101 protein-coding genes, 2 pseudogenes and 2 riboswitches (2 of these 105 cut by a window edge) are annotated in these 113,828 nt (G+C 60.2%); of the genes and pseudogenes, 55 read left to right on the forward strand and 48 right to left on the reverse strand.

Going from position 1 to position 113,828, the window contains the following annotated elements; translation table 11 throughout:
• The 4 genes from HUS57_RS07675 to HUS57_RS07690 all read left to right on the forward strand — a co-directional run.
• A protein-coding gene (locus tag HUS57_RS07675) for a 5'-nucleotidase C-terminal domain-containing protein (protein WP_173932426.1) crosses the window boundary here: on the forward strand, window positions 1–369 show its 3' end. Its footprint begins 1,584 nt before the window's first position; the window shows 369 of its 1,953 coding nt (coding positions 1,585–1,953); its start codon lies beyond the left edge, outside the window; the stop codon is at window positions 367–369.
• Between the two features lie 144 nt (window positions 370–513).
• Window positions 514–1,539 (forward strand): ferrochelatase, encoded by a 1,026-nt coding sequence (gene hemH, locus HUS57_RS07680; protein ID WP_246727826.1) that lies wholly within the window; start codon window positions 514–516, stop codon window positions 1,537–1,539.
• A 91-nt stretch (window positions 1,540–1,630) separates the two neighbouring features.
• Entirely contained in the window at window positions 1,631–2,584 is a 954-nt protein-coding gene (locus tag HUS57_RS07685; RefSeq protein ID WP_173932431.1) for an SPFH domain-containing protein, read from the forward strand.
• A 13-nt stretch (window positions 2,585–2,597) separates the two neighbouring features.
• Complete coding sequence (locus HUS57_RS07690) at window positions 2,598–3,059, forward strand: NfeD family protein (protein ID WP_173932432.1); 462 nt, start codon at window positions 2,598–2,600, stop codon at window positions 3,057–3,059.
• A 10-nt stretch (window positions 3,060–3,069) separates the two neighbouring features.
• Here HUS57_RS07690 and HUS57_RS07695 read toward each other — a convergent pair whose 3' ends face one another.
• Window positions 3,070–4,065: a KpsF/GutQ family sugar-phosphate isomerase gene (locus HUS57_RS07695; RefSeq protein WP_173933208.1), complete on the reverse strand. Its 996-nt coding sequence runs from the start codon at window positions 4,063–4,065 to the stop codon at window positions 3,070–3,072.
• A 149-nt stretch (window positions 4,066–4,214) separates the two neighbouring features.
• Here HUS57_RS07695 and HUS57_RS07700 point away from each other — a divergent pair, with 149 nt between their 5' ends.
• Window positions 4,215–5,846, forward strand: a complete 1,632-nt coding sequence (locus HUS57_RS07700) for an outer membrane beta-barrel protein (RefSeq protein ID WP_173933210.1) — start codon at window positions 4,215–4,217, stop codon at window positions 5,844–5,846.
• A 20-nt stretch (window positions 5,847–5,866) separates the two neighbouring features.
• On the opposite strand, the gene galU is transcribed toward HUS57_RS07700, so the two are convergent.
• Complete coding sequence (gene galU / locus HUS57_RS07705; RefSeq protein WP_173932434.1) at window positions 5,867–6,742, reverse strand: UTP--glucose-1-phosphate uridylyltransferase GalU; 876 nt, start codon at window positions 6,740–6,742, stop codon at window positions 5,867–5,869.
• 186 nt (window positions 6,743–6,928) lie between these two features.
• Between galU and HUS57_RS07710 the strand changes: the two genes are divergently transcribed.
• The 3 genes from HUS57_RS07710 to HUS57_RS07720 all read left to right on the forward strand — a co-directional run bounded on the left by HUS57_RS07710 (window position 6,929) and on the right by HUS57_RS07720 (window position 10,399).
• Window positions 6,929–8,149: a lytic murein transglycosylase gene (locus HUS57_RS07710; protein WP_173932436.1), complete on the forward strand. Its 1,221-nt coding sequence runs from the start codon at window positions 6,929–6,931 to the stop codon at window positions 8,147–8,149.
• Window positions 8,150–8,393: 244 nt separating this feature from the next.
• Window positions 8,394–9,395, forward strand: coding sequence for a DUF459 domain-containing protein (locus HUS57_RS07715; protein ID WP_246727796.1), 1,002 nt, complete (start codon window positions 8,394–8,396; stop codon window positions 9,393–9,395).
• A 323-nt stretch (window positions 9,396–9,718) separates the two neighbouring features.
• A complete protein-coding gene (locus HUS57_RS07720) occupies window positions 9,719–10,399 on the forward strand; it encodes a flavin reductase family protein (RefSeq protein ID WP_210256062.1) in 681 nt (226 codons plus the stop codon).
• Window positions 10,400–10,428: 29 nt separating this feature from the next.
• Here HUS57_RS07720 and HUS57_RS07725 read toward each other — a convergent pair whose 3' ends face one another.
• The 4 genes from HUS57_RS07725 to HUS57_RS07740 all read right to left on the reverse strand — a co-directional run bounded on the left by HUS57_RS07725 (window position 10,429) and on the right by HUS57_RS07740 (window position 14,226).
• On the reverse strand, window positions 10,429–11,334 hold the full coding sequence (locus HUS57_RS07725; RefSeq protein ID WP_173932438.1) for a DUF6282 family protein: 906 nt from the start codon (window positions 11,332–11,334) through the stop codon (window positions 10,429–10,431).
• Window positions 11,335–11,361: 27 nt separating this feature from the next.
• A complete protein-coding gene (locus HUS57_RS07730; protein WP_173932440.1) occupies window positions 11,362–12,639 on the reverse strand; it encodes a TRAP transporter large permease in 1,278 nt (425 codons plus the stop codon).
• Window positions 12,636–13,151, reverse strand: coding sequence for a TRAP transporter small permease (locus HUS57_RS07735; RefSeq protein ID WP_173932442.1), 516 nt, complete (start codon window positions 13,149–13,151; stop codon window positions 12,636–12,638). Before HUS57_RS07735 ends, HUS57_RS07730 begins: the two co-directional genes overlap by 4 nt.
• A 61-nt stretch (window positions 13,152–13,212) precedes the next feature.
• A complete protein-coding gene (locus HUS57_RS07740; protein ID WP_173932444.1) occupies window positions 13,213–14,226 on the reverse strand; it encodes a TRAP transporter substrate-binding protein in 1,014 nt (337 codons plus the stop codon).
• Between the two features lie 198 nt (window positions 14,227–14,424).
• On the opposite strand from HUS57_RS07740, the gene HUS57_RS07745 reads away from it, so the two are divergent.
• The 3 genes from HUS57_RS07745 to HUS57_RS07755 are packed head-to-tail and all read left to right on the forward strand — an operon-like array spanning window position 14,425 to window position 17,295.
• Complete coding sequence (locus HUS57_RS07745) at window positions 14,425–15,195, forward strand: IclR family transcriptional regulator (RefSeq protein WP_173932446.1); 771 nt, start codon at window positions 14,425–14,427, stop codon at window positions 15,193–15,195.
• A gap of 43 nt (window positions 15,196–15,238) precedes the next feature.
• Window positions 15,239–16,309, forward strand: a complete 1,071-nt coding sequence (locus tag HUS57_RS07750; RefSeq protein WP_173932448.1) for a dihydroorotate dehydrogenase — start codon at window positions 15,239–15,241, stop codon at window positions 16,307–16,309.
• 2 nt (window positions 16,310–16,311) lie between these two features.
• Window positions 16,312–17,295 carry an NAD(P)-dependent oxidoreductase gene (locus tag HUS57_RS07755; RefSeq protein WP_173932450.1) on the forward strand — a complete coding sequence of 328 codons (984 nt, stop codon included), beginning with the start codon at window positions 16,312–16,314 and terminating at the stop codon, window positions 17,293–17,295.
• 815 nt (window positions 17,296–18,110) lie between these two features.
• Here HUS57_RS07755 and HUS57_RS07760 read toward each other — a convergent pair.
• Window positions 18,111–18,896: an aldolase/citrate lyase family protein gene (locus tag HUS57_RS07760; RefSeq protein ID WP_246727797.1), complete on the reverse strand. Its 786-nt coding sequence runs from the start codon at window positions 18,894–18,896 to the stop codon at window positions 18,111–18,113.
• A gap of 707 nt (window positions 18,897–19,603) precedes the next feature.
• Here HUS57_RS07760 and HUS57_RS07765 point away from each other — a divergent pair.
• The gene (locus tag HUS57_RS07765) at window positions 19,604–20,515 is read left to right on the forward strand and encodes a hypothetical protein (protein ID WP_173932451.1); all 912 of its coding nucleotides are present in this window, start codon (window positions 19,604–19,606) and stop codon (window positions 20,513–20,515) included.
• A 109-nt stretch (window positions 20,516–20,624) separates the two neighbouring features.
• Here the strand turns inward: HUS57_RS07765 and HUS57_RS07770 are convergent, their stop codons facing one another.
• The 4 genes from HUS57_RS07770 to HUS57_RS07785 form a co-directional block, all read right to left on the reverse strand.
• Window positions 20,625–20,783 (reverse strand): hypothetical protein, encoded by a 159-nt coding sequence (locus HUS57_RS07770; RefSeq protein WP_173932453.1) that lies wholly within the window; start codon window positions 20,781–20,783, stop codon window positions 20,625–20,627.
• Between the two features lie 103 nt (window positions 20,784–20,886).
• The gene (locus tag HUS57_RS07775) at window positions 20,887–21,882 is read right to left on the reverse strand and encodes an LLM class flavin-dependent oxidoreductase (protein ID WP_173932455.1); all 996 of its coding nucleotides are present in this window, start codon (window positions 21,880–21,882) and stop codon (window positions 20,887–20,889) included.
• A gap of 841 nt (window positions 21,883–22,723) precedes the next feature.
• On the reverse strand, window positions 22,724–23,341 hold the full coding sequence (locus HUS57_RS07780; RefSeq protein ID WP_173932457.1) for a L,D-transpeptidase: 618 nt from the start codon (window positions 23,339–23,341) through the stop codon (window positions 22,724–22,726).
• Window positions 23,342–23,498: 157 nt separating this feature from the next.
• Complete coding sequence (locus HUS57_RS07785) at window positions 23,499–24,515, reverse strand: LacI family DNA-binding transcriptional regulator (RefSeq protein WP_173932459.1); 1,017 nt, start codon at window positions 24,513–24,515, stop codon at window positions 23,499–23,501.
• Between the two features lie 302 nt (window positions 24,516–24,817).
• Between HUS57_RS07785 and HUS57_RS07790 the strand changes: the two genes are divergently transcribed.
• Both HUS57_RS07790 and HUS57_RS07795 read left to right on the forward strand, forming a co-directional pair.
• A complete protein-coding gene (locus tag HUS57_RS07790; RefSeq protein WP_173932460.1) occupies window positions 24,818–25,876 on the forward strand; it encodes a sugar phosphate isomerase/epimerase in 1,059 nt (352 codons plus the stop codon).
• A gap of 9 nt (window positions 25,877–25,885) precedes the next feature.
• Window positions 25,886–27,076, forward strand: coding sequence for a Gfo/Idh/MocA family oxidoreductase (locus tag HUS57_RS07795; RefSeq protein WP_173932462.1), 1,191 nt, complete (start codon window positions 25,886–25,888; stop codon window positions 27,074–27,076).
• A 618-nt stretch (window positions 27,077–27,694) separates the two neighbouring features.
• Here HUS57_RS07795 and HUS57_RS07800 read toward each other — a convergent pair.
• The 5 genes from HUS57_RS07800 to HUS57_RS07820 all read right to left on the reverse strand — a co-directional run bounded on the left by HUS57_RS07800 (window position 27,695) and on the right by HUS57_RS07820 (window position 34,352).
• Window positions 27,695–28,120 (reverse strand): universal stress protein, encoded by a 426-nt coding sequence (locus HUS57_RS07800; protein WP_173932464.1) that lies wholly within the window; start codon window positions 28,118–28,120, stop codon window positions 27,695–27,697.
• An 11-nt stretch (window positions 28,121–28,131) separates the two neighbouring features.
• Complete coding sequence (locus tag HUS57_RS07805; protein WP_173932467.1) at window positions 28,132–30,792, reverse strand: TRAP transporter permease; 2,661 nt, start codon at window positions 30,790–30,792, stop codon at window positions 28,132–28,134.
• A gap of 94 nt (window positions 30,793–30,886) precedes the next feature.
• A complete protein-coding gene (locus HUS57_RS07810; protein ID WP_173932469.1) occupies window positions 30,887–31,870 on the reverse strand; it encodes a TAXI family TRAP transporter solute-binding subunit in 984 nt (327 codons plus the stop codon).
• Between the two features lie 260 nt (window positions 31,871–32,130).
• Window positions 32,131–33,453 (reverse strand): aspartate aminotransferase family protein, encoded by a 1,323-nt coding sequence (locus HUS57_RS07815; RefSeq protein WP_173932471.1) that lies wholly within the window; start codon window positions 33,451–33,453, stop codon window positions 32,131–32,133.
• Window positions 33,450–34,352: a MurR/RpiR family transcriptional regulator gene (locus tag HUS57_RS07820; RefSeq protein WP_173932473.1), complete on the reverse strand. Its 903-nt coding sequence runs from the start codon at window positions 34,350–34,352 to the stop codon at window positions 33,450–33,452. Before HUS57_RS07820 ends, HUS57_RS07815 begins: the two co-directional genes overlap by 4 nt.
• Before the next feature lie 73 nt (window positions 34,353–34,425).
• Here HUS57_RS07820 and HUS57_RS07825 point away from each other — a divergent pair, with 73 nt between their 5' ends.
• On the forward strand, window positions 34,426–35,268 hold the full coding sequence (locus HUS57_RS07825) for a 3-keto-5-aminohexanoate cleavage protein (protein WP_173932474.1): 843 nt from the start codon (window positions 34,426–34,428) through the stop codon (window positions 35,266–35,268).
• Window positions 35,269–35,343: 75 nt separating this feature from the next.
• The gene (locus HUS57_RS07830) at window positions 35,344–35,679 is read left to right on the forward strand and encodes a TIGR01244 family sulfur transferase (protein ID WP_173932477.1); all 336 of its coding nucleotides are present in this window, start codon (window positions 35,344–35,346) and stop codon (window positions 35,677–35,679) included.
• A 15-nt stretch (window positions 35,680–35,694) separates the two neighbouring features.
• Here the strand turns inward: HUS57_RS07830 and tdh are convergent, their stop codons facing one another.
• The 3 genes from tdh to HUS57_RS07845 all read right to left on the reverse strand — a co-directional run bounded on the left by tdh (window position 35,695) and on the right by HUS57_RS07845 (window position 39,460).
• Complete coding sequence (gene tdh, locus HUS57_RS07835) at window positions 35,695–36,729, reverse strand: L-threonine 3-dehydrogenase (protein ID WP_173932479.1); 1,035 nt, start codon at window positions 36,727–36,729, stop codon at window positions 35,695–35,697.
• Window positions 36,730–36,830: 101 nt separating this feature from the next.
• Window positions 36,831–38,018 carry a glycine C-acetyltransferase gene (locus HUS57_RS07840; protein WP_173932481.1) on the reverse strand — a complete coding sequence of 396 codons (1,188 nt, stop codon included), beginning with the start codon at window positions 38,016–38,018 and terminating at the stop codon, window positions 36,831–36,833.
• Between the two features lie 245 nt (window positions 38,019–38,263).
• The gene (locus HUS57_RS07845; RefSeq protein WP_173932483.1) at window positions 38,264–39,460 is read right to left on the reverse strand and encodes an acyl-CoA dehydrogenase; all 1,197 of its coding nucleotides are present in this window, start codon (window positions 39,458–39,460) and stop codon (window positions 38,264–38,266) included.
• A 115-nt stretch (window positions 39,461–39,575) separates the two neighbouring features.
• Here HUS57_RS07845 and mutL point away from each other — a divergent pair, with 115 nt between their 5' ends.
• Together mutL and HUS57_RS07855 are read left to right on the forward strand one after the other, a co-directional pair.
• Complete coding sequence (gene mutL, locus HUS57_RS07850; protein WP_173933217.1) at window positions 39,576–41,420, forward strand: DNA mismatch repair endonuclease MutL; 1,845 nt, start codon at window positions 39,576–39,578, stop codon at window positions 41,418–41,420.
• A gap of 60 nt (window positions 41,421–41,480) precedes the next feature.
• On the forward strand, window positions 41,481–41,708 hold the full coding sequence (locus HUS57_RS07855) for a DUF2093 domain-containing protein (RefSeq protein ID WP_173932485.1): 228 nt from the start codon (window positions 41,481–41,483) through the stop codon (window positions 41,706–41,708).
• Here the strand turns inward: HUS57_RS07855 and lpxK are convergent, their stop codons facing one another.
• The 9 genes from lpxK to HUS57_RS07900 form a co-directional block, all read right to left on the reverse strand.
• Window positions 41,709–42,752 (reverse strand): tetraacyldisaccharide 4'-kinase, encoded by a 1,044-nt coding sequence (lpxK, locus tag HUS57_RS07860; protein WP_173932487.1) that lies wholly within the window; start codon window positions 42,750–42,752, stop codon window positions 41,709–41,711.
• Window positions 42,753–42,755: 3 nt separating this feature from the next.
• A complete protein-coding gene (waaA, locus tag HUS57_RS07865; protein ID WP_173932489.1) occupies window positions 42,756–44,078 on the reverse strand; it encodes a lipid IV(A) 3-deoxy-D-manno-octulosonic acid transferase in 1,323 nt (440 codons plus the stop codon).
• Window positions 44,075–44,821, reverse strand: coding sequence for a lysophospholipid acyltransferase family protein (locus HUS57_RS07870; RefSeq protein ID WP_173932491.1), 747 nt, complete (start codon window positions 44,819–44,821; stop codon window positions 44,075–44,077). Before HUS57_RS07870 ends, waaA begins: the two co-directional genes overlap by 4 nt.
• Window positions 44,822–44,894: 73 nt before the next feature.
• The gene (locus HUS57_RS07875; RefSeq protein ID WP_173932493.1) at window positions 44,895–45,146 is read right to left on the reverse strand and encodes a DUF4170 domain-containing protein; all 252 of its coding nucleotides are present in this window, start codon (window positions 45,144–45,146) and stop codon (window positions 44,895–44,897) included.
• A gap of 124 nt (window positions 45,147–45,270) precedes the next feature.
• Window positions 45,271–46,068, reverse strand: a complete 798-nt coding sequence (locus tag HUS57_RS07880) for a 3'(2'),5'-bisphosphate nucleotidase CysQ (RefSeq protein ID WP_173932495.1) — start codon at window positions 46,066–46,068, stop codon at window positions 45,271–45,273.
• Window positions 46,055–47,398: a TldD/PmbA family protein gene (locus HUS57_RS07885; protein WP_173932497.1), complete on the reverse strand. Its 1,344-nt coding sequence runs from the start codon at window positions 47,396–47,398 to the stop codon at window positions 46,055–46,057. The genes HUS57_RS07880 and HUS57_RS07885 overlap by 14 nt, the downstream gene beginning before the upstream one ends.
• A gap of 90 nt (window positions 47,399–47,488) precedes the next feature.
• Entirely contained in the window at window positions 47,489–48,412 is a 924-nt protein-coding gene (locus tag HUS57_RS07890) for a patatin-like phospholipase family protein (protein ID WP_173932499.1), read from the reverse strand.
• 146 nt (window positions 48,413–48,558) lie between these two features.
• The gene (gene rsmD / locus HUS57_RS07895) at window positions 48,559–49,119 is read right to left on the reverse strand and encodes a 16S rRNA (guanine(966)-N(2))-methyltransferase RsmD (protein ID WP_173932501.1); all 561 of its coding nucleotides are present in this window, start codon (window positions 49,117–49,119) and stop codon (window positions 48,559–48,561) included.
• Between the two features lie 4 nt (window positions 49,120–49,123).
• The gene (locus HUS57_RS07900; protein ID WP_246727798.1) at window positions 49,124–50,614 is read right to left on the reverse strand and encodes a pseudouridine synthase; all 1,491 of its coding nucleotides are present in this window, start codon (window positions 50,612–50,614) and stop codon (window positions 49,124–49,126) included.
• A gap of 59 nt (window positions 50,615–50,673) precedes the next feature.
• Here HUS57_RS07900 and HUS57_RS07905 point away from each other — a divergent pair, with 59 nt between their 5' ends.
• A complete protein-coding gene (locus tag HUS57_RS07905; protein ID WP_173933220.1) occupies window positions 50,674–51,126 on the forward strand; it encodes a nucleoside deaminase in 453 nt (150 codons plus the stop codon).
• Window positions 51,127–51,133: 7 nt separating this feature from the next.
• Here the strand turns inward: HUS57_RS07905 and HUS57_RS07910 are convergent, their stop codons facing one another.
• The 4 genes from HUS57_RS07910 to HUS57_RS07925 all read right to left on the reverse strand — a co-directional run bounded on the left by HUS57_RS07910 (window position 51,134) and on the right by HUS57_RS07925 (window position 57,035).
• Entirely contained in the window at window positions 51,134–51,811 is a 678-nt protein-coding gene (locus tag HUS57_RS07910) for a hypothetical protein (protein WP_246727799.1), read from the reverse strand.
• Between the two features lie 128 nt (window positions 51,812–51,939).
• Window positions 51,940–54,942, reverse strand: coding sequence for an isoleucine--tRNA ligase (ileS, locus tag HUS57_RS07915; RefSeq protein ID WP_173932505.1), 3,003 nt, complete (start codon window positions 54,940–54,942; stop codon window positions 51,940–51,942).
• Between the two features lie 244 nt (window positions 54,943–55,186).
• The gene (locus HUS57_RS07920) at window positions 55,187–56,167 is read right to left on the reverse strand and encodes a bifunctional riboflavin kinase/FAD synthetase (RefSeq protein ID WP_173932507.1); all 981 of its coding nucleotides are present in this window, start codon (window positions 56,165–56,167) and stop codon (window positions 55,187–55,189) included.
• Between the two features lie 7 nt (window positions 56,168–56,174).
• The gene (locus HUS57_RS07925; protein WP_173932509.1) at window positions 56,175–57,035 is read right to left on the reverse strand and encodes a TIGR01459 family HAD-type hydrolase; all 861 of its coding nucleotides are present in this window, start codon (window positions 57,033–57,035) and stop codon (window positions 56,175–56,177) included.
• Window positions 57,036–57,253: 218 nt separating this feature from the next.
• Between HUS57_RS07925 and HUS57_RS07930 the strand changes: the two genes are divergently transcribed.
• From HUS57_RS07930 to hisG, 4 genes and pseudogenes are all read left to right on the forward strand, one after another.
• Window positions 57,254–59,035 (forward strand): TadE/TadG family type IV pilus assembly protein, encoded by a 1,782-nt coding sequence (locus HUS57_RS07930; RefSeq protein ID WP_173932511.1) that lies wholly within the window; start codon window positions 57,254–57,256, stop codon window positions 59,033–59,035.
• A 106-nt stretch (window positions 59,036–59,141) separates the two neighbouring features.
• Window positions 59,142–60,635 carry a histidine--tRNA ligase gene (hisS, locus tag HUS57_RS07935; RefSeq protein ID WP_173932513.1) on the forward strand — a complete coding sequence of 498 codons (1,494 nt, stop codon included), beginning with the start codon at window positions 59,142–59,144 and terminating at the stop codon, window positions 60,633–60,635.
• 10 nt (window positions 60,636–60,645) lie between these two features.
• Window positions 60,646–61,811 (forward strand): annotated as a pseudogene (locus tag HUS57_RS07940) (ATP phosphoribosyltransferase regulatory subunit).
• A complete protein-coding gene (hisG, locus tag HUS57_RS07945; protein ID WP_173932515.1) occupies window positions 61,808–62,509 on the forward strand; it encodes an ATP phosphoribosyltransferase in 702 nt (233 codons plus the stop codon). The pseudogene HUS57_RS07940 and the gene hisG overlap by 4 nt, the downstream one beginning before the upstream one ends.
• Before the next feature lie 106 nt (window positions 62,510–62,615).
• On the opposite strand, the gene rmuC is transcribed toward hisG, so the two are convergent.
• On the reverse strand, window positions 62,616–63,860 hold the full coding sequence (gene rmuC, locus HUS57_RS07950) for a DNA recombination protein RmuC (RefSeq protein WP_173932517.1): 1,245 nt from the start codon (window positions 63,858–63,860) through the stop codon (window positions 62,616–62,618).
• A 113-nt stretch (window positions 63,861–63,973) separates the two neighbouring features.
• On the opposite strand from rmuC, the gene def reads away from it, so the two are divergent.
• The 4 genes from def to truA are packed head-to-tail and all read left to right on the forward strand — an operon-like array spanning window position 63,974 to window position 66,713.
• On the forward strand, window positions 63,974–64,504 hold the full coding sequence (gene def / locus HUS57_RS07955) for a peptide deformylase (RefSeq protein WP_173933224.1): 531 nt from the start codon (window positions 63,974–63,976) through the stop codon (window positions 64,502–64,504).
• Between the two features lie 27 nt (window positions 64,505–64,531).
• Entirely contained in the window at window positions 64,532–65,467 is a 936-nt protein-coding gene (gene fmt, locus HUS57_RS07960) for a methionyl-tRNA formyltransferase (RefSeq protein WP_173932519.1), read from the forward strand.
• Complete coding sequence (locus tag HUS57_RS07965; protein WP_173932521.1) at window positions 65,464–65,967, forward strand: N-acetyltransferase; 504 nt, start codon at window positions 65,464–65,466, stop codon at window positions 65,965–65,967. The genes fmt and HUS57_RS07965 overlap by 4 nt, the downstream gene beginning before the upstream one ends.
• A 2-nt stretch (window positions 65,968–65,969) precedes the next feature.
• Window positions 65,970–66,713 (forward strand): tRNA pseudouridine(38-40) synthase TruA, encoded by a 744-nt coding sequence (gene truA / locus HUS57_RS07970; RefSeq protein WP_173932523.1) that lies wholly within the window; start codon window positions 65,970–65,972, stop codon window positions 66,711–66,713.
• On the opposite strand, the gene HUS57_RS07975 is transcribed toward truA, so the two are convergent.
• From HUS57_RS07975 to dapD, 4 genes are read right to left on the reverse strand one after another with little or no spacing between them, the layout of a single operon-like run.
• On the reverse strand, window positions 66,707–67,309 hold the full coding sequence (locus tag HUS57_RS07975; protein WP_246727800.1) for a transporter: 603 nt from the start codon (window positions 67,307–67,309) through the stop codon (window positions 66,707–66,709). The genes truA and HUS57_RS07975 overlap by 7 nt on opposite strands.
• Complete coding sequence (gene dapE, locus HUS57_RS07980; RefSeq protein ID WP_173932525.1) at window positions 67,297–68,484, reverse strand: succinyl-diaminopimelate desuccinylase; 1,188 nt, start codon at window positions 68,482–68,484, stop codon at window positions 67,297–67,299. Before dapE ends, HUS57_RS07975 begins: the two co-directional genes overlap by 13 nt.
• A 50-nt stretch (window positions 68,485–68,534) precedes the next feature.
• Window positions 68,535–68,903 carry a DUF805 domain-containing protein gene (locus HUS57_RS07985; protein WP_173932527.1) on the reverse strand — a complete coding sequence of 123 codons (369 nt, stop codon included), beginning with the start codon at window positions 68,901–68,903 and terminating at the stop codon, window positions 68,535–68,537.
• A gap of 30 nt (window positions 68,904–68,933) precedes the next feature.
• Window positions 68,934–69,788 carry a 2,3,4,5-tetrahydropyridine-2,6-dicarboxylate N-succinyltransferase gene (gene dapD / locus HUS57_RS07990; RefSeq protein WP_173932529.1) on the reverse strand — a complete coding sequence of 285 codons (855 nt, stop codon included), beginning with the start codon at window positions 69,786–69,788 and terminating at the stop codon, window positions 68,934–68,936.
• A gap of 150 nt (window positions 69,789–69,938) precedes the next feature.
• Between dapD and HUS57_RS07995 the strand changes: the two genes are divergently transcribed.
• Both HUS57_RS07995 and HUS57_RS08000 read left to right on the forward strand, forming a co-directional pair.
• Window positions 69,939–70,778, forward strand: a complete 840-nt coding sequence (locus tag HUS57_RS07995; protein ID WP_173932531.1) for an LOG family protein — start codon at window positions 69,939–69,941, stop codon at window positions 70,776–70,778.
• 544 nt (window positions 70,779–71,322) lie between these two features.
• Window positions 71,323–72,285: a DUF1775 domain-containing protein gene (locus HUS57_RS08000; RefSeq protein ID WP_173932533.1), complete on the forward strand. Its 963-nt coding sequence runs from the start codon at window positions 71,323–71,325 to the stop codon at window positions 72,283–72,285.
• A gap of 90 nt (window positions 72,286–72,375) precedes the next feature.
• Here the strand turns inward: HUS57_RS08000 and HUS57_RS08005 are convergent, their stop codons facing one another.
• Window positions 72,376–73,077 carry a pyrimidine 5'-nucleotidase gene (locus HUS57_RS08005; protein ID WP_173932535.1) on the reverse strand — a complete coding sequence of 234 codons (702 nt, stop codon included), beginning with the start codon at window positions 73,075–73,077 and terminating at the stop codon, window positions 72,376–72,378.
• A gap of 137 nt (window positions 73,078–73,214) precedes the next feature.
• Here HUS57_RS08005 and HUS57_RS08010 point away from each other — a divergent pair, with 137 nt between their 5' ends.
• Entirely contained in the window at window positions 73,215–74,117 is a 903-nt protein-coding gene (locus tag HUS57_RS08010) for a DMT family transporter (RefSeq protein ID WP_173932537.1), read from the forward strand.
• A 4-nt stretch (window positions 74,118–74,121) separates the two neighbouring features.
• On the opposite strand, the gene argB is transcribed toward HUS57_RS08010, so the two are convergent.
• Window positions 74,122–75,015, reverse strand: a complete 894-nt coding sequence (gene argB / locus HUS57_RS08015) for an acetylglutamate kinase (protein ID WP_173932539.1) — start codon at window positions 75,013–75,015, stop codon at window positions 74,122–74,124.
• Between the two features lie 157 nt (window positions 75,016–75,172).
• Between argB and msrB the strand changes: the two genes are divergently transcribed.
• The 3 genes from msrB (at window position 75,173) to metE (ending at window position 80,037) form a co-directional block, all read left to right on the forward strand.
• Window positions 75,173–75,676 carry a peptide-methionine (R)-S-oxide reductase MsrB gene (gene msrB / locus HUS57_RS08020; RefSeq protein WP_173932541.1) on the forward strand — a complete coding sequence of 168 codons (504 nt, stop codon included), beginning with the start codon at window positions 75,173–75,175 and terminating at the stop codon, window positions 75,674–75,676.
• A gap of 191 nt (window positions 75,677–75,867) precedes the next feature.
• Window positions 75,868–77,319 carry an NAD-dependent succinate-semialdehyde dehydrogenase gene (locus HUS57_RS08025; RefSeq protein ID WP_173932543.1) on the forward strand — a complete coding sequence of 484 codons (1,452 nt, stop codon included), beginning with the start codon at window positions 75,868–75,870 and terminating at the stop codon, window positions 77,317–77,319.
• Between the two features lie 74 nt (window positions 77,320–77,393).
• Window positions 77,394–77,603, forward strand: a riboswitch (cobalamin riboswitch).
• A gap of 91 nt (window positions 77,604–77,694) precedes the next feature.
• Window positions 77,695–80,037, forward strand: a complete 2,343-nt coding sequence (metE, locus tag HUS57_RS08030; protein WP_173932545.1) for a 5-methyltetrahydropteroyltriglutamate--homocysteine S-methyltransferase — start codon at window positions 77,695–77,697, stop codon at window positions 80,035–80,037.
• Between the two features lie 75 nt (window positions 80,038–80,112).
• Here the strand turns inward: metE and HUS57_RS08035 are convergent, their stop codons facing one another.
• Window positions 80,113–81,330, reverse strand: a complete 1,218-nt coding sequence (locus HUS57_RS08035) for an MFS transporter (RefSeq protein WP_173932547.1) — start codon at window positions 81,328–81,330, stop codon at window positions 80,113–80,115.
• 141 nt (window positions 81,331–81,471) lie between these two features.
• On the opposite strand from HUS57_RS08035, the gene HUS57_RS08040 reads away from it, so the two are divergent.
• The 9 genes from HUS57_RS08040 (at window position 81,472) to HUS57_RS08080 (ending at window position 91,758) form a co-directional block, all read left to right on the forward strand.
• Window positions 81,472–82,245: a helix-turn-helix transcriptional regulator gene (locus HUS57_RS08040; protein WP_246727827.1), complete on the forward strand. Its 774-nt coding sequence runs from the start codon at window positions 81,472–81,474 to the stop codon at window positions 82,243–82,245.
• A gap of 163 nt (window positions 82,246–82,408) precedes the next feature.
• Window positions 82,409–82,816 (forward strand): OsmC family protein, encoded by a 408-nt coding sequence (locus tag HUS57_RS08045; RefSeq protein ID WP_173932551.1) that lies wholly within the window; start codon window positions 82,409–82,411, stop codon window positions 82,814–82,816.
• 21 nt (window positions 82,817–82,837) lie between these two features.
• The gene (dctP, locus tag HUS57_RS08050; protein WP_173932553.1) at window positions 82,838–83,974 is read left to right on the forward strand and encodes a TRAP transporter substrate-binding protein DctP; all 1,137 of its coding nucleotides are present in this window, start codon (window positions 82,838–82,840) and stop codon (window positions 83,972–83,974) included.
• Between the two features lie 9 nt (window positions 83,975–83,983).
• Window positions 83,984–84,451, forward strand: a complete 468-nt coding sequence (locus tag HUS57_RS08055) for a TRAP transporter small permease (protein ID WP_173932555.1) — start codon at window positions 83,984–83,986, stop codon at window positions 84,449–84,451.
• Window positions 84,451–85,749, forward strand: coding sequence for a TRAP transporter large permease (locus HUS57_RS08060; RefSeq protein WP_173932557.1), 1,299 nt, complete (start codon window positions 84,451–84,453; stop codon window positions 85,747–85,749). The genes HUS57_RS08055 and HUS57_RS08060 overlap by 1 nt, the downstream gene beginning before the upstream one ends.
• Before the next feature lie 81 nt (window positions 85,750–85,830).
• Window positions 85,831–86,634, forward strand: coding sequence for a lipo-like protein (locus HUS57_RS08065; protein WP_173932559.1), 804 nt, complete (start codon window positions 85,831–85,833; stop codon window positions 86,632–86,634).
• 130 nt (window positions 86,635–86,764) lie between these two features.
• The gene (gene lepA / locus HUS57_RS08070) at window positions 86,765–88,573 is read left to right on the forward strand and encodes a translation elongation factor 4 (protein ID WP_173933227.1); all 1,809 of its coding nucleotides are present in this window, start codon (window positions 86,765–86,767) and stop codon (window positions 88,571–88,573) included.
• Window positions 88,574–88,729: 156 nt separating this feature from the next.
• Window positions 88,730–90,868 carry a transglycosylase domain-containing protein gene (locus HUS57_RS08075; protein WP_173932562.1) on the forward strand — a complete coding sequence of 713 codons (2,139 nt, stop codon included), beginning with the start codon at window positions 88,730–88,732 and terminating at the stop codon, window positions 90,866–90,868.
• A gap of 140 nt (window positions 90,869–91,008) precedes the next feature.
• Entirely contained in the window at window positions 91,009–91,758 is a 750-nt protein-coding gene (locus tag HUS57_RS08080) for an SDR family oxidoreductase (protein WP_173932563.1), read from the forward strand.
• 111 nt (window positions 91,759–91,869) lie between these two features.
• Here the strand turns inward: HUS57_RS08080 and HUS57_RS08085 are convergent, their stop codons facing one another.
• On the reverse strand, window positions 91,870–92,319 hold the full coding sequence (locus HUS57_RS08085; RefSeq protein WP_173932565.1) for a host attachment family protein: 450 nt from the start codon (window positions 92,317–92,319) through the stop codon (window positions 91,870–91,872).
• Between the two features lie 209 nt (window positions 92,320–92,528).
• On the opposite strand from HUS57_RS08085, the gene cysG reads away from it, so the two are divergent.
• Genes cysG through HUS57_RS08110 form a run of 5 tightly spaced genes read left to right on the forward strand, consistent with a single transcriptional unit; the run spans window position 92,529 to window position 97,210 of the window.
• Window positions 92,529–93,968, forward strand: coding sequence for a siroheme synthase CysG (gene cysG / locus HUS57_RS08090; RefSeq protein WP_173932567.1), 1,440 nt, complete (start codon window positions 92,529–92,531; stop codon window positions 93,966–93,968).
• Window positions 93,965–94,273, forward strand: a complete 309-nt coding sequence (locus tag HUS57_RS08095; RefSeq protein ID WP_173932569.1) for a DUF2849 domain-containing protein — start codon at window positions 93,965–93,967, stop codon at window positions 94,271–94,273. The genes cysG and HUS57_RS08095 overlap by 4 nt, the downstream gene beginning before the upstream one ends.
• Before the next feature lie 9 nt (window positions 94,274–94,282).
• Window positions 94,283–95,953, forward strand: coding sequence for a nitrite/sulfite reductase (locus HUS57_RS08100; RefSeq protein ID WP_173932570.1), 1,671 nt, complete (start codon window positions 94,283–94,285; stop codon window positions 95,951–95,953).
• Window positions 95,928–96,665, forward strand: a complete 738-nt coding sequence (locus tag HUS57_RS08105; RefSeq protein WP_173932572.1) for a phosphoadenylyl-sulfate reductase — start codon at window positions 95,928–95,930, stop codon at window positions 96,663–96,665. Before HUS57_RS08100 ends, HUS57_RS08105 begins: the two co-directional genes overlap by 26 nt.
• A gap of 11 nt (window positions 96,666–96,676) precedes the next feature.
• On the forward strand, window positions 96,677–97,210 hold the full coding sequence (locus tag HUS57_RS08110) for a DUF934 domain-containing protein (RefSeq protein WP_173932574.1): 534 nt from the start codon (window positions 96,677–96,679) through the stop codon (window positions 97,208–97,210).
• A 437-nt stretch (window positions 97,211–97,647) separates the two neighbouring features.
• Here HUS57_RS08110 and HUS57_RS08115 read toward each other — a convergent pair whose 3' ends face one another.
• Both HUS57_RS08115 and gyrB read right to left on the reverse strand, forming a co-directional pair.
• Entirely contained in the window at window positions 97,648–98,127 is a 480-nt protein-coding gene (locus HUS57_RS08115; protein ID WP_173932576.1) for a pyridoxamine 5'-phosphate oxidase family protein, read from the reverse strand.
• An 80-nt stretch (window positions 98,128–98,207) separates the two neighbouring features.
• A complete protein-coding gene (gyrB, locus tag HUS57_RS08120; protein WP_173932578.1) occupies window positions 98,208–100,655 on the reverse strand; it encodes a DNA topoisomerase (ATP-hydrolyzing) subunit B in 2,448 nt (815 codons plus the stop codon).
• 215 nt (window positions 100,656–100,870) lie between these two features.
• Between gyrB and HUS57_RS08125 the strand changes: the two genes are divergently transcribed.
• The 8 genes and pseudogenes from HUS57_RS08125 to HUS57_RS08160 all read left to right on the forward strand — a co-directional run bounded on the left by HUS57_RS08125 (window position 100,871) and on the right by HUS57_RS08160 (window position 108,878).
• Window positions 100,871–101,842, forward strand: coding sequence for a complex I NDUFA9 subunit family protein (locus HUS57_RS08125; protein ID WP_173933230.1), 972 nt, complete (start codon window positions 100,871–100,873; stop codon window positions 101,840–101,842).
• A gap of 354 nt (window positions 101,843–102,196) precedes the next feature.
• A riboswitch (TPP riboswitch) is annotated at window positions 102,197–102,314 on the forward strand.
• A 100-nt stretch (window positions 102,315–102,414) separates the two neighbouring features.
• Window positions 102,415–104,235, forward strand: a complete 1,821-nt coding sequence (gene thiC / locus HUS57_RS08130; RefSeq protein ID WP_173932580.1) for a phosphomethylpyrimidine synthase ThiC — start codon at window positions 102,415–102,417, stop codon at window positions 104,233–104,235.
• A 256-nt stretch (window positions 104,236–104,491) separates the two neighbouring features.
• Window positions 104,492–105,499 carry a glycine oxidase ThiO gene (gene thiO / locus HUS57_RS08135; protein ID WP_173932582.1) on the forward strand — a complete coding sequence of 336 codons (1,008 nt, stop codon included), beginning with the start codon at window positions 104,492–104,494 and terminating at the stop codon, window positions 105,497–105,499.
• Window positions 105,468–105,665: a sulfur carrier protein ThiS gene (gene thiS / locus HUS57_RS08140; RefSeq protein ID WP_173932584.1), complete on the forward strand. Its 198-nt coding sequence runs from the start codon at window positions 105,468–105,470 to the stop codon at window positions 105,663–105,665. Before thiO ends, thiS begins: the two co-directional genes overlap by 32 nt.
• A 1-nt stretch (window position 105,666) precedes the next feature.
• Window positions 105,667–106,447: pseudogene (locus tag HUS57_RS08145) on the forward strand (thiazole synthase).
• Entirely contained in the window at window positions 106,444–107,049 is a 606-nt protein-coding gene (locus tag HUS57_RS08150) for a thiamine phosphate synthase (RefSeq protein WP_173932586.1), read from the forward strand. The pseudogene HUS57_RS08145 and the gene HUS57_RS08150 overlap by 4 nt, the downstream one beginning before the upstream one ends.
• Window positions 107,040–107,828 (forward strand): hydroxymethylpyrimidine/phosphomethylpyrimidine kinase, encoded by a 789-nt coding sequence (locus tag HUS57_RS08155; protein ID WP_246727801.1) that lies wholly within the window; start codon window positions 107,040–107,042, stop codon window positions 107,826–107,828. The genes HUS57_RS08150 and HUS57_RS08155 overlap by 10 nt, the downstream gene beginning before the upstream one ends.
• Before the next feature lie 201 nt (window positions 107,829–108,029).
• Window positions 108,030–108,878, forward strand: coding sequence for an alpha/beta hydrolase (locus tag HUS57_RS08160; protein WP_173932590.1), 849 nt, complete (start codon window positions 108,030–108,032; stop codon window positions 108,876–108,878).
• Window positions 108,879–108,932: 54 nt separating this feature from the next.
• Here HUS57_RS08160 and HUS57_RS08165 read toward each other — a convergent pair whose 3' ends face one another.
• The 5 genes from HUS57_RS08165 to HUS57_RS08185 form a co-directional block, all read right to left on the reverse strand.
• Window positions 108,933–109,970, reverse strand: coding sequence for an ABC transporter substrate-binding protein (locus HUS57_RS08165; protein ID WP_173932592.1), 1,038 nt, complete (start codon window positions 109,968–109,970; stop codon window positions 108,933–108,935).
• A gap of 14 nt (window positions 109,971–109,984) precedes the next feature.
• Window positions 109,985–110,824: an ABC transporter permease gene (locus tag HUS57_RS08170; RefSeq protein ID WP_210256063.1), complete on the reverse strand. Its 840-nt coding sequence runs from the start codon at window positions 110,822–110,824 to the stop codon at window positions 109,985–109,987.
• Window positions 110,825–110,826: 2 nt separating this feature from the next.
• The gene (locus tag HUS57_RS08175) at window positions 110,827–111,660 is read right to left on the reverse strand and encodes an ABC transporter ATP-binding protein (protein ID WP_173932595.1); all 834 of its coding nucleotides are present in this window, start codon (window positions 111,658–111,660) and stop codon (window positions 110,827–110,829) included.
• 221 nt (window positions 111,661–111,881) lie between these two features.
• A complete protein-coding gene (locus HUS57_RS08180; protein WP_173932598.1) occupies window positions 111,882–113,363 on the reverse strand; it encodes an AMP-binding protein in 1,482 nt (493 codons plus the stop codon).
• A protein-coding gene (locus HUS57_RS08185) for an amidohydrolase family protein (RefSeq protein WP_173932600.1) crosses the window boundary here: on the reverse strand, window positions 113,363–113,828 show its 3' portion. It continues 407 nt past the right edge of the window; the window shows 466 of its 873 coding nt (coding positions 408–873); the start codon falls outside the window, past its right edge; it ends in the stop codon at window positions 113,363–113,365. The genes HUS57_RS08180 and HUS57_RS08185 overlap by 1 nt, the downstream gene beginning before the upstream one ends.

The raw sequence follows: 113,828 nt of genomic DNA on the forward strand, positions 1-113,828 counted from the left end.
CGGATCACCGAGGTAACGGCCACTACGCGGGCCGAGGATGGCGTTGAACCCAAAGCCGCTGAAGGGCAGGCGGAGCCGACCGACGGCACGTCCGAGGCAGCAGATGCGGATGCTGGACCTGCCGCAGAACCCGAGGTATCGGAATCTGAGACGGAGCCTGCGCAAACCGGCAGTGAAGCTGCCACGCAAGTGGCTGAAACTGCCGCAGGAAACACGCACACGATCACACACGGCGACACCTACTGGAAACTTGCCGAGCGCTATCTGGGAGATGGCAGACAGTGGCGGCGCTTAGCCGAGGCAAATCCCCAATTCACTCCTGGCCGCCTCCCCGTCGGCGCGGAACTTTTAATCCCTGACAACCTGTAGATACATCTGAAGAGCGGCCGCCGCGCTCCTTCAGCCGCCTGCGGCCAGAAGTGACATTGTCTTTGCTGGAAAGATCGCTAGGTCCAAAGTTATCATCCGGAGACTTTCATGACCGCGTCCATCGATACCGTAGGAAAGACAGAGCTGCGCATCGTCGCGCCCGCCGCACGCAAGGCTGCCGCTGCGGAAAAGGTCGGTGTCCTCCTTGTCAATCTGGGCACACCCGATGGTACCGACTACTGGCCGATGCGCCGCTATCTCGGTGAGTTTCTTTCAGATCGCAGGGTGATCGAGTGGCCGCGCGCGATCTGGTACCCCATTCTCTACGGGATCGTGCTTTCTCGCAGGCCGCAAAGATCCGGAGCAGCTTATGACACGATCTGGAACAGGGAGCAGAATGAGTCGCCTCTGCGCACTTTTACGCGTGCACAAGGCGAAAAGCTCGCATCGGCTCTGGCAAAGCACGAGAACGTGATCGTCGACTGGGCGATGCGCTATGGCCGCCCCTCGATCGAGACCGTGACGAAGAGCCTGATGGAACGCGGCTGTGACCGCATCGTCATGTTCCCTCTTTACCCGCAATACTCCGCGTCCACGACGGCCACGGTGAACGACAAGTTCTTCCAGGCGCTGATGAAGATGCGCTTCCAGCCAGCTGTCAGAACGGTCCCGGCCTATTACGACGAGCCGATCTATATCGACGCCCTGGCGCGTTCCATCGAGCAGCACTTGGCGACGCTCAGTTTCGAGCCGGAAGTCGTCATCGCCTCCTATCACGGCATTCCGTTGGGCTATTCTAAGAAGGGAGACCCCTATCACCAGCATTGTCTGACGACATCACAGCTTCTGCGTGAACGGCTTGGCTGGGACGAGAAGAAGCTGATCAGCACCTTCCAGTCCCGGTTCGGCCCCGAGGAATGGCTGCAACCCTACACGGACAAGACCGTGGAGCGGCTAGGTCGTGAGGGGGTAAAATCCATCGCCGTGTTCAATCCTGGCTTCGTGGCCGATTGTCTTGAAACGCTCGAAGAGATCGCCGTCGAAGCAGCGGACATCTTTCAGGCCGCGGGCGGCGAAAACTTCACGCACATTCCGTGCCTGAACGACACCGCCGACGGCATGGCAGTTATCGAGGCACTGGTGCGGCGCGAGCTTTCCGGCTGGCTCTGACCTGCGGGTATATTTCCCGCTCTCCCTTTGTGTTTCCTAAACAATGCCACGTTTTAATGCGGCAACCGTCATGCCGCTTTAGGAGCACAAAGTGAATTTCTCCGGTTTCGATATTCTGATTCCAGTCCTGGTCGTTCTCGTTCTGCTACTGCTGTTCGCAGGCATCAAGACCGTGCCACAAGGCTACAACTTCACCGTCGAAAGGTTCGGGCGCTACACACGCACATTGACGCCCGGCCTCAACATCATCATTCCCTTCATCGACCGCATCGGTGCAAGGATGAACATGATGGAACAGGTGCTGGACGTGCCGACGCAGGAGGTCATCACGCGCGACAATGCGACGGTGGCGGTCGATGGGGTAGCCTTCTTCCAGATACTGAGCGCGCCGCAGGCTGCCTATCAGGTGTCGGGGCTGCAGAACGCGATCCTGAACCTGACCATGACCAATATCCGCTCCGTAATGGGATCCATGGATCTGGACGAACTACTTTCCAACCGCGACGCCATCAACGAGCGGTTGCTCCGCATTGTCGATGAGGCGGCAGGCGCTTGGGGCATCAAGATCACCCGCGTAGAGATCAAGGATATCAATCCTCCGGCCAATCTGGTGGAGTCCATGGCCCGACAGATGATGGCAGAACGCAACAAGCGCGCGCAGATCTTGGAAGCAGAGGGGCTGAAACAGGCGCAAATCCTCGAAGCGGAAGGTCGGCGCGAGGCAGCATTCCGCGATGCTGAGGCGCGCGAGCGCGCGGCGGAAGCCGAAGCGCGTGCTACGCAGGTCGTCTCCGATGCCATCGCCCAGGGCGACGTGCAGGCGGTGAACTATTTCATTGCCCAGAAATATACAGAAGCGCTGGCCAGCATCGGCTCTGCGAACAACAACAAGATCGTGCTCATGCCGTTTGAGGCCTCGTCGCTCATCGGCACCCTAGGCGGCATTGGCGCGATTGCGCGCGACGTCTTCGGCGATGGCGAGACGCGGGCACCTTCCCGCCCCTCCCCGGCCCGCCCTCCTGCGGTCAGGCCGGAAGGAAGCTGATAGGCGCTCTGCGATGCTGATTGATATTCTTGGCGAACTTGGCCCATGGAACTGGATGCTCCTGGGCTTCGTCCTGCTGGCCCTGGAAATCCTCATTCCGGGCGTGTTCCTTCTGTGGATCGGAATTGCTGCGATCCTGACCGGCGCATTGTCGCTGCAGCTATGGGCTCTCGCCCTCTGGAGCTGGCAAGTCCAGGTGCTCGTCTTTCTCGGACTTTCGCTTGCTTCCGCCTATGTCGGCATGCGGGTAATGGATGCGCGAAGGGAACATGAAACGGACGAGCCGCTTCTCAACCGCCGGGCCGAACAGCTTGCCGGGCGTACCGCGACACTCGACGAGCCGATTACCCATGGCCACGGCCGGATAAAGATCGGCGATACGTTCTGGCGTGTCACGGGACCCGACCTGCCTGCGGGAAGCCGGGTGCGCGTAGTGGCGGCTAAAGGCAGCAGATTGCAGGTGGAGCCAGCCTGACCGGTTCCGGCTAGGCGGCGCCGATCCGCAGCAGGTCATGAAGGTGGATGATGCCCACCGGCTTTTCGCCCTCCACCACCATAAGGTTGGTGATGGCCGATGAATTGATGATCTGCAGCGCCGCCACCGCTAATGTGTCCGGCCCAATGGTCTTGGGCGCTCTGGTCATGACTTCGTCAACGGTCATCGCAAGAATGTCGCTGTCCATGTGGCGCCGCAAGTCGCCATCGGTAACGATGCCGATCAAACACTCTTCCTCATCGATGACGCCCACACAGCCGAAGCCTTTGCGGGAGATCTCTAAAATGGCGCCCCGCATCCCGGAACCGGCCGGAACAAGCGGTATGCGATCGCCACTGTGCATGATGTCTCGCACATGGGTGAGCTTGGCACCCAGTTGCCCGCCCGGGTGGAACGTGCGGAAATGATCGGCGGTGAAGCCGCGCGCCTCCAGCAGGGCGACGGAAAGAGCGTCGCCAATCACAAGCTGAAGAAGGGTAGAAGTAGTCGGTGCAAGACCGTGCGGGCAAGCTTCCGGCACCTCCGGCAGGGCAAGCACCACATTCGCTTCACGGGCGAGCGTGGACGTTTTTCCCGAGGTGATGGCAATCAGCGGAATAGAAAAGCGGCGCGCATAGGCGACAATACCCTTAAGTTCCGCGGTCTCGCCTGACCATGAAAGCGCGAGAATGGCATCGTCGCGCGTGATCATCCCCAAGTCGCCGTGGTTGGCTTCCGCCGGGTGCACGAAGAAGGAGGGCGTACCCGTAGAGGAAAGGGTGGCGGCCGTCTTGGAGCCGATATGGCCGCTTTTGCCAACTCCCGTAACAATAACCCGGCCGGAAATACTGGCGATCAGCTCCACAGCCTTGGCAAACGGCCCTGAAAGCCCGTCATCCAGCGATTTGGAAAGCGTGGCAAGCGCTGCCTGCTCGGCCTTGAGCGTGCGCACGGCCGAAGCAATGGTCTCCTGCGGATCGGGTTTACTGTTCGATCGGCTCAACATGGAGGATGCGCTTAACGCTTTCATTGCGATGTGTCCACATTGTTTCACGATCCTGCTGCGCCACCGATTCTCAACCTTGTATTAACCACCAGCATTTACCGATCGGTTACCAAGTGCGGCAGGCGGAGCCGCGAAGGGTTCGGGTGGCGATGTCGCGTGTCTGCTTCAATGAGGAACACAAGCTGCGATTAGCCTCGTTTCTAACCGGGGCAGCGGTACTCATCGCGGTAGCTCCTGCGGCAAGCCAGGAAGCGGGGTTGCGCGGTGCGGTTTCCGAGGCGGAAGTGACGAGCAGGCTTGTCGCGCAGGGCGCCGCTGGCATCTCCAGCCCCCCTTACCAACCCATCACCCCCGCCCCGCCTGACAGCAGCCTTTTTCCTAATGCCGCTTCAGACCCCTTCGCTTCCTTCAATGCACCACCGGCCGCACGACCACCCTCCACGGCAACGGAGAGGGCCCGCCGTCGCGAACAGGACGGGGCTGATCAAGAAAGGTTACAGCCCGTAGCCGAGCAGCAAATCGACGATCTGCCCACCGGCAACACCCGCGCTGTCATTGTGGATGCGCTTGCACCGTCCGGTACCGAGGTCCCGGCCAGGCTGAACCAGCCTGCCACGCCCATCGAGGGGCTTCCGCGACGATGGGAGGAAGCTCCATATGCCCCCAGTGGCCTACGGATCGGTACCTTCGTCCTTATTCCCCAGCTTGAGCAGGGGCTTACCTGGACCTCCAATGCGAGCGACACTCCCGGTGGCGATGAGGCGCTGATGTCGGAAACCTCCTTGCGGCTCGGGGCGGCATCCGACTGGTCGCGCCACAGCGCCAGCGCAAACGCCTTCGGAACAATCCGCAGGTCGCTCTCCGGCGACGAGATTTCGGAAGCGGAAGGGGGCGCGGATGTGCGCTTGGACGTCGACATATCCGAGTCAATGCGGGGTACCGGCGCACTCGCCTATTCGGCGCGGCGCGAGGGGGCATCCTCGCCCGTCATCATCTCCGGCGTGGAGAAGCAACCTCTTCGTCACACCATCGAGGCCGCGCTGGGACTTGAACGGTCGCTTGGGCCCGTTCGAATAGGGATGATTGGTGAAGTCCTGCGCAATCAGTTTGGCGATGCCAAGCTGGCAGGGGGCGGGAGGCTTTCACAGTCGGAACGCAACTCGATTTTGGCTGTCGCCAGGCTTCGCAGCGGCTATGAAATATCGCCGGCGCTTATTCCCTTCGTGGAAGTTCAGGCGGGACGCCGCATTTATGACGATGAGCGCGATAGCGCCGGGTATGCACGCTCGGCGCTGCGGCTCGGCGCACGCGCAGGCATTGCGTTCGACCTTTCCGAAAAGCTGAACGGCGAAATTTCGGCGGGCTGGATCAGCGAAGATCTCGATGATGACAGGCTGCAGACAATTTCTGGCTTGGCGTTGGGCGCCATCCTTGCATGGTCACCGCAACGCGGAACCATCGTCAGCCTGAACGCGAACACTGTGGTGGAGGGCACCACAGCACCCGGAGAAAGCGGCTCACTTCTCCATTACGGCACGTTGGAGATGGAGCGTCAGTTGCGCTCTAACCTGACGGGCAATCTCGCGCTCGGATTGTCGTACCGCGATTATGCAGCTGGTGGACATGACCTGATCATGAGCGGCGAGGCCGGGCTGACCTGGTGGCTCAACCGCTATGCCGGCCTCACCAGCCGCGCTCGCCACGAGCGCCAGACCAGCAGCCTGCGCGGCCGGGAGTACGAGACGACCAGCGTCTTCATGGGCGTGCGGCTACAGCGATAGCTTCGCAACGCGCCAGCTTTCTACTCCTGATTGAGGAAGCTCCTCATGAAGCGGAGGACGTGAGGCTTCAGTTGCGGGCTGTCGAGGGCAAGGGCAAGATTGGCCTTGATGAAGCCTTCTGGTGAGCCGCAGTCGAAGGTGTTGCCCGTGAAGATGTGCGCATAGAAGGGCTGGGTCGCGTGCAGCCGCAGCATCGCGTCTGTGATCTGTATTTCTCCGCCCGCGCCGGTTTCCTGGTTTTCCAGCAGCGCAAAAATCTCGGGCTGCAGAATGTAACGGCCATTGATGTAGAAGTTGGAAGGTGCGTCCTCCGGCTCCGGTTTTTCCACCATGGCGGTGATCTCAAACCCGGTATAGGCATCCTTGCCGCGGCCAACGATGCCGTATTTGTGCGTCTCCGTCGGATCACACTCCTCCACGGCCAGGATGTTGCCGCCGGTCTGCTCATAAAGCTCGACCATTTGTTTCATGCAGCCGGTTTCCGATTGCATGATCATGTCGGGCAATAGAAGTGCGAAAGGCTCGTCGCCGACCAGTTCACGCGCGCACCAGACGGCATGACCTAGGCCCAGCGGCACCTGCTGGCGGGTATAGCTGACTTGCCCCGGCTCCGGCTGCATCGCTTCCAGACGCTCCAGAATCTCGGTCCTGCCGCGCCGCGACAGGGTTTCGTAAAGCTCCACCTGGACGTCGAAATGATCCTCAATTGCACTCTTGTTGCGGCCGGTCACAAAAATGAGATGCTCGATGCCAGCCTCCCGGGCCTCATTCACCACATACTGGATCACGGGCTTGTCGACCACCGTCAGCATCTCCTTTGGAAGAGCCTTGGTGGCGGGTAGGAAGCGAGTGCCCAGCCCTGCAACCGGGAACACCGCTTTGCGGATTTTCTTCATGCGTAGGATCCTCGCGCTTGACGTCTGGGAAGCACCGCGGACAATGCTTGGTTGTGACTAGTGGTTCCTGTCTTAAGAAATCGCATGCTGCACCTACCTTCAGCCAGGGCCGGATTTATATGGTAAACTTTTTCCTTACCGCAATCGGCCATTATTCCGTCGAGTTCTTCGGATGGAGGTTGCCACATGAGAAAAAGAGCCGCCCTTAATTCTGTCGCCGTCAAGTTGCTGGCGGCGGTTCTATTTGTACTTCTTGGCGCCCAATCATCCTTGGCGGATGCCGGATTTCAACGTTGGATTGCGGAGTTCCGAAACGTTGCGATCCAGAATGGTATCTCCGGCGCCACTTACGACCGTGCCTTCCGCGGCATCACTGCGCCGGACCCAGAAGTGCTGGAGAAGGCGCGCTATCAGCCCGAATTCCGCAACGAAGCGTGGGAGTATTTCGACAACCGGGTGAACGAGCACACAATCACAAGAGGCAGGCAGCTTGCACAGGAGTGGAAGCCTTGGCTTGATCGGATCGAGCGTCAATTCGGCGTAAGCCGGTACATCCTCCTTGCCATCTGGTCAATCGAATCCAATTACGGCGAAGCGCTCAAGAACGCCTCCGTCATGCGCAGCTTGCCACGCTCGCTCGCAACGCTTGCCTATGGCGACCAACGTCGCGCAAAATTTGCGCGCACGCAGCTACTGGCGGCGCTCAAGATCCTGGAGCGGGGCGACATCGATGTTAGCCATCTGTCCAGCTCCTGGGCTGGTGCAATGGGCCACACACAATTCATCCCTACTAGCTACCAAGCCTATGCGGTGGACATGGACGGGGACGGCCGCAGGGACATCTGGAACTCGGTACCCGACGCGCTGGCAACCGCAGCCAATCTTCTTCGCAAGAATGGCTGGCGGACCGGCGAAACCTGGGGTTACGAGGTCGTTTTACCGGGGGGACGCAAGTTCCCTGCCGGCAGCATGCCGCTTAGCAGATGGGCATCGATCGGCGTGGTGCGCGCCAATGGGCAGACCTTTCCCCGCCCTTCTGACGATGCGGAGCTGAAAGTTCCGGATGGGCGCGCCGGACCCGCCTTCCTGATGACCAAGAATTTCTTCGTCATCAAGCGCTACAACAACTCCGACAAATATGCCCTTGCCGTAGGACTGCTAGCGGACCAGATAGCCGGTTTTGGAGCGCCCACGCGTGACTGGAACCGGCCGTTCGAGCGGCTCTCGTTTCAGGAAACGCAGGAGCTCCAGCAAAGGCTTGGCGCGCTCGGCTATTATCAAGGCGAGATCGACGGCAAGATCGGTTCCGGCTCACGCGGAGCCATCAAGGCATTTCAGGCACGGATAGGCCTTGCTCAGGATGGGCATCCCAGCAAGGAGGTCCTAAGGAAACTAAGAGGTCACTGACGCGATGAAGAACGCAGCGCTTAAAAGACCGGCTTCCTGCCTGCTGCGTTCTCCCCTCATGCTGCTTTGCACAACCATTGCGCTTGCTTTTCTGGTGCCATTGGCAGGGACGGCGGAGGCACAGGAGCTGGTGCGCCGCCAAACTCTTTTTGAGCGCCTATTTGGAGGCGGGCCTCCCGCACATCAGGTAACGCCGCCTACGCAGCCTCAAAGAGCTGCCCCTTCCCCGCGGCAGCAGCGTCCGGTGCCGTCAGGACAGCGCCGCGCACCGTCGCGCAGCAGCGCCCCCTCAGCTACTGAACCGCAGGCGCCTGCCGTTATCGAGAAGCTCGATAATGCGCTCACTGTCCTCGTTGTCGGAGACTTCCTTGCAAGCGGTCTGGCAGAAGGATTGGAAGCAGCCTACGCCGAATCGCCCGGCGTACGCGTGGTCGACCGTGCCAATGGATCATCCGGCTTCGTCCGCGACGATTATTATGACTGGAACGGACAGATAGGCGAGATTCTGGAGGAAGTGAACCCTGCGGTCGTCGTCGTGATGATCGGCTCGAACGACCGCCAGCAGCTTGTCGTCAATGGCCAACCCGAACGTCCGCAGACCGAGGGCTGGAGCAGGGAATACAAGAACCGGGTTGCTCGCTTTACAGCAACCGTGAGACGAACAGGCATCTCGATAATATGGTCGGGCCTTCCGCCCTTCAAATCGTCATCGATGACGTCGGACATGCTGGCTTTCAATGACATATATAAGAAAGCGGTGGAGGAGGCTGGCGGCACATTCGTCGATATCTGGGACGGTTTTGCCGACGAGAACGGCGCCTTCACCTTCACGGGGCCAGACGTGAACGGCCAACCGGTCAGGCTGCGCGGAAGCGACGGCATCAACTTAACCCGTCCTGCCAAGCGGAAGCTTGCCTTTTATGTCGAACAACCGCTCAACAAGCTGCTTGGCAACGCGACCTCGCCGCGAATCGAGCCGCAGGAGCTTGAGAACCTGCCGCCACCGGGAATTGTTCTGGGCGAGCCCATCGATCTCATGCGCACTCACCCAATCTCTCTGGCCGCCCCTCAGGCAGGCGGTAACATGCTCTTAGACGGAGGACCGATCGCTGCGACTATTGAACGCTCCATTCCTGCCCCGCGCGCCGGAAGGGCCGACAACTTCTCCTTGCGAAAGAAAGCGGACGCGCCGAAATCAGCAATCAGTGAGGAAACAAGGACAGCAGAACCGGCGGAGGATCCATGATCCATAATGGGGAAAGCACGTTTCAGCAAACGGCTGGCTTCGCCATTTGAGACCGTAGGTCCGGGGTAAACGCTTCTTGCTGGAAGTGAGGCGGAAGCTCTCCTTTTTATCTCGCCCAGTTGAACTTCGCCGCTGGATCGGTCATTCAGCATGTCACGAATGACCACAGGGGGATGGACATGCCGGCTCAGGTCATTCACCGTCCAGCTTGGCCAGCCTCAGCGTTTAAGTCCATTAGAATACTGACTGATCTTCCGATGGCTGCTCTTGCTTCAGGCTCTCCGCTGGCCAATCCTTCCCTTGCCGCTCCCGTGTTTGGATGAATGACCATGATCTTTGATTTCGACGTCCTCCCACCTGAAGCAAAGAACAAGCTGCTACACTCGACCATCGTTCCGCGGCCGATTGCCTGGGTTACCAGCCTTGACGCCGATGGCGTGCGTAACATGGCGCCCTTCTCCTTCTTCAACGTGTTTTCGGCAGATCCTGCGATCCTCGGCTTCGGCGTCGGCGGGTCCGTCTTCGGTGGCCGGAAGGATACGGCCGCCAATATTCGCGCGCGCAAGGATTTCGTGGTCCATCTTGTCTCGCATTCCAATCGGGCGGCAATGAACCTGACGGCGGCCGAACTACCATCGGACATTGACGAGATTGAGCTTGCTGGCCTCACCGCCGTGCCATCCGAGCGGGTGTCCGCGCCTCGAATCGCCGAATGCGACGTCGCGATGGAATGCGTGCTTCACTCCGAGGTGCCCCTGAGCCAGGAGCGGAGCCTCTTTCTCGGCCGCGTGGTGGTGATGCACCTTGCCGATAAAATGATCGAGGATGTGGAGCGGTATTACGTCGACACGCCTGCGCTCGATCTCATCGCAAGGATGCACGGCCGAGGCTGGTACGCGCGAACCACTGACCTTTATAGGATGGACCGGCCAATCCCTGAGGAAGTAATGAGGTCGATCCGGACTGAGGCGGCCCCCGACGCTCCTCCTACCGAGGACGAATAAAGGATGCTTTTTCTGCTTTTCTCGCTGTTCTAAAGGCCGACCAGCGCCGCAGCGTTCTTGGCGGTCATCTTACGGATCGCGTCGTCGTCATACCCGAGCCGGATCAGCACCTCCATGATGGCGCGGAAACCTTCCACCGGGGTCGGGTTGTTGTTCTGTCCCAGATCAGAGCCGAAAAAGGTATTGTCTACTCCGCCCGCGTCGATGGCTGCCTTCAGATGGGAGTCGTCGAACATGTGAAAAGTCGAGGGAATGAACATGCAGATCGAGTGTTCGATGGCCACGCCCATGGAAACGAGCTGTGCAATGTCCTGGAACGTTCCCTCGTTCACATAGGTGGGATGGTTGAGGAACAACCGCGTCACCCCGCGCGCCTTTGCCTCTTCATAGAAAGGGAACAGCTCGGAGATGTGGTGATGCCCGCCCGAGACGACAGCATCGTTTTCGGCGATCAAGTCGAGGATCATCTTCACCTCGTCCCGCACTCTGCCCGTCTCGTCGATAAGCGTTGCCGGGACCGCCTGAACCGTCTTCTTGCTATTTACCGGGAACTTGTCCTTGAAATCTGCTTCCTTCGCCTCGTGGTCGAGGTGGTTCTTCGCATGAGCCGTTGCCATCCAGACGACGCGGGCTCCCTGCTTCAAGGCATAATCCACCGCTGAAGGATTGAATCCGCCAACCGGATTGTTCAGCACGATTGCGCCCAGGCACTGCGTCTTGAGTTGCAGTTGCTTGTTGATCAGCGTCGCGATTGGCATCGTCGGATAGTAGTGATCCTTCAGCAGAACCGCTCGCATCCCGGCTACGTCCGCCTCGCGCATCACCTCGAAATGATCGACCTTGCGCGGATGCAGCGAGGGACCGCTGTGAACATGCAGATCAACCGCTCCCTGCATCAGCGCGTCGATCCGCGCGTTGTGGGCTTGTGTCGTCATGTGTGGTTCCTTCTGAATCCGGGCAAGTCATTTCACCAAGAGTTCCGGCAGCCACAACGTGACGGCGGGAACGAAAGTGATGATCATGAGCACGACCAACGCGATTCCGATCATCGGGAGGGCATGCCATGCCACCTTGTCGACGCGGGTTCTGGCAATATTGGAGACGATGAACAGGCACAGCCCGACCGGTGGCGTGATGAAGCCGATCAGGATGTTGAAGACAACCATCACGCCCAGTTGCACCTGATCAATGCCGACGGCCTGCCCAATTCCGACCAATGCCGGAACGGTGAGGATCAGTGTTGGTGTGGCCTCCAGCACCGTGCCGAGGAGCAGCAGGATGATGTTGACCATGATCAGCACGAAGATCGGGTTCTCTGAAATGGAATAGAGCCCAGCAACAACCGTTTGCGGCAGCTTCTCCATCGCGAATATGAAAGAGGCTATATTCGCCATCGCCACGAGCAAGAAGATGGCAGCCGTCAGCAGAGCGGTATTTAGAAGTGCATCACGTATGCGCGCCAGGGTTAGCGTGCGATAGAGCAGTCCGGCGACGATCAGAGCATAGAGCGCTGCCACGGCCGCTGCCTCCGTAGGGGTAAATACCCCGCCGCGTATGCCGCCTACGATAATGATCGGCAGTAGCATGACCGGGATTACCTCCCAGCACGCTGAAATGAACTCGCGCAGAGTCGGCGGCTCCGAACGGGGATAGTTCCGCTTCTTGGCGATCCACACGGCATAGATCGATAGTCCGATGGCAAGCAGGAAGGCCGGGATGATGCCGGCAATGAACAGCCTTGCGATCGAGGTTTGGGACAGCGCACCGAAGATCACCAAGGCGATCGAGGGCGGGATGAGCGGCGCCATCAGGGAGGACATACTCATCAGCGCCGCCGCATAGTTCACGTCATAGCCTTCGCGCTTCATCTCGGGGATCAGCACCGACCCCAACGCCGCAGCGTCCGCAGCGGCCGAACCGCTGACCCCGCCGAAAAGCATGCTGCCCCAGACGGCAGTCAATGAAACACCGCCCGTGAAGCGCCCGACGCACATCTTGGCGAAGCGAAGGAGCCGATGGGTCAGGCCGCCAGCCTCCATCAGATTGCCTGCGAGGATGAACAGTGGAATCGCCAGCAGCACGAAGGAATCGCCGCCAGCAAACATGCGCTGCGGCACCGTCAGCAAGAACATGTGCTGCCCAGTCCAAATAAAGTAAGCGAACATACTGATGCCGATAACGAAGACCACCGGTGTTCCGGCGGCAAGCAGCACGACAAAACTGACCAGAAGGGCACTCATTCGAGGCTCTCCCTTGCGTGATAAGCCACTTCCTCAACTTTCGGGCGCGGTTCCGGCAGGAACTGCTGCACGATCACATGCACCGCCATCAGCACGCAGCCGACGGGGATTGAAAGATGCACCCAGAACATGGATATCCGAAGCGCAATGGCGCGGTCGTTCGCCGTGCGCTGAGCAAAGTCGAACCCGTACCAGGCAATGACCAGCAGGAAGATGACGACGATGATCCGGACGACGGACTTCACGACCTGCTGCGGAATATGCGGCAGGTGGTCCACCAACACCGTGAAGCCCAGCATCTCGCCGCGGGAATACGCAAGCCCGGACACGCCAAAGACGCTCCAGATGGTCAGGTAACGCATCAATTCCTCTGACCAGTACAGCGATGCACCGATCACGTAGCGAAAAAGGACTTGCAGCACTGCGACGACGGCGACCGTACCGATCGCCAGGATGCCTAGTGTCTCGATCAGCCGGACATAGGCCCTGGCAAAGGTTCTCAAGGCGCTCATGAAGCAATCCAGAAATGCCCGAACGGCACCCCTGGAGGGCGCCTGATCGGGATTTGCCAGGCTAGTTGGACTCGCGTAGCGCATCCACGGCATCAAGGAATGGCTGGATTGCCGGATGATTGGTCACGTACTGCTCATAGACGGGCGCTACCGCCTCACGCAGTTCGGCCTTCAGTTCAGGTGACATGGTCGCGAAGCTGAGACCGTCCTCCTGCTCAAGCTTGACCATCAAATCCTCATCGAATTGCTGCAGGGCTTCGATCTGGGGCTTCACGGTCTCCAACGCGGCCTGCTGCAGAATTTCCTGCTGCTCCGGCGTCAGGCTGTCATACTTGGCCTTGTTCATCATGAGGAGGCCCGGCCACATGTAATGCCCAGTCAGAAGCACCTCCTTGGCCACTTCGTTATATTTTTCTGCCTCGATCGAGCTGATGTTGGTTTCAACGGCGTCAATTGTCTGAGTTTCCAGTGCCGTATAGACTTCACCGTAAGCCATTGGTGTCGGGTTCACACCAACTGCATTCCAGATGTCGAGATGGAGACGCACCGGCGCTACCCGTGTCTTCAAGCCGCTGAAGTCTTCCATCACCTCGATCTTCTTGTCTACGGTCAGGAAATGTCGCATCCCGCCTTCATAGATGGTCAACGCGATTGCACCGCTGGACTCAAGATCGGCATAAAGCGCCTGCGCCTCCGGCGTCGTCGCTGCATCGGCGAATTGCGCGTAGCTGTCGATCAGGAAAGGAAGCTGCAGCGCCTCGATGGCCGGGATCTGATCTGCCATCGCCGAGGACGAATTGATCGTCATATCGACCGTGCCGAAACGCACACCTTCTGTAAGCTCCTTCACATCGCCAAGCTGACGATCGGGGAAGATGTCGATCAGGATACTGCCCTCGGACAATTCATCGACCTTGGCGGCAAAAAGGTCGGCGGCTGTGTTGAACGGATGCGGCTTCGACGATGACAGGGCAAGCCGCAGAGTCACCTCCTGGGCTTGCGCGATGCCGACGGCGCCGATGCTGACACCGATTCCGATGCCGGCGATAGCGATCATTCGTGATAACGCGATCATAAAATCCTCCCGCTGATCATTGTTCTCAAGGCTGGAACAATGTTCCGTGGACAGTATGAGCCTGGCGATGTTCCTGTCAATCAAAACCGAAACAACGCCCGCTCTTTTCCAGATGATCGGTTTTTGAGATAGCTTTTGAAGGCGGATTTGACAGCAGTATGAGAACTTCGTACCAACATCGCGAACAACGGGACATACATGAACAGCCATCGCAAGGACATCGTACGCGCTGCCGAAACCACTCTAGCGGTGCTGGAAGTGGTCGCCTTTTCCGAAGAGGAACTGGGCGTCACCCAGATCGCGCAAAGGCTGTCTTTGTCAAAAGGCGCGGTATTCCGCCATCTGCAAGGGTTGGTGGACCGAGGGTTCGTAGCCCAGGATCCTATCACTTCGCGCTACCGGCTGGGAGTGAAGGCATCGCTCATTGGCCGTATTGCGCCACCGGCAAACGACTTGGCGTCGGCGGCGGAAGGGCCGATGCGGGACACTCGCGACCGCACCGCAATTACCACCGTGCTATCGGCTCCGACCGTATCGGGAGCGTTGGTGCTGGCCACTATAATCGGCTACCGCACCATAGAGATTGGGGTCCGTAAGGGGAGCGAACTGCCCTTTCACGCTTCGGCGCAAGGCAAGGTGATGCTGGCTTTTGGGCCACCGACGCTGATGGAGCGGACGCTGCGCCTGGGGCTTCCGGCGTTGACACCTCACACGATCACCGATCCTGACCAGCTAGTGACTGAAGTGGCTGCTATTAGTAAGCGCGGCTTTGCCACCGCGCCGGAGGAGGCGCTCCTGGGCATCAACACCATCGCTGCACCCGTGTTCGATCGCAGCGGGCAGCTAGTCGGCGCAGCCGCGTTGTGCGGCTCGATCCAATATGTGCCTGCCGATCATGATGAGGAATTGGCCGGGTTGGCGCAAGAAATGGCTGCGCGGATATCGCGCACACTCGGTTATGAGGGCTGAGCGCAGCCTGCCGTGACCAGGAAACGGCAACGGGGAGGAACGAATGACGATAGACCTGTCGGTTTCGGTTGGAGGGATCCGGCTTAAGAACCCGGTGATCGCGGGTGCTGCAGAGCACCTGATCCACGCAGAAGGCATCCGCGCCGCCCTGTCGACCGGAGTGGGCGCGGTGGTGGTCAAGTCAAACAACGAGGTGGAGGCCAGCAAGGACCAGTTGGAACGGTCTGAATATACGCTGCTGGACGAGCATTGGCGGCAAGTGCCCTGGAATGATGCTGCGCCGCGCTCCGTCACACTCGCCTGCCGATCGGGCATGTCTCCGCTTCCCTTCGACCAGTGGCTGGAACAGGCAGTGCGGCTCGATCGCGAGGCCAAGAAGCAGGACGCCTATGTGATCGCCAGCCTCATCCTCGGCGCACTCGAACCCGCCGTCGCCATGGCGCGGCAGATCGAACAGGCAGGCATCCGCGTGATGGAGTTTAATGTCGGCGTGCCCTATGGCTCACAGACGGCCAAGGGAAATGTCGCTACCGAACTGTCCACCGAAGGCATCCGCGAACAGGTTTCTGCCATCCGCAGCGCGGTCAGCATCCCGGTCTGGGTCAAGACCTCCGGGCAGAGCGAGCGGGTGCCCGCCCTGGCCGGCGCAGCCTTTGAAAGCGGTGCCGATGCAGTGATCATGGCGGGACGGCTGCTAGGCTTCCTTCCCGATCCGGAAACGCAGAAACCGCTGTTCGGCACCAGCCTTGGGGTTGGCGGTTTCTGGCATCTGCCGATCACCTGTCACTGGCTGGCAATGACGCGCAAGGCGCTCGGCCCCGACAGGCCGCTGATCGGCATCAACGGCGCGCAGACCGGCAGTGACGTGCTGCGCATGATGCTCGCCGGCGCCAGCGCCGTCGAAATTGCCTCCTCGATCATGTATGCGGGCTTCCCCGCCCTCGCGCGCGCGGTCGAAGAAGTAAGCGGCTACTTCATTGATCGCGGGGAAAATGCGGCGGCGATCATTGGCCGCGCCGCGGATGAGCACAGGACATTCATGCAGATGCCGCGGGGTGATGGCAACTGGCGAAACTACGTGCCGGCGGACGCGCTGCCCGCCTCGGAGGGCTAGCGATGGCGAAAGTTTCCCTCGTCTATTGGCCCCGCCTCCCTCTGGCGCGAAAGGCGATCACCGAGAAACTGGCTGCCGAACCCGGCGTACGCCTGACAATTTCTGAAAACCTTAACGAGGTGATCGCCGCGCTGCCGGGCGCGGCCGGGTTGATCCTTTCCGATGCGGACAAAATTCAAGCACGGCGGGTGCTGGAGGCAATCGCTGCCACCCGCGACAGCTTCCGCTGGATACAGTTCATTACCGCCGGGCGCGATGGGTTCGAGGCAGCCGGTCTGCCTGAGGGGGTGGAGGTGACCGGCCCCGGCCTTGGCGTCTCACCAGTCGTGGCCGAGCATGCGATGGCCCTCCTATTGGCCCTGATGCGTCAGATTCCCGCTGCAGCCGCATCCACCGCAGCAGCGGAATGGAACCGCAACCTCATGTCGCAGATGCAGAGCCTGGAGGGCCGCACCATCGCCATCTATGGCACGGGCCGCATCGGCCGCGAAATTGCCCGCCGGGCCAGACCTTTCGGTACCGAGCTCGTCGGGATATCGCGCTCCGGCAGCGCCGTCCAGGATTTCGACCGCGTCGTTGCCGCGCACGATGCTTCTGGGGCGCTGAGCGGCTTCGATGTGGTCATTGCCGCGCTTCCGCTGACCGACGAGACCGCCCGGATGTTCGACGAGGCGTTCTTTTCCGCGCTAAAGCCCGGCGCGATCTTCGTCAACATCGCTCGCGGCCGCCTGGTCGATCAGCATGCATTAATTCAAGCGCTTGAAAGCGGACATCTCTCAGCCGCCGCGCTCGATGTTGCCGACCCGGAACCGCTGCCCGGGGACGATCCGCTGTGGAAGGCACCCAACCTCCTGGTGACTGCGCATCTATCAGGTGCCGGCAGCCAGCCGAGCCAAGCGCGCATTGCCAATGAGGTGCTCGGCAATTTCCGCCGCCTGTCCGCCGCTGGCCGTTTCGCAGGATCCAGCAAGGTCGCCGGACCATGACCTGCAACTTTGCAAGGCAAAGAAAGAGCATTGATGCAGGAAGGAGCGATAGCTGATTGGCCAAGGACAACGGATGCTATCAGGAACAGCACTGAGACTCCCACGCATAACAATCCCGTTATTCTCTACCACCGGTACAGCGGCCGGAGTGTTGGAGCGGACCGCCATTCGGATGCTCTGTCAGGCCCCGGGCGAGGCTGGTGCAGGTAACCCATACCGCTTTTGCCGTGAACTTCTCCGCACGGCGGTTTTTGCGGGGGCACTCCCCCATTGCCGGGAACGGGTCGGGCACGTGTCACGCCGGAAAGGCGTGACCGGCTTTTCAGTCGGGCGTCAAGATCGCCTATGCTGGTATGGGCGGCGTCTTCTTCCAGCTCGATGAGCCCTATGTGGGTTAACCTGGTGCCGACATTGCGCCTGCTGCCACTGCCTGAAGTGTTTAAGAATTCTCCGTGGCGGCCCTGCTGGTCAAGGTCCGACCGAGTAAGGTTGTCGCCGCTATAGCATCGTTGCTGAGCCAACACCTCAATAAGGCTCGATCTCGGTCGGGATAGAATCCTTCAATAACGTATACGGCCTATCGGCATAATGATGGCCGTTGTTAAGCAAACCCTTTGAAGCTCCGGCTGCCTTCCGGCAAGCCTCGATATACCAGGATCCGTTGCGTTGCCGCTCCTGCGAATTGGGTGCGGGTCAGAGCACCGAACAAGCAGCTCGGCCACTTCCGCCGCAGTGCCAGCTCCACTTGCGGCATCGGGACGATGAGAGGACCTTCGGCCTCCTCTCATCCATGTCCTTTACCTTCTGCTGCCGCTTCAATTGCTGCTGCCTGCCGCCGCGATCTCGGCATAGGCTCTTGCCGCAGCTTGCCGCATGAAGCCCTGGTCGGATGCTACGATGAAAGCCGTCGCGCCCATCTTTCGGAAGCGCTTCACCTCCTCGGCCGTCCCGGCCATGAGGGCGGTCGGCTTGCCCGCCCTTTGGGCCGCCGCCATAATACGTTCACACACTTCGATGATCTCCGCAGAATCCATCGCAGGGGCGCCATATGCTGCTGTCAGATCCGCGCGGCCAATGAAGATGGCGTCAAGGCCCTCAACCGAAAGGATCGCGTCGATTTCGTCGAGCGCTTCCGGGTCCTCGATCATCGCGATGCATACAATGCTGGAATCCTGGGCTTCGACATGCTCCCAGATGCCCGACGCGCCAAAACCGCCTGCCCGGGTGGTGTTGGAGAACCCACGCCTGCCGCCACGATATCGGCATGCCGCGACAATCTCCCTCGCCTTCGCCTCGGATGAAACGTGCGGCACGAGGATACCTGCCGCTCCATCATCGAGTACGGCAAGTATTTTCGCAGCGTTTGGTTCTGCCACGCGCACGATGCCGGCTGTTCCAGCAGCGCGCGCCGCAAGAAGTGCTGCGTCGATTGTTACGCGGTCCCAGGGCGCATGCTCCTCATCGATCACCACGAAATCAAAGCCCACTGCGCCGATGATCTCGACAGGATGCGTTGCAGGGGTCTTGATAAAAGTACCGACTAGATGTTCGCCCGCTAACAAACGCTGGCGGAACCCGCTCTCCTTCGTTGCACCCATCATTCTGTAGCTCCTCATTGGTCAAAGCAGATCGCGATACGGCAGCACCAGCGCGCGGAGGCCAGCGCGGCGGTGGGTGGTTGCCTTGATCACTCCGGTCAAGGGACCCCGAACCGCATGCGATGAAAAACGGGATCCTAACCCGAGGCGTTGCCCATGCCGATTGCAACGTTCAGCGCGTCCATCGCGTCGAATTGCACGCTGGGCAGAAAATCTTTGGGCTTCGCGTGCGGCACCGCCCAAGGCAGCAACGCCGCCAGATTTCAGGCTCTGACATTCCTCCACTAGTTGCCTGCTGGAGAAAAAAGACAGGCTGAATACAACCGCTGTCAGCCCTCGCAACCTTCTCCTGAACTCCATAGCAGCAATTTGGCCTGGCCGAGTTCCATTGACGGCGCGTTGGAGCCGCATGTTGGCCGCCTCCGTCCTCGCCATGTTCGGCACTGCAAGAACGCCCGCTGCTAGGCTGGAACACGCAAGAAACTTGTGGCAGTTTAGCATACTCTCCCGGTGTTTCGGGGTGCGGAACGATGTTTTTTAATAGGGCACTTCGCAGATTATGATGTCAACCCCGTTCAATAGCTTACGCGGTAAGAGATTGAGGCGCACGAATGCCATGCGGAGGCTTAGCTTGAAAAGGCTTACACAAACCCAATCTTTCTAATATTGATCTCTTTGTTCTGATCAGCGGAACATCATGGGAGAGAGAGATGTATGTTCCTAGTGACCCCCGCTCGCGCCTGGCAGCGGAGGGCCCCTCCAGCAAGCCACTTCCAGATTACTTCCCGCCTGCCGAATACGGGCTGTTCTACGAAACTGAACCCCAGGTAAGCGACGCGACTTCAAAGACCTGGTTGACGCGCGGCCAGAACATGCTGGTTGCCTATACCGAAGCAGAGCCAGGCACCGTCCTTGAGCGCGATAACCAGGTGGACGAGTATGTGCTTCTGCTGCCCGACAAGGAATATGACGCGCTCGTGGAAGCAAACGGGGAACGCCTGGAAGTAGACGGCTTTTCCCTGGTCATCATACCGCCCGGATCAAGCAGGATTTCCTTGCCCTCCGGCGGCCATGTTACCCGGATTTTCTCAACTCGTTCGCAAGAGCTCAATGAATTGTGCTCCAATGCCAAGTCCTTTTCGGGCGCGCATCCCATCATTCCGCCCTTTGAGCCGTGGCCGCAGCCGATCGGCGGCTTCAAGATCCGCGCATATAGCTTGGATGTGCCGGCACAGCCGGGCCGCTTTGGCCGCATCTTCCGCTGCACGACGCTGATGGTCAATTTTCTTGATCCACAGATAGGGCCACGTGACATCACGAAGCTGTCACCCCACCATCATGACGATTTCGAGCAGGGTTCCCTGGCACTTGCCGGCGCATACACCCATCACCTTCGTTGGCCCTGGACGACTAACCTCAATGCCTGGCGGGAGGATGAGCACCGGCTTTGCAAGTCGCCCTCGTTCTGCGTGATCCCGCCGCCGGCGATCCACACCTCCCGCGGCATGGATGAGGGCCTCAACCAGCTCGTCGATATCTTTTCGCCGCCCCGTGAGGATTTTTCCCGTCAGAAAGGCTGGGTATTAAATGCCGACGAATACCCTATGCCGGACCAGAGTTGACAACGTTCTGCTTGAGGAACCTGGTCCTTTGGACCATGAAGGAACATCGCAAAAAAGAAAGATCGGGCGGGGTCGAGGCGTGAGTTCGCCCTGAACATTCTAGAATACATCAGGGCGGGCTGATGGCGCTCAGGCCGGCGTCAGCGAAAGCTTCGGAGTTGCCTCTGCCGCGCGCCAGTTCGCGCGCGAGCGGCTCGACATCCTTGGCTATGCAGTGGCTGTCAGCCAGCCGGAGAAGGATGGCGGCCGCATCCTTCTCATCATGCAAAGCCGGGGATCGAACAACGAAATCTACGCCAAGCCCGGTTCACTCTTGAAATATCACAGCAGGGCACAGGGAACAGAGGCCGCGTAACCCTGTACCGCCTGGCTCAGCGTTGTTTCCTCGCATTCATCACGGAAGCGATGATCTCGAATGAGCGCAACCGCTTTTCCGGGTCGAAGATATCCGAGACGACCATCAGCTCATCAGCTTGCGTGCGGGCTAGTATATCGTCGGTCCCCCGGCGCACCGTCTCCGGGCTACCCACGATGCTGCAGGCAAGCATCTGGCTGACCTGGGCCTTTTCCTGCGGGGTCCAGTAGGTCTCGATATCGTCGATCGGAGGCTGCGTAAGGTTTCGCGCCCCGCGAAAGATATCGGTGAAGGACATCTGCTGCGACGTCGCCAGAACCCGAGCCTCGGCATCGGTGTCGGCAGCAATGATGTTGACACCGATCAGCGCATACGGCTTTTCCAATTGTTCTGACGGCTTGAAGCGGGTGCGATAGACTGTAAGCGCTTGATCGAGCGCCTGCGGCGCGAAATGCGAGGCAAAGCCGTAAGGAAGACCCAGTTCCGCCGCAAGATGCGCCCCAAAGAGGCTTGAGCCCAAAATCCAGATCGGCACGTTGGTGCCGGAGCCCGGCACCGCTTCGATTCGCTGGCCGGGGCCGACCGGCGCAAGAAACGCCTGCAGTTCCAGGACATCCTGCGGGAAATTATCGGCATTGGCCGGATCGCGGCGCAAGGCGCGAAGCGTTAACTGGTCTGTACCTGGTGCACGGCCGAGGCCGAGATCGATGCGGCCGGGAAAGAGCGTCTCCAGCGTCCCAAATTGCTCAGCGATGACATAAGGAGCGTGGTTGGGGAGCATGATACCGCCTGCACCCACGCGGATCGTCTTCGTGCCGGCAGCGATATGGGCGATCACCAGCGATGTCGCCGCCGTGGTCACGGTGGGCATGTTATGATGTTCAGCCACCCACACCCGTTTGTAGCCCCACTTCTCGGCATGCTGGGCCAGAGTACGCGCTTCGTCGAGAGCCGTTCGGCGATCAGAGCCCTGCCGCACGCGGCCGAGTTCGAGTATTGAAATTTCTGCCAATTGTCTTCCTTCTTGCGTCGTTTCGATCGGCTACTTACAGCGATATGGGGATGCAGGGCGATCAGGTCACCCCCTGGTTAACAATTCGCTGTTCCTTCCGGGCGGACGGCAGCTCCATTACTGCACATGCCATTAATGGGCATGAGGGCGCAAATTCCATAGCCATGCCAAAATTGACAATCATTGCTTATCCTGTCCAACGGGAACGATGAAATTGAGTAAATGGCCACTGACTTTCCTCATGCTCACGGTTGCCACAGCTTTGCCCGGTTGTCAGCTATTCGGAATGGCCGGTGCTGTCCGCATCACCGGCGAAACCTTTGACGAGGCCGAGTGCCTGGCGAGGGACTTCAGAGGTGATGAACCCTGCCCGGCCGAGTATCGCAGAGATAGTTCTGGGTGATCGCTCCGCATCCGCCATTTCACCAGGTACAAAAGCGAACGTTCCACATCGCCAGCAAAGGACCGTATAAGTTTCCTATTCTATGTGGAACTTATTGCTGCCCGCTGCATTTCCCCGAGCGCGGCCTTTCCGCCGCGCGAAGCAGGCCGGTGCACCCCAAGCGCCCCCCGCCAAAGTGCCGGCCTGCTTCGGTGTGCCCGATGTAAACGGACATTTGCTTGCGACGAGACAAAAAAGTAGGATAGCGATCTAAAACCGGGGGGAACGGTGTCGTTCTTTATAGGCTTTGCCCTTGGCTTACTGTTGGGCGGCGTTATCGGCGTAATCGGTGCTCATTGGTACGTGGCCGTTCGCTGGTCCCATCTTGACAGACAATAACCGCGCTTGCCTGGTGCAAGCGGGAATCGCGGCAACGATGCAAGGCAGCCTTCCTGCCGCTTAGGCCTGTAGCACGACCACCCTTGTTCCCACCGGTACGCGCTCATAAAGATCGATCACATCCTGATTGATCATTCGAATACATCCACTCGATACCGCGCGGCCAATGGTATGAGGTTGATTCGTGCCATGGATGCGGAACATCGTGTCACGCCCGTTGCGGTAAAGATAAAGCGCACGGGCTCCAAGGGGATTGTTTGGCCCACCCGGAACACCACTGGCGTATTTCCTGTTCCGGCGATCCCGCCTGATCATATTGGCAGTCGGTGTCCAACTCGGCCATTCCGCCTTGCGCCCGACAATCGCATTTCCCCGCAACACAAGCCCCTCACGCCCTACCCCAATCCCATAGCGGATCGCACGGCCGCCTTCGAGAACATAATAGAGCCGGCGCTCAGGCGTATTCACGACAATAGTTCCGGCCTTATAGTCTCCATCAAAGGGCACCTCGCGCCTGCGAAGCTGTGGATCAAGGTTTGAAAGCTGGATCGCCCCTATGGGGAATTTTTCATCCGCTCGTGCAGAGTAGTGGCTAAAATCGAAGCTTGTCTGGGTAGGGGCACAGCCGGCTGCGAAAAGAGGAAGGCCGATCAAGAAAGCTCTGCGTGAAACTGGCACCTGCGCCCCCGTTCGTTCGACAATTCGAAAAATGCAATAGCTCATTATGGTTAACGAACTGTTCCATCAAGCCCTTGCGAATTGCAAATGATGTGATCGGAATAAACAGAAGGCGAGCGGAAAATTGGCCCGGCTTCTTACGCCTGCGCCGGGATATTTATAGAGGCGGCGCCGCACTCTGGCGCATCACAAGGCGTACCGCAAACTTCTCCTCAGACACAGCAACGGAGCCCTCGCCATTGATGCGATCGATGAGCATAGCCGCCGCTTTCGCCCCGATCTTGCGCCGGGGTTGGTGGATGGTGGTCAGCGCCGGGATGAAATGCCGGCCGATTTCGATATCGTCGAACCCAACGACAGACACGTCGCGCGGCACGGAAAACCCCACCTTGGAAAGTTCGGAGATGAAGCCACAGGCCATCTGATCGCTGGCGCAGAATACCCCGGTGGGGCGCTTCTCAAGAGCAAGCCACCGGCGCGCTGCCTCCGCCCCCGACTGGAGGCTGAAATCCCCTGTCAGGAACCATTCCGGTACGAACGGAAGCCCGAGCTCTTCAAGGGCAGCGCGCGTTCCGTGAAGGCGCGTCTTTGTGAGCACGTTTGCCATCGGTCCCATGACATGGCCAATATGGCGGTGACCCAGTTCATGCAGATGGCGGACAGCTATCGCTGCACCGGCAGAATTGTCGATTACCACTCTGGAAAAATCACTTCCCTCGATCCACTCGCAGGCGAAAACCACCGGCGGCAGTACGGCTGCGCGCCGTTCCAGAAGATCCTGCGGTAAAGTCCCGTCAAGGATGATCAGCCCATCGGCCCGCGTATTGTGAAGGTAGGTGAATATCTGGTTCTCATCGGCGTGCGGCTGCCTGGTATCGACAATGAGCACGGAGAAGCCGGCGGGCGCAGCCACTTGTTCGATACCGGCAAGAATGAGCGAAAAGAACGGGTTGCCGAGATTGGGAACCAGCACAACGATGGCGCCCGTACGCTGGCGCCTCAGGTTCCGTGCCATGATGTTGATGTGGTAGCCGGTCTTGGCAATCGCCTCGAAGACGGCCTCTCGCGTTGCATCCGACACCATGGAAGGGTTGCTGATCGCGCGGCTCACCGTGGCGGAGGAAACGCCCGCAACACGAGCAACATCCTGAATATTAGGGGTTTTCTTGTCCAAGTCTCGTATTTCTTCTCAGATGCAAAAGGGTTGACAGCTCTGTCGCTCTCAACCAACCTGCTATGTAATCGATTACACCGAAGCACTTATCGGTATCTACCTGATGGCGCTTTTTCGCGAAAGGCTGCCCGAAAACGGGAGACAAAATTGAGGTTGATCGAAACCTTTCTGAGGAGCCCGCATCTTTCGACGTCATCCGTTGCTCAGGTGTCGGTCAGGCGTCGCCCAGAGTCATAGTCAACGAGGAGGCTGGGCAGACCATCTTGCTGCCCACTAAGGCCCACGATGAGGATTATCGGAAAATGCCTAAGACAATGAAGGGGCCCGCCATCTTTCTTGCCCAGTTCGTGGGTGACGAGGCGCCGTTCAACTCACTGGCGAGCATTGCCCGCTGGGCTTCCGGCCATGGCTATAAGGGGGTGCAGATCCCGGCTTGGGACGAGAGGCTCTTCGATCTGAAAAAAGCTTCCGAGTCCAAGTATTATTGCGACGAAGTGTCGGGCATCTGTCGCGAAGCTGGTGTGGAGATCACCGAGCTCTCTACGCATTTGATCGGTCAGCTCGTTGCTGTTCATCCCGCCTACGACATCCCTTTCGACGGCTTCGCGCCCGCAAGCGTCCACAACAATCCCAAGGCCCGACAGGAATGGTCCGTCGAGCATATGCTTTACGCCGCAAAAGCATCGCGGAATCTCGGGCTTGATGTCAGCGTGTCCTTCTCAGGCGCCCTCGCCTTCCCCTACCTTTATCCGTGGCCGCAACGGCCTGAAGGATTGATCAACGAGGCATTCACCGAGCTTGCCCGCCGCTGGAAGCCCATTTTCGACGCCTATGAGGATCAGGGCGTCGACATCGCCTTCGAACTCCATCCCGGCGAGGACCTTTTTGACGGTGTCACCTTCGAGATGTTTCTCGACAAGGTCGGCGACCACAGACGCTGCATGATCAATTACGATCCTTCGCACTTCCTACTGCAGCAGCTCGACTATCTCGCCTTCATCGACATCTATCACGAACGCATCTCGGCCTTTCATGTCAAGGATGCCGAATTCAACCCGGATGGCCGGCAGGGCGTCTATTCCGGATATCAACCGTGGATCAAGCGGGCGGGCCGCTTCCGCTCCCCGGGAGACGGTCAGGTGGATTTCTCCGGCATTTTCTCCAAGCTCGCGCAGTATGGTTACGATTCCTGGGCGGTGCTTGAGTGGGAATGCGCATTGAAGCACCCAGAGCAGGGTGCAGCGGAAGGCGCGGCCTTCATCGACCAACACATCATCCGCATTACGGAAAAGGTATTCGACGACTTTGCTGCCGGCACGAGCGATCGTTCCAGGCTGCGCAAGATGCTCGGCATCGGCTAGGAGGGGAGGATGGTTTCCGCATCTGAAAGCAAAACCGTCGCAAGCCCCATTCGCCTGGGCATGGTAGGCGGCGGAAAGGGAGCCTTCATCGGAGCCGTACATCGGATGGCAGCGCGGATCGACGGGCAGTATGTCCTTGTGGCAGGGGCGCTCTCCTCCAACCCTGACCGCGCCCTGGCGTCGGCTGCCGAACTCGGGCTGGACCCTGAGCGGTCCTATGGCAGCTTCGAGGAGATGGCAAGACAGGAGGCCGCGCGTGAGGACGGTGTCGAGGCCGTCAGCATCGTCACGCCCAACCACATGCACTACCCGGCCGCCAGAGCCTTTCTGGAAGCAGGCATCCATGTCATCTGCGACAAGCCACTTACTTCCAGTCTTGAGGATGCAAAGGCGCTTGTTGAGAAGGTCAGGCAAAGCGGCAAGCTCTTCGTTCTGACCCACAATTATTCGGGCTACCCGATGATCCGGCAGGCGAGGCAGATGGTGCGTGAGGGCGCGCTCGGCGACATCATCCTGGTGCAGGCCGAGTATCCGCAGGACTGGCTGGCGGAGCCTTTGGAGAAGAATGGCAACAAGCAGGCATCCTGGCGCACTGACCCAGCCCGCTCCGGCGCTGGCGGGGCGACGGGCGATATCGGCACCCATGCCTATCAGCTCATCACATTCGTGACCGGCCTTAAAGCCGAGAGCGTGGCTGCCGACCTGGACCGCTTCGTGCCCGGCAGGCAGCTTGATGACAACGCCCATGTGATGCTGCGCTTCCATGAACTGAATGGCCAACGAGCCAAGGGAACCATTTGGGTCAGCCAGGTGGCTCCGGGCAACGAGAACGGATTGAAGCTCAGGGTTTACGGCACAAAGGGCGGGCTTGAATGGATCCAGGCCGACCCGAACTATCTCTGGTACACGCCCTTGGGCGAGCCGAAACGGCTGATCACGCGTGGCGGTGCCGGCGCAAACGAGGCGGCGGCGGCCGTCACCCGCATCCCCGGCGGCCATCCGGAAGGTTATCTGGAAGCGTTCGCCACGATCTACACGGAAGCGGCTACCGTTATTCGCCTGATGCGTGAGGGCGGAAGCATGCCGCAGGACCACGTGTTGCCGACAGTGGAAGACGGACTTGAAGGCATGCGCTTCATCCATGCCTGCGTGATTTCCTCAAGCAAGGATGCCGCTTGGACGCGCCTCGACGCGCTTTAAACGAGGCGCAGAAAGCCTCGATGTCTGGGGCACTGAAAAATCAGCAGCTTCGCTGGACGCGATGCTCTTGAAACGACGCTTGCGAGCAATGTGGGGGTCACGACTGCCGTGAGCTGGGCGCAGTCTTGTGCGACTGGCAGTGCCGGTAGCGGATTGATTGCGCTCCGTAGCGCTCGGCTTTGACCGCTCCGAGACCTAGCCGCGCCACCGCCTGGCGCTGTCATCGGGCGCATGGCAAACCGCATCGGCTACGCATGTTTCAAACTGGTCGGCTGGTAATATCTCCTGCCGCTAACTAGCGCGGGATGAAGAGGGGCTGAATTGGGGCCTCTGCGGTGAGTTCTGATTTCAACATCCAACAGTGAAACGGGCTATACGAACCGGCTTGCAGCCTCGGCCACTTAAGCTTGACGGAAAAACCCTGCGCATCGACTTCGCAGCTGAAGCAGGCGGCCCGTCACGCGTCAACCTGGCGGAACGCCACTACATCGATCTGCTCCACTGCCAGCGGGATCTTTCACGCCGGAGAGGGTCAGGTTCTCGTCTCCGGCGAACATCCGCAAAAAACGGGAAAGGGCGGCACAAGCCGCCCTTCTGAATGCTTGCTGCTCGCCCGTCTTACCTTACGATAAGAACCGGTATGGTTGCGTGACGCACCACCCGCGCCGCGTTGGGACCGATGAGATAGTCCTCCGGCCCCGGACGCTTCGCCGACAGAATGATGATGTCGGCCTCCACGACTTTCGCGTAACGCAAGATCTGGCGATAGATGGAGCCATGAGCGACGATGTGGCGGCAGGATATATCGTCCGGGACATATTTCGACGTGAATGCGTGCAACGACTCGCGGGCGTGCTGTATCGCCTGTTGCTCATGATCCTTGGGGAAGAAGCTGCCGACGATCGACATGCCGTAGTCGGGCACCACGGTCATGATGTGGAGGTTGCTCCCGAAGGCGCGCGCATATTCAACCGCAGTTTCGATAGCCCGAATCTCGGCCTCTTCACTGCTCAAATCCACGGAAATGAGAATGTTCTTGTACATCTCTCTATCCTTCAGGTTGGGACGGGAGTGCCAGCTAACGTGCCCCCACGCCGACGCTGGAGAATGACGACCAGCGCCAGGATGATGACGGCGGGAATATAGAAGATTTCTCGCGGCATCCGCTCAGCCTCGATTTCCGCCCCCAGCAATTGCACGGGCTCATCAGCGTAGAAATCCATCTCGGAAAGCGTACGGCCAGCAAGGCTGTTCAGGTCGAGCGGCTCCTCAAGAATGATTGTTCCGTTCTCGCTTCGCGCCGGAATACTGGTGGCGTTCTCAAAACGGGTAGGGCCATCCTCCCCCTTCGGACCCAGATTGAAAGCCATGGTTCGCTCCAGTTGCTCGTCGGGATCGTCGAAGCTCGGTCCGCGGATGATGATCCGTAGCTCAGCATCGTCTGGCTGCTGCTCGACCACCTCGAAAACGTGCCGAGGTTCGACTTGAACATACGGCGATTGAACGAAATCGAGAAAGAACCCTGGCCTCAAGAGCATGAAGGTGACGAGAAGCAGAGCTGCAGATTCCCATTTCCGTGACTTGGTCATGAAGAATCCCTGGGTCGCAGCAGCGAACAGGAGCATGGCCAGTGTCGACTTCATGGCAACGAAAATCGCGCCCCACAATGTCACATCCATCAGGAGAAGTTCCTGATTGAAAACGAACACGAAGGGCAGCAGCGCCGTGCGCATCTCGTAGAAAAACGCCTGGACCCCCGTCCGCATTGGGTCCGCCCGCGAAATTGCAGAGGCAGCGAAGGATGCCAGACCCACAGGCGGCGTCACGTCGGCCATCAATCCAAAATAGAACACGAAAAGATGGGCCGCGATCAGCGGAATCAGATAGCCATTCGCCGCGCCCACCTCGACGATCACGGGAGCCATGAGCGAGGAGACGACGATATAGTTCGCCGTCGTCGGCAGTCCCATGCCCAATATCAGGCTGATGATCGCCGTGAAGATTAGGATCAGCCAGATATTGCCGCCAGACAGGAATTCGACAAACTGCGCCATCACCTGACCGACGCCGGTAAGCGTCACCGTTCCCACGACGATGCCCGCGGCGGCCGTCGCACAGGCGATGCCGATCATGTTGCGTGCCCCCAGGATCATGCCCTGAATGAGGTCGTTCCAGCCCTCCAGCGCCTCCGCCCATACTTTCGGCTGCCTCATCTTGCGGAACAAGGCCTTGAGCGGCTTCTGCGTGATCATGATGATGATCAGCAGGAGCACGGCGTAGAAGGCGGACAAGCTGGGTGAGCGGCGTTCGACCAGCAGCATCCAGACCAGCACGAAGAGCGGCAGCAGGAAATGCAGTCCGGTTCTGATGACTTCCTTTGCACTTGGAATTTCGACCACCGGAGAGTTCGGATCGTCAAGCTCCAGGTCGGGGGCCCGGGCAGCGATCCAGACCGCAGCCACGTAGGCGGCAAGCAGTAGAGCGATCAGGACAGTGCCCGAAACATCCGGCATCACCATCCTGATGAGTTTGACCAGCCAGTAGATGCCGATCAGCGCCAGAGCGAACGAGACAAAAACGATCAGTGATCGCAGAAGCGAAAGATAAAGCGGTCCGGTCTTGCGCCGCGCCAGAACCGGCATGTCCCTCTTCACCGCTTCCAGATGCACAATATAGAGCAGCGAAATATAGGTAATGACAGCCGGCAGCACCGCGTGCTGGATCACCTGCGAATAGGGAATGCCGACATATTCCACCATCAGGAAGGCGGCGGCACCCATAACCGGCGGCATGATCTGCCCGTTGACGGAGCTTGCCACCTCGACAGCGCCTGCTTTTTCGGCAGGATATCCCACACGCCGCATAAGCGGAATGGTGAATGTGCCCGTCGTCACCACGTTCGCGATGGAAGAACCCGAAATCATTCCGGTCATCAGCGACGACAGAACCGATGCCTTGGCAGGTCCGCCGCGCAGATGCCCCAGGAAGGCAAAGGACAGCTTTATGAAGAAGTTCCCCGCGCCTGCCCTATCCAGCATCGAACCGAAAAGCACGAACAGGAACACGAAGGAGGCTGAAACGCCGACGGCAACGCCGAATACGCCTCCGGTGGAAAGCCACATCTGATCCATGGCCCGCGCAAAGGAGGCACCTCCCCAGCGCAAAATATCCGGCACAATGGCGGAGGAGCCGAAAAACACGTAGCCCATGAAGATGATGGCGACGAACATGAGCGGTGGCCCGAGGGCGCGGCGGGTGGCCTCCAGAAGCAGCAGCATGCCGATACCGGCTACCACAAGATCCTGCGTGATCGGCAGGCCAGGCCGGCGGGCAAGGTCTCGGTAGAATATGAAGATATAGAGAGCGCAGAAGGCTGCGGTAATCGCAAGCACCCAATCAAGGATTGGGACGCGATCGCGCGGGCTTTTGGCAAATGCAGGATAAGCAAGGAAGGCCAGAAGCAGGCCGAACGCAAGATGGATGGATCGTATCTGCGTGTCGTTGAGAACCAGCGGCAAGCGCGTAAGTGTTGAAAATGTAAATGGCAGCGGTGAGGCAATGTAGAGCTGAAAAAGCGACCAGCACAGCGCCACACCTGCAATAACATAGCTGGTCAAACCGGCAGGGTTGCGCGCGCCGGTATCGGAAGAAGCGACGAGATCCTGTAGCTCATCTGGCGAAAGCGCCGCCTCGGCGCCATTGCGTTTTTCAACCATCTTGTCTGTCCCGTCAAAACACACTTAAAAGAATAGTCACTTTCTTTTACTTGGCACAAAAAAGGGCGCTCCAAAGGAGCGCCCTAGCTAGTTCTTATTCGAGCCACCCTTTCTCGCGATAGTACTGCTCTGCACCGGGGTGCATGGGTGCCGAGTTACCCTGGCTGATCATTTCTTCAGGCTCCAGATTGGCAAGGGCCGGATGCAGCGACTTGAAGGAATCGAAATTGTCGAACACCGCCTTGACGAGCGTGTAAACAACATCATCCGGCACATTGGCGGAGGTCACCAGCGTGGCACCAACACCGAATGTGTTCACATCCTCATCCGTGCCGCGGTACATCCCGCCGGGGATAACAGCCGTGAAGTAATAGGGGTTCTCTTCCACCAGCTTATCCACGATCTCGCCCTCGACCGGCACGATAACGCTGTCGCAGGTCGTCGTTGCTTCCTCGATCGCGCCGGCAGGATGGCCAACCGTGTAGGCAAAGGCGTCGATGTTGTTGTCGCAGAGGGCGGAAGCCTGTTCGGCCGGTGCGAGCTCCGAGGCCAGAGCGAAATCGGCATTTGTCCAGCCATATTCCGCGATCAGAATGTCCATCAGCGCACGTTGGCCAGAGCCCGGATTGCCGATATTAACGCGCTTGCCACGCAATTCCTCGAACGAGTTGATTCCCGCCTCGGCACGCGCAACCACGGTCAGCGGTTCGGCGTGGAGGGAGAAGACCGAGCGAAGGTCCGCGTGCGGGCCGCCCTCCTGGGCAAAGCTGCCCTCGCCATTATACGCGTTGTACTGGACGTCCGACTGCACGACGCCGAACTCCAGGTCTCCGCCCTTGATCGCGTTGACGTTGAAGACCGAGCCGCCGGTTGATTCGACGGAGCAGCGGATGCCGTGTTCGCGGCGGGTCTGGTTCATCAGCCGGCACATGGCGCCACCAACAGGATAGTAGACGCCCGTAACGCCGCCGGTGCCGACCGAGACAAAGCGTTGCTCCTGTGCGGTGGCAGCGCCTGCCATCAGTGTCCCCAGCATTGCAGCGGCAACACCTAGACCGATTGTGCGATTGGATTTCATTAAAGTCTCCCTCGAATACTCGTTTAGCAAACAGTCTGCACGCTCAGGTTTCGCCCGAAATCATGGGCCAGGTGCGCCGGTGTTTGTGCCGAACACCGGCGACCCCGCGCAGCCTGGCGGAGCGGTTTTCTATGCCCGCGCCGCCAAGTCAAGCGATAGACTGCGCATAACGGAAGAAGATGCAACACATTGTTCCTCCTCTTACCCTCCCCTCCCGGGAGAGTTTCCGTTTCATCGGCGCTCCCCACGCGCCGATAATTTCAACTTATACTGGCATCAACCGCATCGCCGAGCCGCGCGACAATAACGTCTGCCGTCCCGTGATCCAGAATGAAAGGCGGCGCCAGAAGTATGTGATCGCCTCTTGTGCCATCGATCGTTCCTCCCGCCGGATAGACCATCAGTCCGCGCGCCATCGCCTCCATCCTGATGCGCGCATGGAGCTTCAGTTCAGGGTCGAAAGGCTTTTTGGTTGACCGGTCGGCCACAAGCTCCAGACCCAAGAACAGGCCGCGGCCGCGAATGTCTCCCACATGGGCGTGATTGCCAAAGCGTGCCTCAAGCCGTGAGCGAAAATATGCCCCCACCGACTGGACATTGGCAAGCAGATCATCGCGTGCGATCACCTGCTGCACGGCAAGCGCCGCGGCGCAGGCCAGCGGATGGCCCATATAGGTGTGCCCATGCTGGAAAAGGCCGGTGCCACCAGCAAAAGCGTCGTAGATGCGGCGCGACAGCAGCACTGCCCCGATCGGCTGATAGCCGCCACCCAGCCCCTTGGCGATGGAAATGAGATCGGGCGCCACCTCATCTTGATCGCAAGCAAAGAGCGTCCCGGTGCGGCCCATCCCGCACATGACCTCGTCCAGTATCAGAAGCACACCGTAGCGATCGCAGATCTCACGGATGCGCTTGAAATAACCCGCGACCGCGGGAACAGCGCCCGCGGTCGCCCCCACGACTGGCTCGGCGATAAACGCCATCACCGTGTCGCCCCCCAACTCCAGAATCTTGTCCTCAAGCTGCTGCGCAGCGCGCAGGCCGTAATCCTCCTCGCTCTCCCCCGGCTGCTGGTAGCGATAGGCATAGCAGGGGTCGATGTGATGCGTCTCGATCAGCAGCGGCTTGAACTGCGCCCGCCTCCACTCGTTGCCTCCGGCTGCGAGCGCGCCCAGCGTGTTGCCGTGATAGCTCTGGCGGCGCGCGATGAGGTGGCGGCGCTGAGACTCGCCCTTCTCGACGAAATACTGCCGCGCCATCTTCAGAGCGGCCTCATTGGCTTCCGAGCCGCCGGAGACGAAATAGGCATGGCTTATGCCCTCCGGTGCCTCCTTCACCAAAGTCTCGGCAAGCGCTTCGGCCGGCTCGCTCGTGAAAAAGCTGGTGTGGGCATAGGATAGCTTGTCCACCTGCCGTTTGATCGCCGCGATGATATCGGGATGGTTATGGCCGAGGCAGGAAACCGCCGCCCCTCCGGACGCATCGATATAGGCTTTACCGGTACTGTCGAAGAGCTCGACGCCGCTACCGCCTACGGCAAGGGGTAGTTCCTTATGGATTTGGCGATGCAGAAGGTAGGTCATGCTGTGCTTTCCTGCCGGCGCGTGGCGGTGTTTTCAAGAAGATGGACCTTGAGCTCGGAAAGGTGGCGCTCGGCACGGATAATAGCCTTCAAGGCTTCCTCTCCTCCCTCCCCCGCCACAAGTGCGGCAAGGACTTCGACCGCCGCAAACGCAGGCGCCATAGCGTGGAAGAAGGAGGGGCTTTCAGTTCCTATGACGATCAGATGCCGGGCAAATGTCGCTACCGGCGAGATCGGTGAATCAGTGAGCGCGACCACCGTAATTCCGCTTGAATGGGCATGTTCCGCCGCCTCGACACTGGCACGCGTATAGGGCGCGACGGTTGCGACGAAGAAGACATCCTCATCCGTTGCAAAGCGCAGCGCATCGAGCCCCGTCATGCCGCCGAACTCGACAGAGCGGGCCTTCTCGCCAAGGAAGGAAAGCAGATAGGCAAGATGCTCGGCGACTGGCCAACTGGAGCGCAGGCCGAAACAATAGGTTCGGCGCGCCTTCGCAATGGCGGAAGCTGCCGACAGCATGGTCTCTGCCGTGCCAGGCTCGCTGAGCGCCGCGACCTGGCGTGCCGTCGCCGCAGCGATCTCGGCGGCCAAGGCTTGACCGCCCGCTTCCCTTTGGCGGGCAACCTGGAGCCCTGCCTTGCCGGAGAATCCAAGCGCCTGCTCCTTCAGCGCTTCGCCGTGAAGGCGGCGCAATTCCTCATAGCCTTGAAGGCCGAATCGTTTTGCAAGGCGCGTCATCGTCCACGGCTGAACGCCGGCGCGGCGCGCCTGCTCTCGCATGGAAAGGAGCGCCACGTCCCCGGGATTTGCAAGCACGTAGTGCGCCGCCACGCAAAGCTGGCCAGGCAAAGTATCCACCGAACGCGCAATCTTGTCTGCGAGGGTCGCACAATCCATGAATGCAATCGTAGACGCGGTTTTCGCGTTATGCAACGACTGTTGCACAACGCACAACGAATGGAGACTCTAGATGACAAAGGATGCGCAGATTAGCCCTGCGGCCATAGCCGCCGCTCCCAATGGCGGGCGGCGCACCAAAGCGGATCATCCTGCCCTTCCGCAAACGGCGGTGGAAATCGCCGAAACAGCAGTTTCGTGCCTGGAAGCAGGCGCCGCAATGTTGCACTGCCATGTGCGCGACCGCGACGGTCAGCACATCCTTGACGCAGACGCCTATCGCGAGGCGCTCAACGCGGTTCAGCAAAGGGCAGGTAAACGCATTCTGGTGCAGATTACCACGGAGGCCGTCGGCCGCTACCGTCCCGAAGAGCAGATGGCCGTAGTGCGCGACGTCCGGCCCGAGGCTGCTTCCCTTGCTCTCGCAGAGCTTGTACCCGATGCCGCACATGAGGCCGGATTCGCTGATTTCCTGGCCTTCATGGCGAAAGAGAGGATCGCCCCGCAGATCATCCTTTACCATCCGGACGAAGCTTTGCGGCTTTCACAGATGATGAAGCGTGGACTTATTCCCTTCAAGGACATTCCCGTGCTCTACGTGCTTGGCCGCTATACGGAAGGACAACGCTCCGCGCCGGCAGACCTTCTGCCGTTCGTCGCATCAAACATGCCCCGCTTCCGACATTTCATGGTTTGTGCCTTCGGTGCGCGGGAAACATCCTGCGTGACGGCAGGATGCCTTCTTGGCGGTCATGCCCGCGTGGGTTTCGAGAACAATCTTTTCCTGCCCGACGGCGGCCTTGCTCCAGACAATGCCGCGCTCGTGTCCGGCTTGGCCGATACGCTCAAGGGGCTAGGCACTCCGCTGGCGGATGCGGACCGCCTGCGCGCGGATTGGAGCTTTCTTTTCGATTGAATCTTTCTTCCTTCCGGACAGCAAAATGAGTTAGAAATTGCCGGAGAGGCGCTCTCACCATTGAAAGGAAGCGTAATGGACATTCGCAGGGTCAACGAGGATTTCGCGGTCGCGGGCCAAATCGGACCCGCTGACATAGCAGAGATTGCAGCCGCCGGCTTCAAGAGCATCATCTGCAACCGGCCGGACAGCGAGGATGGCGCCGTGCCGCACGACAGCGTGGAGACGGAAGCGAGGGCAGCCGGACTGGAGTTCCGCTTTCTGCCCGTCGTCTCAGGCAACATTACCGACGGGGACGTGCGCGAGATGGCCGAGATGCTGGAAGACCTTCCGCGCCCCGTGCTTGCCTATTGCCGCAGCGGCGGCCGCTGCCTCAATCTTTACGGATTGGTCCAGAAGATGAAGGGGTGAAGAGCCCCCCGCTCCTCACCAGTCCATCACCACCTTACCGGCCTCTCCACTGCGCATTGCCTTAAAGCCTAGATGAAAATCGTCCGCGGCGATGCGGTGGGTGATGAGTCCTGAAATGTCGAGCGGGCCCTGCACCAGCGCGATCATCTTGTACCAGGTCTCGAACATCTCGCGGCCGTAAATGCCCTTGAGATGCAGCATCTTGAAGATGACCTTGTTCCATTCGATCTCAAAGCCGGTCGGCGCAATTCCCAAGATCGCGATCTTGCCGCCATTGTTCATGGCGTCGATCATGTCACGGAAGGCAGAAGCAGAGCCGGACATCTCCAACCCTATGTCGAAGCCTTCCGTCATGCCGAGGCGGCCCATAACCTCCGCCAGTGTCTCTTCCCGCGCGTTCACCGCATGCCGGATTCCGAGCTTTTTCGCCAGGGAGAGCCGGACTGGATTTACGTCCGTGATGACCACTTTGCGCGCGCCTACGCACTGGGCGACGAGGGCGCCCATGATGCCGATGGGCCCAGCGCCCGTCACCAGCACGTCCTCCCCTACGAGGTCAAAGGAAAGCGCGGTGTGTACCGCGTTGCCGAGCGGATCGAAGATGGCGGCGATCTCATCCGGCACATCGTCGGGGATCGCCACAACATTGTGCTGAGGCAGGGAAATATATTCGGCGAATGCCCCCGGACGCTGGACGCCTACCCCTAGCGTGTTGCGGCACAGATGTCCGCGGCCAGCACGGCAGTTGCGGCAGTGGCCGCAAACGATATGTCCCTCGCCCGAAACGCGCTGGCCGATGCGGTACTCGCTGACGGCAGATCCCACGTCCGCTACTTCGCCGACGAATTCATGACCAGTCACCAGCGGTACCGGCACCGTTTTCCGCGCCCACGCGTCCCAATTCCAGATATGCACATCAGTGCCGCAAATGGCTGTCTTCCTGACCCTGATGAGTACGTCGTTCGGGCCGATCTCCGGCAGGGGCACCCGCTCCATCCATAGCCCCTCTTCCGGCCGCGCCTTCACCAGTGCCTTCATCATGTTGGACATGGCCGTGCCTCCTGTTTCACAGGCACATATGGGGTCCTGCGCTCTTCAGCGCATCCTTTATGTGCGGCAACCGGCTTTCAGGCCGACGCTGCAAAAAGGCCCTATGCGACGACGCCGAGTTCACGGCCGACCTGCCTGAACGCCTCCACCGCCCGGTCGATATCCTCGGCCCGGTGGGCCGCCGACATCTGCGTGCGGATGCGCGCCTCACCGCGCGGCACGACAGGAAAGGAGAAGCCGATCACATAGATACCATGGTCGAGAAGACGGTCCGCCATCTGCGTCGCAAGAGCCGCATCCCCGATCAGCACAGGGATGATGGGATGTCCCTCACCCAGGAGCCGGAACCCGCACTTCGTCATCCCGTCACGGAACCGCGCCGCATTGTCATAAAGCCTACGGCGCAACTCTCCGCCATTTTCCACGAGTTCGAACGCCTTGAGCGATGCTCCGGCGATCATTGGCGCGAGCGTATTGGAAAAGAGATAGGGACGCGAACGTTGGCGGAGCCACTCCACCACCTCGTGCCTCCCGCCCGTATATCCGCCCGAGGCGCCGCCCAGCGCCTTGCCGAGCGTGCCGGTGAGAATGTCCACCCTTCCTTCCACACCGCAGGCTTCCGGCGTGCCGCGCCCGCGCTCGCCCACAAAACCGGCGGCGTGGCTGTCATCCACCATCACCATGGCGTCGTATTTCTCGGCGAGATCGCAGATGCGCGGCAGATTGGCGATGACGCCGTCCATCGAAAAAACGCCGTCGGTGGCGATCAGGCGAAAGCGTGCGCCGGCGGCTTCCTTGAGCCGCTCCTCAAGTTCCTGCATGTCATTATTGGCATAACGCAGCCGCTTCGCCTTGCAGAGACGGATGCCGTCGATGATCGAGGCATGGTTCAGCACGTCGGAGATTACCGCGTCCTCAGGGCCGAGCAGCGTTTCGAAAAGCCCCGTATTGGCGTCGAAGCAGGAGGAATAGAGGATCGCGTCCTCCATCCCGAAAAACTCTGAGATCCGCTTCTCCAGCGCCTTGTGCTCTTCCTGCGTGCCGCAGATGAAGCGCACGGAAGCCATGCCATAGCCGTATTGGTCGAGCGCGGCCTTCGCTGCCTCCCGCAACTCCTCGTTATCGGCCAGGCCAAGATAATTGTTGGCGCAGAAATTGAGCACCTTCCTGCCGCCGCTTTCGATCCTGGCCGATTGCATTGAGGTGATCACGCGCTCGGTCTTGTAGAGACCGGCTGCCTTGAGCCCTTCAAGCTCGGCGGACAGATGTTCGATGAAGGATGCGGTCATTGTCACCACCTCGCTGGGTCATGCCGAGCGCAGCAACCCGTTGCTGGCGATTTCTGCGGCCAGCAAGGCTAAGCTGAAAGAAATCGCCTTCTCCCAGAAGGGAGAGATAGAGCTGCCCTCGTCTGGCCGCCATTCCGGGGTTGGAATATCGGCAGAGGCGGGGTTGCAACCGCTAATCCCCCGGCCGGGGGAGAAAGCAACTTTCCGGGTCAGAGAGAAGCCCGCCTCAGGGCCGCTCATCGCTTTCAGTAGAACGCTTGCAATCCGGTTTGTGCGCGGCCGAGGATGAGGGCGTGCACGTCGTGTGTGCCTTCATAGGTGTTGACGGTCTCCAGGTTCTGCGCGTGGCGCATCACGTGATACTCGACCTGGATGCCGTTGCCGCCATGCATGTCGCGCGCGGCGCGGGCGATATCGAGCGCCTTGCCACAATTGTTGCGCTTCACCAGCGAGATCATCTCCGGCGCCATCCGCCCCTCGTCGAACAGCCGTCCGACCCGCAGCGAGGCTTGCAGGCCGAGCGCGATCTCCGTCTGCATGTCCGCCAGCTTCTTCTGGAAAAGCTGGGTCTGCGCCAGCGGCCTGCCGAACTGGATGCGCTCCAGCCCGTAATTGCGCGCCCGGTGCCAGCAATCCTCCGCCGCTCCCATGACGCCCCAGGAAATGCCGTAGCGGGCCCGGTTGAGGCAGCCAAAGGGACCCTTCAGGCCGGAAACATTGGGCAAAAGCGCGTCTTCGGAAACCTCCACCCCGTCCATCACGATTTCGCCGGTGATGGAGGCGCGCAGCGAAAGCTTGCCGCCGATCGTCGGCGCCGAAAGCCCCTTCATGCCCTTTTCCAGGATGAAGCCGCGGATCTGGTTGTCATGGGCGGCCGACTTCGCCCACACCACGAACACATCGGCGATCGGCGCGTTGGAGATCCACATCTTGGTGCCAACCAGCCGGTAGCCGCCATCGATCTTCTCCGCCCGCGTCTTCATGGAGCCGGGATCGGAACCAGCATCCGGCTCCGTCAGACCGAAGCAGCCGATGAGCTCGCCCGAGGCAAGCCCCGGCAGGTATTTCCGGCGCTGCTCCTCAGAGCCATAGGCATGAATCGGATACATGACCAGCGAGGACTGCACGCTCATCATCGAGCGGTAGCCCGAATCCACACGCTCGATCTCGCGCGCGACCAGCCCGTAGGAAACATAGCCGGCCCCCGCACCGCCATATTCGGCCGGGATCGTCACACCCAAGAGCCCCGCCGCACCCATCTGGCGGAAAATCTCCGGATCCGTCTCCTCCTCCATATAGGCCCGCTCAATGCGCGGGCTCAGCCTCTCCGCCGCAAAGCCAGCCGCAGCGTCCCGGATCATCCGCTCCTCTTCCAAAAGCTGATCCTCAAGAAGAAAAGGATCAGACCAGGCAAAGCTTGCCTTCTTGTCTTGGTTATTCATCAATGGCCCCTTCTGTCTGCACGGCTGGATTCAATCACTGGTGCCGGAAGAAGCATATGTGGGCGGCAGGCGCAATGCCCTTCGCGCTGCAGGCGAATCCCTCTATTATCCTGTCATGTCCATCCAGCAGCTTTCCGAGACAATCATTAACCAGATAGCGGCCGGAGAGGTGATCGAGCGGCCGGCCAGCGTGGTCAAGGAACTGGTGGAGAATGCCCTCGATGCCGGCGCCAGCCGCGTCGAAGTTGCGACCGCAGGCGGCGGCCTAACCCTCATCCGCGTTACCGATAACGGCGGCGGCATTCCAATGGACCAGCTGGCCCTTGCGGTCTCACGCCACTGCACGTCCAAGCTTTCCGGCGGCATCGACGCCATCAGGACACTCGGCTTCCGCGGCGAGGCGCTCCCCTCCATAGGATCGGTGGCACGGCTGTGCCTGCGCTCGCGCACGCAGGAGGCCGACGCGGCAGCGGAGATCGCTGTCGATGGCGGGCGGGTCGGCCGGGTCAAGCCTATCGCGGCCAACCCCGGCACTACGGTGGAAGTGCGCGATCTCTTCTTCGCTACGCCGGCGCGGCTCAAGTTCATGAAGAGCACGCGCACGGAGGCCGCGGCAATAGCGGATGTCATCAGGCGCGTCGCGCTTGCCTTCCCGGAAGTACGCTTCACGCTCTCCGGCACCGATCGCAGTACTTTTGACCTGCCTGCCGTAACAGCGGACGGGGATGGCCTGCTAAGAAGGCTTGGCCAGGTGCTGAGCAAGGACTTCCCCGAGAACGCTCTGCCCATCGATGCGGACCGTGAGGGCATAAGTCTGACTGGCTATGTCTCCATCCCCTCGTTCTCGCGCGGCAACGCTCTGCATCAGTTTGCCTATATCAACGGTCGTCCGGTCCGCGACAAGCTGATCGGCAGCGCCATTCGCAGCGCCTATATGGACGTACTGCCGCGCGACCGCCACGCGGTGACAGCCCTCTTCCTCTCCCTCGATCCCGCGCTGGTGGACGTCAATGTGCACCCGGCCAAGGCAGATGTGCGCTTCCGCGATCCCGGCCTGGTGCGCGGCCTCATTGTCGGCGCCATCCGCCAGGCGCTGGACAGCACGGGCATGCGCGCGGCCACGACGAGCGGGACCGCCATGCTTGCATCGTTCCGCACGCCGCAGAACGGCTTCGACAATGCCTCTTCTTACGGGAATTATGGGACTGGTCGGTACGATGGTGGATGGAGCGCATCCTCGTCTCCAAGCAGGCCGCTGGAAGAGGCAGTCGCGCCTGCCGGTTTTGCGGAGGGCCGGCAGGCCGCTTTCGACATGGGCGGCGCAGCCACAAGCGCCGACGCGCGTGCTTCCGTGTCCGAATATGCGCAGGACGTTGTCCGGCACCCCCTGGGTGCCGCCCGTGCTCAACTGCACGAAAACTACATCGTTGCACAGACGGAAGATTCGCTCGTCATCGTCGATCAGCACGCGGCCCACGAACGCCTGGTATATGAGGCGCTGAAAAAGGCAATTCACGCCCGCCCGCTTCCTTCCCAAATGCTGCTCATGCCGGAGATCGTCAATCTGCCGGAGGAAGACGCCGACCGGCTTGCCTCCCATGCGGAGTTTTTCGTCGGCCTCGGCCTCCGGCTGGAACGCTTCGGCCCAGGGGCGGTGGCCGTTCGAGAAACGCCCGCCATCCTGGGCGAGACCGATGCGGTTGCACTCGTGTGCGATCTTGCCGACGAGATTGCGGAGCATGACACCGCCGACTCTCTTAGGGAGCGCATCGACCGAATCGCTGCTACAATGGCCTGTCACGGATCGGTGCGGTCGGGCCGCAGGCTGAAGCCCGAGGAAATGAACGCGCTTCTCAGGCAGATGGAGGCCACGCCAGGCTCCGGCACGTGCAATCACGGGCGACCGACCTATATTGAGTTGAAGCTTGCTGATATCGAAAGGCTGTTCGGGCGGCGATAAGCACGACAGCTTGACCGATCGAGGAATTATGGCGCATCTGCCCTGATCAAGAGGCATTACATGAATCGTTTTGAAGGCCCGGGAGGCCGGGAAGCACGCATTCGCTATCTAGATGGCGATTTCCAGGTTCTGGCGCCGGGGGCTTTTGTTCGCTGCGCGGTAACGGGCGAAGCCATCCCGCTGGAGGAACTGCGATATTGGAGCGTCGCGCGGCAGGAACCCTATCTTGACGCGGAAGTCTCTCTCAAGCGCGAACTGGAGATGAATCCGGATCTCAGGCAGCGTTGATCATCTTCCCCCGCCGCTCAGCATCCGTTCGCGCCAGCGGGCAAGCGTCTCCTCGATGATTGTGCCGGTCGTATCCGCATTCTCGAATACAGCCTCCACTGGCAGGACCTCCACCTTTTGTGCGAAGGTCCGGAGCGCTTCCAGACCGCGGTCGAGCCGCACAAGGTCCTTCTCCGTGGTCACAAGACGCAGATCGTCGGCCTCCGCCCTTGCTTCCAGCTCCGCCACATCCTGCAAAGTGAAGGGATAGTGATCGGGGAAAGAGCGCGTCGCAGCAAGTTTGGCTCCCGTATCACGCAGCGTGTCGTAGAACTTCCGTGGGTTGCCTATTCCTGCGAAGGCCAGCACCCGCGCTCCCCTGAAGGTTCTTGCTTTGCGGGGCTTAAGACGCGCCGAATAAACCGGCCTTCCCGCGCGCGCAGCATGGCGGATCACGCTGTCCGCCGCATGCCCCTCTCCCAATGTCAACACTGCATCCGTATGGCGCATCTGGTCAACAAGCGGTGCGCGCAGCGGCCCGCCAGGAAGGACATGGCCATTGCCAAGGCCGCGGCGCGCATCCACCACGATCAGTGCATAATCCATATGGATATGCGCGCTCTGGAAGCCGTCATCCATGATGATGAAGTCGAAGCCGGCATCGATGAGGTAGCGAGCACCCGCCTCCCTGCGGCTTGCAACGACCGTCGGCGCATGGCGTGCCAGAAGCAGCGGTTCGTCCCCCACCAGCGCAGATGAATCGTGCTTAGGATCGACCCTATGAGGTGCGGAGACCCGGCCACCATGGCCGCGCGTCAAGAAGGCAATCTTGAGCTTCCGGCGCCTTGCCTCCTTCGCCAGCGCGATAGCCACCGGCGTCTTGCCTTCCCCGCCGACTGTAAAATTGCCCACGCAGAGGATTGCGGCAGCTACTTTCTCGCGCCGGGCGGCCGCCATGCGGGTCGTTGCGGCCAAGCCATACAGACTGGAGAATGGCCAAAGGCTCCAGGCCCGCCAGTCGGCCCTTTGCCACCAGAACTCCGGCGCCTCCCCGACGGGTGCCATGGCTCACCCCGTCCCGCTTTCAGCGCGCTGCAGTCGGCTTTTCACAATAAGCGGATGAATGAAGGGCTCCAACGCCTGGAGGGTACGCGACAACGGCCCCGACATTTCCTCCACCGTGGCACGCCCAGCCGCTATCATTTTCGCGCGCACGTCGTTGTTCTTGAGAAGGAAATTCACCGCCCCCGCAAGCATCTGCTTGTCCCGGATGAGCTGCGCTCCTCCCCGTTCAGTCAGTAGCCGATAGGCTTCGCGAAAATTCTGCACGTTAGGGCCAGAGAGCACCACATTGCCAAGCTTGGCCGGCTCCAGCGGGTTCTGGCCGCCCTGCCCGGCCATGGAACGTCCCATGAAAGCGATCTCCGTCAACCGGAGATAAAGCCCCATCTCGCCGATCGTATCACCCAGGAGAATGTCGGTCTTGGTGGTAATCGGCTCATTGGCGCTGCGACGTGCAACATTCAGTTCCCGCGCGGTCAGCTCTTCCTTCAATGCGGCTCCCCGGTCAGGGTGGCGCGGAACGATAATGGTCAGAAGATCGGGATAGCGTCTGCGCAGGAGGTCATGCACATCCGCTGCTATGGTTTCTTCGCCTTCATGCGTGGATACGGCGGCCCAACAGGGACGCGCACCGATCATCCGTTCCATATTGGCCAGAACATCGGGATTGGCCGGAGGAATATGCGTATCAGCCTTCAGATTGCCCGACACGGTTACGGGGCGGGCACCCAGTTTGCGGAAGCGCTCTCCATTCAGTTCCGACTGCGCCACCACATGCGCCAGATTCTCGAACAGCGCCTCTGCGAGCGCGGGACGGCGGGACCATGCGGCATAGGAGCGATCGGACAAGCGCCCATTCACCAGCACCTGCGGAACGCGGCGCGCACCGAGTTCAAGGATCGTCATGGGCCAGATCTCCGATTCTGCCATGACGGCAAGATCGGGCCTCCAATGATTCAGGAAGCGGCTGATTGCCGGCTTCAGATCGAGCGGGACGTATTGGTGAATGACCCGCCGGCCGAGCCGCTCCTCCGCCACCTTGGCCGAGGTCACAGTGCCTGTGGTCAGCACAACATTGATGCCGCTTTCCACGAAATGCTCAATGAGGCCCGTGACGGCAATGGTCTCGCCAACGCTCGCCGCGTGCACCCAGATCAGCGGGCCGGCAGGGCGGGCACGATCAGTGTAGCCGTAGCGCTCGTGCCTGCGGCCGCGATCCTCCTTGCCCTTGCTCACGCGCCAGACGATATAGCCGCCGATCAGCGGGTAGGCTGCAGCCCCCGCCCAGCGATAGGTCGCTAGCAATGCGCGCGCCCAACCTATGCTCATGCCTTGCGGTCACCGGCTTGGAGGCCGTCGACGAGCTTGTAGGCCTTCAGGGTTGCCTTGTTGAGCGCGGCAGTAACCTCCTGACGTTTCCGTTCCATCTCATCTCGATCAGCACCCGGAGAAACGTGGATCGGCTCGCCCACGACAAGGGCGCTGCGGCCGAACGGGAGGTTGATTGTCGTCTTGTCCCAGGTATTCTCAAGCACCTTGCGCCGGCTGGTGGCGATTGCGACCGGCACCAGAGGCCGCCCGGAAATCCTGGCAAGCGTTACGACCCCAAGCCCCGCCTCGCGCGGCTTTCCATGCGGGATGTCCGCGATCATCGCCACGTTGCAGCCCTGGTCAATTGTACGTTTGAGCCTTATGAGTGCCGAAGCCCCGCCCTTCTTCGGACTATGCACACCCGCACGCCCGCCAGAGCCACGCACAATGCCGAAGCCAAGCTTCTCAGCCACCAGCGCGTTAAGCTCTGCATCCGCACTCCTTGAAAATAGCGCAACCATCCGGTCCTGCGGGCGCTTGAGGGCAGGCGCAAGCAGATGCTGCCCATGCCAAAACACCGCGATCGCAGGCGTATAAGCTGCAACTACGCTTCCTACATCACTTGAGCCTTCCACGCGCGGATTCGTCTTTTCAACCAGGCGGATTACCGCCACTAGAATTGAAGCGATCACGTTCTTCAGCACGCGCGATCGGGCCAGGGGGCGGCGAATACGCTGCCAGAGAGCCTTTATCGGACGCATGCGCCGGTGGCGCCTGCCTGCTGCCTTCGAGCGTGCAGGATTTCCACGCGCCACAGCCTTGCCTGTCCTTGGATCAGCCACGGCCGTGATCGTCCGCGCCAGGATCGAGCAGACGGTGCAAATGGACGATGAAGTACCGCATATGAGCGTTGTCGACCGTTTCCTGCGCCTTCGCACGCCAAGCGGCTTCGGCAGATTTGTAGTCGCCATAGATGCCGACAATGTCCAACCCTTCGAGCGCGCGGAATTTCGTGCTGCTCAAATCCTCAAGCTCTCCACCGAAGACAAGATGGAGAAGCTGTTTCTTGTCTTTCTTCTGGGACATCGCTTCCATATTCCCGGTTTGGGATGTTTTATGGCGCTTCCGTCGAGTCGAAGCAGCCGGCCTGATCTAAATGAAATACCGTCACTTGGAAACCATCACGGCTGCCCGGGCGGACAAAAGATGGTTACGTGCTGATTTCCGCCACCACATCCATCATGGCGTGGAGCAGCCGTCCGCTGCCCGCCACCAGCGGTCCCAGCCGCGGATCGGGCCCTGCATAATAAGGCCGTTGGCCTGAACCGTCGAGAATGCGCCCTCCCGCCTCCCAAAGAATGGCATCGGCTGCAGCAAGATCCCAATCATGGGAATCGGGCTTGACGAAAGTGGCATCAAGCTTCCCGCTTGCCACCATGGCAATCCTATAGGCAAGCGATGGCACGTAAGGATGCGGCGTCACTCGGGCGTAAAGATCCGGTGGCAGAGCCTTCATCATGTTCTTCGGTCCGGCAAGCGCGATCTCGCTCGAAGCTTCCTTGACCGCGATCGGCTTGCCATTGCAGTGTACGCCACCGCCAAGCGACGCACAAAACAATTCGCCCTTGGCGGGACAATCAAGAACGCCGGCAATCGCCCGACCGTTTTCGACGACTGCGATGCTTACGCACCAGACGGAGCGTCCATCTATGAAGGCTCGTGTCCCGTCAATCGGATCAACCACGAAGGTTCGCCTGGCTGAGAGGCGCTCGTTGTTGTCCGTCGTCTCCTCGGAAAGCCAGCCATAGTCCGGACGGGCTCGAATGAGGACGTCGCGAAGATATTCGTCGACCTCCAGATCCGCCTCGCTGACCGGCGACCTTCCCTCCTTCCACCAGATATCCGGATCGGAGCGGAAATGCCGCATCGCAATCGCACCTGCTTCTTGCGCCGCCCTGCTGATCAGCGAGAGCTCCTCCTCGAATTCTGGAAGATCACTCTCCGGCAATGGTCATCCCCTCGATCAGCAGGGTAGGCGAGGCCGTTCCGAAATTGCGGTCGAGATCGTTCGCTGCCGTCATTTGCAGGAACATCTCCTTAAGATTTGACGCAATGGTGATTTCCGACACGGGGAAGGCGATGACACCGTTTTCGATCCAGAAGCCGGAAGCGCCCCGGCTGTATTCTCCGGTAACCAGGTTGACACCCTGCCCGAAGAGCTCCGTGCAGTAGAAGCCGGTCTTGATCGATCCGATCAGCTCTTCGGGGGAACTCTCGCCCGGCTCTATCGCAAAATTGGTAGAGGACGGGTTGACGGAAGATGAGGCTCGCACGCCGCGCCCATTGGTCTTCAAGCCAAGTTCGCGTGCAACCGAGCTGGAAAGCAGCCACGTCTTGAGCACGCCCCGCTCCACGGGCACGAGTCGCTCCCCCGCGACCCCCTCTCCGTCAAAGGGGCGTGATGCCTGTCCGCGTCTGCGTAGCGGATCGTCGGTTACCGTGATGCCGTCAGCAGCAATCTTCTTGTCCATCATGTCGCGCAGGAAACTTGTCTTGCGCGCAACCGAAGCCCCATTGATGGCAGCAGCAATATGGCCGGCTATGCCGCGCGCCACTCGCGGGTCGTAGACAACTGGGTAAACCCCTGTCTTCACGCGGCGCGGGCCAAGGCGCTTCACCGCCCGCTCGCCAGCCGTCCTGCCTACCCTTTCAGGCGAATCCAGATCGGCGAAATGAAGCCGCGACGAGAAATCCCAGTCGCGTTCCATCTTCGTGCCCTCGCCCGCGATCACGCTGACCGAACGCGAGAAGCGCGTTGCCGAATACTGGCCAACAAAGCCGTGGGAAGTTGCGAGCACCAGCCCGCCGGAGCCAGCGGAAGCACCTGCACCCGACGAGTTAGTAACGCCGGGAACCTCTAGGGCTGCGGCCTCGGCTGCAAGCGCATCCTGCGTGAGCTGCTCGGCAGACACCTCAGTCGTGTCCACCAGATCGAGATCAGCAAACTCCCGCGCAAGCCTGTCGGGATCCGCCAGCCCTTCATATGGATCGTCAGGCGAAACCCTAGCCATGGCGACAGCACGCTCTGCCAGGGCAGCAGGATCGGACGAGGCGCTGGCCGACACACTTGCTACGCGTGCGCCAACGAAGACGCGCAGGGCCATGTCGTCGCTCTCGGCCGCTTCGGTGCCTTCGACCTTGCCGAGCCGTACGGATACGCTGGAGGAGCGTGATCGCAGCACCACAGCGTCGGCCGCATCGGCGCCAGCGCGCTTTGCCGCTTCCACGAGGGCAGCCACGCGGTCTAGAAGGTCGTTATTTTCTGGAAGTCTGGTCATACGGGGCCTATCGCTTGTCCGCCTGCGGCTGGCTGGCACCTTGAAGGAAAGGTGTGAGGGAAAATGAACCGGCAAGCATTGTCATGGCCATCATGTATGGCCGCGCGCCTCTCTGCGCAATGATGCAACCTTATCCCGGTCTTGCTCCAGGATCGCTTCCACCGCGCGCTTGAGTTCATCCTTTATCGAAGCCGTACCGGACATGATGGCGTCCATCTTCAGAAAATCGAGGACGCGGAAGCCCGAGATCGCCGGGCGAAGAAGGATGTCTGGCCGCTTCTTCTCCAGTTTCATAGAGATGATAGACTGCATCATGAGCTGTGTCGTGCCGAACATCATCTCGATTGTGCTTGGAGCCTTCGGCGAACGTATTGTGGGTACGCCGACGACGTCGACTGCAATGAGAATGTCGGCCTTGCCTTCCAGAATGTCGAACGGAACTGGATTGTAGATGCCGCCATCGACCAGCGTCATTCCCTCCCGCACCACCGGCCGGAAAATTGCGGGCAACGCCGCCGAAGCTGCCAGGGCGGAGCGCAGATCGCCGCTGTTGAACACTTCAAGCCGGTGGCGATAATAATCGGTCGCGGTTACGTAAAGCGGAATGTCGAGCCGCTCGAACGTCTCAGGTATCTCCGTTGGCAGGAACACCTTCAGGATCCGCTCTGCATTGAATTGTCCAAGCCGCAGCCCCCCTTCCATCATTTCGGAGAATTTCGCTGGACGTGCACGCCAAACCCGGCTTGCAACCTCTGCCCGGCTTGCCAGCACGCTGCTGGCATAGGTGCGAATTTCTGCTCCACGCATGCCAGCGGCCATACCCGCACCCATGATCGCACCAATGGAGGAACCCGATATGGCAACCGGCCGGATACCCAGTTCGTCCAGCGCTTCAATCACGTGGATATGAGCAAGACCGCGCGCACCACCGCCGCCGAATGCGACTGCAAAACTTGGACTGCTTACTTCCTTTGTAGGGATGTCGAGGCTTTCCGCTGCTTCACCTTCAGCCATCTGTTTTTCCTATTCAGCTTTCCGCCCCTTTCTCCTTCCAGAATACACAATTACCCCACATTGCGCATCGCGTCGTAGCTACCGAAGGTTGAATACAACGCTCATTTCCCTTTGCCGGTACCACGTTCCTTTATGGTGCTCCAGCGTCAAGGCTCAAGCCGCCGGCAGAAAGCAATGGTGCTTGACGCGTAATTCCGCCGCTCCTCCAGGACGATGCCCGGAGGTGGGTTGAAAGGTGAATCTGCCGACTCCTCGATCATTAAGAGCGCGTCTTCGGTCAGCCATCCGCCGGAGAGTGCGGAGACAATTGCCCTCTCACTGAGGCCCCGGCCGTAAGGCGGATCGGCGAAAACAAGTCCGAAGGGCGCCATGTTCCCGATCGGCCCAAGGCGAGTGGCATCGCGGCGGAAGATGCGCGTGCATCCGGCCAGCCCAAGATTCATGATATTCTCGCGGATCAGGGCGCGGGCCGAAACTGCCTCTTCCACGAAAAGGCAATAGGATGCCCCGCGCGAGATTGCCTCTAGTCCAAGCGCGCCAGTGCCGGCAAACAGATCAAGCACTCGTGCCCCTTTGACCGAGTCCGGATAAGCGTGTTCCAGCACGTTGAACAACGCTTCGCGGGCACGGTCGGCAGTAGGCCTTACACCGTCCGAACGCGGCGAAGCAAGCCGGCGCCCGCGATAGACGCCGCCAACGACCCGCATCGCGCTACCTCCTCTTGGGGTTATTGCGCGGCTTCTGTCCCCCTGCCTCACGCCTCTTGCCAAAGGACACTTCCTTGCGCTTGCCCCTGCTTTCCTCGTTCCGCTGCCGTTCTGCCATCTCCTCGGCCCGCTTCTTGCCCATAGGCCGCGCGCCGGGCGCCATCCAGACATTTGAAGCCCGGGAGCGTCGTTCCAGCGGGGTGCGCTTTTCCTGCTTCTGCTTTGCATCAGGCTTTCCTTTTGCATCCCGCTCGCTCAAGGGCGGACGCGGCGGCTTACCCCATTTTCGCTCCGGCTGCGCCTCCCTTTCCAGCGAGCGGGCAGGCGAAACACGCTTTGCGCCACCTTCCCCCAAAGTTGGATGCGACGGCCTGCCCTTGCGGTGTTTCGCTCGCCCCTCTGCTTCGTCCGCCAGTTGGACGGATGGGCGTGTTTGAAGCCGCTCTCGCAACTCCTCTCGCCTCTCTTCCCGCGCCCTTCTGTGCAGAACCGGCTTCCTTCCGGCCCTTTGTCCTTCTTTGCTTTGCTCATCAGCCTTGGCTTTGCTTGGCTCGTTAGCCTTTGTCGCAATCTTGCCGCCACGCACGGACTTGCTGGTGAAAGATTGGGCGATGGGCGCGTCGAAATTGGCTCCGGCCTCCTCGATCAGGCGCGGGCCAAGCTGATCACGCAGCATCCGCCCCTTAATTTCCTGCACTGCGCCTTCCGGCAAGTCGCCGAGCTGAAATGGCCCGTAGGAGACACGGATCAGCCGCGTCACATCGAGGCCGAGAGCGCCAAGCACGTTCTTCACCTCGCGGTTCTTGCCTTCGCGCAAGCCAAGGGTCAGCCACGCGTTCGAACCCTGCTGACGATCGAGTGTGGCGGTGATCGCGCCATAAAAAATGCCATCCACTGCGATGCCGTGCTCCAGTTCGGCCAGAGCGGAAGGGTCCATTTTCCCGTGTACGCGCGCGCGGTAGCGGCGCAGCCAGCCGGTCGATGGCAGTTCCAGCACCCGCTTCAGGCCGCCATCATTGGTCAGGAGCAGCAGGCCTTCGGTGTTGATGTCGAGCCGCCCTATCGTAACGAGCCGCGGCAGACCGGTGGGCAGAAGATCGAATATCGTCTGGCGGCCTTCAGGGTCGCGCGTGGTGGTGACGAAACCCGCTGGCTTGTGGAAAAGAAACAGCCGTGTCCGCTCCGCCGCCGGCAGCGGCTCTCCATCAACCTCGATGCGGTCCGAGGGGCGAACATTAAAAGCAGGCGAAGCAAGAACCTTTCCATTCACCCTGACGCGCCCCGCAGCGACCATGGCCTCGGCATCACGGCGCGAGGCAACGCCTACGCGCGCAAGCCGCTTTGCGATACGCTCGCCAGCGCCCGCCTCGCCGGCGCCGATGGCCTGCCGCGACGCACCGTCTCCTTGCGCCTGGGCCGCACTGTCTCTTTGTTCTTGCTGTCCTTGATCGTCATTCTGGCCTTTGCCTTTCCGGGCCGTTAGGTAACAATTCAACCATACTCTTGCGAGTGAAAAGATTGAGCCAGCCACCACCTCACGCCTATCGCAGCTTCATGGCAGTTGCCCTTGCAGAAGCGCGGGCAGCCGCTGCACGCGGCGAAGTTCCCGTCGGAGCTGTCATCGCGCGGGGCGACCATATCATCGCACGGGCCGGAAACCGCACGCGCGAGCTGAACGATCCCACCGCTCATGCCGAAATACTTGCCATAAGGCAAGCGTGCCGCATTGAAGCGTCACAGAGGCTGCCGGGCACCGATCTTTACGTCACGCTGGAGCCTTGCGCCATGTGCGCAGCCGCCATTTCCTTCACACGCGTTCGCAGGCTCTACTTCGCGGCCAGCGACGAAAAGGGAGGCGGCGTAAATTACGGGCCGCGCTTCTTCACACAGGCCACCTGCCATCACGCGCCGGAAGTCTATAGCGGCCTTGCGGAATCCGAGTCCGCCGCGCTGCTCAAGGCATTCTTCGGCGAGCGGCGTAACGGATCGGAAAACGAGGCGTCCTGAGCCCCGTTCAGCGCCAGGGGATCAGCCTGCTCAAACCGGTCCTCTGGTTCGACGCGCGCTTCTTGGCGGCTTCGTCCTCACCAAGTTCATCCGTAGGCGCGGTCGGAGCAGGCTGGCGCAGTTCAACCGGCGGATCGCTCAGATAGCGCCGCGTAGTCGGACTGCCCTGAGTCAACTCCTGTCGCCGGCGGAGGATCTCAGCACGCTGCTGCGCGCTGTTTGTCGGCTCCATTGCCCGTTGCCGCGACGGCTCCATCACGAAGTCCGGCATTGAGCGCCGTTGCCCCGTCATATCGCGGATGATGTTGGGGCTATAGCTGGGGTTGTCCTGGTTTGCGGTCGCCTCCGCGCGTATGCGCGCGAGTCGCTGTTCGGGTGATTCCGGCCAAGCGGAATTTCCGCTGGCTGCAACGGGTTCCTGCGGCGGCGGCAGGACCGCCGTGGAGGGCGGCTTTACCAGATTCGGACGCGGGCTGTAGTCAATCCTTGGCTTATCCCTCGGCCCAAGCGAGAGGACGCCCGTCACGTCCTCCAGCAACTGCGCTTCGGCCGGCGTGCCCGTCCCGTAGGTGGGGCCGGCGCAGCCGGAGACAATCATTGTCGAAACGGCAATGACGCCCGCCGCGATAGTTCTGATGCCAGGCCAGCCACCCTGCATGTGTGCGCCCCGCTCCCGCTGCTTCAAGATAGTCTCTCCTCGGCGCCTGCCATTTGCCCCGAATCGCCCCTTTCTCGCCCGGAAATCCGTCGAGATAATGGCGCCGTTAGCTGCCGCTTTTACCGGACCGCCTGCATCGACGCAACGGCAGCCAGCTAGAAGCGGCCAAGTGCCTTCAACTCACGAAGGACAGCAGCATCCCGCGCCGATACGTCGGGAAATTCCGCATCGGCTCCCACATCGGCGGTGTAGCGCCAGGAACGGGCACATTTCCGCAGGCCAAGATCCTCCGCCTTGCGAAACACCACCGCGACTTCCGGGCCCACCGATTCGTCGACGAAGCATCTTGCCGGTTCGCCGATATCCGGATGATCAATAGCAAGGGTGCTCCCCCCTTCGCGCATTTCCGCGCCCGAGGTGATGAATATCTCGTCCGCATCAAGCCCTTCGAAGATGCCAGCAAGCCCGCTTCCCAGATAGACCACCGGCGCGGCTTCAAGCGAGGACCCGATGGTCTTCTGCCTGCGTTCCACCTCCAGCGCGCCGGTTACGACGCGGCGCACCTGCCGTATCTTGCGCCACTTCTCGGCAAGCTGATCGTTGCGCCACTCCTCCGGCACCTGCGGAAACTGTGCCAGATGGACGGATGCCGCGTCGGGATAGCGCTCGAGCCATGCCTCATCCATGGTGAAGGGCAGCATCGGCGCCATCCATGTTACCAGGCATTCGAAGAGATGGCGCACCACCTTTATCGCACTCTTGCGACGCTCGCTCGAAGGAGCGTCGCAGTAAAGCGCGTCCTTGCGCACATCGAAATAGAATGCGGACAGCTCCACGACCATGAAATCGAGCAGCGAGCGCATCACCCGCTTGAAATCGAAATTGTCGTAGCCCTTGCGCACCAGCTGGTTGAGCTCGTAAAGCCGGTGCAGCATCAGCCTTTCAAGCTCGGGCATCTTCTCCAGCGGCACCTCCTCTCCCTCGTCGTGAGCGAGCGTGCCGAGCATCCAGCGGATGGTGTTCCTGAGCTTGCGGTAGGCGTCGACGTTGGTCTGCAGCACGTTGCCGCCGAGGCGCTGGTCCTCCCAATAGTCTGTGGTGACTACCCAGAGCCGGAGGATATCGGCGCCGGATTTCGCCATCACGTCCTGCGGCACCACCACATTGCCCAACGACTTGGACATCTTGCGGCCTTCCTCATCCATGGTGAAGCCATGGGTGATGACCGCGTCATAAGGCGCCCGGCCGCGCGTGCCGCAGGATTCCAGCAGCGAGGAATGGAACCAGCCACGATGCTGGTCCGAACCTTCCAGATAGACGTCGGCCGGCCATTTCAGGTCCGGGCGGTCTTCCAGCGTGAAGGCGTGGGTGGAGCCGGAATCGAACCAGACGTCCAGAATATCCGTAACCTGCCGCCAAGGTTCGTCAGCGCGCGGGCCCAGGAAGCGCTCGCGTGCGCCTTCGGCAAACCAGGCATCTGCGCCCTCGGCCTCGAACGCCTCCAGGATCCGAGCGTTGACAGCGTCGTCCTTGAGGATTTTGCCATCCTCATCGGCAAAAATGCAGATGGGCACGCCCCAGGCGCGCTGGCGAGAGAGCACCCAGTCGGGCCGCTCCTCGATCATGGCCCTGAGCCGTGTCTGTCCAGCGGGAGGCACGAAGCGGGTCTCGTCAATCGCCTTGAGCGCGCGGGACCGGAGCGTGGTGCCGTCCCCCAGTTCCTTGTCCATATGGACGAACCATTGCGGCGTGTTGCGGAAGATTACCGGCTTCTTCGAACGCCAAGAATGCGGATACTGGTGCTTCAGTCGCCCACGGGCGAAGAGCATATCCTTCTCGATCAGCGCGTCGATGACCGCCTTGTTGGCATTTCCCTTCTTGCCCTTATCGTCGATCACACGGGCAGCGCCGCCCTCGCGGCCAGGGCCGAAGCCGGGCGCATCCTTGGTGAAGAAGCCGGCATCGTCCACAGTGAAGGGAATCGCCGGATCGATGCCGCGCGCCTTAAGCTCGCGCGCGTGGTCGGTCCACGTATCGAAGTCCTCGCGTCCGTGGCCGGGCGCCGTATGAACGAAGCCCGTACCGGCGTCGTCGGTGACGTGCTCGCCGGGAAGGAGCGGGACGGGAAATTCATAGCCGCCGCCGAAGCCCTTCAGCGGATGGGAGCAGACAAGTGCGGCAAGTTCTTCCGGCCTGACGTCGCGCAGACGGTTGTACTCCAGCTTGGCCTTGACGAATGACTCTTCCGCCAAAGCGTCCGCAAAGATCAGCTTCTCGCCCGGCCGCGGGCCGAAAACGTTCTCCGCCGCCGTGACTTCATAAAGGCCGTAGGAAATGCGCGGCGAATACGAGATCGCGCGGTTGCCCGGAAGAGTCCACGGCGTTGTCGTCCAGATGACGACAAAGGCGTCCATGAGTTCTTGTAGGTGCGCATCACCTGCATCGCGACCGATACCACCGACAGCCGCAACAGGAAACTTCACCCAGACGGTGTCGCTTTCGTAGTCATGGTACTCGACCTCGGCTTCGGCCAGCGCCGTCCTCTCCACCACAGACCACATAACCGGCTTTGAGCCGCGATAAAGCTGACCGGACATGGCGAATTTCAGAAGCTCGCCGGCTATGCGAGCTTCGGCATGGTAATCCATGGTGAGATAGGGATTTTCGAAATCACCAACGACGCCCAGCCGCTGAAACTCCTCCGACTGAACCTCGATCCAGTGCTCGGCATAGGCGCGGCATTCCCTACGAAACTCGATCATCGCCGCAGCCTCGCTCAGATCCGGCTTCGGCTTGCCTTTGGCGCGGTAGTTCTCCTCCTCGATCTTCCATTCAATGGGCAAGCCATGGCAATCCCAACCCGGCACATAGTTGGAGTCATAGCCGCGCATCTGGAAGGAACGGGTGATCACGTCCTTCAGAATCTTGTTGAGCGCATGGCCGATATGGATGTTGCCATTGGCATAAGGCGGCCCGTCGTGCAGCACGAAGAGCGGGCGGCCCTTCGCGTTTTCCCTCAGCTTCCTGTAAAGCCCCATATCCTGCCAGCGGGCCACTATTTCCGGTTCCTTCTGCGGCAGGCCGGCCCGCATGGGGAATTCTGTCTTAGGCAGAAAGAGGGTCTCGGAATAATCCAGCTTTTCGGAAGTTTCGCTCATCGTATCGCCGTGGAAAGCGCGCGGCCGCGGTGGCCTGCGCGGACAACCTGTATCAAGAGACGGAACGCGCCCAGCAGGGCGCGGAAAATCCCGGACCTTCCGCGGCCTCACGCCGCTCGGAAGGCCGGGCCGATAATTCGTATCGCAGTCCGTGTGAAACCGGCGCTCTTCATCATGACCGCGCTTTTAGCGGAGAGCGGAGGAAGAATAAAGGGGCGATTGTCGCCGAAGGGGGCGGCGCTTGCTAGAAGGCAATCGCCAGGTCCAGTTCTGATAATGGGCGGATGCCCGACAGCAGCGCACGTGCTTCCGCCTGGTCACGCTGCATTTGTGCGGCCATAGCATCAAGCCCTTCGAACTTCTCCTCCTCTCGCAGGAAGCCAAAGAAGGAGACAGAACAAGTTTCCCCATAAAGATCGGCGTTGAGATCGAAGATGAACGTTTCCAGAAGCGGCTGGCCCGCCTCATCCACCGTCGGCCGGCGGCCAAAACTTGCGACTCCATCATGAAGTCTGCCGTCAGCGCGGCGGAAACGCACGGCATAGATGCCGTGGCGCAACGTGACCTCATTCGGGAGCGCCATGTTCGCTGTCGGAAAGCCAAGCGTTCGGCCGAGCTGTTTGCCTCGCACTACCTCTGCTTCCACTGTGAAGCGGTAACCCAATAGCGCTGCCGCTTGCGAAACATTCCCTTGCGCAAGCCCGGCGCGGACGCGGGTCGACGAGACAATGCCGCCACTCTCGTCGCAGAAAGCCTCAACGACGCTCACACCAAATCCTCTTGCGCTGCCGGCTTGGGCAAGAGCGTCGGGCGTGCCGCCGCGATTCTTTCCGTAGTGAAAATTCTGCCCCGTCACCACATGCCGCGCACCGAGCCCCTCCATCAGCACAGCGGCAACGAAATCGTCCGGTGCGATTTGCGAAAAGTGGCGTGTGAAAGGCTGTTCGACGACGGCATCGAATCCAAGCGCAGCGATGAGGCGTGCCTTGAGGGATGCAGGGGTGAGCCGGAAGACTGGGGCCTGCGGCTGGAAAATGCTGCGCGGATGAGGCTCGAATGTCAGCACGACGGCAGGCAAGTCTTCCTTCCTTGCCAGCTTGCGCGCATTGGAAAGCACCGTCTGATGCCCACGATGAACCCCGTCAAAATTGCCGATGGCCACCACGCCGCCGCGCAGGGCAGCGGGAAAGTCGTCGAGTCCGATACAGCGCCGGAAGCCTTCCACTGCCGCTCTACCGCAATTGTTCGATCAATGCCGCGGCTGAATGGCCGTGCTTCGCCAGAAAGTCGGAAAGCCGCTCAGGGTCGAGCCTGCCATTTGCGCGGTACTCGCTCGCGTGAACGCCTTCCGTGACATAAAGAACGTCGATGCCCAAGGCGGCGGCACCCTTCACGTCCGTCAAGATGCCATCGCCGATTGCCAGCACCTTTTCCTGCGCGACGGGGCGACCCAGCACCTCCTCCGCGGAGGCGAGCGCCGCATCGTAGATGGGCCGGTGCGGTTTGCCGGCGATCAGCGTGCGCCCTCCAAGCAGCGAATATTCGCGCGCAAGCGCGCCGGCGCAGAAGATCAGCTTGTCCCCACGCTCGACTACGATGTCCGGATTTGCACAGATGAAAGGAAGATTACGCGCGCGCAGCCGTCGCAGCAGATCCGCATAATCCTCCGGTGTCTCGGTTTCGTCATCCTCAAGACCGGTGCAGACCACGCCATCCGCCTCGAACTCCTCCACAAGTTCCACATCGAGCCCATCGAAGAAGCTGAGGTCACGCTCGGGGCCGATATGGAAAAGCCGACGCGGCCCTTCCCGCACCAGTTCCTGCGTCACGTCCCCCGAGGTAACTACCCGGTGGTAACTGTCCTGTGGCACGCCAAGGCGTTGCAGCTGCTCCTCCACCGCATCGCGCAAACGGGGCGCGTTGGTGATGAGCACGACGGCCTTGCCCTTTTCGCGCATACGCTGAAGCGCCTTCACGGCAGCCGGAAAGGCTGAGATGCCGTTATGCACCACCCCCCAGACGTCGCACAGGATCACTTCATAAGGCTCGGCAAACACATCGAGACTGTCAATCATGGCTGGTAGCTTTGGCATGATGCTCCTGAAACCTCTCTCTGGCCCCGGCTGCCATCAAGGAACAGGCGAGGGATTAGCCGATGGGAGGGCGGCTGTCACCCGCTTTCGGGCCAGCTTACCGTTAACCGTGGATCAACCAGCCGGGAAGATTTCAGCCTTCAGCCTCAGAAAATAGCAAAGTGTTCATCCCCCGAACTGGTAGAACCGCCTTCTGGTTGCATGTCACGGGGGCGCACATGTTCCGCAAATTTCGCGACGACCGGCGCGGAAACTACGCGATGCTGACGGCGCTGGTCATGATACCCCTGATGGGAGGCTTGGCCATTGCGGTGGACTACGCAGAAATGAGCAGCCAGCGTCAGGCGACGCTGAATGCGCTGGATGCGGCAGGCATCGCCACCGCTCGGCGTATTGCCGAGGGCGCGAGCGATGCCGAAGTGCTGGCCTACGCGCAGGATTTCTTCGACGCCAATCTCACGCCCGTGGTGCGTGAGAATGCGCGGCTCAACGTAGTTCTGCCCGGCAACCATGCCGGCGGCGGCACGCTGAAGCTTAGCGCCGATCTCGATTATACGCCTACCTTCTACCCGGTTCTCAAGGCGCTTCTGGGTGAGAAGACGGCTAGTACGAAGATAAAGCTCGATGTGCAAAATGAGATCCGCCTGAAAAACACGCTGGAAGTTGCGCTGGTGCTCGACAATTCCGGTTCCATGGACCAGAGGGGCTCCGGCTCCGGTAGAAAACGCCTCGATCTTCTGAAGGACGCCGCAAAGGAACTCGTCAGCACCCTGGCCGCACAGGCCGGCATGATGAAGCAGGTGGCAAAGCCGGTTCAGTTCGGGCTTGTGCCCTTCGCAGCCTCGGTGAATGTGGGCCCCGGCCATGCAGATGCCGACTGGATGGATAAGGAGGGGCTGTCACCGGTCCACCACGAAAACTTCGACTGGAGCACCATGCCCGAGGGCAGGAAGGTGGAGAAGGCAGGCGGGGTTTACAGGAAAACCGGCACAGATTGGGGCCAGGAGCGAGGCCGTGTGATGTCCCGTTTCGAGCTATTCGCAGACGTCAGGAAAAAGAACGCTTCCGTCTCGTGGGGCGGTTGCGTTGAAATGCGGCCCTACCCCTACAATCTCAACAACGCGCCGGCCAACCCGAGCATTCCGGAGACGCTGTTCGTGCCCATGTTCGCGCCCGACGAACCAGAACGGGTTACGACTGACAGAAGGGGACGCACGACCACGACATCGTCCTACAATAGCTGGCTTCCAGACGAGACCGAAAACTCGAACATGGCCTACCGCCAGACCTATATGCAAAAATATTACACAGCCGGGACGGTCTCCATCCCCAATGGCAAAGGCCCCAATCAAAGCTGCACGACAACGCCTATTACGCCACTGACGGATGTCACCATTCCGGCCGGGCTTTTAGTAATAACGAATGCGATCAACGGGATGCGTGCGGATGGAGCAACGAACGTCCCGGAAGGGCTCGCCTGGGGATGGCGGGTGGTCTCCGGCAGTGCGCCCTTTACGCAGGGCAGGCCGGACAATGAAAGGGGCAACGACAAGGTCGTCATCGTGCTGACGGACGGCGCCAACACCTACTACACGCCGCAATCGCTGGGCGGAACGGATCTTGCCAACAACCGCTCGACCTATTCCAACTATGGCTATGCCAAAACGGGACGCATCTTTGCCGGAACGAGCGTCAACCGGAACGACTACTCAAACACCAATTACACCAGGGCAATGAACCAGCAATTCGCCACCCTGTGCAATAACGCCAAGAACAACGACATCATTCTCATTACCGTGGCGCTCGATCTCAGCCTGGCGAAAACGGACGAGCGGGAGCAGATCGATGCTCTAAAGGCCTGCGCCTCCGAATCCCGCTTCCGCAAGGATCCTGAAACCGGGCAGCCTGCAAAGCTGTTCTGGAACGCGACGGGCGCGGATCTGGCCGATAAGTTCAAGGAGATCGCTGACGAGCTTTCCAACCTGCGCATCGTCGGCTAGTGCAGAAGACAAGGGCACCGCGCCCTTGCCGCTTCCACCCTTTATGCGATAGGACAGCGCCACGCCCGACGGGCAGTATTTTTCTCACAGCAGGTAGGAATTCAGCATGGCTGGCAAGGCGGAAAAGGTGAAGGCAAGGCTCCCGCGCGGACTTGTCGACCGCCATCCGGCTGACATAAGGGCGGTCGAGGAGATGGTGGGGAAGATCCGCGCCGTCTACGAACGCTACGGTTTCGAGCCGGTAGAGACGCCGCTCATCGAATATACGGATGTCCTGGGCAAGTTCCTGCCCGATCAGGACCGCCCCAACGAGGGCGTTTTTTCCTTCCAGGATGACGACGAGCAATGGCTATCGCTGCGCTACGACCTGACCGCTCCCCTCGCCCGTTTCGTGGCAGAGAATTTCGAGCGGCTGCCCAAGCCCTATCGCAGCTATCGCGCTGGCTGGGTGTTCCGCAACGAGAAGCCGGGGCCGGGACGTTTCCGCCAGTTCATGCAGGTCGACGCCGATACGGTAGGCGCGCCCTCCGTCGCTGCCGATGCCGAGATGTGCATGATGATGGCCGATGTGATGGAAGCGCTTGGCATTGCGCGCGGCGACTACGTCATCCGCGTCAACAACCGCAAGGTGCTCGATGGCGTTTTGGAGGCGATCGGACTCGGCGGGGATGAAAATGCCGGGCGCAGACTAACTGTGCTGCGCGCCATCGACAAGCTTGACCGCCTAGGCGCTGACGGCGTGCGAGAGCTTCTCGGCAAGGGCCGGTTGGATGAAAGCGGCGACTTCACCAAAGGTGCTGAGTTGGACGACTCGCAGGTCGAAGCGGTTCTGCTCGCAACGGCAAGACCCGGAACCGGCGAGCCGGAGGAAAACAAGGCAATACCGGACAGCCAGTCATTTCGTGATGGTCTCGCTGAACTGTCGGACATCGAAAGTCTGGTTCGCTCCGCGGGTTACGGTGAGGATCGCGTTGTCGTGGACAGGTCCGTCGTCCGCGGCCTGGAATACTACACGGGCCCCGTCTTCGAAGCCGAATTGCTAGCCGAAATTCCAAATGAAGAAGGGCAGATCGTGCGCTTCGGCTCTGTTGGTGGCGGTGGCCGCTACGATGGCCTGGTGGCGCGGTTCCGGGGAGAGCCGGTGCCCGCCACAGGCTTCTCAATTGGCGTCTCCCGCCTCATGACGGCGCTCAAGAACCTTGGCAAGCTGGAAACCGCCGACACGATAGCCCCGGTTGTCGTCCTTGTCATGGACAAGGATATCGAAAGCCTTGGGCGCTACCAGCGCATGGTCTCTGAGCTCCGGAATGCGGGCATCCGTGCCGAAATGTATCTGGGTGGGGCCGGCATCAAGGCGCAGGTGAAATATGCCGACCGGCGCGGCAGCCCCTGCGTCGTCATTCAAGGCGGCGACGAGCGCGAAAAGGGTGAGGTGCAGATCAAGGATCTTGTGGAAGGCAAGCGCCTTTCCGAGCAGATCGAGGATAATGTCACGTGGCGACAGGCCCGGCCCGCCCAGTTTTCCGTTCCCGAAGGCGAAATGGTCGCCGCGGTAAGGCGGGTGCTTGAGGCGCAGGCGAAAGAACGCGCGGGCGCATGACGTTGCCTTCATGACCAAACGCTACCCCTCCTTCGCTCCCGAAATTCGAAACCTCTTCGCCGAGCGCGAGGCGGGACTCATAGATATTCCCATTCTCCAGCCGGCCGAGCCCTTCCTCGATATGGCCGGGGAGGATTTGCGCCGCCGCATCTTCCTGACAGAAAGCGAGACCAGTCAGGCGCTATGCCTACGGCCGGAATTCACCATTCCGGTCTGTCTCGACCACATTGCAACGCGCGCAAGCACGCCGCGCCGTTATGCCTATTTGGGTGAGGTGTTCCGCCAGCGCCGCGAGGGAGGGCCAGAGTTCTTCCAGGCAGGCATCGAGGACCTGGGTGCTGAAAACGAGGCGGATGCGGATGCCCGCTCGCTGGCCGATGCCCACGCCATACTGGCGCGGATTCTGCCCGGGCGCTCGCTGTCGGTGACCGTGGGCGATCAGGCCGTTTTCGAGGCCGTGCTCTCCGCCCTCGGCCTGCCGCGGGGCTGGCGCAAGCGGCTGTGCTCTCCGCCCTCGGCCTGCCGCGGGGCTGGCGCAAGCGGCTGGCGCGCGCCTTTGGCTCTCCCGCCGTTCTGGAGACCGCCATCGAAGAGTTCGCCAATCCACAGACGGTTGCGAACCTGCCGCGAGAGGTTGCAAGCCTCGTGGCGCAAGGGGACGAAGAGGAGCTGACGCGGCACATCGAGGAGGCGATGCAGGCCACCGGCCTTTCGCCCTCTGCGGGCCGACTTCCCTCGGAAATCGCCCGGCGGCTTCTGGAAAAGGCAGACCTGAGGAGCGTCCGGCTTTCACAGGAAGCACTGGCGGCGCTGAAATCCTTCCTTGCCATCCGCGTGCCGCTAAACTCTGCGGGTGAATGCCTTGCTACCTTTGCACGTGAGACCAGCATCGTGCTCGACGATACCCTTGAAGCGTTCACGTTACGCACCGATCGCATCGCCGCCCAAGGGCTGCCGCTGGATAGTCTCCATTACAATGCGCGTTTTGGCCGGCCGCTGGATTATTACACCGGTTTCACATTCGAGATCGGCGCGGACGGTCTACCAGCCGCACTTGCCGGCGGCGGACGTTACGACCGGCTTTTGACGCTGCTTGGTGCCGAAAGGCCCATTCCCGGAGTCGGATTTTCGATCTGGCTTGACCGCGTCGCGACCTTGAGGGGGGAGACGCCATGAGTGTGACGCTGGCGCTTCCCTCCAAGGGGCGGCTGAAGGATGCTGCGGTGGAGCGTCTGCGCGAAGCTGGCTATCCCATCTGCCTGCCAGACGATGCGCGCCGCTATCGCGCCCATGTCGAAGGGATCGACGGGCTGGAAGTAACCTTCCTTTCTGCTTCGGAGATCGCGCGGGAACTGGATCGCGGCAATATCGATCTCGGGGTGACCGGCGAGGACCTCGTGCACGAAACGATGACCGATTGGGAAACCCGCGCGGAAATTGCCGCCCGTCTCGGTTTCGGCCGTGCTGATGTGGTCGTGGCCGTGCCGGAAGTCTGGTTCGATGTCTCCACCATGGCCGATCTTGATGATGTCGCCGCTGATTTCCGGCAGCGACATGGTCGGCGGCTGCGGATCGCCACGAAATACTGGCGCCTTACGCAGCAGTTCTTTTCCCAGAAGCATGGCATCCAAGTCTATCGCATCGTGGAAAGCCTCGGCGCTACTGAAGGCGCTCCGGCAGCCGGATCCGCCGACATCATTGTCGACATCACCACCACCGGTTCCACGCTAAGAGCAAATCACCTCAAGGTGTTGGATGACGGGGTGATCCTGCGCTCTGAAGCCTGTCTCGTGGCCGCGAGGAAGGAGCGCACCGGAGAAGACGCCAGGCTCATCGCGGAAATGGCTGCTGCCTTGCAGGCAGGTTTAGACTAGGTTCAATTTCAAACCGGAACCGCTTCTCCCGGAGTTTCTTCAGTCTACGCCGAAGCGCTATCTGGCCTGCATGCCCGTTTGCGAGGAACAAGGCTACCTCGCCTTCCTATTCCTCCACTACCCGAAGCCTTAGGGAACCCGAACCCTGCACTGCGCGGTTGTCGTCCGCCATCTTGTCATCCGCAACGCCCTTGCCGTCAGGAGCGCCGAGTTCGAGCGCTTCGATCTTCGCGCCGCGCTTCGTCACCTTGTCGGTGGAGGTAAGGATCAGGTCGATATCCTTGTTTGCCTGGAGGAAATGGGTCTGCAGCTTGCGCACACGGTCATCGAGCCGCGCCACGTCCTGCATGAGTTTCATCACCTCGGCCTGGATCAGATGCGCCTGCTCGCGCATGCGCGCGTCCTTAAGCACTGCCTGAATCACCTGGATGGAAAGCATCAACAGAGATGGTGAGACGATGACGATGCGTACCCGATGTGCCCGCTGCACCAGCGCTTCGAAATTCTCGTGAATTTCGGCGAAGATCGATTCCGACGGCACAAACATGAAAGCCGTATCCTGCGTCTCGCCGGGCAGGAGATACTTCTCCGCGATTGCCTTGATGTGCACCTCGACGTCGCGGCGGAATGCAGCTTCCGCAGCTTTGCGAGCCTCGGCGCCCTCTCCTTCTGACGCACGGATGGCGTTCCAGGCTTCCAGCGGGAATTTGGCGTCGATGACGAGCGAGGGCGCGCCGTTCGGCATCTTGATCATGCAGTCCGGGCGGGTGCCATTCGAGAGCGTTGCCTGAAAACTATAGGCCGTAGAGGGCAGGCCATCGGCGACTATCGCCTCCATGCGCGATTGTCCGAATGCGCCGCGGGTCTGTTTGTTGGACAGAATCTGCTGAAGCTGAACCACCTGCCCAGCGAGCGACTGGATGTTGTTTTGTGCGGTATCGATGACGGCAAGCCTCTCCTGCAGCTTGGCGAGATTCTCGTGCGTGGCCTTGGTCTGCTCCGTGATCGACTGGCCGAGGCGCGATGACATTCCGTCCAGTCGCTCCGAAAGCGCCTTGGTCAGTTCCGCCTGCCGCGCCCCGAATACCTCGGCAATCGTTCCCATGCGGCCCTGAAGCTCGGCCTGTGTCCGCGCAAGATCCGCAAGACGCGCCTCCGCCTCCCGCGCTCGGCCGGCTGCTTCCGCCTCAGCCAGCGTTCGAGCGCTGGACAGGCGCCAGAGGGAAAGAGCAAGCCAGAATACCAGAACGAGGAGCAGCCCTCCCGTCGCTACCAGGAGCTCGCCAAGGGAAATTATCGTTGCGCCGAGCTGGACAACCGGTATGGAAAATAGGGACGCTGCTTCGATCATTCCGGAAGCCTAGCCGATTCGGCTCGGCAGCATAAGACCAAAACGTGAACACCTCCCAGCGACGCAGCATCTCTCATATTGACGCCCCAACAGCGAACGATTACCTGACGCTCATGACCGTTCGTCCGATCATCATCCTGCCCGACCCGAAACTGCGCCAGGTATCAAAACCTATGGAGCGCGTGGACGACGAGGTACGCCAATTGGCCAGCGACATGCTGGAGACCATGTATGATGCGCCCGGCATCGGCCTTGCCGCGATCCAGGTGGGCGAACCCGTTCGCATGCTCGTTCTCGATGTTTCGGAGAAGGATGAGCCGAAGAATCCTCAGGTCTTCATAAATCCCGAGATCATGGCGCGTTCAGATGCGCGCAACGTGCATGAGGAGGGTTGCCTCTCCATTCCCGATTACTATGCGGAGGTGGAGCGGCCGGCCGAGGTGACGGTGAACTATATCGATCTGGACGGAAAGCAGCAGACCGTGGAAGCGAGCGGCATCCTTGCCACCTGCCTCCAGCACGAGATCGACCATTTGAACGGCGTTCTTTTCATCGACCACCTGTCGAAGCTGAAGCGCGACATCGTGCTGCGCAGGTTCAGGAAGCTCGCCAAAGAGCGTCCGCCTGTACGGATGGTCGGCTAAACAGGCCCATCCGCAAAGGGAGGCCTTATGCCACTTCGCCTCGTCTTCATGGGAACGCCGGAATTTTCCGTGCCGACGCTTCATGCTCTCGCCGAAACCGGCCATGAAGTCATCGCCGTTTACTCTCAGCCTCCCCGGCCTGCCGGCCGACGCGGGCTCGAACTCACCAAATCCCCTGTGCATCGAGCGGCCGAGCAGCGCGGCATCGAAGTGCGCACGCCAACGTCGCTCAGGTCAGAAGTAGAGCAAGAGGCTTTCCGCGCCCTCAAGGCCGATGCGGCGGTGGTGGTGGCCTATGGTCTTCTTCTGCCCGCCCCCATCCTGGAGGGGACGCGGCTTGGCGCCTATAATGGCCATGCTTCCCTCCTGCCGCGCTGGCGCGGTGCCGCCCCTATACAGCGCGCCATTATGGCCGGAGATCGCGAAACCGGCATGATGGTCATGAAGATGGACGAAGGGCTGGATACCGGGCCTATAGCCATGACTGAGAGGGTCGCCATAGGTCCGGACATGACGGCAAGCGAACTTCACGACATTCTGAAGGAAGTCGGCGCACGGCTGATGTGCCGTGCTATATCACGGCTTGAAGAAGGCGCGCTGGAACTGAGGCCGCAGCCCAGCGAGGGTGTAACCTATGCAAAGAAAATCGGTAAAGAGGAGACACGCGTCGACTGGACCTTACCGGCCCCACAAGTGCACAATCATATCCGCGGCCTTTCGGCCTTTCCCGGCGCCTGGGGCGAGATGCCGGTTTCGGGGAAAATGGAACGTGTGAAGCTCCTGCGTTCTTCTCTTTCATCCGGAAGCGGCACCCCAGGCAAAGTTCTGGATGAAGCGCTTTCGATTGCTTGCGGCGAGGGCGCAGTGCGTCTCCTGCAATTGCAGCGGGCAGGCGGCAAGGTGCTCCCGGCCAAGGAGTTTCTGCGAGGCGCCAAGCTCCAGAAGGGAGCCCGCATCAAATGAGCGCAATCATCATCAGACCTGAGAAGCCACAGGATCGTGATGCCATCCGCGCCCTTCTTGTACAGGCATTTGGCGGAGAAGCCGAAGCAAGGCTGGTGGATGCGCTCAGGAATTCGGGAGCGGTCGTGCTTTCGCTCGTTGCCGAGCGCAATGGGGAGATTCGCGGCCACATCCTTTTCTCGCGGCTTGTCGTGCGCGGTTCTGAGGCGGCTTTCCCCGCCGTAGCCTTGGCTCCCCTTGCCGTCCACCCGGAACATCAGCGGCAGGGCATTGGGCTGGCCCTCATGGAAGACGCGCATATGCGGCTACAAGCGGCAGGAGAGAGGCTCTCAGTGGTCCTTGGAGATCCGGCCTATTACGGCCGGGCTGGCTATCGCCACGCACGTGCGCAAGGTTTCACGAGCGTTTTCCAGGGCACGGCATTGCAGGCGCTGGCCTGGGGCGAAGCTCCCGTCACCGGACAACTTGAATATGCGCCCGCCTTCGGCGAACTCGGCTGAAGATGCCGCGCTATCGCATCGATATCGAATATGACGGCAGCCCTTATGTCGGCTGGCAGCGGCAGGCGGGGCAGATGAGCGTGCAGGAGGCCATTGAAAAGGCGATAGCCGCCTTCTCCGGCGAAGAAGTCACGTTGCACGGCGCCGGACGCACAGATGCCGGGGTTCACGCGCTGTCCCAGGTAGCCCATTTCGATCTTTTTCGCGATTTTCCGCCTGACACGGTGCGCGATGCCGCCAATGCGCATCTGGCCATGGCGGGCGAGACCATTTCCGTACTTGCCGCGGTTCCGGTAGCAGAAGACTTCGATGCCCGCTTCTCAGCTCGCGCCCGTCATTATCTCTATCGTATTCTCAACCGCCGCTCACCGCCCGCCCTGGAGCACGGCAAGGTCTGGCACGTGCCGAAAAAGCTGGACGCAGAAGCCATGCAGGAGGCAGCGTGCCGCCTTGTTGGCCGGCATGACTTTACCACCTTCCGCTCCATCCAGTGCCAAGCGAAAAGCCCGGTCAAAACGCTCGATCGGCTGGCAGTCAGCCGCCTCGGCGATGAGATCGAGATCCGTGCCTCAGCCCGTTCATTCCTGCACAATCAGGTGCGCTCGCTGGTCGGCACGCTCAAGAAGGCGGGGGAAGGCACCTGGAGCGCCGATGACGTCGAAGCCGCCCTGCAGGCACGCAACCGGGCGGCCTGCGGTCCTGTGGCCCCACCGCAGGGGCTTTATCTCGTCCGCGTGGATTATTGAAAGTCGAGGCCCAGCAGCTCCTGCAGCAACATCAATGCCGTAATTGAGGTAACCAGCATACCCAGGAAGACGGCGCTACCGGTTGCCAGGCCCCGGCCGATCGCAATTATGGTGAGCCGCCACGAAAGGACGAGCGACGCGATGAAGAGGACGATCGAAACGAACAAGGTGAGCTCTTGCGCGCCTGGCCAGAACAGGCGCAGGAGCGCGGAAGGCAGCATGAGCCAGGCAAACAGGGCGGAGGCCCAGTTGCTGGCCACTACATAATGTACGAAGCGTGAGGCAATGCCGGCCGGACGGCTAATGGCCCCAAGCACTGCAAGTGGAAGGACCCAGGCGCCCATATCCACGATAAAGAGTCGAAGCAGGATCGCAAATCGTACCTCGAAATAGACCGCGTAGGACACGCTGTTCGCGATGGCTACCCAGCCCACCACAAGCGCGGGCAGCGCGACCATAATGGCGTAGAAAGAGTTCCAGAACCCGTCTACCGACAGGTCGAGCAGCGACAAGCCTTCCGACCGCCCCAACATCATCTGCCAGACGCCGGTCAGATATTGCTGTACTTCCTCACCCGAAGGCATCAGCCGAACCATCCCTCCAGGAACCGCTCGTAAATGCGGGTCAAAATTTCCAGATCCGCAAGGGCCACCCTTTCATCGACCATATGCATGGTCTTGCCTACCAGTCCGAACTCGACCACCGGGCAGTAATCCTTGATAAAGCGAGCGTCGGACGTGCCGCCCGAAGTGGAAAGCTCAGGCCGGCGTCCCGTCACCGCCTCTACGGCCCCCGATAATGACTCGATCAGCCTTTCGTTACGCGTCAAGAATACCGGACTGGGCCTGTCACGCCAATGGACCTCAAAGGCTATCGGCTCGCCGCGGCCCGGGCGCAACCGGTTTTTCTTCGCCGCCTGCTTCAGGCGCCTCAAAATCTCTGACTTGAGGCTTGCTGCGTCCCAGGTGTCATTGAACCGTACATTGAAGGAAGCTGTGACGCGGGCGGGGATCACATTGACTGACGGATTGCCAACGTCGATGGACGTGATCTCCAGATTGGTGGGCGGGAAATCCGACGTGCCTTCGTCGAATGGCGACAGGAGCAAGGCTTCCAAAAGTGAAATCAGTCCCGGCACCGGATTATTGGCCAGATGAGGATACGCAACATGCCCCTGCTTACCCCTCACGGTAAGCGTCCCCGAAAGCGATCCGCGTCGCCCGATCTTGATCATGTCGCCAAGGCGATCCGGATTCGTGGGCTCGCCCACGATCGATGCGTCCCAGCGTTCGCGTCGCGCCGCGGCCCATTCGAGCAGCTTTGCCGTGCCATTTACAGCCGGCCCTTCCTCATCCCCCGTGATGAGAAAGGAAACGGAACCGCGAGGAGAGCCGTGTCTGGCAACATGACGGGCCAGCGCGGCCACGAAGCAGGCTATTGCGCCCTTCATGTCCACCGCCCCGCGGCCGAACATCTCCCCGTCGGTTATTTCGGCCGCGAAAGGAGGATGGGACCAATCGCTTTCGTCGCCAGGCGGCACCACATCGGTGTGGCCGGCGAACATCAAATGCGGACCTACCTTCCCGATCCGCGCATAGAGATTCTCAACTTCTGGCATTCCTTTCTCTTGGAATACCGGCCGCTCAACCCGCGCCCCAAGAGGAGTGAGCATTGCTTCAAGCGCCGAAAGTGCCCCCGCTTCCGCCGGCGTGACGGAGGGACATCGAATCAGGACCGCGAGATTGGCGGCAGGGTCCACGGGAAGGCTCATGATGAAGAATCGTTACTAGACGCGAATTGGGCTGTCACGCCCCACACGCCTCATTTCGGCGCGTTGGTGCGCTCGCCATAGCTGTTAGGGCCGGAGTCGCCGGGATAAAGGCACAGGATGACGAGTACGAAGAAGGCAAATACCGGGACGAAGAGCGCTGCAGCGAGGATGCCCGGTTTGTCGAAATCATGCAGGCGCTTTACCCCCAGCGCAAGCTGGGACCACAGCCCGACGATGGCGAAGAACCAGAAGAAAAGCAGCCAGCCGGAGGCCGCGCTGTCACCCTCTGGAATGAGCGAGAGCCTGTAAATTGCAAAAAGCGGAAAAAGGCCCGCGAACACATTTGCCAAGAAGTAGACCAGGCGGCTGATCCGCCCCGAAAGACCGAAGAAGAGCCAGATGAAAGTCTTTATGTCCAAGCCTGTGCCCCATGCTCGCCGACGCTGGCGTCAGTCTCTCAAAAGTTCGTTGATCGAGGTCTTTGCGCGCGTCTTCTCATCCACACGCTTGACGATGACGGCACAGTAGAGGCTTGGCCCCCAATCGAGCTCAGGAACAGCCTTGCCTGGGACTGTGCCGGCAACCACCACTGAATAGGGCGGTACCTCACCATAAAAGATCTCGCCGGTTGCCCGATCGACGATCTTGGTCGACTGGCCGATGAAGACGCCCATGCCCAGAACCGAGCCCTCACGGACGATGCAGCCTTCCACCACCTCCGAGCGCGCGCCGATAAAGCAATTATCCTCGATGATGGTCGGCGCGGACTGCATGGGCTCCAGAACCCCGCCGATCCCCACGCCGCCGGAAAGATGCACATTCTCGCCGATCTGCGCACAGGAGCCGACCGTCGCCCAGGTGTCCACCATTGTGCCACGCCCTATATAGGCCCCGAGATTGACAAATGACGGCATGAGCACCGCACCGGGTGCGATATAGGCTGAATGACGGACGATCGCGCCGGGAACCGCGCGAAAGCCAGCATTCACGAATTCGTTCGGGCCCCATCCGTTGAATTTAGAGGGGACCTTGTCCCACCAGGCAGCCTCGTCCGGGCCGCCCTTGATGATCTGCATCGGGTTTAGCCGGAATGAAAGCAGCACGGCTTTCTTCAGCCACTGATTTACGTGCCAGTTGCCATTCGCCTGCGGCTCGGCTACCCGTGCCGCGCCGCTGTCGAGCAGATGGAGCGCTTCTTCCACGGCTTCGCGCACTTCACCGCGTGTTTCCGGCGCGATGGAGTCGCGGTTGTCAAACGCTTGCGTCACCGTCTTTTCCAGCACGGCAAGATCCGGGCTTTTCATCAATGGACGCTCCGCTACACAAGGTATTAAAAGGCTCCCGCTATAAGGGCCATCAGGCCCGCGGCAACCGGCGCGGACCCTATGCGAAGCGCTGAAAGGGGTCAATCACGCGATGAACGCAAAGCGCGAGAAGGACGGGACAGGAATCGCATGAATCCAGATGAAAAGAATAGCTGGACGCCGCTACCCCATTCAGACGAAGACCTGAAGCGGGCGCGCAGCGTACCCGATACGCCGCAGACGCGATCTTCAACCTACCGGCTCGCCTGGGACGACGAGGATTTCATGACGAGGCGCGAGCTACGGCCCGTGCGCCTTCAGCTTGAACTTCTGAAGCCGGAAATGGCGCTTGCGGGCCGCGGCATCCGCTCGACAGTGATTCTTTTTGGCGGCGCGCGCATTCCAGAGCCGGGGGGCGACGCCTGGGCGGCCAAGAACGAGGTGCAGAAGCAGAACCTTGAAAAGAACAGCCGCTATTACGAGGAGGCACGTCAGTTTGCGCGGCTGTGCTCCGAGCATTCGGCCAAGACCTATTATCGTGAATATGTGGTGGTGACAGGGGGCGGACCCGGCGTCATGGAGGCGGGCAATCGCGGTGCCGCCGATTGCGGCGCTCCCTCGATCGGCCTCAACATCGTTCTGCCGCACGAGCAGGCGCCCAACCTCTATGTGACGCCGGAACTCTGCTTCAACTTCCACTACTTCGCAATCCGCAAGATGCACTTCATGATGCGGGCAAAGGCGGTGGCGGTATTCCCCGGCGGATTCGGCACCTTGGATGAACTGTTTGAGACGCTCACCCTCATCCAGACCGGCCGCATGGAGCGGGTGCCTGTCATCCTCTTCGGAAAGGAATTTTGGCATCGCGCCGTTGACCTTGGCTACCTTGCCGAGCAGGGTACGATCTCGCCGGGCGATGACGAACTCATTACCTTCGTGGATACGGCGGACGAAGCATGGTCGCATATCGCTGCATTCTATGAGCTTTAGCGGCGGCCACACCCTAATGGCGGGAACCGCGCTCGCGTGTCGCAGACTGGGTGATCTGGCGTTGCGAAGGTCTGTACGCTAAACAGAATCATGGCAAGCGGCGGCAAGTCATCGAGGAGCATGTTTGCGGCAATGCGGCAAGACCGCGGCCTATTTGCGTTTGCTGCCACCCTGACGCTCGTCCTCAACCTGCTCCAGCCATGGGCGGCGTCTCGCAATGCGGATTTCGCCTCTCTTCTCATCCTGTGCAATCACGAAGCGAGTGCTCTGGCCGCTCCGTTGAGCAAGCAACAGAAGCCGGATTGCCCATTCTGCCCGGCCGGCCACCTTTGTGCCCTTTCCGCAGCGCTGGCGCCTCCGGCCCAACCACCGAGCCTACCTGTCTCGTCCGATGCCATCAGGCAGAAGCCGGACAGGACAGGAGTTCCCGTACCGCCTTCTGGCGATCATGCCCTGCCCTCGATAAGGGCCCCTCCCCTCGCAGCATAAGCCGCCGGCCAGCGCGCCGGCCTCATGAAATCGAGGAGAGAAAAAGGTACTGATCATGTGCAGAATCATTCTTACCGCGCTTGCCGCATCGGCACTCTGTGGCGCATCGACGGTCGCGGCGACCGCCCACATTTCCCTGCAGCAGAAGGAAGCTGCACCCGGCACATTCAAGGCGGTGCTCGGCGTTCCCCATGGCTGCGACGGTGAAGCAACCCGGTCCCTGCGCGTCCAGATCCCCGAAGGCTTCATCGGTGTAAAGCCGATGCCCAAGCCAGGCTGGGAGATCGAGATCGAGGAAGGCGCCTATGCCGGCACCTACCGCTTGCACGGCGACGATGTCGACTCCGGACCAAAAGCCGTCACGTGGCACGGCGGGAGCCTTTCCGACGCGCATTACGACGAGTTTGTGCTGCATGGTACATTAGCGGGGGTCGAACCGGGCCAGAAGCTGTACTTTCCAGCCGTCCAAACCTGCGCATCCGGCGAGGAGCCATGGACCGAGATTCCCACTTCCGATGCGCGTGTCGAGCGTCCCGCTCCCGTTTTGACCATTCTGACCGCAGAAGGCGCTGCAGACGGCCATGACCACCAGAGCGTAGCCGAAGCCATGGTGGGGGATATCGGCATCACCAATCACTGGGCGCGGGCAATGCTGCCCGGCCAACCAACGGCAGGCGCCTACATGACCATCGAGAATTACGGCCAAGAGGCAGATCGCCTGGTTTCGGCCGCATCCCCAGCCGCGGGCAAGGTCGAGATCCACACGATGGAGGTCGTGGATGATGTGATGGTGATGCGCCCGGTAGAAGGCGGACTTGAAATTCCGGCAAACGGAAGCGTGGCACTAGAGCCCGGCGGGCTGCACCTCATGCTCATGGACGTGGCAGAACCCTTCGTGGAAGGCGGCGAGGTGCCGGTCACGCTGGTGTTCGAGAAGACAGGCGAAGTGGAGCTTTCCCTGCCAGTGCGTTCAGCCCGCGCCGGGCGCGGCGAGCATAGTCACGAGCACGATCACTAGCCTGCCATCTGCCTTTGGTGATTGCGGCGGGGCCTTGGCGCCCTGCCGCAGATTCGGCCAGAAAAGCGAATTTTTCAGGCTGGAATACGACTAGCTCCCGGTCACAGCTCTTAGGAACTTTGGAAGATCGTCTGTGACGTAATCGACCTCATCGTCCTGCTCCGGATCACGCTCCCAGATATCCGAGTAAGTTGGGCCAAAGTTCTGCGGGACGATGAGCACGGTCGTCATGCCGAGTTCCTTGGGAATGCGCAGATTGCGAGCTATGTCTTCGAACATCACCGCATTCGGCCCGACAATTTCGTGGAGGGAGACGAAGAGGTCGTAGCTCTCCTTTGCCGGTTTGGGCTGCAGGCCGGCCGCGACGATGTCGAAAATATCCTCAAAATGGTCGGAAACGCCGAGTTGCCTTGCCGCACTCTCGGCGTGACGGCGGCTGCCATTAGTGAAGATGAACTTGCGGCCTGGCAGCGCCTCGATCGCCTCCTTGAGCGCCGGATTCGGCTTGAGCCAAGAGTAATCAATATCATGCACCTTCTCCAGGAAGTCGTCCGGGTCGACCTCATAACGGTCCATTAGCCCGCGCAGTGTCGTCCCGTGGCTGCGGAAAAGCTCCTTCTGAAGCTCGCGCGCTTCCTCCCGGGGTAGTTTCAGAAGCTCCGAAACATAGGTGGTCATCCGTACATCGATCTGTGAAAAAAGATTGCTTTCGGGCGGATAGAGCGTGTTGTCGAGATCGAACACCCAGTCAGTGACATGGGCGAAGCGGCTTGGGTCTGGCTGATTGGTCATGGCCTTTTATGTCGGTTTTGCAGTTTACTTCCAAACATCTTTGTGCGCCAACGATATATTGCACGGATATTGCACCCGAACCGCTAGGCGGCTAAGTCTTCACCCTGCACCTGCTGCCCCTCGTTTTCGGTCCTTCCATGGAACTTTGGATACCTCTCACGCTTACTGCCGCCTTCCTGCAAAATCTCCGGTCGGCAGCGCAAAAACACCTGAAGGGCGTGATGGGCACCACGGGGGCCACCTTCGTACGCTTCGGCTTCGGCTTGCCATTTGCCGCCCTTTTCCTGGTGGGCTTGCACAAGGTTGCGGACTTTTCCTTTCCCTCATTCAACCTTGTGTTTTTCTTCTGGGTGATTCTCGGCGGATTAGGGCAGATCGCCGCCACTTTCCTTCTCGTCCACCTCTTTTCCTTCCGCAATTTCGCAGTCGGCACCGCCTATTCGCGTACAGAGCCTGCGCAAGCGGCGGTATTCGGCCTCATCTTCCTGGGCGATGTAGCCGGCCATGCAACGCTGGTCGCTATCGCGATCACCGTCGTCGGCGTGATGCTTATCTCAGTCGCGCACCTGCCCATGAACTGGCGCAACCTCTTTTCTTCGCTTGTGAGCCGAAACGCGTTGATAGGGCTTGCCTCGGGCACGCTCTTCAGCATCGCCGCGGTTTCCTACCGCGCCGCCTCCCTTTCCCTGGGCGGACCAAATTTCATGATGCAGGCAGCCACCACATTGTTCTTCACGATCCTTTTTCAGACCGTGGCGATGCTGGCATGGATCTACCTGAAAGACCGTAGCGAGCTCACGCGTATCGCGCAAGCGTGGAAGACGTCGCTTTTCGTGGGCCTGGTCGGGGCTACCGCCTCCTTCTGCTGGTTCTCTGCTTCTACCTTGCAGCAGGCGGCGGTGGTAAAGGCGCTCGGGCAGGTCGAAATGATCTTCACCTTCGCCTCTTCCGTCTACTTCTTCCGCGAAAAGATCAACTTGACGGAAATTGCGGGATGTTTGTTCATCGTCGCTGGCATTATCGCGCTGGTGCTTTTGTAGCGCCTCATGGAACGATCAACGTTCCCGCTCCGTGTTCGGTAAAGAGCTCCAGAAGCACTGCATGGGCGGTCTTGCCGTTCAGGATGACAACGCCCTCCACCCCGCGCTCGATGGCTTCAATGCAGGTTTCCACCTTGGGTATCATGCCGCCGGAAATGGTTCCATCCTTGATAAATGCGCGCGCTTCGGCCACCGTAAGCTCGTCGATCAGCTTGCCCTGGCCGTCAAGCACGCCCGGCACGTCAGTCAGGAAGAGGAGCCGCGTAGCCCTCACGGCCCCGGCAATGGCGCCCGCAAAGGTGTCGGCATTGATGTTGTAGGTGTGGCCGTCGCGCCCCGGTGCCACCGGCGCGATGACGGGGATCATCTCTGATCGGGCGAGCAGGTCGAGCAAGGTCCTGTCAACTTCCACGGGTTCGCCGACAAAGCCGAGATCCAGAACGCGCTCGATATTGGAATCCGGGTCGGTAACGGTTTTGCGCGCCTTCTCGGCGAAAACCATGTTTCCGTCCTTGCCGCAAAGGCCGATGGCCCACTCCCCTTCTGCATTGATGAGTGCCACGATCTCCTTGTTGATGGAGCCCGCGAGCACCATTTCCACGATCTCCACGGTCTTTTGATCCGTAACACGCAGCCCGTTCTCGAACTTGGATTCAATGCCCAGGCGCTTGAGCATGGAACCGATCTGCGGTCCGCCGCCATGAACCACAATTGGGTTTACGCCTGACTGTTTAAGAAGCGCGACGTCGCGAGCGAAGGCGCGGCCGAGCGCGGCGTCCCCCATGGCGTGGCCACCATATTTGATAACTACGGTCTTGTTCTCGTAACGCTGCATGTAGGGCAGCGCAGCAGAAAGGAACTGCGCCTGGGCCTCGGCGGTTTCGGTGACTTGCGGCATATCAGGGTCCCGGTCTTGATCGTCCCACCGCCCTCATATCGCATTCGCCGGTGCACGCAAATGGCTGTGCGCTATTCGACGCGGCGCGCAGCCTCACGAGCCGTTGATTTGCCGTATGTGCACGGCACATCTACCCTGAGCCTGGAGGAGGTGCCCCATGAAACGGCGCAATTTCCTTTATGGCGGAGCTGGCGCTTTTGCCGCGCTTGCGGGCAGCGGGTTTTTCATGCGCAATAGTCCGGGCGGCGGTGCCACCGCCGCGACGTTCGAAATCATGAAACCCGACGAGGAATGGCGCGCGATCCTTTCGCCCGAGCAATATGCGGTACTCCGGCAAGAAGTGACAGAGCCGGCATATTCGAGCCCGCTCAATGGCGAGAAGCGGGCCGGCATTTTCCACTGTGCCGGCTGCGACCTGCCGCTTTATTCCTCGGAAGCGAAATACGATTCCGGCACGGGCTGGCCGAGCTTCTGGGAGTCCCTGTCGGGAGCTATCGGTACGAAGAAAGACCGATCCTTCTTCATGGTGCGCACTGAATGCCACTGCCGTCGCTGCGGGGGTCATCTGGGCCATATTTTCGATGATGGACCGCTTCCAACGGGCAAACGTCATTGCATCAATGGCCTGGCACTCACCTTCAATGCCGCCGAAGCCACCTAGCGCATGCACAATCGCGCTTGCGCCAGCTTGACATGAAGCAGTCAGATGCGCAATCGAGGCTTGCATTTCGCAGGGCCATACGTTTGCATGAAGCTGAGCCACCTAGCCACGGCACTTCGGTGCATGTGCTTCCAGAAGACAGTTGAATATTGATCAGCGCCGCTCCGGCACCTGAACCTTAAGGAAATAGCATGACCGACACGAAGTTCTCATACCCCGACACGCGCTTGCTGATTGACGGCGCATGGCAAGCAGGTGCTGAAGGAAAGACGCTCGACGTGCTCAACCCGGCCAGCGGTGAGGTGATTGGAACGGTCGCCTGCGCGGGGCGGAGCGACCTTGATGCCGCCCTTGCCGCTGTTGACAGGGGATTTGCGCTCTGGAGCGCAGTATCCGCGCTCGAACGCTCGAAGATCATGCGCCGGGCGGCCGAGCTCTTGCGCTCACGCGTCGAGACGATTGCTCGCATCCTGACGCTTGAGCAGGGAAAACCCCTGATCGAGGCAAAGACAGAGACGCTGTCAGGTGCCGACGTCATCGACTGGTTCGCCGAGGAGGCGCGACGCACTTACGGGCAGATCATCCCCGCACGCGTGCCTGGGGTCACCCAGATGGCAATAAAGCTTCCTGTTGGCCCCGTCGCAGCCTTCACACCGTGGAACTTTCCCATCAACCAGGTCGTACGCAAGCTTTCAGCGGCGCTCGCGGCTGGATGCTCCATCATCGTTAAGGCTCCGGAAGAGACACCTGCATCCGCAGCCGAATTGATCCGGGCATTCGTCGATGCTGGCTTGCCTGCGGGTGTGATCAATCTCGTTTACGGCGTTCCGGCGGAGATATCCGAGTATCTGATACCGCACCCCGTCATCCGCAAGATTTCCTTTACTGGCTCCACCGCCGTCGGCAAGCACCTTGCCGGGCTGGCTGGCCGGCACATGAAGCCTGTCACGATGGAGCTTGGCGGGCATGCGCCGGCGATTGTCTTTGGTGACGCGGATATCGAAAGGGCTGTCAAGGTGCTGGCTGCCGCAAAATTCCGCAATGCCGGGCAAGTCTGTGTGTCACCTACGCGCTTCCTCATCGAAGAAAATGTCTACGATCGTGTAGTTGATGCTTTCACCGAAGCAGCAAAGGCCATCCGTGTGGGCAACGGGCTTGAGGAAGGGGTCCAGATGGGACCGCTTGCGAACGAGCGCCGCATCCCAGTGCTTGAGGAGTTGATTTCCGACGCCGTGCAACACGGGGCGGAGTTGAAGACGGGCGGCCGCCGCATCGGAAACAAGGGCAACTTCTTCGAGCCTACAGTGCTGTCGAACGTTCCCGTGGAAGCGAAGATCATGAATGAGGAGCCGTTCGGCCCGGTGGCCTCGTTCCGGCCTTTCCGCTCGCTCGACGAGGTAATCGATGAATCGAACAGGCTGCCCTATGGCCTTGCAAGCTATGCCTTTACAAGCTCCGCGGACAAGGCGAACCAGCTTGGCCTGCGCATCCAGGCTGGCATGACCACCATCAATCACAACGGCCTGGCTCTGCCAGAAGTGCCTTTCGGCGGAGTCAAGGATTCCGGCTATGGCACCGAAGGCGGCTCGGAGGCGATCGACGCGTATCTGACAACGAAGCTTGTTACCCACATGAGCAGTTAAGGGCCGAGCCGACAGAAAGATTTAAAGATATAAGCATCTCTTTATATCATTCTTGACAAATCGCCTGAAGCTGCGAGTATGCCACCGGTCGTGGTTCTCCGGCGCGACGTCTGTCGCCCGGAGCTAAGAGGGAAACCGGTGCGCGCTGCAAAGCCGGTGCTGCCCCCGCAACTGTAAGCGGCGAGCCGACGCCTCTCCAATGTCACTGGGGTGAAAGCCTCGGGAAGACGGGCGAAGGCTGTGACCCGCGAGCCAGGAGACCTGCCGCGACCGAACGTTCACGGGCAGGATGCCACGCGCAGTGCAAAGGGCGGTCTTGAAGGGTTCCTTTCCTGTGCGGTCGAGCATCTTCGCCCCAGCCAATCGGGGTAAGTCATGTCTGGTTCAAATATTCCTGTCGCTACGCTCGGAGTGCCGCGCATCGGCCGCCGCCGCGAACTGAAGTTCGCGCTTGAAGCCTACTGGTCGGGGGAATCCTCGGCGGCAACGCTGCTTCAGACGGCCAAGGCGTTGCGCGCTGCCAACTGGATGGAGCAATGTGACCGCGGCGTCACGAAAATCCCTTCCAACGATTTTTCACTCTATGACCACGTCCTCGATACTGCAGTCATGGTCGGCGCGATTCCAGCCATCTATGGCTGGACCGGCGGCGAATTATTGCTGGACACCTATTTTGCCATGGCTCGGGGCGGCCGTTTGAATGACGCTTCTCCGGCCTGCGGGCACGGCAGGCATAATGGCCATGGCAAGGGCGTGCGTGCGCTGGAGATGACGAAGTGGTTCGACACCAATTATCACTACATGGTGCCGGAATTTTCTGCCGATCAGGTCTTCGCGCTAACTTCGACCAAGCCTGTCGACGAGTTTCAGGAAGCGAAGGCTCTCGGCATCCACACACGACCGGTGATACTTGGTCCCCTTACTTTTCTGAAGCTGGGCAAGCCGGAGGAAGAAGGTTTCGAGCCGCTTGAGCTTCTGCCCCGATTGCTGCCTGTCTATGAGCAACTCTTGGACAGGCTGGCAGCGGCCGGAGCCGACTGGGTGCAGATAGACGAGCCGGCTCTGGTGCTCGATCTCGGCGATCAGGAGCGCAAGGCCTACAAGCAGGCTTATGAAAAGCTTGCGGCCGCCGTTCCGGAACTGAAGATCATGCTGGCCACCTATTTCGGTGGGATCGGCGAGAATATCGACACCGCTCTTTGCTTGCCGGTGGCCGGACTTCATATTGATCTTGTTCGCGCACCCGAGCAGTTGGAAGAGATTGCGCGGCTGGCGCGCAAGGATATGGTGCTGTCGCTTGGTCTGATCGATGGCCGCAACATCTGGCGCGCCGACCTTCAAGCCATCCTCGACCGCATCGAGCCTGTTGTGGGGGCTTGGCCGCTGGAACGCATCGAAATAGCCTCCTCCTCTTCGCTCATTCATGCGCCGATCGACCTGGAGCTTGAAACAGGACTGGACCCGAAGCTCAAATCCTGGCTCGCCTTCTCTGTCCAGAAGATGAGCGAGCTTTCGATCCTTTCTCAGGCGCTGTCTGGCGGACGCGCCTCGGTCATGTCCGAGCTCAAGGCCTCAAGCGAGGCGGCGGCGGCACGCGCAGCCTCGCCCAATGTCCATAACCCGGCAGTGCGGGAGCGAGTCTCCGGCATTACGGAAGAGATGAAGAACAGGGCGAGCAGCTTCACCGAGCGGCACGCAATACAGCGCGCAAAGCTGCAACTGCCAGCCTTCCCGACGACGACCATCGGATCTTTTCCGCAGACTGCGGAGGTGCGCCGCGCACGCGCCGCACATCTAAGAAATGAAATTAGCCGCGACCAATATGAGACTTTCCTCAAGCGCGAGACGGAGGCGGCCATCCGCTGGCAGGAGGAAATCGGGCTTGATGTGCTGGTTCATGGCGAGTTCGAGCGCAACGACATGGTCCAGTATTTCGGCGAGCAGCTTTCCGGCTTCGCCTTCACCAAACATGCTTGGGTGCAAAGCTATGGCTCGCGCTATGTGCGTCCGCCGATCATCTATGGAGACGTATCGCGCCCGCGCCCGATGACGGTGGATTGGTGGAAATATGCACAATCGCTAACAGAAAAGCCCGTCAAGGGCATGCTTACCGGTCCAGTCACGATTCTCAACTGGTCCTTCGTGCGCGACGACATCCCCCGTTCAGCAGTGTGCCGCCAGATCGCGCTCGCCATTCGCGACGAAGTGACGGACCTTGAAAAGGCCGGCGCCCGCATGATCCAGATTGATGAAGCTGCACTGCGCGAGGGGCTTCCGCTACGCAAGCCAGAGTGGAAGGAATACCTTGCCTGGGCCGTGGAATGTTTCCGCCTCGCCTCCTCGGGTGTAGAGGACTCCACCCAGATTCACACGCATATGTGTTACTCGGAGTTCAACGATGTTATCGACGCCATTGCAGCGATGGATGCCGATGTCATTTCCATCGAGACTTCGCGCTCGAAGATGGAATTGCTCGACGCCTTTCGTAGCTACAGCTATCCGAATGAGATCGGACCTGGCGTCTATGACATCCACTCCCCGCGCGTGCCGGAGGTGGCCGAAATCACAAACCTCGTGGAACTCGCCCGCAGCAGGCTTTCAGACTCCCAGCTCTGGATCAATCCGGACTGCGGCTTGAAGACGAGGAAATGGGACGAGGTCCGTCCCGCACTTGTCAATATGGTGGAGGCTGCGAAACGGCTGCGGGAAGCGGCCTGAGTCCCAATTCACGACGGCACTTGTTTGACAAAATCGCGGCGCGGGATCTCCCGCGCCGCGAGGCTCTAGGCAGTCTTATGTCACTCTCCTGCTCATCCGCCCTTGTCCGGTATTCGGAAGGAATACCGTCAACAGTCCGAGAAGCGGCAGGAAGGAGCAAAGCCAATAGACGTAGCGGATGCCCTTGACGTCGGCGACGACGCCGAGCAAGGCCGCCGCGATCCCTGCAATGCCAAAGGCAAGGCCGAAGAAGATGCCCGCGACCATGCCGACGCGACCCGGGATAAGTTCCTGCGCCATGACCACAATCGCAGGAAAAGCGGACGCCAGAATCAGCCCTATGATGGCGGTGAGAACGATGGTCCATTCAAGGTTGGCGTAGGGCAGCGCCAAGGTAAACGGCAATATACCGAGGATGGAAATCCAGATCACCACCTTGGCGCCGAGCTTGTCTCCAATCGGCCCCCCCAACACAGTGCCCGCAGCCGCAGCGCCGAGAAAAACGAATAGCAGCACCTGTGACATCTCGACGGAAACGGAGAACCTGTCGATGACATAGAAGGTGTAATAGCTGGACAGGCTCGCCAGGTAGATGTTCTTCGAGAAGGTGAGAATCGTCAGCACGATGAGCGCGATTGCGACTTTCCGCCTCGGGATCGTGAACTCACGCTGAGGCGATGGCCGTCGCTCGGCGTTTGCCTGGTAGCGGGCATACCAGTTACCCACCTGCCAGAGAATGACCATGCCGACGAAAGTAGCCGCCGTGAACCAGGAAATGCTTGCCTGCCCCAGCGGCATGACAATGAAAGCGGCCACCAGTGGGCCCATGGACGCGCCCAGATTGCCACCGACCTGGAAAAGGGACTGCGCAAGCCCGTAGCGTCCTCCGGAAGCAAGACGCGCAACCCGCGAAGATTCGGGATGGATGATTGCCGACCCCAGCCCGACAAGCATCGCGCCCAGAACAAGCACGCCATATTGACTTGCAAAGGCAAATACCATGAGCCCAACGCAGGTGAAGCCCATTGCTGCCGGCAACAAATAATACAGCGGCCGCTTATCCGCATAGAGCCCGATCAATGGTTGGAGCACGGAGGCGGTGCCTTGAAACGCCATGGTCAGCAGGCCGATCTGCCAAAAATCCAGCTTGTAGTTGAGTTTCAGCAGCGGATAGACCGCAACCAGGAGTGACTGAATGACATCATTGATGAAATGGCAGACGCTTACCGCAAGGATCACCGCAAAGACGGTATTTTCCGGCCGCCTTCCTGCAGTGACTGACGTTTGGCTCATGGTGACTCCGTTACAAAGTTATTGAATGTAATAGGTGAGTTGCTCGAGTCCTTCTTTCGTGGTTACCTCCAAGAGTTTCGAGAGTGGGCCAAATTGGTGATCAATCGTAGTAGGTCCTCACGCCAACAAAAGAAAACCGAAATCGAAGAGCGGCGCGACTGGCTCGAAACGGCTGGGGCCGACGTCATAACGCTCGCCACGGATTATTCCGCCGGCGTACATGTCGCTCTTCACCGACATAGCCGGGCCCAGCTTCTCTATCCGCTCTCGGGCGTCGTGATGGTGAGTACCGAGGGCGGCCGCTGGATGGTTCCGCCTGAACACGCAATCTGGCTTCCCCCGGATGTGGATCACGCGCTGGACATGTTGGGGGATGTGCAGATGCACTCGATTTACGTTCTACGCGGCGCGATTGACGGCCTTCCCGAGGGTCTTCGGGTCTTCTCTGTCACGAGCCTCATGCGCAGCCTGATCATTGAGGCGATGGCCCATCCGCGCGATGATCCACCGACCGCCCGTACCTCGCTCATCCTGGACCTGCTCCTGCATGAAATTCTCACGTTGCCGGAGCAGCCCCTGGCACTCCCCATCCCGGCGGACAGGCGGCTGAGCGAACTTTGCCGCCGCTTTCTTGAGGCTCCCTCTCCCCACGACACGATAGACGAATGGGCCAGAAGTGCTGGCATGAGCCGCAGGAGCTTCACGCGCGCGTTTCACCGGGAAACCGGTTTGAGCCTGTCGATATGGCGGCAGCAGGCCTGCCTGTTTGCCGCGCTTCCGCGCCTTGCGGATGGCCAGCCGATCACCACTATCGCCCTGGATCTTGGCTATGAGAGCATGGCTGCGTTCAGCACGATGTTCCGGCGCATGACCGGCCTTCCTCCCCGCGCATGGCGCAGCAAGTTATCCTGCTGAATTTGGTTTTCCGCATAAGACGTTGGAAATCTTTCGCTCCTAGAAGACTTGTCGTGGCGTTCTATTTCGCCCAGCATTGATATTGGAATTAGTTTGCTTTCCAAACCTTCATAAAAGGCTGATAAACCTGCGTTACGGTACCAGTCGTTCAGGAAGTTATTCCATGGCGGTGAAATCTGCGAAGGTCCACGCACGCAGCGAAACGGCTGCCACATGCAAACTGACCAATGACCGTCATCAGGAGATCGCCGCGGTATTCTCGACGCAGGCTCGCGGCTTCACGCCGCTTGAATTGCAGGCGGCGGCGCTGGCAGCCTGCATCTGTGCAAGCGTACGTATTGCTGCGAACAACCTCAAGATCGGCCGCCTGAAAGGAATCGATGTAGAGGTAGAAGCCGTCAAGGCGGAAGACGCGCCTTCGCGCCTGGCAACCTTTCACTGCATCGTGAAGTTCGAGGACGATCTCGATGACGAGACCCAGGAGGAGCTCGTGGAGGCGGCGGAACACATCTGTACCATCAGCAACACGCTGCGCGCCGGCGCCACCATCCTCGCTCGCCCACAAATTTGATGCACCCACAGGAGACTTTCCATGTGTCGCCTTCTCTATACGCTTGCATCTTCGGCCTTCGTTTTTCAGGCACACGCATTCACCGTGGCGGACTGGCTGAACCATGAGGTTCCCGAAGCCGAACCTTCCATGCAATATGAGGGCAACCCCGTCACCCTGAAATTTTCCTCCCCCAACCCGGCCGCTTCCCTCGTGCCGGAAGTTTGGAGCCGCGGCTTTCGCTGGCTGGAGGAGGCGACAAGCGGCAAGCTCAACATCGAAGAATATCATGGCGGAACTCTGCATGCCGCGGCCGACGGATGGCGGGCCGTGCGCAGCCGCGTTACCGATTACGCCGCCTGCTACACTTCTTACGAAGGCAGCGGCTTCCCGCTCCACAAGGCCATCGAGCTGCCCTTCGTAACCCCCTCCAGCCCGGTCGCGGCGACGCGCATCATGCAGGAGCTGGCGCCGGAATATTTCGTTCCGGAATGGGAGGGCCGAGGCGTGCTTTATGGCTATACGGTGATCGCCGGCGTTTCGGACATCATGAGCAACCGGCCAATCCGCACCCCCGAGGATTTACGCGGCATGAGGGTCATTGCCCAGGGCTTTCCTCCCGAAGCGGCCGAAGCTCTCGGCATCACCACCTTGAACACGCCCTTTCCGGAAATCTACACGGCTTTCCAGCAGGGAATTGCGGATGCGGTGATCTGGGTCGATCCGGGCTTCGTTCCTTTCAAGATCTACGAACTGGCCAGCTATCACACCAGCCTTGGAATGACCGCGCAGCACATCGACACCTGCATCAACCGTGAGGCATATGAGGATCTCCCTGCAGAGCTGAAGCCGGTCTTTGCCGAGTTCCAGCAGAATATCGCCCATGCAGTCAGCCAGCGGCTTGGCGTGGAGTTCCGCGAGGAGGCGCTGCGGACCTACCAGGAAAACGGCGTCGAGCTGATCGAACTGACGGACGAAGAAAAACAGGCCTGGCGCGCGGTGCTTGAGCCGGTTCTGGAGCAATGGATCGAGGCTCGCGAAGCGGAGGGCTTGCCCGCCCGCAAACTGATCGAGGATATCCGCCGCCTGGAAGCCCAATATGAGGGCAAAAGCGCGGAAGAACTCTTCGAGATCACGGTGACGGAGCCTGTCCCGGAGCTGCTGCCTCAAGCGGAATAGGCAGGAGAAATGCTAGGCCGCATTGTCGCCATATGGGAAGGCTGGGCCGCCTATCTCATGCTTCCGATCCTCACCTTGCTTGTGGGGACGGACGTCGCCCTGCGCTACCTGTTCAACCTGCCGTTCCGCTGGGGAAGCGACGTGATGGAACTCATGCTGCTCCTGATCGTCACCGCGGGATTGCCCGCAACCAGCCTTCAGAACCAGCACATCAGGATGGCGCTGCTCGATGACCGGCTGCCCGCCCGCGCCAAACGCATCTCGGCAGTGGCGCGTCATCTGCTGACTGCTTTTGCCGCGGTCGTCGTTGGCTATGCGGTCCTCAATCAGGCTCTTGACATGTACCGCTATGGCGACCGGGCAGAGATGATCAACATCCCCTTCTGGCCAATGGCAATGCTTGTCACAATTGCGTTTGTCCTATCGGTCCTTGCCGAGCTCGCGCGCGCGGTTTCAGCTGCCCGGGGACGATCCTGATGGAGCCCCTGACCCTTGGCATTGTCGTTCTGGCCGGAATGCTGCTTGCCGTTTTTGCGGGAGTGCCGGTGGGCTACGCGCTGCTTGGGGCCGGCACGATCGGCTATGCCATTCTCGGGGGCGTCTCGCAGGCTTTGACCCAGATCGGGCTCGTCCTGTGGGACAACGGCACAAATTTCCTCTTCATCGCTGTGCCGCTCTTCATTCTGATGGGGCAGATCATCTTCCATGCAGGTCTGGCGGACGACATCTTCTCCGTCGCGCAGAGGAGTCTGCGCCGCTTGCCGGGCGGCCTTGGTATCTCCACGGTACTGGCTTCCGCCGGCTTTGGAGCCGTTACAGGATCGAGCGTTGCTGCTGTCGCCACCATGGGTAACATCGCCGTGCCCGAAATGGTGAAGCGCGGCTATTCGGAGAAACTGGCCACAGCATCGGTCGCCAGCGCAGCCACGCTTGCCATTCTGATCCCGCCAAGCATTCCGCTGGTCATCTACGGCGTCTGGAGCGAGACGTCGATAGGGGCGCTCTTCATCGCAGGAATCGTCCCCGGCCTGATCCTCACCCTGTTTTTCGCAGCAGTTCTCCTGCTGCAGCGGCGGCAGTATCCGGCTATCAGCAAAACCCCTGCCCTTCAACCGCGGCGGCTCTCGGCCATGCTTGTCGGCGTTCTGACAATAGCTGCTGTGGCCGTCATCGTCATCGGCGGGATTTATGCCGGAATATTCACGCCCACGGAAGCATCGGGCGTTGGCGTTCTCGCTGTTGTGATCTTGGCGGCTTTGTCCAGACGCCTCACCCTTGCCGTGCTAAAAGCTTCCTTGCGGGAAACCGTCAGCACGAGCGCCGCCATTTTCCTGATCCTAGCCGGCGGTGTCGTCCTGTCGCGTTTTCTGGTCCAGACGCGGTTGACGGAAGCGGTGGTGGGTGTCGTCGCAGGGCCGGACGTCCCGCCTCAAGTGCTCATGCTGGCCCTGGTACTTGTCTATCTGTTTCTCGGTGCCATCATGGACACGTTCGGAATGCTCATCCTGACGCTGCCTCTGGTGCTGCCCATTACCGTAGCGCTCGGTTACGATCCGGTCTGGACAGGCATTTATCTTACCGTCCTGATGGAGATCGCCATGATCACCCCGCCGATCGGTCTCAACGTGTTCATCCTTGAGCGTGCAACAGGTGTGCCGGCGCAACGAATCTTTACAGGCGTATGGCCCTTTGTAGTCGCTGCTCTTCTGCTCGTCGTGGCGCTCATCTTTTTCCCACAGATTGCGACCTGGCTTCCGGATACCATGCGACGGTAGGGAACAGCCGCTGGTCCTCAGGGGGGACTTGCCAGCCGAACATCATTTGGAAATGCTTGCCCGGCGATGGGGTTGGAAAAGATGAGCAAAAGGACCGGTAGGTTACTGGACCAACTCGGCCGTTTCCTAGCACGGCGCCTACAGAAGGAATCGTCCGGCTATCAACCCTACACGCCCTCCGATCCGGATGTACTGCATCGCTCGCTCGCCCCAGGCGACATCCTCCTGGTGGAGGGCAATACGCATCTTTCGGCTGCGGTCAAATATCTGACCCAATCCACCTGGAGCCATGCCGCGCTTTTCGTGGGCGATGCATTGCCAGTGCCCGAGGATGGCGGCGAACGGCCCCGCCTCATCGAGGTTAATCTCGGTGAGGGCTGCGTTGCCGTCCCCCTTTCGAAGTACCGCACCTACAATACGCGCATCTGCAGGCCAAGCGGGCTGACACCTGAGGACCGCGCCGCGATCATCGCCTTCATGATCGAGCGGATCGGGCTGAAGTACGATATGCGCAACATCTTCGATCTCATGCGGTATTTCCTGCCGCAGCCGCCGGTCCCGGTGCGTTGGCGTCGGCGCATGCTGGCGCTGGGCTCAGGCGATCCTACCCGCGCCATCTGTTCCTCGCTGATTGCCCAGGCGCTTCAGTCAGTGCGGTATCCAATTCTGCCGCGCATAAAGGAGCGTCCTGGCCACGCGTCGGCGCAATCAACCTATTCGCGCCAGGAGATCCTCCTAATCCGGCACCATTCGCTCTACACGCCCAGAGATTTCGACCTGTCACCCTATTTCCAGATCGTCAAGCCGACGCTGAACTTCGGCTTCGATTACAAGGCGCTGCACTGGGAGGAGGCCGGGAATGCCATCGAAGCGGAAGCGGGATAACCTGGCAGAACTGTTCATGAAGGGCCTGATCGCATTACAGCTCGCACAATGTAGAGCCGGCAGTTAAATGATGCCTTGACATCTCTGCTCATTGCTTGCTGTTGCCTGGCTGCACTGCTACATGCCGCCCATGACCAACACGCCGCTCAAGAACATCCGCAACTTCTCCATCGTTGCCCACATCGACCATGGGAAGTCGACGCTCGCCGACCGTCTTATTCAAATGACGGGTTCCCTCCAGGATCGCGAGATGAAGGACCAGCTGCTCGATTCCATGGACATCGAGCGAGAGCGCGGCATCACCATCAAGGCCAATACTGTACGCCTCGAATATGATGCGCGGAACGGCCAGCACTACGTGCTGAACCTTATCGACACGCCCGGTCACGTGGACTTTGCCTATGAGGTCTCCCGCTCCCTGGCGGCTTGCGAAGGGTCCCTCCTCGTCGTCGATGCCTCGCAGGGCGTCGAAGCCCAGACGCTTGCCAATGTTTACCAGGCGCTCGACAATGACCACGAAATCGTGCCCGTCCTCAACAAGGTCGACCTTCCCGCCGCCGATGCGGAACGCGTGAAGCAGCAGATCGAGGACGTGATCGGGCTTGACGCCTCCGACGCCTTGCTCATCTCGGCCAAGACCGGGCTTGGCGTTGGCGACGTGCTGGAGGCGATCGTCCATCGCCTGCCGCCTCCCAGCGAAGGCGATGCCAAAGCGCCGCTCAAGGCGCTTCTCGTCGATAGCTGGTACGATGCATATCTTGGCGTCATCGTGCTCGTGCGCATCATCGATGGGGTGCTGAAAAAGGGCCAGACGATCCGGATGATAGGAACGGGCGCGAAATACCCGGTGGAACGGGTCGGCGTCATGACCCCGAAGATGGTCATGGTCGATGAACTCGGTCCGGGGGAGATCGGCTTCATCACGGCTTCTATCAAGGAGGTGGCCGATACGCGCGTCGGCGATACAATCACCGAGGACAAGCGGCCCACATCCACTCCGCTTCCCGGCTTCAAGCCCGCCCAACCCGTCGTCTTCTGTGGCCTCTTCCCGATCGATGCCGCCGATTTCGAAGATTTGCGCGCGGCCGTGGGCAAGTTGCGCTTGAATGACGCGAGCTTCACCTACGAGATGGAGACCTCCGCGGCGCTCGGCTTCGGATTCCGGTGCGGCTTTCTAGGTCTCCTCCATCTTGAGATCATCCAGGAGCGCCTTTCCCGCGAGTTTAACCTCGATCTGATCGCGACCGCCCCTTCGGTGGTCTACCGTATGAACCTTACAGACGGGAAAACGGTAGAGCTTCACAATCCAGCCGATATGCCGGACCCCGTGAAGATCGCATCGATTGAGGAGCCCTGGATCCGGGCCACCATCCTCACGCCGGACGAATATCTGGGTGCAATCCTCAAGCTCTGCCAGGAGCGGCGAGGCATCCAGGTAGACCTTTCCTATGCCGGCACGCGCGCTATGCTCACCTATGACCTGCCGTTGAACGAGGTGGTTTTCGACTTCTACGATAGGCTTAAATCCATCAGCAAAGGTTATGCATCCTTCGATTACCAGCTTACGGACTATCGCCAGGGCGACCTCGTGAAGATGCAGATCCTGGTGAACGGCGAGCCTGTCGACGCACTTTCCTTGCTGGTCCACCGCTCCCAGGCCGAGCGGCGAGGGCGTGCCATGTGCGAGAAGCTGAAGGAGCTTATCCCGCAGCACATGTTCCAAATTCCTATCCAGGCAGCCATCGGCGGCCGCATCATTGCCCGGGAGACCATTCGGGCGCTGCGTAAGGATGTGACGGCGAAGTGCTATGGCGGCGATGTTTCCCGCAAGCGCAAACTTCTGGAAAAGCAGAAGGAAGGCAAGAAGCGGATGCGCCAGTTCGGCAAGGTGGAGATTCCGCAGGAAGCATTCATCGAAGCGCTCAAAATGGGCGATTGACCGACCCGCCGTCGAAGTGGGGAGCGCCGCATCGAAAGCGGGCGGGACAATTCAACGTCAAGCGGGCCCTTAACGGCACCTTAAATTGACGCCTTTAGCGTGCAGCCCTGGTTGCGGCCGGAGGAGCCGGCGGACGCAATGGGGATGAAGCAGGAAATGGCCAAGCGGAAAAGGCGCATAGAGCCGAGCTTTGAGAGGCCCGCGGCTCGGCGCCGCGGAGGAGCGCTTTCGGTAAGCCATTCCGACAGGGTGCTGCCTCCGCAGCGCCGAAGAAAATCTAGCAAGAAGCGGAAATCCCGTCGCGCCAGCCGTGCGCGGCGCAGCGGATTCTTCGGCTTCATGAAAGGCTTCGTCTACTGGTCGCTGGTGCTGTCGCTATGGGCGGGGATCGCAGGCATTGGTGTCGCGGCCTTTTATGGCGCACAGATGCCCAGTGCCACGACATGGACAATTCCCGACCGACCACCCAACGTCAAGATCCTCGCGGTTGACGGCAGCCTGATCGCCAACAGGGGCATGACCGGAGGCGAAGCGGTGGGGCTGCACGAAATGTCGACCTTCATTCCGCAGGCGGTAATCGCCATTGAGGACCGGCGCTTCTACTCCCATTTCGGCATCGACCCGATTGGCCTTGCCCGTGCGATGGTGGAGAATGTCATCCAGGGCCGCCTCACCCAGGGCGGCTCCACCATCACGCAGCAGCTTGCCAAGAACCTGTTCCTTGAGCCTGACCGCACGATCGAGCGCAAGGTGCAGGAAGTGCTTCTGGCGCTTTGGCTAGAGCACAAATACAACAAGGACCAGATCCTGGAGATGTATCTAAACCGGGTCTATTTCGGGTCCGGAGCCTATGGCGTGGAGGCCGCCTCACAGCGCTACTTCCATAAGTCCGCTCATGACGTAACGCTTGCCGAAGCGGCGTTGCTGGCGGGTCTGCTCAAGGCTCCCTCGCGCCTTTCGCCCGCCCGCGACCCCAACGCCGCCGAGGAGCGCGCGCAGGTCGTGCTTTCCGCAATGCGCTCTCAAGGAATGATAGGCGACAGCGAACTGGCCGCAGCCATCAGCGCGCCGGCCACCCGCGCGGCGGCATACTGGTCGGGATCAGAGCATTATGTCGCCGACCGCGTCATGGAGGAATTGCCCATCCTGATCGGCAATATCGAACGGGACGTGGTGGTGCACACCACGATCGATCTTGCACTTCAGAAAGAGGCGGAGCGGACCATACGTCAGCTTATCGATGAAAAGGGCAAGGAGTTGCACGTCAGCCAGGGCGCGTTCGTCGCCATCGATGGGACGGGCGCCGTGCGGGCGATGGTGGGCGGCTACGATTATGCAAACAGCCAGTTTGACCGCGCTTCTGAAGCGCGGCGGCAGCCCGGCTCCGCCTTCAAGCCCTTCGTGTTCATGGCCGCACTCGAACAGGGCCGCACTCCCGACAGCGTTCGCAACGACGCTCCGGTGAAGATCGGCACCTGGACGCCAAACAACTATCGCGGAAAATATCACGGCCCTGTGACGCTTTCGGAAGCACTTGCCCGCTCGCTCAACTCTGTGGCGGCCCAGCTTGCCATGGAGGCAGGCCCGAAAAAGGTGATTGAGGTTGCCAAGCGAATGGGCATCGAATCGGAATTGCAGTCCAATGCCTCCATCGCTCTCGGCACCTCGGAAGTGACGCCGCTGGAACTGACGGCCGCCTATATCCCTTTTGCCAATGGCGGATTCCGGCCTCAGGTGCACTTCATCGAACGGGCGACTACCACCCAGGACAGGCTTCTCTACAAGCATCAGGGCGGCCGTGCTGTTCGCGTCGCAAGCAGTGAGGTGATTGGCATGATGAACGCCATGATGGCGGATACCCTACGCTACGGCAGTGGCAGGGCAGCCGATTTCGGCTGGCCCGCCGCCGGCAAGACCGGGACAACGCAGAGTAGCCGCGATGCTTGGTTTGTCGGCTACACCTCCAATCTGGTCACCGGCGTCTGGTTCGGCAATGACGACGGTCGCCCGACCAAGGCAACCGGTTCCTCACTGCCAGCCGAAGCATGGCGCAAATTCATGTCAGCCGCCCATAAGGGCGTTCCCGCCACCCCCCTTCCCGGCGGCTGGCAACCGGCCGGCCCCCGGGAAGCGCCTCCTATAGTGGAGCAGGCGGTAGGAAACGCGTCCGAGCGGTTAGAACCCTCCCAAGCCAGCGCCCAACGCTCAAGCAGGCGCCCGGTCCCGCCTGCGGATGTTGGCGGCCCTCCGCAAAAGCGTCAGCTTTCGATTATGGAAATAATTCTCGGAAATTGACGACCTAAGTCTTTTTTCGAGATTCCGAACGGGAACCGGTTGAATTTCCTCTAGGCGACGCCTTTCTGACGCAACCCGCCTGCACCCGTCGCTTTCTCCGAACGCATCCACTACATAGGGAAAGCTGCATGGAGGATCCGGTGAGCGAGATAGATCATAGAAAGACGCTGGTTCTGACAGGAGCAAGCCGTGGCATTGGCCATGCGACGGTGAAGAAATTCTCGCGGGAAGGATGGCGCGTCATCACCTGCTCGCGCCAGGCGTTCACCGAGGACTGCCCCTGGCCGGCCGGCCCGGAGGACCATATCCAGCTTAATCTTTCCGATCAGGAGGGCGTCGGAATCGCTATTGCGGAGATTCGTCACCGCCTCGCGGCGAATGGAGGCCGACTCGACGCGTTAGTCAACAATGCCGCCATCTCCCCGAAGCTGGAAGGTGGCAACCGCATGAACTCCATTGACACTCCCATGCATGTCTGGCGCGATGTCTTTCAGGTGAATTTCTTTGCACCAATCATGCTGGCGCGCGGTCTGTTCAAGGAGCTGGCTGCTGCCAAAGGTTCCATCGTCAATGTCACGTCCATTGTCGGCAGCCGCGTCCATCCCTTCGCCGGAACCGCCTACGCGACGTCGAAGGCGGCGCTGGCCGCGCTCACCCGCGAAATGGCCGCCGATTTCGGCCCCAACGGTATCCGCGTCAACGCCATTGCGCCGGGTGAGATCGAAACCTCCATCCTTTCACCCGGCACGGAGAAGCTGGTGGAGACACTTCCGCTGCGGCGTCTTGGCCAAACTTCCGAAGTAGCCGACACCATCTTCTTCCTGTGCTCGCCGAACGCCTCTTACGTGACCGGCGCTGAGATCCACATCAATGGCGGGCAGCATGTCTGACCAATACGGCAGATAGGGCAGCATCAACGGGGCGTATAGCTTTGCGCGCCTCAAGAGGTAGATGCGAGCTTGGATAAGTCGGCGTTTCATGCGGACATGAGCGTGCCTTCGCTACGCTCGGGTTAGCATATTCTCGATGTCGAAGACGGTGTGGTTGGTAAGCGTCTTGGGAATTTCCCCCACGACGCGCGCTTCGACTTCCTTATGCAGCGCCTTGCGCAGTGTGCCGAGCACTGTTGGCGGCGCTATCAGCACGATCTTGTCGAACCGGCCCCGGTGAGCAAGGCTGTAAAGACGTCCGGCGATTTCGTCCGCAAAGCGCTCCTTTTCGACCCGATGCCAATCTGTTTCCTCAAACCCGCTTTTGTGAGGCGCAGCCGTATCGAAATGGCGGCCTGGACGGTCAGTCCCCTGCTCACGGGTCGGCGGATTCTCGTCGTGCATTTCCCGCACGACTTCAAGGTTGGGGTATACAGCATCCCCTTCATTGCGCAGGAAAAGCGCCTTCTCGCCATCGGCGACCAGCAACCATATCCCATGTTCCAGCCGGACTCCCGCCATGTCGTTCTCCATTGACTCTTTCATCAAGCAAACGCGCGCAGTGACGCGACGTTCCAACAGGGAGGCGAATCCAGAGGAGGGATGTTTTTTCCTTCGGGTCAATGGCGGCGCAAAAGCGATTGCCCGCCGTAAGTTCCGGCGCGACTGGGTTTCTTCTGAAAACCGGTTCGGGCAGGCACAATCCTCGCATCAAGCAGGAACCTCCCGGCATGACACCAGAGCCGACAAAGCTGAATGCATTTCCGATTTTCATGCGGGTGGAAGGTCGCCCCGTCGTGATCGTCGGCAGTGGCGAAGAGGCGCTCGCGAAAGCGAGGCTTCTGGCGCAATCGAGCGCAAGGATAACCATCCTGGCGGAAAAGCCGGAACCGACATTGACTGCATGGGCGGCGATGAATGGGGTCACCCTGCTCTCGCCTTATGAGTCAGCTCTTTTGCAAGGGGCTGTTCTCGTTTTCGCGGCCACGGGCAAAGAGGATGCCGACCGGGCGGTCGTTGAGGATGCACGTGCACTTTCTATTCCCGTAAACGCGGTTGACAGGCCAGAGCTTTGTGACTTTTTCACCCCAGCACTCGTCAATCGGGCTCCAGTGGCCGTCGCCGTTGGCACGGAAGGGGCAGGTCCTGTCCTTGCCCAGATAATCCGCAGCCGGATCGAGCAAATGCTTTCGCCTTCGCTTGGCCAACTTGCCCTGCTTGCAGCGTCCTATCGGGAAGCGGTCGAGCAGCATGTCACAAGGGGCGCTGCCTGCCGCCGCTATTGGCGAAGCTTTTTCACGGGTTCTCCCGCGCGATCGGTCGAAGCAGGCAATCAAGAACGAGCGGCTTGGGCGGCCGAGCGCCTGCTTCAAACCCAGGGTGTCGAGGAAGGCCACGTTGCGCTGGTGGGTGCAGGTCCTGGAGCGGAAGACCTTCTTACGCTTCGCGCCCAGCGCCTTCTCATGGAAGCGGATGTCATCGTGCACGATGCCCTCGTGCCCGAAGCGGTAATTGCCATGGGAAGACGCGATGCAGAGCGCATCGCAGCAGGCAAGCGCAAGGGCTGCCATTCGAAGACGCAGGATGAGATCAACGCGCTTCTCGTCAGGCTTGCGCGTGAAGGCAAGCGCGTGGTGCGGCTCAAATCCGGCGACCCCCTGATCTTCGGGCGCGCAGGCGAGGAGCTGGCCGCGCTGCGCGAAGCGGGCGTTTCCTATGAAGTGGTGCCGGGCGTCACCGCCGCCTTTGCCGCCGCCGCCGATTTCGAACTATCCCTCACACTGCGCGGTGTGGCCTCTTCCCTCGTGTTCACCACCGGACACGATTTGAAAGGTGGTCCGCTGCCGGATTGGGCGAGGCTGGCCATCGATGGGGCAACCGTTGCCGTCTATATGGGACGTTCCAGCGCAGCCGAAGTGGCGGGCCGGCTCCAGAAGGCCGGGCTTTCCCCCGATACGGCAGTGGCCGTCGTTGAAAATGCAAGCCTTGTAAACCGCAGGCTCTTCCACGGGACCCTTTCGGACCTGCCTGCCCTTGCCAGCCGCACAGACATTCCCGGCCCGGTGCTGACCATCATTGGCGATGCTGTTGCAGGGGCGAACTTTACACGCTCCGTGCCGCTCGCAACACAGAACATCTTTAGCCCCGAAGCGGAGAAACACGAGCGATGAAATTGCTGGCGGCAAATCGTCTGGCCGATGGGGAAGCGGTCTGGCTCGGACCTGACGGCCAATGGGTGGAAGATATCAGCGCGGCCGAAGTCGCCCGCGATGCCGATAGCGCAGATCGTCTTGAACGCATTGGGCATGAAGCCTTTCTGCGCAATGAAGTGGTCGATCTGGAGCTTATCGAGGTCGAGATCGTCAATGGCCAGGTGCGCCCCGCGCGCCTGCGCGAACGCATTCGTGCTGCAGGTCCATCCATCCATCCCGGTCTTGGCAAACAGGCGCGCAAGAGCGCCTTCACTCTGATCTAGGAGGCGCCCATGTATCGCTATGACGAATTCGACCATGCCTTTGTAAAAGCACGTGTCGCGCAGTTTCGCGATCAGGTGGAAAGGCGCTTGTCGGGCGAGATCACAGAGGAGCAGTTCAAGCCGCTCCGCCTGATGAACGGCGTTTACCTGCAACTTCATTCCTACATGCTCAGGATCGCCATACCCTACGGGACGCTCGCGCCCCGGCAGTTGCGCATGCTGGCCTACATAGCGCGCACCTATGACAAGGGATATGGCCACTTCACCACGCGGCAGAACCTGCAATTCCATTGGCCCGCGCTGAGGGACGTTCCGGACATTCTGGAGCACCTAGCATCCGTGGAGATGCACTGCATCCAGACTTCCGGCAATTGCATCCGTAACGTAACGGCGGATCACTTCGCTGGGGCCACGGCGGACGAAGTGGCCGACCCGCGCCCCTATGCGGAGATTCTGCGCCAATGGTCGTCGCTTCACCCGGAATTTTCCTATCTTCCGCGCAAGTTCAAGATTGCGGTGACGGGAGCGGAGCGCGACCGCGCAGCCATACAGGTGCATGATATTGGCCTGCATCTGAAGAAGAACGCACAAGACAAGCTTGGCTTTGCCGTCTATGTTGGCGGCGGTCTCGGGCGCACACCCATGGTGGCCAGGAAGATGCGCGATTTCCTCCCCGAGGAGGATCTTCTTTCCTACACGACTGCGATCCTGCGCGTTTACAACCTGCATGGCCGTCGCGACAACAAGTTCAAGGCTCGCATCAAGATCCTCGTGCATGAAACCGGAGCGCAGGAGCTAACGACGCAGATCGAACGGGAATTCGCGGCACTGAAAGACAGCGACCTCAAACTACCCCACGCCGACATCCAGGCCATCCAGAACTATTTCGCCCCGCCGGCCCTGCCTCCCCGTCCTGAAGGCGGCGGGGTTCTTGTCCGCGCTGCGGACGACGGCAATAGCTTCGCAAGATGGCTCAGGCACAACCTCCACACGCACAGAAATCCTGACTACGCCTGCGTCACCATCTCGCTCAAGGGCATCGGTGACGTGCCGGGAGACATATCTGCGGACCAGATGGATGCCGTCGCCGATATCGCTGAAGCTTATGCTTTCGGAGAAATTCGCGTCAGCCACGAGCAGAACCTAGTGCTGCCGCATGTCGCCCGGGCCGACCTCAGGGCTGTTCATGACAGGCTCCATGAGATCGGCCTTGCAACCCCCAACGCGGGACTTGTCACCGATATCATCGCCTGTCCGGGCCTTGACTATTGCGCCCTGGCCAACGCCCGCTCCATCCCTGTCGCCCAGGAAATCGCCAACCGATTCGCCGACGAAGAGCGGCAGGAGGAAATTAGCATGCTCAAGATCAAGATTTCCGGTTGCATCAATGCGTGCGGGCACCACCATGTGGGCCATATCGGCATTCTCGGTGTCGAGAAGAAAGGCGCTGAGCTTTACCAGATAACGCTTGGGGGCTCGGGGGACGAGAACGCGGCCATCGGCGAGATCATCGGGAGGGGCTTCGGCCCGACGGAAATCGCGGACGCAGTGGAAACTATCGTGGGGACCTATCTTTCCCGGCGCCTGGATGCCTCGGAGACATTCCTTGCCGCCTATCAGCGGCTTGGCCCCGCACCCTTCAAGGAGGCGCTTTATGGAAGCCACGCAAAAGCCGCTTGATGCCGAAAATGAGGCCGCTGAACTCAATTCCCGTTATGGCCATATGAGTGCCGAGACGATTGTATCGCTGGCGGTGGAGCGCTTCCGCAACGCGGGCGGCATCGCGACCGTCTCTTCCTTCGGAGCCGATTCAGCGGCACTCCTACATATGATCGCGCGCATAGACAGCAGCCTGCCCGTTCTCTTCCTCGACACCGGACAGCATTTCGCCGAGACGTTGGAATATCGCGACCGGCTCGCTGACGATCTGGGATTGGCCGAGCTGCACATCATCCATCCGCTGCGACACGCCATCGCCAAGAATGATCCAGAGGCGGATCTGCACAGATTAGACCCCGACAAGTGCTGCCAGATCCGGAAAGTGGAGCCCATGGCGCGCGCCGTAGAACCTTATGCGGCGTGGTTTACCGGGCGCAAACGGCACCAGTCGAGCACGAGGGCACAGATGCCCGTTTTCGAGGCGGTGGGCCCGCGCATCCGCGTCAATCCGCTCGCCCGTTGGACCACTAGCGATCAGGCAGCCTACATGCGGGCACATAATCTACGGCAGAATCCGCTGGTAGCCTTCGGTTATCTCTCCATCGGCTGTTTTCCTTGCACGACCCCCGTGAAGCCTGGAGATGATGAACGTAGCGGCCGCTGGGCAGGCCTCACCAAGACCGAATGCGGCATCCACCTGCCGGGGTTGGAGTCAGTATCGGACGCGGCATAGATAGGAGCACCATGGCGTTGGCTGAAACATCGTCATCCCGGAACGCGCGGCTCTGGAGCGAAGATGGGTTTCGCGAGGATAGCTGGCGGCGCAGCGACTCGGCAGATGAGGCGGAGGATGGAGCGAGAATCATCTTGCCGCTTTCGGCCTTTCTGGCGCTTGAACCGGATTATCGCGAAGCAAACCTGCCTCGGCTGGGCGTCGAAATTATGCCCGGCGAGTCAATTGAGGCGCTTCTACCCTTTCTTCACCGCTTGACTCTCATTGCGCTCGCTTTCCCCGTCTTCAACGACGGGCGCAGCTACTCCAAGGCGGAGCTCCTTCGCTCGCGGCATGGTTTCAAGGGAGAATTGCGCGCCACGGGAGACGTTCTGCTTGATCAGGTCGCGCACATGTTGCGGTGCGGCTTCTCCACATTGGAGGTGAAGAACCCCGTCGTTGTCCGGCGGCTTTCATCTGGGGATCCGGCCGGCATGTCACTTTACTATCAGCCAAGTGTGGCAACTCCCGGTAAGCCGGGCAAATATGCCTGGCGGCGTGCTTAGAGCAACGGACATTTAATCAGAGGCATAGCCGGCTTCTTTGAGGTAGTTGCGCATTCAGTCTTGCTGAAGAGGTTGCAGACGTTTCCGCCGCCCCCCAGCCGGTCCGCCAGGTCCGGCATCCGGTCTGGCCCCACCGCGCAGATCCACAAAAGCTTCAAAAGCGAGGTGCCGGGAGCGCGGCGGCCGTCCTTCACGCTGCGGCCTGCCGTCCCGTGCTGCATCACGCGCCCTGCAGCAGCTTGACCGCGAAGCTCGTGCTAACGCCAAGATATCACCCTAGCACGAATGCGCCGTCCCGGATCTGCGCGAAAAGGTTGCTGGGTTGCGCCAAATAGCTCTTGTCCATGATCCGCCTCAATCACGGTGAGCACAAACCAGACCCAAAGCTTATCCTTCGATTCAAATTACACGCCGATAACAGCCTGTGAGTGCGGCCGCTAAAGATCGACCTTGACGTTATCGCCCAGGTCGGGGCGGGTGCTGGAAACGGCGGCTGCAGCCATCTTGATGTAACTCCTCACCGTGCCGGGGCTTTCCCAATATTGTGCGTCCTTGGGCGTGATTTTCAGCACGCGAATCGAGGGATCATCCGGGCTGTCCCACCAAGCCTTTGCCGGCGTGGACCAGAGCTGCCGCACCTTTTCACGGTCGTCCGAAACTTCGGCGGTTCCCGAAACCGCAAGGTAATTCTGGTTGCTCGTATCGGCGAATGCCAGAACCACATGCGGATCGCGCGCCACCTCCTCGTCCTTATGGCTTTCGGCATCGGTAAGGAAGTAGATCATGCGGGAGTCCCGGTCGAAATAGGCGGCCATTGGCCGAGCTCGGAGGTCCGCCCCGTCTCGGCTAGCCAGCATGCAGATGCCGATCTTCTCCATCAACTCCCACACGCGGTCTACATCGCTGCGGTCTGCCATCAATGCCTCCTTGGTCTTGACTCGCGCGGACCAACAAAAAAGGCTTGCGGCTTGTTCCCGGCCTCGGAGAGCTGTAAGCGTCAGATGTCAAGATTGGCGACGGAGAGCGCGTTATCCTGGATGAACTCGCGGCGCGGCTCCACCTCGTCTCCCATAAGGCGGGAAAAAAGCGAATCCGCATCAGTAGCGTCCGGCACCTTCACCTGAAGCAGCGAACGGGCCTCCGGATCGAGCGTCGTCTCCCAGAGCTGCTCAGCGTTCATCTCGCCCAACCCCTTGTAGCGCTGCATGGTGAGGCCCTTGCGTCCAGTGGCAAAGATTGCTTCCAGCAATGCAAGCGGACCGGTAATCACTTCCGACTTGTCATTGCGCCATAGCGTTGGAGGCTCGGAATAAACCTCCTGAAGCCGTTCTGTGAAGCGGTCTATGGCACGGGCGTCTGCCGATCCGATGAGGGCTGCATCAAGAATGATGACGTCACGGACGCCGCGCACGGTCCGCTCGAAAATGTAGCCTCCAGTGCCATCATTAGAGGTGTTTAGCCGGCCTTCCCAGCCGCGCTCAGTCTCCTCGGAAATCATTTCCAGCCGCCGCGCGACATTAGCTGCCGCTTCCGCTGCCAGGGCGGGTTCTGCAAGCACGTCCGCATTGAGCGCACCGGCGATCGCCGCCTGCTCTACCACAGAGCGGTCATAGCGCGTGTGGATACCGTTGATAAGCGCCCGCAATGTGCGCGCGTCTTCCACAACCTGTTTCAGGTCCTGGCCGGAGCGCACCTCGCCGGAGGAAAGCTGAAGCCTTGCCTCCTGCAGCCCCGTGTCGATCAGGAACTCCTCGAACGCCGCCTCGTCTTTAATGTACTGCACGGACTTGCCGCGCGTTACCTTGTAAAGCGGCGGCTGGGCAATATAGAGGTGCCCGCGTTCGATCAGCTCCGGCATCTGGCGGAAGAAGAACGTCAGGAGCAGCGTGCGTATATGGGCGCCGTCCACGTCGGCGTCCGTCATGATGATGATCTTGTGGTAACGCAGCTTCTCAGGGTTGAACTCGTCCTTGCCGATGCCTGTTCCGAGCGCCGTGATCAAAGTGCCGATCATGTCCGAAGACAGCATCCTGTCGAAGCGCGCGCGCTCCACGTTGAGGATCTTGCCGCGCAACGGAAGGATCGCCTGGTTCTTTCGCGAACGGCCGCTCTTGGCCGAGCCACCGGCAGAATCTCCCTCGACGATGAAAAGCTCCGACTTGGCGGGATCGCGCTCCTGGCAATCGGCGAGCTTGCCCGGAAGCGATGTAATATCGAGCGCCCCCTTGCGGCGCGTCAGTTCGCGCGCCCTTCGCGCCGCCTCGCGCGCGGCGGCGGCCTCAACGACCTTGCCGACGAGGATCCTTGCCTCGCCGGGATGTTCCTCAAGCCACGTTCCCAGCGCCTCATTGACGAGGCTTTCCACGACAGGACGGACCTCGGAGGAGACAAGCTTGTCCTTGGTCTGTGAAGAGAATTTCGGATCGGGCACCTTGACTGAGAGGACCGCCGTCAGTCCTTCGCGGCAGTCGTCACCCGTAAGGGAGACCTTTTCCCGTTTCGTCAGGCCAGAGGCCTCCGCATAGTTCGTCACCTGCCGCGTCAGCGCTCCGCGAAACCCTGCCATATGCGTGCCGCCGTCCCGCTGGGGAATGTTGTTGGTATAGGCAAGCACGTTCTCGTGGTAGGAATCGTTCCACCACATGGCTAGCTCCACCGTGATTCCGTCGCGCTCACCGGTGATCGAGATAGGCTCCGGGATCAGCGGCTTCTTCGCCCGGTCAAGATATTTCACATACTCCACGATGCCGCCATCATAGAGGAATTCCTGCTCTTTGACGTCGGCGTGGCGACGATCGGTCAGCAGGATGCGCACGCCGGAATTCAGGAAGGCCAGCTCGCGCAGTCGGTGCTCCAGCGTGGCATAGTCGAATTCTATATTCGAGAAGGTTTCCGGGGAAGGCAGGAAGGTGACTTCCGTTCCTGTCTCGCTGCCAGCATCGCCGGTAACGGCAAGCGGCGCATCGGGCACGCCATTGGTAAAGCTAATCTCGTGAATCTTCCCCTTGCGGCGGATCTTGAGCTTCAGCCACGAGGAAAGCGCATTCACGACAGAAACGCCGACACCATGAAGGCCGCCTGAGACCTTGTAGGAGTTCTGGTCGAACTTCCCGCCGGCGTGAAGCTGCGTCATGATGACCTCAGCCGCCGATACGCCTTCACCGGGATGCACTTCAGTAGGGATGCCCCGACCGTTGTCGGTCACGGTGCAGGATCCGTCCGGGTTCAACGTTACGGTCACCAGCGTGGCATGGCCGGCCAATGCCTCATCGATGGCATTGTCCACCACCTCGGTGACCATATGATGCAGGCCGGAACCGTCGTCAGTGTCGCCGATATACATGCCGGGACGCTTGCGGACAGCATCCAGCCCTTTCAGGACCTTGATGGATTCAGCGCCGTATTCATCGGTTTCGCCGGGGAGTTTTTGGGGCGTGTCGCTCATCAAATACTTTCGTCAGGAAGCGCCGTTTCAGGCATCGGGAGTGGGCCGCGAATCACGCGGCATTACTGTCTAAGATATAGGCGTTCCAACACATTTTTCCAAGTTTCGAGGCTGGAATGAACTAGGGAAGAGCCAGCCTTCCCACCGACCCTTTGCCTTCGGATGGAAAGAGATTTATGAAGCGCGGCAAAGCGCAATCGGAAACTGAGGCATCCATGGCCATTATACGGGAAAATCCTAGTCTCGTCACGGTGTTCGGCGGCTCCGGCTTCGTCGGCCGCTACGTGGTCCAAGCGCTGACGCGCCGGGGCTATCGCGTGCGCGTGGCCTGTCGCAACCCGCATACGGCAGTGCATGTGCTGCCGCTCGGCAACATGGGCCAGGTGCACTTGGTGCAAGCGAACCTGCGCTACCGCTGGTCCGTAGACCGTGCGGTGGAGGGGGCTGACCACGTCATCAATCTCGTTGGCATCCTTCACGAAAACGGCAAGCAACGCTTCGATGCCGTGCATCGAGATGGTGCGCGGGCCGTGGCGGAGGCCGCGCGCGAGGCTGGCGCTGGGCTCACGCAAGGTTCGGCCATCGGGGCGGATGTTAATTCGCCTTCCCTTTACGGACGGTCCAAGGCCGAAGGCGAGCGTGCCGCCCTGGAGGCTATGCAGGGGGCGGTTATCATTCGCCCATCCATCATCTTCGGGCCGGAAGATTCGTTCTTCAACCGCTTTGCCAACATGGCCCGTTTCTCTCCCTTCCTTCCCCTGATCGGGGGCGGTCATACAAAGTTCCAGCCGGTCTATGTGGGCGATGTGGCTGAGGTTTATGCGCGTTCCGTGGACGGTACGCTCGCGCCTGGCGGCATCTATGAGCTTGGAGGACCGCAAATCCTTACCTTCCGTGAATGCATGGAAGAAATGCTGGAAATTATCGGCCGCAAGCGGCCTCTCGTTTCAATCCCTTGGCCCGCAGCCCGGATGATGGCCCGCGTGCTCGGCCTTCTGCCGAAGCCTCTTTTGACGAGCGATCAGGTACGGCAGCTTCAGACTGACAATATCGTCTCCGAAGAAGCAAAAGCGCGCGGGCATACGCTGGAAGGGCTTGGCATTGCCAGCCGCTCCATACATGCCATCCTGTCCACCTACCTTTGGACCTATCGTTCCTCCGGCCAGTTTACGCAGCCACAGATCTAGAGCACATCCTGTTTAATGTGGGACATCAGGCTGCCTTGAAGCAGTTCGCGCATTCGGCGGAGTGAAGAGGTCGACGATTGGTGACCGCGTCCCATAGGGAGGCGATGTTCATCCAGTTGTGAGACGGTTGAATGAAGGAAGGGTTCTCCGAAGCTCGGGTTGCTAAACCTTGAGACAGGAAGGAGAACCCCAGGCAGGTATTCGGCCTTCCCGGCCACGTTATGAGAGGCCACGGCAGCATCACGCCTAGCGTCGAAAGCTCTCGATAGGCTCCGGGCCGGTGTGCCAACACGTCTCATCTGTCATGAACCCGGACAGCGGCTTGACAAGCAGGACAATTGCGGCCCATCATCATCCTATCACCAGGGGAGCCCCGACAACGGGCTGAGATACCGCTGGCTTCAAGCAGCGCGGTGACCCTTTGAACCTGATCCAGTTCATACTGGCGTAGGGACGGTGCGACGGCTTTCCGGCCTCCAGACCAAAAAGCGACGCAACTTCTACGGAAAGCTCCTCTCCCCTCCTTCGGCAAGAACTGGGTCTCCGATGCGAACGCAAGGAGGAGTTTTGCCATGGATGCCCGGAACAATCCCAAGCCCGAAATCACCACAGGTCCCCTCCCCGCCTCACATAAAATCCACAAGCCCGGCACGCTCTATCCGGAGATCCGCGTGCCCATGCGGGAAATCGCCGTGCACCCGACCGCTGGTGAGCCACCACTGACCGTCTACGATTCTTCCGGGCCTTACACGGATACGAGCATCACCATCGATATCGAACGGGGCCTGCCACGCCTGCGCGAAGCCTGGATTGAGGCGCGCGGCGATGTGGAGCGCTATGAGGGGCGCGTGGTGAAGCCGGAGGACAATGGCTTCGTTTCGGGCGATCGGCTGACGCCCGAGTTTCCGGTGCGAAACCGGCCGCTGAGAGCAAAGGAAGGCAGGGCGGTCACCCAGCTAGCCTATGCGCGGGCGGGAATCATCACGCCGGAGATGGAGTTCATCGCCATCCGCGAAAATCTGGGACGGGAAAAGCTGAAGGAGAAGCTTGCGCGCGATGGGGAAAGCTTCGGCGCCGCAATCCCGGATTATGTTACGCCGGAATTCGTGCGCGACGAGGTGGCGCGCGGGCGGGCAATCATCCCGGCCAACGTCAACCACCCCGAATCCGAGCCGATGATCATCGGCCGCAATTTCCTCACCAAGATCAATGCCAATATCGGCAATTCCGCCGTCACCTCCTCCATGGCCGAGGAAGTTGAAAAACTCGTCTGGGCCACGCGCTGGGGCGCGGACACGGTGATGGATCTTTCGACCGGCCGCAACATCCACAATATCCGGGAATGGATCATCCGTAACTCGCCCGTGCCCATCGGAACCGTGCCGATCTATCAAGCGCTGGAGAAGGTGGGCGGCATTCCTGAGGAACTTACCTGGGAGATCTTCCGCGATACGCTGATCGAACAGGCCGAACAGGGGGTGGACTATTTCACCATCCATGCGGGCGTGCGGTTGCATTATGTGCCGCTGACCGTTGATCGGGTGACGGGCATCGTTTCCCGGGGCGGCTCGATCATGGCGAAATGGTGCCTGGCCCACCACAAGGAGAGCTTCCTCTACGAAAATTTTGAGGAAATCTGCGACATCTGCCGCCGTTATGACGTCTCCTTTTCGCTAGGCGACGGCCTGCGTCCCGGCTCGATCGCAGATGCGAATGACGCCGCGCAGTTTGCCGAACTGGAAACGCTCGGCGAACTTACGAAGATCGCCTGGGCAAAGGATTGCCAGGTGATGATAGAGGGGCCGGGCCATGTGCCTATGCACAAGATCAAGGAGAATGTGGATAAGCAGCTTGCGATTTGCGGCGAGGCGCCCTTCTATACGCTTGGACCGCTGACGACCGACATCGCGCCCGGCTACGATCACATCACCTCGGCGATTGGGGCGGCCATGATCGGCTGGTTCGGCACGGCCATGCTCTGCTACGTGACACCAAAGGAACATTTGGGCCTGCCCGACCGGGACGACGTGAAGACCGGCGTCATCACCTACAAGATCGCCGCGCACGCTGCGGACCTGGCAAAGGGACATCCGGCGGCGAAGATGCGCGATGACGCGCTTTCCCGCGCCCGCTTCGAGTTCCGCTGGGAGGACCAGTTCAACCTCTCGCTCGACCCGGACACTGCCCGCTCCATGCACGACGAGACATTGCCCAAGGAGGCGCACAAGGTGGCGCATTTCTGCTCCATGTGCGGCCCCAAATTTTGCTCCATGCGCATCTCGCACGACATCCGTGCCGAGGCGCAGAAGGAGGGCATGGCGGCAATGGCCGCCAAATTCCGGGAAGGTGGGGATTTATATGTGCTGGTGGAAGAGACGGCGGGTGAGCCATGATTTTTGCAGGCATGGCCACAAGCATCCTCCCTCTTGCAAATTTGAAGGGCTTGGCTTTGCCAAGCCCAGAAATTTGCTTTCTCCTTCGCAGAGAGGGAGAAACACCCTTTGCAATCTCTGGCTTCAGCGATCGGCGTCAACGCTTATCTCTCACCTTGCGGGAGAAAAAGCGATTTCAACGTCATAGCCAAACGGTAACTGTTAGAAATGGTACGAGAGGGGATTTGCACCCACGGATCTCCGCGAGCGAACCCTGATGCGCATCCTCGTCAAAGGAGCGGGCGTCGCGGGCCTGGCCACGGCCCACGAACTGGCAAAGGCGGGCGCCCATGTAACCCTAATTGAGAGGCGTCCGGATATCGGCGGAAACGCCTCTTGGCTGGCGGGCGGCATGCTTGCCCCTTATTGCGAGCAGGAAGGCGGCGGCCCCGAGGTAGTCCGGCTTGGAAGACAGGCAGCGGACTGGTGGGAAAAGACCCTGCCCGGCATCGTGACCTTCAACGGCACGCTGGTGGTTGCCCCGCCGCGCGATACCACCGAGCTGCGGCGTTTCGCGGAGCGGACGGAAGCGCATTGCTGGGCAGATGGCGAGGAGATTGCTAGGCTGGAGCCGGACCTTGCAGGACGTTTTCGAACCGGGCTCTTTTTTGCGCAGGAAGCCCATCTAGATCCGCGGCATGCCCTTCCACTTCTTCATGAAAAACTCACTAGCATGGGCGTCGACATGGACTTCGGGCAGGACAGCGCACGGGAGGAGCCATTCGAACGTATCATTGACTGCACTGGCTTTGCGGCAGCGCAGGCTCTTGCGGATCTGCGCGGGGTTCGCGGCGAGATGCTGCACCTTGAAACGCGGGAGGTGAATCTCTCCCGCACCATCCGCTTCATCCATCCCCGCTTTCCTGTCTATATCGTGCCGCGCGGCGAGGGCCGGTTCATGGTCGGGGCGACGATGATCGAAAGCGCGGATCAAGGCCCGGTTTCAGTGCGTTCGATGATGGAGCTTCTGAATGCCGCCTACGCACTGCATCCGGCCTTTGGCGAGGCGCGCATCATCGAAATGGCCGCAGGCGTGCGCCCTGCTTTTCCAAGCAATCTTCCCGCCATCAGGAAGAAAAACGGAACCATTTTCGTGAACGGCTTTCACCGCCACGGCTTCCTCATGGCGCCGGCGCTTGCCTGCCAGGTGGTCCAAACGGTGCTTGCCGATCACAACTCAGGAAGGACATGCCATGAAGCTTATCGTGAATGGACGGCCGCTTGAAACGGTAGCCACGGACCTTGCGGGTCTACTCGGAGAGCTTGGCTACGAAGGCAATTGGTATGCCACTGCTCTCAACAGCGAGTTCGTGCCTAGGGAAGAACGCAAGAGAACAGAACTTCGCGAAGGCGATCGCATAGAAATCCTGACGCCGCGGCAAGGGGGGTAAAATGGGCCTCTCCCTCTACAAAGAACAGCTTTCCTCCCGCTTGCTGCTTGGCACTGCGCAATATCCATCTCCTGCGGTGCTGGCCGATGCCGTGCGGACCTCCGGCGCGAGGGCTATCACCGTTTCGCTCAGGCGGGAAGGCACGAGCGGCCAAAGCGGCAGCCGCTTCTGGTCGCTCATCCGCGAGCTTGATGTGCGCATCCTGCCCAATACCGCAGGCTGCCACACGGTGAAGGAGGCGGTGACAACGGCAAGAATGGCGCGCGAGGTGTTCGGCACGAATTGGATCAAGCTTGAGGTGATCGGCAATCACGACACGCTGCAGCCCGATGTCTTTGCGCTTGTTGAAGCCGCGCGCATACTGAGTGAGGATGGCTTTACGGTTTTTCCCTATACGACCGAGGATCTGGTGGTAGGTGAAAAGCTGCTTGAGGTTGGGTGCGAGGTGCTGATGCCCTGGTGCGCCCCAATTGGCTCAGCAAGGGGGCCGGTGAATATCGATGCGCTGAAGGCATATCGCACGCATTTTCCGGATACGCCGCTCATCATCGATGCCGGCCTGGGCCGGCCCTCGCATGCCGCCGCTGTCATGGAACTGGGCTTTGATGGGGTGCTGCTCAACACCGCCATCGCCAAGGCCGGCGATCCGGTGATGATGGCATCGGCCTTCGCGCAGGCAGTCGAAGCGGGCCGCCGTGCGTTCGAGGCGGGGCCGCTGGCTGGAGCCGCGCGACATGGCCGTGCCCTCCACGCCTATCATCGGCAAGGCGGTGTTCTCATGAGGCTCGATCCGTTTTACCTCATCGTCGACTCCTCGGCCTGGATCGAGCGCCTGGTGCCGCTCGGCGTGAAGCTGGTGCAACTGCGCATCAAGGAAATGGCCGAGCCGGAGTTGCGGACGGAAATCCGCCGCGCAAGGACGATTTGCGCGCGGTATGACTGCCAGCTCATCGTCAACGACTATTGGCAACTCGCCATCGAGGAGGATTGCGACTTCGTTCATCTCGGGCAGGAGGATCTGGCGGCCGCCGATCTCGCCGCGATCAAACGGGGGGGGCTGAGGCTGGGTATCAGCACCCATGACCATGCCGAACTTGCAACTGCGCTTGCCGTCGAACCGGACTATGTGGCGCTCGGCCCGATCTACCCTACACTCCTCAAGAAGATGAAATGGGCACCGCAAGGATTGCCGCGGGTCGCAGAGTGGAAGAAGCGTGTCGCGCCGCTGCCTCTCGTCGCCATTGGCGGCCTAACGCCCGAGCAACTTGCCGGAGTTTTCGAGCATGGTGCAGATTCGGCCGCGGTGGTGACCGATATTCTGCGCAACTCCGACCCGGAAGGCCGCACTCGGGAATGGGTCAAGGCAACCCGTCAATGGCGATAGACGCTCAGGATCGAATAGCCAGTGTGCTGGCAGTGGCAGGCTCTGATTCCTCGGGTGGCGCCGGGCTCTCCCGCGATATAGCAACTATCGCCCAACTCGGACTTTCCGCAGCAGTGGCCGTTACCGCTGTCACGGCACAGACTGATAGGCACGTGCTGGCTGTTGAGACGATGCCGCCACATCTGGTCGCACGCCAGATGGAGACCGCACTTGAAGCGCGTGATGTCCGCGCAATCAAGATCGGCATGCTGGCCACGAGGCCAATCGTCGAAGCTGTTACATCCGTCCTGAAAAAACATCCCGCGATCCCGGTCGTGCTGGATCCGGTGCTTGCCGCATCGTCGGGTAAGCTTCTTCTGGAGGCCGACGCACTCGGCACCCTTAAGCACGAATTGATGCCGCTTTGCCCTCTCGTGACCCCCAACTGGATCGAACTTGCCGTCCTTTGCGGCAGTGAGCCCGCCCGCTGTGACGAGGAAGCCATCGCCCAGGGACACGCTAGCTTGCACAGTACGGGCTGCTCCGCACTTCTGGTAAAGGGTGGCCATTCGCCTGATCAATCCGGCTCGACCGATATCTTGTTGCGCAAGGAAGAGGCTCCGCTCCTCTTCAACGCTCCACGAGTGAATGCTGAGCTGCGCGGCTCCGGATGCCGGCTTTCAAGCGCCATAGCCGCTATGCTCGCCTCTGGAAAGAGCCTCGAAGATAGCATTAGTGAGGCCAAGGACAAGCTTCTTGCCGCTTATCGGGCTGCCGCTTTAACTCACGCACATCAATGAATTGAACCAATCCAGCAAGTTCGGCTGCATCTTGCGTCGGATGTCGCGGGCTGCCAAAGAACATCTCATTTCGCTTGACCTGCAGCCAAAGTACACGCTTAAGGGCGCAGCAGCTTGTTTGAATATGCGAATCCTGCTCCTGCGAAAGGGTTTCTGTTTCCGGAGCGGGAGAGTAGTCAAGGTGTACGGAGATCCGGAACCATGAACACATCATCCAGCCCGCGTGTCCGGCGCGGTTTCGTAGACGTCGACGAGGGTCAGGTGCATTTCCGCTATGCTGGACAAGGCAGGGGGCGCCCAGTGGTACTGATCCATGCGTCGCCCGGTTCCAGCCTGGGGCTTGAACCGTTGGTCGCGTCGCTGGCATCGGACCGCTACGTCGTGGCACCCGACACGATGGGCAATGGTGATTCCCACGGGAGCATGCCGGAAATTCCTGATATTGATTTCTTTGCCCAACGAGCCCTGGAGGCGATCGATGCACTTGGCATCGACAAGTTCGATCTTTACGGCACACACACCGGCGCCTCCGTCGCAGCCGAAATTGCAATACGCAACCCGGAGCGGGTGAACAGTCTCATCATGGATGGTGTAGGCCTCTATTCGGATGAGATGCAGGCGGAATTGCTGGAGAATTATGCGCCGGCGATGAAGCCGGATCTGCACGGGAGCCACATAAACTGGGCGTGGCATTTCGTCCGCGACACATACATGTTCTGGCCGTGGTACCGTACGGACGCCGCTCATCGGCGTCAGCTAGGCCTGCCTTCCGCAGATGTCTTGCATGGCAAGGTGGTGGACGTGCTAAAGGCGATAGAGACCTACCACCACTCGTATCGTGCGGCCTTCCGGTTCGACAAGCGCAAGCGCTTTGCCGAAATTTCCGTGCCGACGCTGGCGGTCTGCGCCGCGAGCGATATGCTCATGAAATGGCATGATGAATTCGCAGCACTCATTCCGAATTCCACGAAGGCCGTGATTCCCGCGGTCACGACGGACCCGGACGAAGCTGCCGCCATTTTCCGGAATTTCCTCGACCGCGAACTATGAAAAAGGGGCGGTCTTCGCCGCCCCTCCCCGTCAAACAGCTCCGGAACCAGCCGTTTAGATCTGGTCAACGAAGCGATTTGTATAGAAGCGTTCAGGCGCCACACCCTTCGTCTGGATCACGCCAGAATTTTCCAAAAGCTCGATAGCCTTCGCCCAGTCCTCTTCGCTGAAGCGCATCTGGGGAATCCCGCCCGTCGGCTCCATGTAGGGCTTCAGGCTGGCCAGGATCTGCTTGCCTTTTTCGACCTGGGACCCTTCGATCGGATTGTAGGCATTCAGAAAGCCTACAACTTCTTCGTAGTTCGCCTCATCCTGCATGAATTCAATCCCGCGGCGGCAAGCCCGCAGGAACCGGACGATAACCTCCTCATTTGCTGGATCGTCGGCAAATGCCAGGTTCGTGATCAGCGCGTCGGCAGGAAGCGGTGCATAGTCGTCGGCTGGTAGGTAGTGAAGTTCGATACCGTCATTCATCAGCGCAGTCTTGGACTCGTAGAAGACGAAGAAGCCATCGACTTCCCCACGCTCCAGGAATGCATAGCCGCTGGGGCCGAGCCCAGTGACAACCTTGTTGACATTGGCGGGATCCAGTCCGACGGCGCGCGACATTGCGTCAAACTGAAGATCCACGGCTCCGCCGACCGAGGCGATACCGATCGTCTTGCCCTGCCAATCCCTGGGATGCTTGAGAGGCTTGTCGACAGGAGACGCTAACTCCCAGAAATTCCGGTAGCCGATCTGGCCAATCGAGATGATGGGAGCATTCTGGTCTGCGATGGGCGCACAGGTGGCGATAGGGGCTGCCATTCCGAATGGCGCTGCTCCCGCGGAAACCTGCTGAACCGAAACCGCCGTACCGGTGCCGGGCTGGATCTTGATATCCACGCCCTCTTCCTCAAAAAAGCCTTTTCCTTCAGCCGCAAGCAAATAGCCTTGGAACAGGGTGAGCTTGGCCGGCGCCATATAGGTGTAGGAACCGCCCGCCTGAGCCGCAGCGCTGGATATGCCGAAAGCTACAGAGCTTCCCCCCATCGAGGCCACTACCGTCGCAGCGAGCGACCCTTTCGTAAAACTGCGTCTGTTGATAGTCATTGCATTCTCTCCCTTTATGGTTGTTGAGCAGAATCGTGCCACGGCACGGCGACCTTGCGGATTGAGGCGATGAGTGCATAGAAGATGAAGCCGAAGCAGGCGAGCGCTACGATTGTCGCGAACATTTGGTCAACGCGCATGGCGTTCAGCGTCATGACGACCATGGCCCCTAATCCCTCATTGCCGCCAAGATACTCGCCCACAATTGCACCCGTAACCGCCAGTACGCTGGCCGTTTCCACACCAGTCAGAAGATACGGAAGGACGGCGGGTATATCGAGCGACCACACGCGTTTCCAACCGGGTGCCTGAATCACCGTGAACAAGTCGCGCTGTTCTGGGCTGATTGACCGCACACCTAGGATCGTCGACTTCATCACTGGGAAGAAGGACAGCAGAACGACCATTGCGATCTTCGATTGCATGCCGAACCCCATCCATAGGAGAAAGAGCGGCATGAGCGCGACTTTGGGCGTGACCTGCGATGCTACGATAAAGGGGGAAGCAATTCGCTCGAAGAGCTTGAGCTTTCCAAGCAGCACACCCAATACCGCACCGATGACGACTGCAATCGCGAATCCCGAAACGATCTCGGTGACCGTGATGCGGAAATAGTTCCAGAAGAACGGCTGGGACATCAGCTCCAGCAAGCTCTTGCCGACAGCTTCGGGCGGCGGCAACATGAACGGGCTGACATTGAAGACGACGATATAGAGCTTCCACAGGCCAATGAAGGCGAGAATCAGAAGCGGCGTCGTGACCCATGTCAGATACCGGTCGGCGATCGCCAAGAGCGAATGGCGCCTTCGCTCGGCGTCGAGGACAGCCTCGGTCGACAGTTCTGAACTTGTCATCGTCATTCTCCTAATTCGACCCGCAATTCGGACACCAGCGCCTGGAACTCCACGGATTTTGTGATCGAAAGTGGCCTTGGCCTCTCAAAGGGCACAGGAATGATGCGCTGGACGCGACCCGGATGCGGCGAAAGCAGTACAATCCGGTCGGCTAGAAATGCGGCTTCGGTAATCGAATGCGTAACAAGCACTACAGTCTTGCGATAGCGCAGCCAAATGTCCTGGAGCGCAAGGTTGAGTTCATCGCGCGTGATGGCATCGAGCGCGCTGAACGGCTCATCCATGAGAAGGATGGATGGCTCGGCCGCCAAAGCCCTCATAATCGCCACCCGCTGGCGCATTCCTCCGGAGAGTGCCTTGGGCAGATGATCGAGAAATTCCTTCAACCCCGCAAGCTCGGCTAGTTGCTCCGCGCGCAGCCGCCGCTTCTCCTTCGGAACCTTCTGTACTTCGAGGGGAAGCGCGATGTTCTTCCAGACCGAACGCCAGGGCAGCAGGTTCGCATCCTGGAAAACGAAACCGAGGTCGCCGATAACGCGCGGAACAATCCGGCCATCGTCCTGATAAAGCGACTTCTCATTGATCCTAATCCGCCCTGTGGTTGGCGGCTGCAACCCTGCAAGCGTGCGCAGCAAGGTGCTCTTGCCGCACCCTGAGCGGCCAATCAGGACCACGAACTCGCCCGGCTCTATGGCCAGGTTGATATTCTCTACGCCGACCGTGCGCTGCCCCCTGCTTTGATAGACCTTTGTAACATTCTCGATCTGGATCGAACCGCTGAGCGCCGGAGAAGGACGGGTGGGATCCGGTACATCCGCCATGGGAGCCACGGTCATGGTTTCACCTCTTTACACATTGTTCGTGCCACCTGGCTCGCGAACAGCAGCAGTCTCAAACCCGCCAAGTGGCCACTCGCAATTACGGTACCCAGCAGGGACAGGGCAGCCAAACCCGCGCTAGTGCAATCAACCGGACGAGAGAAACGACGTCGCAAGCTGGCGCAGTTAACGGCTTCAAACATCGGGTGCGGATTCAGCCTCATCTCATGCACCCGAAACTATCCTATTGCCTCACGGATCTCGGATGCATGCATCTCGACAAGCTTTTTCTTCAGGACTTTTCCAAAACTGTTCCTTGGGAACTCGTCAACAACCAGGACTGCCTTCGGCCGTTTATAGGATGCAAGCTGGCTTGCGCACCACTCGGTCAAGCTTTCAGGGGACGGGGCGTCCCGCGCGATCACGAAGGCAACCACTTCCTCGCCGAACTCGCGCGATTCCCAGCCTGCGACCGCAGCATCGATGATTGACGGATGGGTCAGGAGAGTTGCTTCGACATCGCTGGGATAGATGTTGACGCCGCCTCTGATGATCATGTCCTTGCGGCGACCCCGCAGCGTGATGAAACCGTCTTCGTCACGCTCAGCAAGGTCCCCCGGATAGAACCATCCATCCCGGAACGATTCTCGGGACGCCTCATCGTCACGATAGAAGGAGTCCGCCACCCCGGGCCCGCGATAGCGCAGAAGACCGACCTCGCCTGGGGGCAAGGAGCGCCCGTCGTCATCGGCGACATCCACCTCGACTCCGAAGATGGGCCTTCCTACCGTTCCCCCATGGGTCTCCTGGTCTTTCGGCGTCAGCAAGGAGATACCGCCGCCTTCGGTGGCCGCGTAATACTCGAAGAAGTTTGGGCATATCCGCTTGCGGATCTCAATACGCTCCTCCGGCGTAACGGGAGCGCCGCTGACCAGCAGCATCCGCAGCCTACGCAATGGCGCAAGCACAGAATCGTCGAGGTCCAAAAGCCGGCGGATCATCGTGGGAACGAGAAAAAGGCTCGTTGCCTGAGTACGCTCGACTTCGGCCGCCAGTTCCGCGACCTTGAACGGCGGCGGAAACATCACCACCGTACCGCCGCAAAACAGCGTCGACAGGCAGAACATGCGGCCGCCACCGAAGTAAAGCGGGGTGGCACAAAGATATCGCTCATGCGTCGTGAAGCCGAGATCGATCCAATGTGTCATGTACCGCCGCAAAAAATGCCTGTGGGTGACGAGCGGCCCCTTCGGCCGGCCTGTTGTTCCCGACGAGAGTGACAGGACAAGGGGGGCGGAGCCATCGCCGCTCGGAAACTCGACCACCGGCGTCGCAGACATGTTTGCGAACCACTCGTCATCCACGGTCTGCGTGGCGATTTCCTCACCAAGAGCGTCACCTGGCTCCAGGAGCACGAGGCTGGCACCGAAATGGCGTGCCACGCGCTCCTTCTCGACAGCCGTCCATCGGCAATCAATTGGCAGGATGATGATATTTGCGCGAGCAAGTGCATAAAGCACGGTGAGATAGCGGGCGGTGTCGCGTAGCGCTATGCCCACAACAGCTCCCTCAGGCAATCCGGATTTACGGAAGCCGGAGGCAATGCCAAGCATGTTGCGCACAAATTCGCTGTAGGTGGTGACCTTTTCACCCTCGATGACCGCAGGATGGTTCGGCTTGTTTCGGGCGACGCTCTCGACACCTTCGGCAATGTTGAGCATCAAGCGCCTCCATCCAGGCCATAGATTTTCAAGACATTGTCACGCAGCAGCTTCCGTTTCGCTACAGGCTTGAGCCCCAGCTCATCTATTTCCCGAATCGTCCTTCCAAAATCGAGAATCGGGAAGTCCGTACCAAAAATGACTTTGTCTTGGCCGTAACTATTGATGTAGTTGACGAAAGACGCCGGCCAATATTTGGGGCTATGTGCGTCGGTGCTGATGTAGACGTTGCGATGCTTCCAGGCCATCGCGATCATCTCATCCGTCCACGGTATACCAACATGAATTCCTATCAGCTTGAGCTCGGGAAAATCGCAAGCGACAGCGTCAAGCGTGATCGGCCGGCCGACGCTCCGGCGAGGATAGGATTCGTCATAGATCATTGACTGACCTACCTGGAGCTGAACCGGGACATTCAGTTCGCAGCATTTTGCATAGAACGGATACCAGCGGGCATGATCGGGC

It is taken from the genome of Chelativorans sp. Marseille-P2723 (assembly GCF_902809845.1).
Lineage (GTDB): Bacteria > Pseudomonadota > Alphaproteobacteria > Rhizobiales > Rhizobiaceae > Chelativorans.

What these genes read in the sequence shown, in the direction of transcription:
- HUS57_RS07795 (WP_173932462.1), top strand. Translation starts at nt 25,886, where the DNA reads ATGGTTTCCGCATCTGAAAGCAAAACCGTCGCAAGCCCCATTCGCCTG.
- msrB (WP_173932541.1), top strand. Translation starts at nt 75,173, where the DNA reads ATGAAACGGCGCAATTTCCTTTATGGCGGAGCTGGCGCTTTTGCCGCG.
- rmuC (WP_173932517.1), bottom strand. Translation starts at nt 63,860, where the DNA reads ATGATCGAAGCAGCGTCCCTATTTTCCATACCGGTTGTCCAGCTCGGC.
- HUS57_RS07825 (WP_173932474.1), top strand. Translation starts at nt 34,426, where the DNA reads ATGACAAAGGATGCGCAGATTAGCCCTGCGGCCATAGCCGCCGCTCCC.
- waaA (WP_173932489.1), bottom strand. Translation starts at nt 44,078, where the DNA reads ATGAGCATAGGTTGGGCGCGCGCATTGCTAGCGACCTATCGCTGGGCG.
- HUS57_RS07975 (WP_246727800.1), bottom strand. Translation starts at nt 67,309, where the DNA reads ATGGTTCGGCTGATGCCTTCGGGTGAGGAAGTACAGCAATATCTGACC.
- thiS (WP_173932584.1), top strand. Translation starts at nt 105,468, where the DNA reads ATGAAGCTTATCGTGAATGGACGGCCGCTTGAAACGGTAGCCACGGAC.
- HUS57_RS08055 (WP_173932555.1), top strand. Translation starts at nt 83,984, where the DNA reads ATGCTAGGCCGCATTGTCGCCATATGGGAAGGCTGGGCCGCCTATCTC.
- dctP (WP_173932553.1), top strand. Translation starts at nt 82,838, where the DNA reads ATGTGTCGCCTTCTCTATACGCTTGCATCTTCGGCCTTCGTTTTTCAG.
- dapD (WP_173932529.1), bottom strand. Translation starts at nt 69,788, where the DNA reads ATGAAAAGCCCGGATCTTGCCGTGCTGGAAAAGACGGTGACGCAAGCG.
- HUS57_RS08175 (WP_173932595.1), bottom strand. Translation starts at nt 111,660, where the DNA reads ATGACCGTGGCTCCCATGGCGGATGTACCGGATCCCACCCGTCCTTCT.
- lpxK (WP_173932487.1), bottom strand. Translation starts at nt 42,752, where the DNA reads ATGGCACCCGTCGGGGAGGCGCCGGAGTTCTGGTGGCAAAGGGCCGAC.
- ileS (WP_173932505.1), bottom strand. Translation starts at nt 54,942, where the DNA reads ATGAGCGAAACTTCCGAAAAGCTGGATTATTCCGAGACCCTCTTTCTG.
- HUS57_RS08105 (WP_173932572.1), top strand. Translation starts at nt 95,928, where the DNA reads ATGGAAGCCACGCAAAAGCCGCTTGATGCCGAAAATGAGGCCGCTGAA.
- HUS57_RS07745 (WP_173932446.1), top strand. Translation starts at nt 14,425, where the DNA reads ATGAACAGCCATCGCAAGGACATCGTACGCGCTGCCGAAACCACTCTA.
- HUS57_RS07755 (WP_173932450.1), top strand. Translation starts at nt 16,312, where the DNA reads ATGGCGAAAGTTTCCCTCGTCTATTGGCCCCGCCTCCCTCTGGCGCGA.
- HUS57_RS08160 (WP_173932590.1), top strand. Translation starts at nt 108,030, where the DNA reads ATGAACACATCATCCAGCCCGCGTGTCCGGCGCGGTTTCGTAGACGTC.
- HUS57_RS08065 (WP_173932559.1), top strand. Translation starts at nt 85,831, where the DNA reads ATGAGCAAAAGGACCGGTAGGTTACTGGACCAACTCGGCCGTTTCCTA.
- HUS57_RS07830 (WP_173932477.1), top strand. Translation starts at nt 35,344, where the DNA reads ATGGACATTCGCAGGGTCAACGAGGATTTCGCGGTCGCGGGCCAAATC.
- HUS57_RS07820 (WP_173932473.1), bottom strand. Translation starts at nt 34,352, where the DNA reads ATGGATTGTGCGACCCTCGCAGACAAGATTGCGCGTTCGGTGGATACT.
- metE (WP_173932545.1), top strand. Translation starts at nt 77,695, where the DNA reads ATGTCTGGTTCAAATATTCCTGTCGCTACGCTCGGAGTGCCGCGCATC.
- HUS57_RS08180 (WP_173932598.1), bottom strand. Translation starts at nt 113,363, where the DNA reads ATGCTCAACATTGCCGAAGGTGTCGAGAGCGTCGCCCGAAACAAGCCG.
- HUS57_RS07815 (WP_173932471.1), bottom strand. Translation starts at nt 33,453, where the DNA reads ATGACCTACCTTCTGCATCGCCAAATCCATAAGGAACTACCCCTTGCC.
- HUS57_RS08100 (WP_173932570.1), top strand. Translation starts at nt 94,283, where the DNA reads ATGTATCGCTATGACGAATTCGACCATGCCTTTGTAAAAGCACGTGTC.
- HUS57_RS07810 (WP_173932469.1), bottom strand. Translation starts at nt 31,870, where the DNA reads ATGAAATCCAATCGCACAATCGGTCTAGGTGTTGCCGCTGCAATGCTG.
- mutL (WP_173933217.1), top strand. Translation starts at nt 39,576, where the DNA reads ATGTCCATCCAGCAGCTTTCCGAGACAATCATTAACCAGATAGCGGCC.
- HUS57_RS08110 (WP_173932574.1), top strand. Translation starts at nt 96,677, where the DNA reads ATGGCGTTGGCTGAAACATCGTCATCCCGGAACGCGCGGCTCTGGAGC.
- HUS57_RS07885 (WP_173932497.1), bottom strand. Translation starts at nt 47,398, where the DNA reads ATGACCAGACTTCCAGAAAATAACGACCTTCTAGACCGCGTGGCTGCC.
- HUS57_RS08155 (WP_246727801.1), top strand. Translation starts at nt 107,040, where the DNA reads ATGGCGATAGACGCTCAGGATCGAATAGCCAGTGTGCTGGCAGTGGCA.
- HUS57_RS08045 (WP_173932551.1), top strand. Translation starts at nt 82,409, where the DNA reads ATGGCGGTGAAATCTGCGAAGGTCCACGCACGCAGCGAAACGGCTGCC.
- HUS57_RS08095 (WP_173932569.1), top strand. Translation starts at nt 93,965, where the DNA reads ATGAAATTGCTGGCGGCAAATCGTCTGGCCGATGGGGAAGCGGTCTGG.
- HUS57_RS07700 (WP_173933210.1), top strand. Translation starts at nt 4,215, where the DNA reads ATGTCGCGTGTCTGCTTCAATGAGGAACACAAGCTGCGATTAGCCTCG.
- HUS57_RS07995 (WP_173932531.1), top strand. Translation starts at nt 69,939, where the DNA reads ATGAATCCAGATGAAAAGAATAGCTGGACGCCGCTACCCCATTCAGAC.
- lepA (WP_173933227.1), top strand. Translation starts at nt 86,765, where the DNA reads ATGACCAACACGCCGCTCAAGAACATCCGCAACTTCTCCATCGTTGCC.
- galU (WP_173932434.1), bottom strand. Translation starts at nt 6,742, where the DNA reads ATGAAGAAAATCCGCAAAGCGGTGTTCCCGGTTGCAGGGCTGGGCACT.
- HUS57_RS07725 (WP_173932438.1), bottom strand. Translation starts at nt 11,334, where the DNA reads ATGACGACACAAGCCCACAACGCGCGGATCGACGCGCTGATGCAGGGA.
- HUS57_RS07690 (WP_173932432.1), top strand. Translation starts at nt 2,598, where the DNA reads ATGCTGATTGATATTCTTGGCGAACTTGGCCCATGGAACTGGATGCTC.
- HUS57_RS08005 (WP_173932535.1), bottom strand. Translation starts at nt 73,077, where the DNA reads ATGACCAATCAGCCAGACCCAAGCCGCTTCGCCCATGTCACTGACTGG.
- HUS57_RS07710 (WP_173932436.1), top strand. Translation starts at nt 6,929, where the DNA reads ATGAGAAAAAGAGCCGCCCTTAATTCTGTCGCCGTCAAGTTGCTGGCG.
- thiC (WP_173932580.1), top strand. Translation starts at nt 102,415, where the DNA reads ATGGATGCCCGGAACAATCCCAAGCCCGAAATCACCACAGGTCCCCTC.
- HUS57_RS08150 (WP_173932586.1), top strand. Translation starts at nt 106,444, where the DNA reads ATGAGGCTCGATCCGTTTTACCTCATCGTCGACTCCTCGGCCTGGATC.
- HUS57_RS08165 (WP_173932592.1), bottom strand. Translation starts at nt 109,970, where the DNA reads ATGACTATCAACAGACGCAGTTTTACGAAAGGGTCGCTCGCTGCGACG.
- HUS57_RS07750 (WP_173932448.1), top strand. Translation starts at nt 15,239, where the DNA reads ATGACGATAGACCTGTCGGTTTCGGTTGGAGGGATCCGGCTTAAGAAC.
- truA (WP_173932523.1), top strand. Translation starts at nt 65,970, where the DNA reads ATGCCGCGCTATCGCATCGATATCGAATATGACGGCAGCCCTTATGTC.
- thiO (WP_173932582.1), top strand. Translation starts at nt 104,492, where the DNA reads ATGCGCATCCTCGTCAAAGGAGCGGGCGTCGCGGGCCTGGCCACGGCC.
- HUS57_RS07855 (WP_173932485.1), top strand. Translation starts at nt 41,481, where the DNA reads ATGAATCGTTTTGAAGGCCCGGGAGGCCGGGAAGCACGCATTCGCTAT.
- HUS57_RS07695 (WP_173933208.1), bottom strand. Translation starts at nt 4,065, where the DNA reads ATGTTGAGCCGATCGAACAGTAAACCCGATCCGCAGGAGACCATTGCT.
- HUS57_RS07790 (WP_173932460.1), top strand. Translation starts at nt 24,818, where the DNA reads ATGCCTAAGACAATGAAGGGGCCCGCCATCTTTCTTGCCCAGTTCGTG.
- HUS57_RS07740 (WP_173932444.1), bottom strand. Translation starts at nt 14,226, where the DNA reads ATGATCGCGTTATCACGAATGATCGCTATCGCCGGCATCGGAATCGGT.
- HUS57_RS07730 (WP_173932440.1), bottom strand. Translation starts at nt 12,639, where the DNA reads ATGAGTGCCCTTCTGGTCAGTTTTGTCGTGCTGCTTGCCGCCGGAACA.
- HUS57_RS08000 (WP_173932533.1), top strand. Translation starts at nt 71,323, where the DNA reads ATGTGCAGAATCATTCTTACCGCGCTTGCCGCATCGGCACTCTGTGGC.
- HUS57_RS08010 (WP_173932537.1), top strand. Translation starts at nt 73,215, where the DNA reads ATGGAACTTTGGATACCTCTCACGCTTACTGCCGCCTTCCTGCAAAAT.
- HUS57_RS07965 (WP_173932521.1), top strand. Translation starts at nt 65,464, where the DNA reads ATGAGCGCAATCATCATCAGACCTGAGAAGCCACAGGATCGTGATGCC.
- fmt (WP_173932519.1), top strand. Translation starts at nt 64,532, where the DNA reads ATGCCACTTCGCCTCGTCTTCATGGGAACGCCGGAATTTTCCGTGCCG.
- HUS57_RS08170 (WP_210256063.1), bottom strand. Translation starts at nt 110,824, where the DNA reads ATGACAAGTTCAGAACTGTCGACCGAGGCTGTCCTCGACGCCGAGCGA.
- HUS57_RS08085 (WP_173932565.1), bottom strand. Translation starts at nt 92,319, where the DNA reads ATGGCGGGAGTCCGGCTGGAACATGGGATATGGTTGCTGGTCGCCGAT.
- HUS57_RS07800 (WP_173932464.1), bottom strand. Translation starts at nt 28,120, where the DNA reads ATGTACAAGAACATTCTCATTTCCGTGGATTTGAGCAGTGAAGAGGCC.
- HUS57_RS07905 (WP_173933220.1), top strand. Translation starts at nt 50,674, where the DNA reads ATGGCAGTTGCCCTTGCAGAAGCGCGGGCAGCCGCTGCACGCGGCGAA.
- HUS57_RS07735 (WP_173932442.1), bottom strand. Translation starts at nt 13,151, where the DNA reads ATGAGCGCCTTGAGAACCTTTGCCAGGGCCTATGTCCGGCTGATCGAG.
- HUS57_RS08075 (WP_173932562.1), top strand. Translation starts at nt 88,730, where the DNA reads ATGGCCAAGCGGAAAAGGCGCATAGAGCCGAGCTTTGAGAGGCCCGCG.
- HUS57_RS07765 (WP_173932451.1), top strand. Translation starts at nt 19,604, where the DNA reads ATGTATGTTCCTAGTGACCCCCGCTCGCGCCTGGCAGCGGAGGGCCCC.
- HUS57_RS07840 (WP_173932481.1), bottom strand. Translation starts at nt 38,018, where the DNA reads ATGACCGCATCCTTCATCGAACATCTGTCCGCCGAGCTTGAAGGGCTC.
- HUS57_RS07805 (WP_173932467.1), bottom strand. Translation starts at nt 30,792, where the DNA reads ATGGTTGAAAAACGCAATGGCGCCGAGGCGGCGCTTTCGCCAGATGAG.
- def (WP_173933224.1), top strand. Translation starts at nt 63,974, where the DNA reads ATGACCGTTCGTCCGATCATCATCCTGCCCGACCCGAAACTGCGCCAG.
- HUS57_RS07760 (WP_246727797.1), bottom strand. Translation starts at nt 18,896, where the DNA reads ATGATGGGTGCAACGAAGGAGAGCGGGTTCCGCCAGCGTTTGTTAGCG.
- HUS57_RS07930 (WP_173932511.1), top strand. Translation starts at nt 57,254, where the DNA reads ATGTTCCGCAAATTTCGCGACGACCGGCGCGGAAACTACGCGATGCTG.
- HUS57_RS07875 (WP_173932493.1), bottom strand. Translation starts at nt 45,146, where the DNA reads ATGTCCCAGAAGAAAGACAAGAAACAGCTTCTCCATCTTGTCTTCGGT.
- gyrB (WP_173932578.1), bottom strand. Translation starts at nt 100,655, where the DNA reads ATGAGCGACACGCCCCAAAAACTCCCCGGCGAAACCGATGAATACGGC.
- HUS57_RS08025 (WP_173932543.1), top strand. Translation starts at nt 75,868, where the DNA reads ATGACCGACACGAAGTTCTCATACCCCGACACGCGCTTGCTGATTGAC.
- tdh (WP_173932479.1), bottom strand. Translation starts at nt 36,729, where the DNA reads ATGTCCAACATGATGAAGGCACTGGTGAAGGCGCGGCCGGAAGAGGGG.
- HUS57_RS07870 (WP_173932491.1), bottom strand. Translation starts at nt 44,821, where the DNA reads ATGCGTCCGATAAAGGCTCTCTGGCAGCGTATTCGCCGCCCCCTGGCC.
- hisG (WP_173932515.1), top strand. Translation starts at nt 61,808, where the DNA reads ATGAGTGTGACGCTGGCGCTTCCCTCCAAGGGGCGGCTGAAGGATGCT.
- HUS57_RS08035 (WP_173932547.1), bottom strand. Translation starts at nt 81,330, where the DNA reads ATGAGCCAAACGTCAGTCACTGCAGGAAGGCGGCCGGAAAATACCGTC.
- cysG (WP_173932567.1), top strand. Translation starts at nt 92,529, where the DNA reads ATGACACCAGAGCCGACAAAGCTGAATGCATTTCCGATTTTCATGCGG.
- HUS57_RS07925 (WP_173932509.1), bottom strand. Translation starts at nt 57,035, where the DNA reads ATGCCAAAGCTACCAGCCATGATTGACAGTCTCGATGTGTTTGCCGAG.
- argB (WP_173932539.1), bottom strand. Translation starts at nt 75,015, where the DNA reads ATGCCGCAAGTCACCGAAACCGCCGAGGCCCAGGCGCAGTTCCTTTCT.
- HUS57_RS08115 (WP_173932576.1), bottom strand. Translation starts at nt 98,127, where the DNA reads ATGGCAGACCGCAGCGATGTAGACCGCGTGTGGGAGTTGATGGAGAAG.
- HUS57_RS07720 (WP_210256062.1), top strand. Translation starts at nt 9,719, where the DNA reads ATGACCATGATCTTTGATTTCGACGTCCTCCCACCTGAAGCAAAGAAC.
- dapE (WP_173932525.1), bottom strand. Translation starts at nt 68,484, where the DNA reads ATGAGCCTTCCCGTGGACCCTGCCGCCAATCTCGCGGTCCTGATTCGA.
- rsmD (WP_173932501.1), bottom strand. Translation starts at nt 49,119, where the DNA reads ATGCGGGTCGTTGGCGGCGTCTATCGCGGGCGCCGGCTTGCTTCGCCG.
- hisS (WP_173932513.1), top strand. Translation starts at nt 59,142, where the DNA reads ATGGCTGGCAAGGCGGAAAAGGTGAAGGCAAGGCTCCCGCGCGGACTT.
- HUS57_RS08060 (WP_173932557.1), top strand. Translation starts at nt 84,451, where the DNA reads ATGGAGCCCCTGACCCTTGGCATTGTCGTTCTGGCCGGAATGCTGCTT.
- HUS57_RS07890 (WP_173932499.1), bottom strand. Translation starts at nt 48,412, where the DNA reads ATGGCTGAAGGTGAAGCAGCGGAAAGCCTCGACATCCCTACAAAGGAA.
- HUS57_RS08125 (WP_173933230.1), top strand. Translation starts at nt 100,871, where the DNA reads ATGGCCATTATACGGGAAAATCCTAGTCTCGTCACGGTGTTCGGCGGC.
- HUS57_RS07845 (WP_173932483.1), bottom strand. Translation starts at nt 39,460, where the DNA reads ATGAATAACCAAGACAAGAAGGCAAGCTTTGCCTGGTCTGATCCTTTT.